Source organism: Priestia sp. P1_B12_1, from assembly GCF_056406695.1.
Genome location: NZ_JBFTZR010000003.1, coordinates 115,343 through 230,685 on the forward strand (window position 1 = coordinate 115,343; position 115,343 = coordinate 230,685).

At 38.1% G+C, this 115,343-nt stretch carries 118 protein-coding genes, 1 pseudogene and 1 riboswitch (2 of these 120 running past the window's edge); of the genes and pseudogenes, 22 read left to right on the top strand and 97 right to left on the bottom strand.

Annotated features, from left to right (window positions below; genetic code table 11):
- The 38 genes from AC1D0Y_RS11580 to AC1D0Y_RS11765 form a co-directional block, all read right to left on the bottom strand.
- Positions 1 to 1,161, bottom strand: partial view of an ATP-grasp domain-containing protein gene (locus AC1D0Y_RS11580; RefSeq protein ID WP_028408504.1) — the 5' portion only. 102 nt of this gene lie to the left of the window's left edge; the window shows 1,161 of its 1,263 coding nt (coding positions 1-1,161); the start codon lies at positions 1,159 to 1,161; the stop codon falls past the left edge of the window.
- Positions 1,162 to 1,472: 311 nt separating this feature from the next.
- Positions 1,473 to 2,057: an NAD(P)H-dependent oxidoreductase gene (locus AC1D0Y_RS11585; RefSeq protein ID WP_028408505.1), complete on the bottom strand. Its 585-nt coding sequence runs from the start codon at positions 2,055 to 2,057 to the stop codon at positions 1,473 to 1,475.
- 129 nt (positions 2,058 to 2,186) lie between these two features.
- Complete coding sequence (locus tag AC1D0Y_RS11590) at positions 2,187 to 3,035, bottom strand: AraC family transcriptional regulator (RefSeq protein WP_342839574.1); 849 nt, start codon at positions 3,033 to 3,035, stop codon at positions 2,187 to 2,189.
- Between the two features lie 137 nt (positions 3,036 to 3,172).
- On the bottom strand, positions 3,173 to 4,378 hold the full coding sequence (locus AC1D0Y_RS11595) for an MFS transporter (protein WP_098578773.1): 1,206 nt from the start codon (positions 4,376 to 4,378) through the stop codon (positions 3,173 to 3,175).
- 182 nt (positions 4,379 to 4,560) lie between these two features.
- Positions 4,561 to 5,733, bottom strand: coding sequence for an iron-containing alcohol dehydrogenase (locus AC1D0Y_RS11600; protein ID WP_060745627.1), 1,173 nt, complete (start codon positions 5,731 to 5,733; stop codon positions 4,561 to 4,563).
- Between the two features lie 190 nt (positions 5,734 to 5,923).
- Positions 5,924 to 6,385 (bottom strand): GNAT family N-acetyltransferase, encoded by a 462-nt coding sequence (locus AC1D0Y_RS11605; RefSeq protein WP_060745628.1) that lies wholly within the window; start codon positions 6,383 to 6,385, stop codon positions 5,924 to 5,926.
- Positions 6,386 to 6,424: 39 nt separating this feature from the next.
- Positions 6,425 to 6,682: a SunI/YnzG family protein gene (locus AC1D0Y_RS11610; protein WP_060745629.1), complete on the bottom strand. Its 258-nt coding sequence runs from the start codon at positions 6,680 to 6,682 to the stop codon at positions 6,425 to 6,427.
- 207 nt (positions 6,683 to 6,889) lie between these two features.
- Positions 6,890 to 8,371 (bottom strand): amino acid permease, encoded by a 1,482-nt coding sequence (locus AC1D0Y_RS11615; protein ID WP_060745630.1) that lies wholly within the window; start codon positions 8,369 to 8,371, stop codon positions 6,890 to 6,892.
- Between the two features lie 101 nt (positions 8,372 to 8,472).
- Positions 8,473 to 8,751 carry a YokU family protein gene (locus AC1D0Y_RS11620; RefSeq protein ID WP_013057076.1) on the bottom strand — a complete coding sequence of 93 codons (279 nt, stop codon included), beginning with the start codon at positions 8,749 to 8,751 and terminating at the stop codon, positions 8,473 to 8,475.
- 2 nt (positions 8,752 to 8,753) lie between these two features.
- On the bottom strand, positions 8,754 to 10,163 hold the full coding sequence (gene kamA, locus AC1D0Y_RS11625) for a lysine 2,3-aminomutase (RefSeq protein WP_028408513.1): 1,410 nt from the start codon (positions 10,161 to 10,163) through the stop codon (positions 8,754 to 8,756).
- A gap of 42 nt (positions 10,164 to 10,205) precedes the next feature.
- Positions 10,206 to 10,685, bottom strand: a complete 480-nt coding sequence (locus AC1D0Y_RS11630) for a GNAT family N-acetyltransferase (RefSeq protein WP_028408514.1) — start codon at positions 10,683 to 10,685, stop codon at positions 10,206 to 10,208.
- Entirely contained in the window at positions 10,673 to 12,193 is a 1,521-nt protein-coding gene (locus tag AC1D0Y_RS11635) for a M81 family metallopeptidase (protein ID WP_477707591.1), read from the bottom strand. The genes AC1D0Y_RS11630 and AC1D0Y_RS11635 overlap by 13 nt, the downstream gene beginning before the upstream one ends.
- Positions 12,194 to 12,222: 29 nt before the next feature.
- On the bottom strand, positions 12,223 to 13,680 hold the full coding sequence (locus tag AC1D0Y_RS11640; RefSeq protein ID WP_102812717.1) for an aldehyde dehydrogenase family protein: 1,458 nt from the start codon (positions 13,678 to 13,680) through the stop codon (positions 12,223 to 12,225).
- Positions 13,681 to 13,708: 28 nt separating this feature from the next.
- Positions 13,709 to 15,004 carry an aminotransferase class III-fold pyridoxal phosphate-dependent enzyme gene (locus tag AC1D0Y_RS11645; protein WP_028408517.1) on the bottom strand — a complete coding sequence of 432 codons (1,296 nt, stop codon included), beginning with the start codon at positions 15,002 to 15,004 and terminating at the stop codon, positions 13,709 to 13,711.
- Entirely contained in the window at positions 14,988 to 16,373 is a 1,386-nt protein-coding gene (locus AC1D0Y_RS11650; RefSeq protein WP_477707592.1) for an aminotransferase family protein, read from the bottom strand. Before AC1D0Y_RS11650 ends, AC1D0Y_RS11645 begins: the two co-directional genes overlap by 17 nt.
- On the bottom strand, positions 16,361 to 17,551 hold the full coding sequence (locus AC1D0Y_RS11655) for a thiolase family protein (protein ID WP_102812715.1): 1,191 nt from the start codon (positions 17,549 to 17,551) through the stop codon (positions 16,361 to 16,363). Before AC1D0Y_RS11655 ends, AC1D0Y_RS11650 begins: the two co-directional genes overlap by 13 nt.
- Positions 17,551 to 18,213, bottom strand: coding sequence for a 3-oxoacid CoA-transferase subunit B (locus AC1D0Y_RS11660; RefSeq protein ID WP_098331705.1), 663 nt, complete (start codon positions 18,211 to 18,213; stop codon positions 17,551 to 17,553). Before AC1D0Y_RS11660 ends, AC1D0Y_RS11655 begins: the two co-directional genes overlap by 1 nt.
- 1 nt (position 18,214) lies before the next feature.
- The gene (locus AC1D0Y_RS11665; protein ID WP_102812714.1) at positions 18,215 to 18,871 is read right to left on the bottom strand and encodes a CoA transferase subunit A; all 657 of its coding nucleotides are present in this window, start codon (positions 18,869 to 18,871) and stop codon (positions 18,215 to 18,217) included.
- 178 nt (positions 18,872 to 19,049) lie between these two features.
- Entirely contained in the window at positions 19,050 to 19,379 is a 330-nt protein-coding gene (locus tag AC1D0Y_RS11670; RefSeq protein WP_013057066.1) for a DUF3870 domain-containing protein, read from the bottom strand.
- A gap of 214 nt (positions 19,380 to 19,593) precedes the next feature.
- Entirely contained in the window at positions 19,594 to 19,842 is a 249-nt protein-coding gene (locus AC1D0Y_RS11675; protein WP_013083172.1) for a ferredoxin, read from the bottom strand.
- 37 nt (positions 19,843 to 19,879) lie between these two features.
- Positions 19,880 to 20,764: a pyridoxal 5'-phosphate synthase lyase subunit PdxS gene (gene pdxS / locus AC1D0Y_RS11680; RefSeq protein WP_180976312.1), complete on the bottom strand. Its 885-nt coding sequence runs from the start codon at positions 20,762 to 20,764 to the stop codon at positions 19,880 to 19,882.
- A 193-nt stretch (positions 20,765 to 20,957) separates the two neighbouring features.
- A complete protein-coding gene (locus AC1D0Y_RS11685; RefSeq protein ID WP_253352824.1) occupies positions 20,958 to 21,941 on the bottom strand; it encodes a quinone oxidoreductase family protein in 984 nt (327 codons plus the stop codon).
- Between the two features lie 14 nt (positions 21,942 to 21,955).
- On the bottom strand, positions 21,956 to 22,729 hold the full coding sequence (locus AC1D0Y_RS11690) for an enoyl-CoA hydratase/isomerase family protein (RefSeq protein WP_028408523.1): 774 nt from the start codon (positions 22,727 to 22,729) through the stop codon (positions 21,956 to 21,958).
- Positions 22,730 to 22,758: 29 nt separating this feature from the next.
- The gene (locus AC1D0Y_RS11695) at positions 22,759 to 23,520 is read right to left on the bottom strand and encodes an SDR family NAD(P)-dependent oxidoreductase (protein ID WP_060745639.1); all 762 of its coding nucleotides are present in this window, start codon (positions 23,518 to 23,520) and stop codon (positions 22,759 to 22,761) included.
- 11 nt (positions 23,521 to 23,531) lie between these two features.
- The gene (locus AC1D0Y_RS11700; protein ID WP_098790663.1) at positions 23,532 to 25,310 is read right to left on the bottom strand and encodes an acyl-CoA dehydrogenase family protein; all 1,779 of its coding nucleotides are present in this window, start codon (positions 25,308 to 25,310) and stop codon (positions 23,532 to 23,534) included.
- Positions 25,298 to 26,041, bottom strand: a complete 744-nt coding sequence (locus AC1D0Y_RS11705; RefSeq protein WP_028408526.1) for a 2-phosphosulfolactate phosphatase — start codon at positions 26,039 to 26,041, stop codon at positions 25,298 to 25,300. The genes AC1D0Y_RS11700 and AC1D0Y_RS11705 overlap by 13 nt, the downstream gene beginning before the upstream one ends.
- A complete protein-coding gene (locus tag AC1D0Y_RS11710) occupies positions 26,038 to 27,096 on the bottom strand; it encodes a phosphotransferase family protein (protein ID WP_028408527.1) in 1,059 nt (352 codons plus the stop codon). Before AC1D0Y_RS11710 ends, AC1D0Y_RS11705 begins: the two co-directional genes overlap by 4 nt.
- A 25-nt stretch (positions 27,097 to 27,121) precedes the next feature.
- Positions 27,122 to 27,523, bottom strand: a complete 402-nt coding sequence (locus tag AC1D0Y_RS11715) for an acyl-CoA thioesterase (protein ID WP_013083164.1) — start codon at positions 27,521 to 27,523, stop codon at positions 27,122 to 27,124.
- Between the two features lie 14 nt (positions 27,524 to 27,537).
- Positions 27,538 to 28,320, bottom strand: a complete 783-nt coding sequence (locus AC1D0Y_RS11720) for an enoyl-CoA hydratase (RefSeq protein WP_028408528.1) — start codon at positions 28,318 to 28,320, stop codon at positions 27,538 to 27,540.
- On the bottom strand, positions 28,320 to 29,201 hold the full coding sequence (locus tag AC1D0Y_RS11725) for a 3-hydroxyacyl-CoA dehydrogenase family protein (RefSeq protein WP_060745643.1): 882 nt from the start codon (positions 29,199 to 29,201) through the stop codon (positions 28,320 to 28,322). The genes AC1D0Y_RS11720 and AC1D0Y_RS11725 overlap by 1 nt, the downstream gene beginning before the upstream one ends.
- Before the next feature lie 83 nt (positions 29,202 to 29,284).
- Positions 29,285 to 29,848, bottom strand: a complete 564-nt coding sequence (locus tag AC1D0Y_RS11730; protein ID WP_025751919.1) for a TetR/AcrR family transcriptional regulator — start codon at positions 29,846 to 29,848, stop codon at positions 29,285 to 29,287.
- Between the two features lie 90 nt (positions 29,849 to 29,938).
- Positions 29,939 to 31,555 (bottom strand): long-chain-fatty-acid--CoA ligase, encoded by a 1,617-nt coding sequence (locus tag AC1D0Y_RS11735; RefSeq protein WP_279620569.1) that lies wholly within the window; start codon positions 31,553 to 31,555, stop codon positions 29,939 to 29,941.
- A gap of 19 nt (positions 31,556 to 31,574) precedes the next feature.
- On the bottom strand, positions 31,575 to 32,348 hold the full coding sequence (locus AC1D0Y_RS11740) for an SDR family oxidoreductase (RefSeq protein WP_028408531.1): 774 nt from the start codon (positions 32,346 to 32,348) through the stop codon (positions 31,575 to 31,577).
- The gene (locus tag AC1D0Y_RS11745; protein ID WP_060745645.1) at positions 32,326 to 33,570 is read right to left on the bottom strand and encodes an acyl-CoA dehydrogenase; all 1,245 of its coding nucleotides are present in this window, start codon (positions 33,568 to 33,570) and stop codon (positions 32,326 to 32,328) included. The genes AC1D0Y_RS11740 and AC1D0Y_RS11745 overlap by 23 nt, the downstream gene beginning before the upstream one ends.
- 150 nt (positions 33,571 to 33,720) lie before the next feature.
- Positions 33,721 to 33,984: a DUF1292 domain-containing protein gene (locus AC1D0Y_RS11750; RefSeq protein WP_028408533.1), complete on the bottom strand. Its 264-nt coding sequence runs from the start codon at positions 33,982 to 33,984 to the stop codon at positions 33,721 to 33,723.
- An 87-nt stretch (positions 33,985 to 34,071) separates the two neighbouring features.
- Entirely contained in the window at positions 34,072 to 35,796 is a 1,725-nt protein-coding gene (locus AC1D0Y_RS11755; RefSeq protein WP_060745646.1) for a PAS domain-containing sensor histidine kinase, read from the bottom strand.
- 160 nt (positions 35,797 to 35,956) lie between these two features.
- Positions 35,957 to 36,271, bottom strand: a complete 315-nt coding sequence (locus AC1D0Y_RS11760) for a YckD family protein (RefSeq protein ID WP_060745647.1) — start codon at positions 36,269 to 36,271, stop codon at positions 35,957 to 35,959.
- 73 nt (positions 36,272 to 36,344) lie between these two features.
- Entirely contained in the window at positions 36,345 to 37,463 is a 1,119-nt protein-coding gene (locus AC1D0Y_RS11765) for an NAD(P)/FAD-dependent oxidoreductase (protein WP_060745648.1), read from the bottom strand.
- Positions 37,464 to 37,803: 340 nt separating this feature from the next.
- Here AC1D0Y_RS11765 and AC1D0Y_RS11770 point away from each other — a divergent pair, with 340 nt between their 5' ends.
- The 6 genes from AC1D0Y_RS11770 (at position 37,804) to AC1D0Y_RS11795 (ending at position 43,003) form a co-directional block, all read left to right on the top strand.
- Positions 37,804 to 38,316, top strand: coding sequence for a CBO0543 family protein (locus AC1D0Y_RS11770; protein WP_060745649.1), 513 nt, complete (start codon positions 37,804 to 37,806; stop codon positions 38,314 to 38,316).
- A gap of 66 nt (positions 38,317 to 38,382) precedes the next feature.
- A riboswitch (Lysine riboswitch) is annotated at positions 38,383 to 38,565 on the top strand.
- A 138-nt stretch (positions 38,566 to 38,703) separates the two neighbouring features.
- The gene (gene lysA / locus AC1D0Y_RS11775; protein WP_025751927.1) at positions 38,704 to 40,032 is read left to right on the top strand and encodes a diaminopimelate decarboxylase; all 1,329 of its coding nucleotides are present in this window, start codon (positions 38,704 to 38,706) and stop codon (positions 40,030 to 40,032) included.
- Between the two features lie 52 nt (positions 40,033 to 40,084).
- The gene (locus AC1D0Y_RS11780; protein WP_102812708.1) at positions 40,085 to 41,347 is read left to right on the top strand and encodes a dicarboxylate/amino acid:cation symporter; all 1,263 of its coding nucleotides are present in this window, start codon (positions 40,085 to 40,087) and stop codon (positions 41,345 to 41,347) included.
- Between the two features lie 137 nt (positions 41,348 to 41,484).
- Positions 41,485 to 41,619: a hypothetical protein gene (locus tag AC1D0Y_RS11785; RefSeq protein WP_013057043.1), complete on the top strand. Its 135-nt coding sequence runs from the start codon at positions 41,485 to 41,487 to the stop codon at positions 41,617 to 41,619.
- Positions 41,620 to 41,769: 150 nt separating this feature from the next.
- Positions 41,770 to 41,955 (top strand): hypothetical protein, encoded by a 186-nt coding sequence (locus AC1D0Y_RS11790; RefSeq protein WP_477707593.1) that lies wholly within the window; start codon positions 41,770 to 41,772, stop codon positions 41,953 to 41,955.
- A 136-nt stretch (positions 41,956 to 42,091) separates the two neighbouring features.
- On the top strand, positions 42,092 to 43,003 hold the full coding sequence (locus AC1D0Y_RS11795) for a LysR family transcriptional regulator (RefSeq protein ID WP_060745652.1): 912 nt from the start codon (positions 42,092 to 42,094) through the stop codon (positions 43,001 to 43,003).
- Positions 43,004 to 43,189: 186 nt separating this feature from the next.
- On the opposite strand, the gene AC1D0Y_RS11800 is transcribed toward AC1D0Y_RS11795, so the two are convergent.
- From AC1D0Y_RS11800 to AC1D0Y_RS11835, 8 genes are all read right to left on the bottom strand, one after another.
- Positions 43,190 to 43,876, bottom strand: coding sequence for an O-methyltransferase (locus AC1D0Y_RS11800; protein WP_060745653.1), 687 nt, complete (start codon positions 43,874 to 43,876; stop codon positions 43,190 to 43,192).
- Positions 43,877 to 44,001: 125 nt separating this feature from the next.
- Positions 44,002 to 44,721, bottom strand: a complete 720-nt coding sequence (locus AC1D0Y_RS11805; RefSeq protein WP_060745654.1) for a pentapeptide repeat-containing protein — start codon at positions 44,719 to 44,721, stop codon at positions 44,002 to 44,004.
- 18 nt (positions 44,722 to 44,739) lie between these two features.
- Positions 44,740 to 45,069, bottom strand: coding sequence for a PadR family transcriptional regulator (locus AC1D0Y_RS11810; RefSeq protein WP_477707594.1), 330 nt, complete (start codon positions 45,067 to 45,069; stop codon positions 44,740 to 44,742).
- Positions 45,070 to 45,225: 156 nt separating this feature from the next.
- Positions 45,226 to 45,804, bottom strand: a complete 579-nt coding sequence (locus AC1D0Y_RS11815; RefSeq protein ID WP_060745655.1) for a GNAT family N-acetyltransferase — start codon at positions 45,802 to 45,804, stop codon at positions 45,226 to 45,228.
- A 181-nt stretch (positions 45,805 to 45,985) separates the two neighbouring features.
- The gene (locus AC1D0Y_RS11820; RefSeq protein WP_013083145.1) at positions 45,986 to 46,459 is read right to left on the bottom strand and encodes a hypothetical protein; all 474 of its coding nucleotides are present in this window, start codon (positions 46,457 to 46,459) and stop codon (positions 45,986 to 45,988) included.
- 244 nt (positions 46,460 to 46,703) lie between these two features.
- Complete coding sequence (locus AC1D0Y_RS11825) at positions 46,704 to 48,164, bottom strand: aminoacyl-histidine dipeptidase (RefSeq protein WP_060745656.1); 1,461 nt, start codon at positions 48,162 to 48,164, stop codon at positions 46,704 to 46,706.
- A gap of 194 nt (positions 48,165 to 48,358) precedes the next feature.
- Entirely contained in the window at positions 48,359 to 49,135 is a 777-nt protein-coding gene (locus tag AC1D0Y_RS11830) for a 3-hydroxybutyrate dehydrogenase (RefSeq protein WP_060745657.1), read from the bottom strand.
- 19 nt (positions 49,136 to 49,154) lie between these two features.
- The gene (locus AC1D0Y_RS11835) at positions 49,155 to 50,435 is read right to left on the bottom strand and encodes a GntP family permease (RefSeq protein ID WP_081085233.1); all 1,281 of its coding nucleotides are present in this window, start codon (positions 50,433 to 50,435) and stop codon (positions 49,155 to 49,157) included.
- A 337-nt stretch (positions 50,436 to 50,772) separates the two neighbouring features.
- Here AC1D0Y_RS11835 and AC1D0Y_RS11840 point away from each other — a divergent pair, with 337 nt between their 5' ends.
- On the top strand, positions 50,773 to 51,372 hold the full coding sequence (locus AC1D0Y_RS11840; protein ID WP_028408546.1) for a DedA family protein: 600 nt from the start codon (positions 50,773 to 50,775) through the stop codon (positions 51,370 to 51,372).
- Positions 51,373 to 51,410: 38 nt separating this feature from the next.
- Here AC1D0Y_RS11840 and AC1D0Y_RS11845 read toward each other — a convergent pair whose 3' ends face one another.
- From AC1D0Y_RS11845 to AC1D0Y_RS11855, 3 genes are all read right to left on the bottom strand, one after another.
- Complete coding sequence (locus AC1D0Y_RS11845) at positions 51,411 to 52,718, bottom strand: CitMHS family transporter (RefSeq protein WP_028408547.1); 1,308 nt, start codon at positions 52,716 to 52,718, stop codon at positions 51,411 to 51,413.
- A gap of 197 nt (positions 52,719 to 52,915) precedes the next feature.
- A complete protein-coding gene (locus AC1D0Y_RS11850) occupies positions 52,916 to 53,623 on the bottom strand; it encodes a response regulator (protein ID WP_060745659.1) in 708 nt (235 codons plus the stop codon).
- Positions 53,620 to 55,116, bottom strand: a complete 1,497-nt coding sequence (locus AC1D0Y_RS11855; RefSeq protein ID WP_240717288.1) for an ATP-binding protein — start codon at positions 55,114 to 55,116, stop codon at positions 53,620 to 53,622. The genes AC1D0Y_RS11850 and AC1D0Y_RS11855 overlap by 4 nt, the downstream gene beginning before the upstream one ends.
- Before the next feature lie 306 nt (positions 55,117 to 55,422).
- Here AC1D0Y_RS11855 and AC1D0Y_RS11860 point away from each other — a divergent pair, with 306 nt between their 5' ends.
- The 3 genes from AC1D0Y_RS11860 (at position 55,423) to AC1D0Y_RS11870 (ending at position 57,480) form a co-directional block, all read left to right on the top strand.
- Positions 55,423 to 56,193, top strand: a complete 771-nt coding sequence (locus tag AC1D0Y_RS11860) for an SDR family NAD(P)-dependent oxidoreductase (protein ID WP_060745660.1) — start codon at positions 55,423 to 55,425, stop codon at positions 56,191 to 56,193.
- Positions 56,194 to 56,364: 171 nt separating this feature from the next.
- Entirely contained in the window at positions 56,365 to 56,505 is a 141-nt protein-coding gene (gene sspL, locus AC1D0Y_RS11865) for a small, acid-soluble spore protein L (RefSeq protein WP_060745661.1), read from the top strand.
- Between the two features lie 303 nt (positions 56,506 to 56,808).
- Positions 56,809 to 57,480: an NAD(P)H-dependent oxidoreductase gene (locus AC1D0Y_RS11870; RefSeq protein WP_060745662.1), complete on the top strand. Its 672-nt coding sequence runs from the start codon at positions 56,809 to 56,811 to the stop codon at positions 57,478 to 57,480.
- 29 nt (positions 57,481 to 57,509) lie between these two features.
- Here the strand turns inward: AC1D0Y_RS11870 and AC1D0Y_RS11875 are convergent, their stop codons facing one another.
- From AC1D0Y_RS11875 to AC1D0Y_RS11940, 14 genes and pseudogenes are all read right to left on the bottom strand, one after another.
- Positions 57,510 to 57,797, bottom strand: a complete 288-nt coding sequence (locus AC1D0Y_RS11875) for a hypothetical protein (RefSeq protein ID WP_060745778.1) — start codon at positions 57,795 to 57,797, stop codon at positions 57,510 to 57,512.
- Positions 57,798 to 57,915: 118 nt separating this feature from the next.
- Complete coding sequence (locus AC1D0Y_RS11880; protein ID WP_060745663.1) at positions 57,916 to 58,134, bottom strand: spore germination protein; 219 nt, start codon at positions 58,132 to 58,134, stop codon at positions 57,916 to 57,918.
- Positions 58,135 to 58,298: 164 nt separating this feature from the next.
- Entirely contained in the window at positions 58,299 to 58,967 is a 669-nt protein-coding gene (gene fsa, locus AC1D0Y_RS11885) for a fructose-6-phosphate aldolase (RefSeq protein ID WP_013057026.1), read from the bottom strand.
- A 276-nt stretch (positions 58,968 to 59,243) separates the two neighbouring features.
- Entirely contained in the window at positions 59,244 to 59,984 is a 741-nt protein-coding gene (locus AC1D0Y_RS11890) for a metallophosphoesterase family protein (RefSeq protein ID WP_016764089.1), read from the bottom strand.
- A 307-nt stretch (positions 59,985 to 60,291) separates the two neighbouring features.
- Positions 60,292 to 61,890, bottom strand: a pseudogene (locus AC1D0Y_RS11895) (M4 family metallopeptidase); the annotation flags it as partial.
- A gap of 605 nt (positions 61,891 to 62,495) precedes the next feature.
- Positions 62,496 to 62,627, bottom strand: a complete 132-nt coding sequence (locus tag AC1D0Y_RS11900; RefSeq protein ID WP_016764087.1) for a YjcZ family sporulation protein — start codon at positions 62,625 to 62,627, stop codon at positions 62,496 to 62,498.
- Positions 62,628 to 62,887: 260 nt separating this feature from the next.
- Positions 62,888 to 63,100: a hypothetical protein gene (locus tag AC1D0Y_RS11905; protein WP_013083131.1), complete on the bottom strand. Its 213-nt coding sequence runs from the start codon at positions 63,098 to 63,100 to the stop codon at positions 62,888 to 62,890.
- An 89-nt stretch (positions 63,101 to 63,189) separates the two neighbouring features.
- Positions 63,190 to 65,277, bottom strand: a complete 2,088-nt coding sequence (locus AC1D0Y_RS11910; protein WP_060745665.1) for a PAS domain S-box protein — start codon at positions 65,275 to 65,277, stop codon at positions 63,190 to 63,192.
- Positions 65,278 to 65,412: 135 nt separating this feature from the next.
- Positions 65,413 to 65,679, bottom strand: a complete 267-nt coding sequence (locus AC1D0Y_RS11915) for a hypothetical protein (protein ID WP_014460133.1) — start codon at positions 65,677 to 65,679, stop codon at positions 65,413 to 65,415.
- Between the two features lie 61 nt (positions 65,680 to 65,740).
- Positions 65,741 to 66,637, bottom strand: coding sequence for a GH25 family lysozyme (locus AC1D0Y_RS11920; RefSeq protein WP_477707595.1), 897 nt, complete (start codon positions 66,635 to 66,637; stop codon positions 65,741 to 65,743).
- A gap of 46 nt (positions 66,638 to 66,683) precedes the next feature.
- Positions 66,684 to 66,902, bottom strand: coding sequence for a hypothetical protein (locus AC1D0Y_RS11925; protein WP_102194846.1), 219 nt, complete (start codon positions 66,900 to 66,902; stop codon positions 66,684 to 66,686).
- Between the two features lie 183 nt (positions 66,903 to 67,085).
- On the bottom strand, positions 67,086 to 68,465 hold the full coding sequence (fumC, locus tag AC1D0Y_RS11930; RefSeq protein WP_477707596.1) for a class II fumarate hydratase: 1,380 nt from the start codon (positions 68,463 to 68,465) through the stop codon (positions 67,086 to 67,088).
- Between the two features lie 223 nt (positions 68,466 to 68,688).
- Positions 68,689 to 71,040, bottom strand: a complete 2,352-nt coding sequence (locus AC1D0Y_RS11935; protein WP_060745668.1) for an immune inhibitor A domain-containing protein — start codon at positions 71,038 to 71,040, stop codon at positions 68,689 to 68,691.
- 381 nt (positions 71,041 to 71,421) lie between these two features.
- Positions 71,422 to 71,718: a hypothetical protein gene (locus AC1D0Y_RS11940; RefSeq protein WP_060745669.1), complete on the bottom strand. Its 297-nt coding sequence runs from the start codon at positions 71,716 to 71,718 to the stop codon at positions 71,422 to 71,424.
- A gap of 233 nt (positions 71,719 to 71,951) precedes the next feature.
- Here AC1D0Y_RS11940 and AC1D0Y_RS11945 point away from each other — a divergent pair, with 233 nt between their 5' ends.
- Positions 71,952 to 72,545 (top strand): exonuclease domain-containing protein, encoded by a 594-nt coding sequence (locus AC1D0Y_RS11945; RefSeq protein ID WP_028408562.1) that lies wholly within the window; start codon positions 71,952 to 71,954, stop codon positions 72,543 to 72,545.
- Between the two features lie 234 nt (positions 72,546 to 72,779).
- Here the strand turns inward: AC1D0Y_RS11945 and AC1D0Y_RS11950 are convergent, their stop codons facing one another.
- From AC1D0Y_RS11950 to AC1D0Y_RS11965, 4 genes are all read right to left on the bottom strand, one after another.
- Positions 72,780 to 72,947: a Fur-regulated basic protein FbpA gene (locus AC1D0Y_RS11950; RefSeq protein ID WP_081085234.1), complete on the bottom strand. Its 168-nt coding sequence runs from the start codon at positions 72,945 to 72,947 to the stop codon at positions 72,780 to 72,782.
- A 226-nt stretch (positions 72,948 to 73,173) separates the two neighbouring features.
- Entirely contained in the window at positions 73,174 to 74,667 is a 1,494-nt protein-coding gene (locus tag AC1D0Y_RS11955; protein WP_060745670.1) for a sodium:solute symporter family protein, read from the bottom strand.
- On the bottom strand, positions 74,667 to 74,864 hold the full coding sequence (locus AC1D0Y_RS11960; protein WP_013083119.1) for a DUF3311 domain-containing protein: 198 nt from the start codon (positions 74,862 to 74,864) through the stop codon (positions 74,667 to 74,669). The genes AC1D0Y_RS11955 and AC1D0Y_RS11960 overlap by 1 nt, the downstream gene beginning before the upstream one ends.
- Before the next feature lie 292 nt (positions 74,865 to 75,156).
- The gene (locus tag AC1D0Y_RS11965) at positions 75,157 to 76,008 is read right to left on the bottom strand and encodes an STAS domain-containing protein (protein ID WP_028408564.1); all 852 of its coding nucleotides are present in this window, start codon (positions 76,006 to 76,008) and stop codon (positions 75,157 to 75,159) included.
- 234 nt (positions 76,009 to 76,242) lie between these two features.
- Here AC1D0Y_RS11965 and AC1D0Y_RS11970 point away from each other — a divergent pair, with 234 nt between their 5' ends.
- Complete coding sequence (locus tag AC1D0Y_RS11970) at positions 76,243 to 76,749, top strand: PCYCGC motif-containing (lipo)protein (protein WP_013083117.1); 507 nt, start codon at positions 76,243 to 76,245, stop codon at positions 76,747 to 76,749.
- Positions 76,750 to 76,899: 150 nt separating this feature from the next.
- On the opposite strand, the gene AC1D0Y_RS11975 is transcribed toward AC1D0Y_RS11970, so the two are convergent.
- Complete coding sequence (locus AC1D0Y_RS11975) at positions 76,900 to 77,877, bottom strand: ring-cleaving dioxygenase (RefSeq protein ID WP_060745671.1); 978 nt, start codon at positions 77,875 to 77,877, stop codon at positions 76,900 to 76,902.
- Between the two features lie 246 nt (positions 77,878 to 78,123).
- Complete coding sequence (locus AC1D0Y_RS11980; protein WP_060745672.1) at positions 78,124 to 78,684, bottom strand: maltose acetyltransferase domain-containing protein; 561 nt, start codon at positions 78,682 to 78,684, stop codon at positions 78,124 to 78,126.
- 236 nt (positions 78,685 to 78,920) lie between these two features.
- Between AC1D0Y_RS11980 and AC1D0Y_RS11985 the strand changes: the two genes are divergently transcribed.
- Both AC1D0Y_RS11985 and AC1D0Y_RS11990 read left to right on the top strand, forming a co-directional pair.
- A complete protein-coding gene (locus AC1D0Y_RS11985) occupies positions 78,921 to 79,277 on the top strand; it encodes a hypothetical protein (RefSeq protein WP_057243646.1) in 357 nt (118 codons plus the stop codon).
- 7 nt (positions 79,278 to 79,284) lie between these two features.
- Positions 79,285 to 79,818, top strand: coding sequence for a PIN domain-containing protein (locus tag AC1D0Y_RS11990; protein WP_043982419.1), 534 nt, complete (start codon positions 79,285 to 79,287; stop codon positions 79,816 to 79,818).
- A 41-nt stretch (positions 79,819 to 79,859) separates the two neighbouring features.
- On the opposite strand, the gene AC1D0Y_RS11995 is transcribed toward AC1D0Y_RS11990, so the two are convergent.
- The 4 genes from AC1D0Y_RS11995 to AC1D0Y_RS12010 all read right to left on the bottom strand — a co-directional run bounded on the left by AC1D0Y_RS11995 (position 79,860) and on the right by AC1D0Y_RS12010 (position 83,422).
- Entirely contained in the window at positions 79,860 to 80,144 is a 285-nt protein-coding gene (locus AC1D0Y_RS11995; protein WP_060745673.1) for a hypothetical protein, read from the bottom strand.
- A gap of 43 nt (positions 80,145 to 80,187) precedes the next feature.
- Entirely contained in the window at positions 80,188 to 81,081 is an 894-nt protein-coding gene (locus AC1D0Y_RS12000; RefSeq protein ID WP_025752359.1) for a helix-turn-helix domain-containing protein, read from the bottom strand.
- A 149-nt stretch (positions 81,082 to 81,230) separates the two neighbouring features.
- Entirely contained in the window at positions 81,231 to 81,911 is a 681-nt protein-coding gene (locus AC1D0Y_RS12005) for a hypothetical protein (RefSeq protein ID WP_060745674.1), read from the bottom strand.
- Between the two features lie 578 nt (positions 81,912 to 82,489).
- A complete protein-coding gene (locus tag AC1D0Y_RS12010; protein ID WP_102812695.1) occupies positions 82,490 to 83,422 on the bottom strand; it encodes an alpha/beta hydrolase in 933 nt (310 codons plus the stop codon).
- 200 nt (positions 83,423 to 83,622) lie between these two features.
- Between AC1D0Y_RS12010 and AC1D0Y_RS12015 the strand changes: the two genes are divergently transcribed.
- A complete protein-coding gene (locus AC1D0Y_RS12015; protein WP_025752355.1) occupies positions 83,623 to 83,898 on the top strand; it encodes a hypothetical protein in 276 nt (91 codons plus the stop codon).
- 45 nt (positions 83,899 to 83,943) lie between these two features.
- Here AC1D0Y_RS12015 and AC1D0Y_RS12020 read toward each other — a convergent pair whose 3' ends face one another.
- The 3 genes from AC1D0Y_RS12020 to AC1D0Y_RS12030 form a co-directional block, all read right to left on the bottom strand.
- Positions 83,944 to 84,792 carry a YihY/virulence factor BrkB family protein gene (locus AC1D0Y_RS12020; RefSeq protein ID WP_028408571.1) on the bottom strand — a complete coding sequence of 283 codons (849 nt, stop codon included), beginning with the start codon at positions 84,790 to 84,792 and terminating at the stop codon, positions 83,944 to 83,946.
- Between the two features lie 189 nt (positions 84,793 to 84,981).
- Entirely contained in the window at positions 84,982 to 85,185 is a 204-nt protein-coding gene (locus AC1D0Y_RS12025; protein ID WP_013056997.1) for an alpha/beta-type small acid-soluble spore protein, read from the bottom strand.
- Between the two features lie 126 nt (positions 85,186 to 85,311).
- Positions 85,312 to 86,172 carry a dimethylarginine dimethylaminohydrolase family protein gene (locus AC1D0Y_RS12030; protein ID WP_477707597.1) on the bottom strand — a complete coding sequence of 287 codons (861 nt, stop codon included), beginning with the start codon at positions 86,170 to 86,172 and terminating at the stop codon, positions 85,312 to 85,314.
- A 207-nt stretch (positions 86,173 to 86,379) separates the two neighbouring features.
- On the opposite strand from AC1D0Y_RS12030, the gene AC1D0Y_RS12035 reads away from it, so the two are divergent.
- On the top strand, positions 86,380 to 88,551 hold the full coding sequence (locus AC1D0Y_RS12035) for an MMPL family transporter (protein WP_342839560.1): 2,172 nt from the start codon (positions 86,380 to 86,382) through the stop codon (positions 88,549 to 88,551).
- Between the two features lie 45 nt (positions 88,552 to 88,596).
- On the opposite strand, the gene AC1D0Y_RS12040 is transcribed toward AC1D0Y_RS12035, so the two are convergent.
- Together AC1D0Y_RS12040 and AC1D0Y_RS12045 are read right to left on the bottom strand one after the other, a co-directional pair.
- Positions 88,597 to 88,896, bottom strand: coding sequence for a YxcD family protein (locus AC1D0Y_RS12040; RefSeq protein WP_013056994.1), 300 nt, complete (start codon positions 88,894 to 88,896; stop codon positions 88,597 to 88,599).
- Positions 88,884 to 89,339 (bottom strand): hypothetical protein, encoded by a 456-nt coding sequence (locus AC1D0Y_RS12045; protein ID WP_013056993.1) that lies wholly within the window; start codon positions 89,337 to 89,339, stop codon positions 88,884 to 88,886. Before AC1D0Y_RS12045 ends, AC1D0Y_RS12040 begins: the two co-directional genes overlap by 13 nt.
- Before the next feature lie 578 nt (positions 89,340 to 89,917).
- Here AC1D0Y_RS12045 and AC1D0Y_RS12050 point away from each other — a divergent pair.
- Complete coding sequence (locus AC1D0Y_RS12050; RefSeq protein ID WP_028408574.1) at positions 89,918 to 90,523, top strand: RraA family protein; 606 nt, start codon at positions 89,918 to 89,920, stop codon at positions 90,521 to 90,523.
- 22 nt (positions 90,524 to 90,545) lie between these two features.
- On the opposite strand, the gene AC1D0Y_RS12055 is transcribed toward AC1D0Y_RS12050, so the two are convergent.
- From AC1D0Y_RS12055 to proC, 5 genes are all read right to left on the bottom strand, one after another.
- Positions 90,546 to 90,908: a VOC family protein gene (locus tag AC1D0Y_RS12055; RefSeq protein ID WP_477707598.1), complete on the bottom strand. Its 363-nt coding sequence runs from the start codon at positions 90,906 to 90,908 to the stop codon at positions 90,546 to 90,548.
- A 38-nt stretch (positions 90,909 to 90,946) separates the two neighbouring features.
- Complete coding sequence (locus AC1D0Y_RS12060) at positions 90,947 to 91,144, bottom strand: cold-shock protein (RefSeq protein ID WP_013056990.1); 198 nt, start codon at positions 91,142 to 91,144, stop codon at positions 90,947 to 90,949.
- 354 nt (positions 91,145 to 91,498) lie between these two features.
- Positions 91,499 to 92,761 carry a glutamate-5-semialdehyde dehydrogenase gene (locus AC1D0Y_RS12065; protein ID WP_028408576.1) on the bottom strand — a complete coding sequence of 421 codons (1,263 nt, stop codon included), beginning with the start codon at positions 92,759 to 92,761 and terminating at the stop codon, positions 91,499 to 91,501.
- A gap of 114 nt (positions 92,762 to 92,875) precedes the next feature.
- On the bottom strand, positions 92,876 to 93,982 hold the full coding sequence (gene proB / locus AC1D0Y_RS12070; RefSeq protein WP_013056988.1) for a glutamate 5-kinase: 1,107 nt from the start codon (positions 93,980 to 93,982) through the stop codon (positions 92,876 to 92,878).
- An 87-nt stretch (positions 93,983 to 94,069) separates the two neighbouring features.
- On the bottom strand, positions 94,070 to 94,912 hold the full coding sequence (proC, locus tag AC1D0Y_RS12075) for a pyrroline-5-carboxylate reductase (protein ID WP_028413399.1): 843 nt from the start codon (positions 94,910 to 94,912) through the stop codon (positions 94,070 to 94,072).
- Positions 94,913 to 95,362: 450 nt separating this feature from the next.
- Here proC and AC1D0Y_RS12080 point away from each other — a divergent pair, with 450 nt between their 5' ends.
- Positions 95,363 to 98,923 (top strand): CheR family methyltransferase, encoded by a 3,561-nt coding sequence (locus AC1D0Y_RS12080; RefSeq protein ID WP_477707599.1) that lies wholly within the window; start codon positions 95,363 to 95,365, stop codon positions 98,921 to 98,923.
- On the opposite strand, the gene AC1D0Y_RS12085 is transcribed toward AC1D0Y_RS12080, so the two are convergent.
- The 3 genes from AC1D0Y_RS12085 to AC1D0Y_RS12095 are packed head-to-tail and all read right to left on the bottom strand — an operon-like array spanning position 98,920 to position 102,772.
- Complete coding sequence (locus tag AC1D0Y_RS12085) at positions 98,920 to 99,540, bottom strand: hypothetical protein (RefSeq protein WP_477707600.1); 621 nt, start codon at positions 99,538 to 99,540, stop codon at positions 98,920 to 98,922. The genes AC1D0Y_RS12080 and AC1D0Y_RS12085 overlap by 4 nt on opposite strands.
- Entirely contained in the window at positions 99,537 to 100,244 is a 708-nt protein-coding gene (locus tag AC1D0Y_RS12090; RefSeq protein ID WP_477707727.1) for a cobalamin B12-binding domain-containing protein, read from the bottom strand. Before AC1D0Y_RS12090 ends, AC1D0Y_RS12085 begins: the two co-directional genes overlap by 4 nt.
- On the bottom strand, positions 100,238 to 102,772 hold the full coding sequence (locus AC1D0Y_RS12095; protein WP_286128251.1) for an AAA domain-containing protein: 2,535 nt from the start codon (positions 102,770 to 102,772) through the stop codon (positions 100,238 to 100,240). The genes AC1D0Y_RS12090 and AC1D0Y_RS12095 overlap by 7 nt, the downstream gene beginning before the upstream one ends.
- Before the next feature lie 300 nt (positions 102,773 to 103,072).
- Between AC1D0Y_RS12095 and AC1D0Y_RS12100 the strand changes: the two genes are divergently transcribed.
- Positions 103,073 to 104,110 (top strand): LysM peptidoglycan-binding and 3D domain-containing protein, encoded by a 1,038-nt coding sequence (locus AC1D0Y_RS12100; RefSeq protein WP_081085235.1) that lies wholly within the window; start codon positions 103,073 to 103,075, stop codon positions 104,108 to 104,110.
- Positions 104,111 to 104,130: 20 nt separating this feature from the next.
- Here the strand turns inward: AC1D0Y_RS12100 and AC1D0Y_RS12105 are convergent, their stop codons facing one another.
- From AC1D0Y_RS12105 to AC1D0Y_RS12120, 4 genes are all read right to left on the bottom strand, one after another.
- Positions 104,131 to 104,607 carry a GNAT family N-acetyltransferase gene (locus tag AC1D0Y_RS12105; RefSeq protein ID WP_060745683.1) on the bottom strand — a complete coding sequence of 159 codons (477 nt, stop codon included), beginning with the start codon at positions 104,605 to 104,607 and terminating at the stop codon, positions 104,131 to 104,133.
- Between the two features lie 2 nt (positions 104,608 to 104,609).
- Positions 104,610 to 104,816 carry a zinc ribbon domain-containing protein gene (locus AC1D0Y_RS12110; protein WP_013056980.1) on the bottom strand — a complete coding sequence of 69 codons (207 nt, stop codon included), beginning with the start codon at positions 104,814 to 104,816 and terminating at the stop codon, positions 104,610 to 104,612.
- A 176-nt stretch (positions 104,817 to 104,992) separates the two neighbouring features.
- On the bottom strand, positions 104,993 to 105,814 hold the full coding sequence (locus tag AC1D0Y_RS12115; protein WP_253352808.1) for an MBL fold metallo-hydrolase: 822 nt from the start codon (positions 105,812 to 105,814) through the stop codon (positions 104,993 to 104,995).
- A 290-nt stretch (positions 105,815 to 106,104) separates the two neighbouring features.
- Positions 106,105 to 106,314: a cold-inducible protein YdjO-related protein gene (locus AC1D0Y_RS12120; RefSeq protein ID WP_014460174.1), complete on the bottom strand. Its 210-nt coding sequence runs from the start codon at positions 106,312 to 106,314 to the stop codon at positions 106,105 to 106,107.
- A gap of 144 nt (positions 106,315 to 106,458) precedes the next feature.
- Between AC1D0Y_RS12120 and AC1D0Y_RS12125 the strand changes: the two genes are divergently transcribed.
- Positions 106,459 to 106,908, top strand: a complete 450-nt coding sequence (locus tag AC1D0Y_RS12125; protein WP_014460175.1) for a MarR family winged helix-turn-helix transcriptional regulator — start codon at positions 106,459 to 106,461, stop codon at positions 106,906 to 106,908.
- 62 nt (positions 106,909 to 106,970) lie between these two features.
- Here the strand turns inward: AC1D0Y_RS12125 and AC1D0Y_RS12130 are convergent, their stop codons facing one another.
- Together AC1D0Y_RS12130 and AC1D0Y_RS12135 are read right to left on the bottom strand one after the other, a co-directional pair.
- Complete coding sequence (locus AC1D0Y_RS12130; protein WP_016764045.1) at positions 106,971 to 107,390, bottom strand: organic hydroperoxide resistance protein; 420 nt, start codon at positions 107,388 to 107,390, stop codon at positions 106,971 to 106,973.
- A gap of 156 nt (positions 107,391 to 107,546) precedes the next feature.
- The gene (locus AC1D0Y_RS12135; protein WP_047751006.1) at positions 107,547 to 108,755 is read right to left on the bottom strand and encodes a DNA polymerase IV; all 1,209 of its coding nucleotides are present in this window, start codon (positions 108,753 to 108,755) and stop codon (positions 107,547 to 107,549) included.
- Between the two features lie 164 nt (positions 108,756 to 108,919).
- On the opposite strand from AC1D0Y_RS12135, the gene AC1D0Y_RS12140 reads away from it, so the two are divergent.
- On the top strand, positions 108,920 to 109,498 hold the full coding sequence (locus AC1D0Y_RS12140) for a DedA family protein (protein ID WP_014460178.1): 579 nt from the start codon (positions 108,920 to 108,922) through the stop codon (positions 109,496 to 109,498).
- Between the two features lie 48 nt (positions 109,499 to 109,546).
- Here the strand turns inward: AC1D0Y_RS12140 and AC1D0Y_RS12145 are convergent, their stop codons facing one another.
- The 4 genes from AC1D0Y_RS12145 to AC1D0Y_RS12160 are packed head-to-tail and all read right to left on the bottom strand — an operon-like array spanning position 109,547 to position 113,308.
- Positions 109,547 to 110,026, bottom strand: a complete 480-nt coding sequence (locus AC1D0Y_RS12145; protein ID WP_028413409.1) for an RNA polymerase sigma factor — start codon at positions 110,024 to 110,026, stop codon at positions 109,547 to 109,549.
- A gap of 16 nt (positions 110,027 to 110,042) precedes the next feature.
- Positions 110,043 to 112,052, bottom strand: coding sequence for a DUF6449 domain-containing protein (locus AC1D0Y_RS12150; RefSeq protein WP_477707601.1), 2,010 nt, complete (start codon positions 112,050 to 112,052; stop codon positions 110,043 to 110,045).
- Positions 112,027 to 112,926, bottom strand: coding sequence for an ABC transporter ATP-binding protein (locus AC1D0Y_RS12155; RefSeq protein ID WP_252123182.1), 900 nt, complete (start codon positions 112,924 to 112,926; stop codon positions 112,027 to 112,029). Before AC1D0Y_RS12155 ends, AC1D0Y_RS12150 begins: the two co-directional genes overlap by 26 nt.
- Positions 112,919 to 113,308: a GntR family transcriptional regulator gene (locus AC1D0Y_RS12160; protein WP_013083081.1), complete on the bottom strand. Its 390-nt coding sequence runs from the start codon at positions 113,306 to 113,308 to the stop codon at positions 112,919 to 112,921. Before AC1D0Y_RS12160 ends, AC1D0Y_RS12155 begins: the two co-directional genes overlap by 8 nt.
- A gap of 344 nt (positions 113,309 to 113,652) precedes the next feature.
- Between AC1D0Y_RS12160 and AC1D0Y_RS12165 the strand changes: the two genes are divergently transcribed.
- Entirely contained in the window at positions 113,653 to 114,525 is an 873-nt protein-coding gene (locus AC1D0Y_RS12165) for a selenium metabolism-associated LysR family transcriptional regulator (protein ID WP_060745690.1), read from the top strand.
- A 69-nt stretch (positions 114,526 to 114,594) separates the two neighbouring features.
- Here the strand turns inward: AC1D0Y_RS12165 and AC1D0Y_RS12170 are convergent, their stop codons facing one another.
- Positions 114,595 to 115,343, bottom strand: the 3' portion of a protein-coding gene (locus AC1D0Y_RS12170) for an MFS transporter (RefSeq protein ID WP_060745691.1). It continues 451 nt past the right edge of the window; 749 of the gene's 1,200 nt are visible here — the last part of the coding sequence; the start codon falls outside the window, past its right edge; it ends in the stop codon at positions 114,595 to 114,597.

A 115,343-nucleotide genomic window follows, 5' to 3' on the forward strand; every position in this document is an offset into this window, starting at 1 on the left:
TCCAGGGTACCCTGAAAAGTGCGGATATGGTAAAATGTCTGTCCCTTTAGTTATAAATTGAATAACCCTTTTTACTTCAGTATCTCTACGCACGTCTTCTAAGCCTCGAATTTCTTTGAAAATCCCATGACCTTGCACAGGGATAATGTAGTTGCCTACCACTTTCTTTCGTTTTTTTTCATTTTTTAATACAGAAGGTTTTTCTCCTAATACATAGTAAAAAACTAGCTCCATATAGTTAATACCTGTACTTTCCTTTACGATATAATGAGAAATCCCAGATCCTCCAATGCGCGCTCCTATTTCAATTACATAAGGTTTTCCTGCTGGGTCCAGGCGTAATTCAATATGAGCCGGGCCATTCTCAATTCCTAAAGCATTTGCTGCTCTAGCTGCTTCTTGTGCAATAGATTGCCAAACGTTTTCTTCTAGCTGAGCTGGAGCTATATAAACTCCTTCTTCAAAGAAAGGTCCTTTGGAATTTCCTTTATAACCTATAGAAAGTACATAAACTTCTCCTTCTACAGAAAACGTCTCAATAGCAAACTCTGGTCCGTCTATAAATTGTTCAATTACCATGCCCGTTTTATTTTTTGTGAATTTACTTAGGTCTTCTTCATTTACACGTCTCACTTTTTCTACGCTGTCAATTAGTTCTTTTTTATTATTCGCTCGTGATACACCTTGACTGGAAAATCCGTTAGAAGGTTTTACTACGACAGGATAAGGCAGTGAAAGATTCTTTAATTCCTCCGTATTTTCAACCTCTTTAAAATACGGAGTGTTAAGATCATTATCTTTTAAAACCTCTCTCATCTTCTGTTTGTTGCGACAGTTACTAATCACAAATGGTGATAAGCCCGGTAAGTTTAACTCTTCTGTCAGCTGAGATACAAACTCTAATGCAGGCTCATATAATGTCATAATGCCGTCAAAAGGATTTTTATGATGCTCTGCTTTAATAATCTCAAGAGCTTTGTCTGGGGTGTGAAATAAATCGATAGGTATGAAATTTTGTACGTTTTTAAGATGCTTAGGTTCTACTTCTTCTTGGTTATAAAAAAACGTCACGTTAATTCCGAGAGCTTCTGCTTCTTCAAAAATAAACGGTAAATATGTATTTTGTAACACAACTGCTAGATGCTTATTTTGTAACGGCATTTACTTCCCCCCTACTTTTAAACAGCTCTTCACTGTTCGATGACTAAATTCTAATGACCGCTTCATATATTTGTCAATTTAATTTTATATAACATTAGGAATATATAGAATATTTAATATATTAGTAAAAAGTAAAGAAAAGAATGGTTTATAGGGTTAATACTAAAGCGAAACTAAAAGCAGGAATTTTGCTATTTGATTATAAAGATATTGTTAGAAAAAATTTAATGAGAATTTTTCTAAAAAAAAGAAAGGTCGACATAGATTCAACCTTTCTTTTTTTATTTTTTATTAAAATAGATATTAACCATTTATAAAGTTACATCTTTTTCAGCCATCTCATTTAGTATTCTTTTTAATGCAACGTCGGGGTTTAATGCGGGATCCTTTATATGCTGAACTAAGCCTTCCGCACTTTCACTAATCTCTTTTTCGGTAGCTACAACCGAATTGTATTGAACAAAGTGAGTAAGAAACTTCATGCCCGTTAAGTTAGCCGTTTGTTGCAGCGGTTTTGTTAACTCACTGATCGTATAGTTATTATAACCTCCTGCTCTGTATGACTTTTGCGGCCCCCCCACTGAAATTGCCAACACAAATTCTTTTCCGTGCAGTTGAGTACCATTCGTACCGTAGGCCCAGCCGAAAGTTAACACATCGTCCAACCATTTCTTCATTAACGGAGGTGTACTATACCAGTAAAAAGGAAATTGAAAAACGATGCGGTCATGCTTTAATAAAAGCTCTTGTTCTTTTTCTACATCAATTTCCCAATTTGGATAGCGCTCATAGATATTATTAACTGTGACATCTTCCTTCTCTAATCGCTTCATCCACGCTTTATTAACGTTAGATTCTGCTAAATTAGGGTGAAATATATTTACTAATACTTTCATTATGATCTCTCCTATACTGTGTATGATCTTTATAGTACGGAGATGATTTTCACTTAAACATCTCCTCTTAAATCGCTTTACACGTTTATTTTAGGAGATATTCAAGTCGTTTTCTTGTACAAAATTCGGTTATTTTTGTACAAAATTTTGTTTCCACTTAAGCGGGGACATTCCGGTTATTTTCTTAAAGTGCCTTGAGAAATGGCTTTGATCTGTAAAGCCTAATTCATAAGCAATTTCACTAAGCGGCAAACTAGAACTTTGCAATTTTTCTTTTGCTCTTTCGATCCGAATCTTAAGCAAGTATTGATGGGGCGTTACGCCTAGCGTTTGTTTAAAGCTGTTAATGAAATGAGAGGGACTTAAATTAGACAAACGAGTTAACTTATCTAATGTAATTGATTCAGCATAGTGGTCTTGCATGTATTCCATCGCTATTTTTAAATGCTCAAGTCCCGGATTCTTACCAAGGAAATTGGGCTGACTATCGTTATGCTGTTTTAAAATCTGATAAATAATTAAATTTGTAACTGAGTCAATGTACAGTTTTCCTTGGGGATTCCCCTGTTCGACTTCTTCGCTAAGCCATAAAAGCAGCTGCTGCATTTTATAATCTTGATTTCTAAGGTAATAGCTTAAATCAAGCCTAGAAGATAAGTTTTCTTTATCAGCTATTTCTTTAACGGTTTGAGGATCTAACTCAACACGCAAAAAAGATAGCGGTTCTTTCCATTCGCAAGTGCTGTCAGCTCCAGCAGGAATAAAGTTAATATCATTTCTAAAAGCTACTCCTCCATGAAAGCTATCTGCTACTGTTTCTTGAATCGCAACAGGCTTAGCGGTACGGTGAAGAAGAAGCAAATGTTTATCCAACGTTTCACGTGCTTGTTGAGGCTGCACGTTTTCTGCTTTTATAATTTGAACATTTTCTTGTTTTTGACTCAAGGTGTCCCTTGAGTTAAACTTCACTTCTTTCATATTGCGCTCCTTTTTCATAGATATATCCATTTTTTACTTTCTTGTTTGAATTTATGTGAACCCTTTTTGTTTACTATAACGAAAGAGAAAAGAAAAAGAAGTGAACTTATAATTCACTTCTTTTTTTGACGTAGCATTTATTTCATAGGCTGCAAATGATTATTAGCTTTTTGTTTGGCATCACGCTGAGCGAAAAAAATGATGCAAAGCGCCAGAAGATATAAACATGCAAAAGCTGTTATGTACCAAAGTGCTGAGGTAATTCCGCTTACATCCATAGTAAAGCCAATAAGTGCAGGGAAAACAGCTCCTCCAAGCCCTGAAAAACCAGTAATTAAACTTGTTACAATACGAGCAGATCCAGTAAACGTATGGTTAGCATATACCATCGTTATCGAATAGATACCTGACATTGCAAGCCCTAAAAACCCTAATAAAATATAGCCTGCTACTGCTTCTTTTAACACAATAAACAGCACTAAACTCACAATTGTTCCTCCAATGCTGCCAAAAAGATAACGTTCGTATGTAACAATTCGAATAATCCATCCAGTAGCCACTCGTCCTATTAGCATAGCCACCCAAAAAACGCTTATGCTCAAAGTAGCCTGTGACGGAATTACATCTAGATACGCGATAAAAATAGACGAAAGAAAATTATTCATACTGCTTTCTACTCCAGCGTACATAAAAATCATCACACTAAAAAGAGCAAGTATTTTCCATCTTTGATTTTTAGCAAGCACAGGCGCAGGTTCTGAGTTGGCGTCTGAAGCATCGCTTTCTGAAGTTAGAACAGTCTCTTTTTTAAAAGGAATCATTTTACAAACCACAACCATTAGTAAAGCTAGTACACTCGTTATAAAAAATGAAAACCTCCAGCTGTTCTCTGAAATCAATAAGCTAGCTACTAACGGCATCAACAGCGCACCTAGACCAAATGATACTTCTAAATAGCTCATAACAATAGCTCTTCTACCGATAAATACTTCCATCATTAAAGTAGCTACAACTACTTCCAATGCGGCTACACCAATACCGTTTAAAAAATTGAATGCAATAATCCACTCAAATGGCGGCAATAAAAGCATGCCTATTTGTGATAACGCTATCATTAGTGCAGAAACTGTAAGTAAATTCATTTCTCTGAAGCGTCCTAATAGAAAAGAAGATAGCGGAACTCCTATCAAAAATCCTAAAGAACCTAATAATACAAGCTGCCCGCCAACTGTATAGGACACATGATAATGCGTTAACAATTGCGGTAAGACGGACCCTACGGCTGTAATGACTAATCCGCCCAGCAAATAAAGCGCATATGAAGCCAGCGCAAACTTTTTCATCTCCCCACTCCCTTAAATTCTCTAAAACTTTCTTTCTGTACTTAATTATAAGGCTTTTCTTTTAGTTGTTAACTGAAATTTGAGAAAAAAACCATTCTTCCTGCTCTACTTAATTTCCAGTCATTTATAAGATAAAACAAAAAAGAAGAAGACAGATGTCTCCTTCTTTTTTGTTTTTCACTTTACAGTGACGCTTTTAAAATAGCTAAAATAGCATCTTTATTTAGTTTTTTAAAGTTACCGAAACCTCCGTACTCCATTTCACGAGCAGCAATTCCAGCAATTTCGTCTAGTCTCTCTTCTCCGATATCGTAATCTGCTAAGCGAGAAGGTGCACCAAGGCTTGACCAAAAAGCGCTTAGTTTATCGATTCCTTCTAATGCGATTTCTTTGTCGCTTTTACCTGCAGTTTCAATATCGAACATGCTTGTCATTACACGCTTCATACGCGTTACATCTTGATCTACAACGTGTCGCATCCAATTTGGAAATAGGATTGCTAAACCGCCTGCATGAGGAATGTCATATACCGCTGATACTGCGTGTTCAATTGTATGTGAAGCCCAATCGCCAAAGTAGCCCATTTGAAGTGTTCCGTTTAATGCGATTGTTCCGGAATATAAAATCGTTTCGCGGTGCTCATAGCTTTGCAGATCTTCTAGTAATTTCGGTGCTGTTTCAATTACTGTTTGTAATACAGAATAGCACATACGATCTTGTAAAGGCGTATTTTTCACGTTATGGAAATATTGTTCGAACACATGGCTCATCATGTCTACCATGCCGTAGATAGTTTGATCTCTAGGAACAGACATCGTGTTTACAGGATCTAATATCGAAAATACAGGATGCGTAACGGCACTTCCCCAAACGTATTTTTCATTTGTTTCCCAATTCGTAATAACAGAATCAGGATTCATTTCAGAACCTGTTGCTGCCAATGTTAATACCGTTCCAAACGGCAGTGCTTTTGTAGCCGTTACTTTTTTGTTAATAATATCCCAAACGTCTCCTTCATACTCAGCTCCGGCAGCGATTGCTTTTGTGCAGTCAATCACGCTTCCACCGCCGACTGCTAACATGAAGTCAATGTTTTCATTTCGGCAAATTTCAATTCCTTTTCGTACCGTAGATAGTCGGGGATTTGGCTCTACGCCCGCTAACTCATGTATATTTACGTTTAACTCTTTTAACAGCGTAAGAACTTGATCGTATAAACCATTTTTCTTAATGCTTCCTCCGCCGTAAACAAGCAAAATATTTTTTCCGTATTTCGGGAGCTCTTCTGATAATGCTTGAAGCTGATCTTTTCCGAAGATTAATTTTGTGGGATTATGATAAATGAAATTTTCCATACTATCTGTATACCTCCTAGTTGAATATAAAGTGAGTTGTCGCATTACGCGAACAAGAATGTAAGTATAAATGTAAAACAAAAATTTTTCAAGAGTTAAGTTCTCAAATCGCGTACTTTATTTTATTGAGTAATTAAAATGAAGAAAATGGCTTCTTAGATATAAAAAAGAGAGCAAGTAAATGCTCTCTTTAAAGTTCTTTATAAGCCATTTTTCTATACGTAACAAATCCTTCTTTTTCGTAAAAGCTCTCGGCAATCGTATTGTCACTCCAGTAATCTAACTCAATTGTAGTGATCTCTTTTTCACGAGCAATGCTATAAATTTCTTTCATCAAACTCGAACCAAACCCTTTGTTTTTGTAGGGTTCTGCGATGTTTATTTGATGAACATAAATTGACTTGTAAGTCTTTTTAAACACTGTCTCTGAATACTGCTTTATTTCCAGCCAAGCGAATCCCACATGCTGACCTTCGTTTTCTCCTAAAAGAAAGATAAATCTATCGTCTTTCATCACGTTCTTAAAAAATTCATGTATCTTCTGAAAATCATATGTTTGAAAGTGCTCGGGGTATAATTCTACATGCAGTTGATGAACAGACTGATTAAGCTTGGCAATTGTATCAGCATCGAAAGTACGGCTAATCTTCAATTTTTTCTCTCCTATATATCTCGTATTTAGTAATGGTCGTTATGAATTTATTTCGTTTAATATAGCCGGTGCGTTTGAGGTAAATAACAGATAGTTTTTATTGGTCGTTTTTATAAAGACGCGGTCAGTTGTTCCGTACGGAGGGCCAATTCGAATGGCGTTTACTTCTTTGCCTCCGTACGTGTCATCTTCCGTTACTTCAAGAATGTCTTCTAAAGGAATCGTAAAGTGTGAAAGCTGCCATTTTATAATGAGATTATCATTTATTTTTCGGACACTGATAGTTGGTGTAAACATTTTATACCTCCCCTTTAATTAACATTTCTTTTCATCATTATAGAATAATTTTCTTTATTTGTAATTTTATTAACATTTTGTCTTTCTTTTTTATATACCCTTTATTGTTAAGATTGACATAAATTTTTTGGTAACTTCTACTCAAAAAAGGTGAACCTTGTTGTCCGAGATTCACCTTTTTTTGCTTATCGTTAGCCGTATAGCTTTTTATTTCTTATCTTCTCTTTGGATACACTCATGCAAAGGTACAACCTTGGTTTTCTTTGCTATTTTATATCCCCACCACGTCGCTAAAAAGAGAGGCAGACCGATGTATGAGACCGTCAAGCCGTACCAATCAATTTTGTCGGAAAGTACCGCTTGATAATTCTGTCCTAGAATAACGATGAGGCACATTCCAAATGCAAGAACAGGACCTAGAGGAAACCATTTTGCTTTATAAGCCAGTTCATTTATATCCCGTCCTGAAGCAACATATGCTTTTCGGAAACGATAGTGGCTGACGGCAATACCAATCCACGCAATAAATCCGCTCATGCCTGAAGCGTTTAAAAGCCACATATACATTTGATCGCCAAAAATTGATGTTAAAAAGGCAAGACCGCCAATGATAGTGGTTAAAACAAGCGCGTTTACTGGAATTCCTCGACGATTAATTTTTCGAAGCGCTTTAGGCGCTTGCCCTTCATTGGCCATGGACCATAACATTCGCGTAGAAGCATATAAGCCAGAAGTTCCGGCTGATAAAACCGACGTAAGAATAACAGCATTCATCACTGAAGCAGCTGCAGCAATTCCTGCTTTTTCAAAAACAAGCGTAAATGGACTAACAGCAATGTTATCCACATCTCCTCCTAGAAGAGATGGACTTGTGTAAGGAATGATAAGCCCAATTACAGCAATGGCTGCAATATAAAATAGAAGAATGCGCCAAAAGACTTGGCGAATGGCTTTTGGGATATTTTTTTGAGGGTTTTCACTTTCCCCCGCCGCAATGCCGACTAGCTCTGTACCTTGAAAAGAAAATCCCGCGATAAAGAAAATGCTTAGTACGGACAGAAATCCGCCGTTGACCGGCGCTTCTTCTAATGTAAAGTTTTTAAAACCGATATATTCACCGCCGAAAATGCCAAATATGGTCAGAAGGCCCACTCCGATAAACACAATGATGGTTACTACTTTTACGAGAGCAAACCAATATTCAGATTCTCCATAGCTTTTTACAGATAGGAAATTAAGTAAAAAAATTAAGCCTAAAAACAAAGCGCTCCAGATAATACTTGGCACATCAGGGAACCAAAACTTCATGATAATAGCAGAAGCAGCTATTTCTACAGCGAGCGTAACAGCCCAGTTAAACCAGTAGTTCCAGCCGAGCGCAAAGCCGAGAGCTGGGTCTACATAATGACTGGCGTACGTTGAAAAAGAACCTGATACCGGCATAAACGTGGCCATTTCTCCAAGACTAGTCATGAGAAAGTAAACCATAATTCCAATAGCCCCGTAAGCAATCAGCGCTCCTCCAGGTCCAGCAGTTTGGATGGATGATCCGGTAGCTAGAAATAAGCCCGTTCCGATTGACCCTCCAATGGCAATCATGGTCATATGACGCGCTTTTAAATGGCGTTTTATATGCTTATCGTCCTGCTTCTTTTCTTCTTCATTACGATTTATATCGACCGCTTCCATACTTATCCCACCTTTATAAATGAACTATGCGCACATGTTTAATGTAAAGCGTATAAGAATATCCATCTCCCACAAAAAGCAGGAGATGGACTCTTCATTGCTTACTTTGAAAAATCAAAGTAGTTTCGTTTTAATAGACGAGGCAGGCTCATAAGCTGTTCGTACGTTACACTTTTTTCTAAGGCAGAGGTGTTAATTAAAAACAGTTGATCTTCAATGTGCCCAACCGTTTCATCTGTTTGATACGTAATCCCGCATTCTGAACATGTAATGGAAGGCGTCTCTTTAATTTCTATAGCTTTTGTGCCGTCAGGAAGCTCCCAATAAACCGTTGCATCCGTCTCTTTCGCTTCATATGATTCGCACCATTGGCATTTCAACATTATTCCTCCTTCGCTCCCGCCGTTTCGTATTTTTTCATTTGCGTTTCAAATTTTTTCTCTTTTAATTGATCGCGCTTTTCACGCTTGTCTTTTAAAGAGCTATGCTCTGGATTTTGGTCATACGTTTTCCGGCGGTCAAGACGGTTTAGACCTTCCGGCGTTAAGTTGAACTTTGTATCATCAATAATCGAAAGAACACCGTTGCTTTCAAATTTTTCAAACACTTCAGGATATACTTTTTTATAAAATTCTTCTGCGCTGCCACTTTGGTAATTTTGCGGCTCCGGATAAGACGTAATAACACCTTCAAAGTTTCGAAGCACAACTTTATTGGAGCTTTGAGAAATAATGTAGTTTGGCTGCAGCGGAATTTTACCGCCTCCTCCAGGAGCATCCACGATAAACGTAGGAACTGCATAGCCGGACGTATGGCCGCGAAGTCCTTCCATAATTTCTAGTCCTTTACTGATTGGCGCACGGAAATGGCCGATTCCTTCTGATAAATCACATTGATAAATGTAGTAAGGTCTCACGCGAATTTTTACTAAATCATGCATAAGCTGCTTCATGATTGGCACGCTGTCGTTAATTCCGGCTAAAATAACCGCTTGGTTTCCAACTGGTACTCCTGCGTTGGAAAGCATTTCACAAGCACGCTTTGATTCTTCTGTAATTTCAATTGATGTGTTGAAGTGCGTATTCAGCCAAACCGGATGATATTTCTTTAAGATGTTGCAAAGATTTTCTGTAATGCGCTGCGGGAACACCACAGGTGCTCTTGTACCGATACGAATAATTTCTACGTGCGGAATATCGCGCAAATTTTTCAAAATATATTCTAAAATATTATCATTGATTAATAGGCCGTCTCCTCCGGAAATTAATACATCACGGATTTGAGGGTTGGCAGCAATGTAATTAATAGCTGTATCCAGCTGTTTTTTTGGAACGCCCATGCCAATTTGTCCTGAAAAACGTCTTCTTGTACAGTAGCGGCAGTACATAGAGCACTGATTTGTAACTAAAAACAGCACGCGGTCTGGATAGCGGTGCGTTAAGCCAGGAACCGGTGAATCTTCATCTTCATGAAGCGGATCTTCTAAATCATACCTTGTCTTATGCAGTTCTTCTGAAATAGGAACGGACTGCATTCTGATTGGACATTTCGGATCGTTCTCATCCATTAACCATGCGTAATAAGGAGTGATGTTTAACGGAATCGTTTTGGTTGCAATTTTAACGCCTTCTTCTTCTTGAGGTGTTAAATTGATCACTTTCTTCAAATCTTCCAATGTTTTAATCGTGTTTGTCAGCTGCCATACCCAGTCGTTCCACTGCTCGTCCGTTACATCTTTCCAAAGCTCAATTTCCTTCCAATGTCTGCTTGCTTTATATAATGTATTTTTCATTTTATATTCCCTCCAAAGTTCATTTTTTGAATAGATGTTCTATTAAGAAATTGACCGCACCATATAATAGCGATCTTCTCCTTCGCCAAACTCTCCTGCTCGCGTTTCTTTAATCGTAAAGCCCATTTTTTTATACAGCTTCACAGCACCTTCATTTTTTACATTCACAGTCAAACAAACGCTTTCAAAACTATCTTTTTGTAGAATCGAAAATATTTCTTCTAAGAACAGCTGTCCAATTCCGCTTCCTTGTTTATCAGAGCGGACGTAGAACCCAAAGATATAAGCTTTTGTGACATCTTTGTAATCTCGAAGCAGCTCGCAAATGGCAATTGGCCTTGCGTCATTTTCCTGGAAATATTGAATGAGCTTTCCGTAGCGCGCTAAAGGTACAAGCGTCTGTTCATCCACGGCTCCCATGCCCGGAAACGCATCTTTTTCAAGTTCGATCATCATCTTTTGCTGTTCAGGAGTTAACGATTCCGGCACTTCGATATGATACTGCTCTTTTAATGCATCCATTTTTCTTTCCTCCTTTTTTCACTTTCATACTTGACATCTTGCAGCGGCCATATTGGTTTTGGAATGTGCTGATACTTAAAGGTCGTTAAGCGATTTGACGCTACGCCTGGCGCATCCACATAGATGATAGATCCTACAAGCGGTTCAAAAGCAGCTCTGAAATGATTTTTAGCTTTTAAACCAATGATTTTTTTCGTCGCTGGCTCAATGCCAATATGGCGAAAAAGTTCAGGATCATTGGCTGATACCGGCCTTCCAATCAGCAAAATGTCTAATTCTCCTACTTGAATGTGAGCTGCACCTTTTACATTTACTTTTAAATGCTGATTAAACGGTCCCGAATTGTAAAACTCACCTTCCGACAAAGCAACGACCTTCGCCTCAACTTCAACGGGCTTTCCGAACTCAGGAGAAACTTTTCCTCCTAAGGAAAGAGAGACGTAGTTCCCAACTCCTGCTTGCACGCATTGTTTAATAGATTCAGGGTCATAAAGACCTCCAAACAGTGTCCCTGGCATATTTAGCTTCAGCATGTATTCCAAAAGCTCTGTTGTGTCGCCGCTTCCGCAGCTTAAAGGATTGTCCGCTATATCAGCAAGCACAATTGGCTGTTCGCTTGATAGTTTTAACGCTGTTTGCAGACCTTCTTCAACGGTAGGCAAATCCACGATAAACTCTTCTTTTATACTCCAAAACTGAGAAGCTAGTTTCTTTGCTGTTTTTTCTGCTATTTCAGGATTCAAAGCTGTTACGAGCACGCTTGCTGCGGCAATTGGAATATCAGAATACGGAAAGCCTCCAAAAATGGAAACATTGTATACGTCTGCTTCTTGCTCAGCTTGCTTAGCAAGGTCAATCATTTTTTTCATAGGGCCTTCTGCTGTTCGCATATTAATCGACGGCAAAAGCATAGGCAATTTTTTAAAAGACGCATAATAGATAGCGCTTTCTTTTACTTGTGTTAAAAGTGCTCGCGCAGCGTTCACTCCTTGTTCGTACATATCAACATGAGGATATGTTTTAAAACCGAAATGAAGCGGCGTGTACGTAAGCATATCTTCACTGATATTTGCGTGCATATCGAGCGTAGTAGCAATGGGAACGTCGCTTCCTATAAAGCTTCTTATTTGACTTAACAAATGAGCTTCAGGATCGAAAAGATGCTCTACTACCATTGCGCCGTGCAAAGCAATTAATAAGCCATCTAGCGGGCCGGCGTGAGTAAGCGCATGCAGCATTTGCTTTTCAATTGTGTAATAAGCCGCCGAAGATACAACCCCAGACGGAACTGCAGCTGCACAAACAAGGGGAACGATCTCTACTTGCTTCTCTTGCTTTAACACATCCAAAAATCCCCCTACTTCTGTTTTGGTTCCTGAGTATGCTTTATATATTTCCGTTCCAACAAAATATCCTTCTTGTACAAAGTGTTCTATTTCTGTTTTTAATGGACTAAAGCTGTGAGATTCATGATAAAAAAAGGCAATGCCAATGCGATATGAAGACATGTGCTCCTCCTTTTCGCTAAGGTGCGAGATTAATAGTTGGTATAGACAGACTTCCATTCTGTCATCACATCAAACGCATGATGAGAAACTTCCCTGTGGCCGTTGCCAGACATTTTCATTCCTCCGAACGCTACCCCCATTTCAGCATTAGATGTTCCGTTATTGATATAGACTAATCCGCTAACAGCGTCTTTTGCAGCTCGGCTGGCATAGTGCAAGCTGCTTGTATAAATAGAAGTGGAGAGCCCATACATTGTTCCATTATTGACGCTCATTGCTTCTTGGTAGCCATCTACTTCAATAAAAGCAAGCACGGGACCAAAAATTTCTTCTTGAGCAATCGTGTGGTTCGAACTGACGTTATCAATAATTGTAGGCATGTAATAACAAGTTCCTAACTCTGATAAAGCATGACCTCCGAGAGCAATATTTCCGCCTTCTTCCACCGCTTTTTGTACGTAATTTTCTACTAAACGGCACTGCTGTTCATTAACAAGCGGACCTATCACAACTCCTTGTTCAAGGCCATTTCCAATCTTCATTTCTTTTGTAAGAGCTATTACTTTTTTCAAAAGCTCTTCTTTTACTGAACGCTCCACGATGACTCTGCTAGCTGCGGTACAGCGCTGCCCTGTGGTCGTAAATGCTGATTTAACAATTCCTTCTGCTGCTTTATCCAAATCGGCATCCTTTAATACAATAACAGCGTTTTTTCCTCCTAGCTCTAAAGAAATACGCTTTAAGGTTTTGCTGCTCATTTCTGCTAACTGCTGACCAACTTCCGTAGAACCTGTAAATGAGATGATTTTCACTTCAGAGTGCGTAGCAAGCTTTTGTCCAACGATTCTGCCCGATCCTGTAAGCAAGTTAATTGTTCCTTTTGGAAGCCCCGCAGCGTGCAATACTTCCATAAAAATCTTCGCTGAGAGCGCCACTTCTGAAGCCGGCTTCCAGACAACGGTATTGCCAGCGATTAAAGCGGCAAACATTTTATAAGAAGCGAGAGAAACAGGAAAGTTCCAAGGTGTAATACATGCCACAACTCCAAGCGGTTCGCGAATCATTTTTATATCTCTGTCAGGAAAGCCAGCGGGCACTATTTCGCCAAACAAACGTCTTCCTTCTCCCGCCATATACTGAGCTGTTGCAATGACGACACCAACTTCGCCTATGGATTCTGATAGCGGTTTTCCCATCTCTTTTGTCATCACTTGAGCTAGCTCTTCTTTTCGGTCTTCAAAAATCTCAGCTGCTTTTGTTAAAAATGCTGCACGTTCAGGAATAGATGTATTTTTCCAATGGCTGTAAGCTGTACTAGCCGCTCTTACCGCATCATCGACTTGACTAGCCGTAGCGGCTGCGCACGTTCCGACGAGCTCTTGTGTTGCAGGGTTTATACTTTCAAAATAGGTTTGCTCCTCTTCACTTACCCACTCGCCGTTAATATATAAATTTCCTTGTAACAGTTCAGTTTTAGTCTGACTCATATTGTTACCCTCCTTTTCATTTAAAAAGCTAGTTAATTGAAACTGCTTCTGTAATGGCTTCTTCTAGTAAAGACAGCCCTTGATCCAGCACGTCTTTATCAATATTTAGCGGCAGCATTAAACGAATGGTTTGCCCTTTGACTCCGCAGTTCATAATTAACAGTCTTTTTTCCAGCGCTTTTGATTTAATAACAGGGACATAAGCAGCTGCTGTTTCAACATGAAATTCAATACCAATCATCATACCAATTCCTCTAACTTCTTTAATGGCAGGTAAATGTCCGATAGAATGCTGAAGACGTTTCACGATATCCGCGCCTACTTTTTCGCTGCGCTCTACAAGCTTTTCTTCTTCAATGATTGAAATATTAGCTAAAGCAGCTGCGCACGATACTGGATTTCCTCCAAAAGTAGAACCATGTCCAGCTGTTGGCCATTTCTCATGCAGTTCTCGGCTTGCTACAATGGCTCCTAAAGGCATGCCACCGGAAAGAGCTTTTGCTAAAACTAAAATATCTGGTGTGACTCCAGCATGTTCTGCGGCAAACATTTTTCCAGTGCGCCCAAATCCCGTTTGCACTTCATCAAAAATAAGCAGAATGCCGTAATCATTCGCTATGTCTCTCAGTGCGCGTAAAAAGCTAGAAGGAGCAGGGTAATAGCCTCCTTCGCCCATAACTGGCTCAATTACAATCGCTGCTACGCGGGAAGGATCCACTCGCAGTTCAAACAGCTTTTGCAGTTGATTTAAGCAATATGCTTCTGCATCTTCCTCGTCAACATTAGGAAGCTGACTTGGATACGGATAAGGAACGTGATACACTTCTCCTAAAATCGGCTCGTAGTAGCTGCGGTATTTTGAACTTGAAGCCGTAATAGCTGTAGCTCCTAGTGTACGACCGTGAAAAGAACCTTCAAAAGCAATGATTGCTGGCCTGCCAGTTGCCGCTTTTGCTAATTTGAGCGCACCATCAATGGCTTCTGCGCCTGAGTTTGAAAAAAACACCGTGTCTAAGTTTCCAGGCGTAATTTGCGCAAGTTTTTCCGCCAAATTCACTGCTGTTTCGTAATAGCCGTAGTTTAAGCCTAGATGAAGCAGCTGATCTGCTTGTTTTTTTATCGCTTCTACCATCTTTTCATGCGTATGACCCACTGCATTGACAGCTACTCCTGATACAAAATCAATATATTCCTTGCCATCAGCTGTCCAAAATTTTGCACCGTGCGCTTTTTCAATAACAAGCTCTGTTACTCTTGTCATCACCGGTGATAAATGTTTTTTTCCTTTGGTTTGAAGCTCTTCTGTTTTACTTTGCACTTTCATATGACTCATCCTTTCTTATGTGCTGATGAAAAATAGAAAACGCATGATCTAGCAATCTCACTATTTCATCAACTTCTGATTTCGTTATATTTAAAGGAGGACTGATAATGATATGCTCTCCTTTATGTCCATCTATAGATCCGGATCCTGGATAAAAGACGCCTCCAAGCTCCATACAAATTTCATTGAGCTTTTCACTGGCTGCTTCACGTGGCTCGAAAAATATCTGTTGATTGGCATCTTTCATTAGTTCTAATCCAATTAAAAGTCCGCGGCCGCGAATACCTGAAATATAAGGATACTTGCGCTGCAGAGCTACTAAACATTCCATTAAATACGCGCCTTGAGTTTCAACGTTTTGAAGGATATTCATTTCTTCGTACATATCCAAAGCAGCAAGGCCTGCCGCTATTGAAACAGGATGTCCACTGTACGTATAGCCATGAAGAAATTTCCCGCTGCTATTTTCTAACAGACCTTGAATCAGGCGGTCATGGACAATCATTCCTCCTAAAGGAGCGTACCCAGCTGAAACTCCTTTACCAAACGTTAGGATATCCGGTTCAATTCCGAATTGTTCCACTGCAAAATCAGTTCCCGTTCTCCCGAAGCCTGTCATCACTTCATCAACAATCAAAAGAATGTCATAGCGGCTGCAGAGCTCACGTACTTTTTTGAAATAGTCAAGCGGAGGTACAACAGCTCCTTGCTGACTTCCTACAATGGGCTCTGCGATAAAAGCTGAAATATTTTCTGGACCAAGCTCTAAAATAGTTCGTTCAATATCGGTGATGCAGCTCCAGTTTTGATTTGCCACGCAGTCTTCTTGATTGCGATTATACGGACAGCGATGACAATACGGAGAATAGACGTGCGCAAAATGTAAAAGGTTGGGTGTATAAGGATATCGTCTTTTTACATCTCCTCCAGCTGATAGTGCCCCTATCGTATTTCCGTGATAGGACTGCCACCTTCCGATTACGATGTGTTTTTGCATATTTCCGGCATCTCTGTGATATTGCCTTGCTAATTTTAATGCACTTTCATTAGCTTCTGATCCTCCTGATGTAAAATAGACTTTGTTCAAATGAAGCGGCGCCATTTTACCAATTTTTTCCGAAAGTTTATGCAAAACATTCGTTTCAAAACGCAATGTATGAACAAACGCCGCTTTTTTTGCTTGCTCCGCCATCGCCTCGGCTATTTGCGCAATGCCGTGCCCTAAATTTGCCGCCACGGCCCCGGAGCAGCCGTCTAAATACTTTTTGCCTTGTTCATCTATTAAGTAGCTTCCTTCACCGTGTGTAATCATTGGGTACTTTTTTGTTAAATCTCTATGAAACACATAGTCTCTTGTTATTTCGTCCATCTTTCCACCACCATCGCCATTCCTAATCCTCCTGCAACGCAAATAGTAGCCAGACCGTATCGTCTTTTTTGCTTTTGGAGCTCATGACACAGAGTTGTTATAATTCTTGCCCCGGAGCATCCTAAAGGGTGTCCAAGCGCAATCGCTCCTCCGTTTACATTCACTTTTTCTGATGTGATGTCCCATTCTCTTAAGCAAGCAATACTTTGAGCGGCAAATGCTTCGTTTAATTCAATCAAGTCTATATCACCTAAGCTTAAACCGACTTTATTTAAAGCAACTTGCGAAGCAGAAACGGGGCCAATTCCCATTTCCTTTGGAGAGACGCCCGCTGCGGCAAACGACACAATCTTTGCCATAGGCGTTAATCCAAGGTGCTCAGCTTTTTCTTCCGACATCAGCAGCAGCATCGAAGCGCCATCGTTTCTGCCGGATGAATTGCCGGCTGTAACCGTTCCATTTCTTTGAAAAACAGGCTTAAGCGCACCAAGCTTTTCTTTGCTAGTAAGACGAGGAAATTCATCTGTTGCAAAATGCCTCATACCTTTTTTTCCTTCTTTTACAGCTACCGGGATAATTTCTTCTTCAAACAAATCAAGTTCTATAGCCCGCCTAGCTTTTTCCTGACTATAAAAAGCAAACTCATCTTGTTCCGTGCGGCTAATACTATATTTTTCAGCGAGCCACTCGGCCGTCTGTCCCATCGTAAACGTTCCGTATAACGTTTCAGGCTGTGATTTTGGCTGACTTTCTGTATTAGAGTCATAGAGTGTTAAATCACCAACGTGAAAACCAAAACGAGTGCCTACCGTATAGTGCGGTGCTTGAGACATGCTTTCCACTCCTCCGGCTAATACCACTTCGGCTTGACCTGATAAAATGGACATAGCTCCATTCATTACAGCCTGCATGCCTGAACCGCACTGGCGGTGCACGGTATAAGCTGGAATACGTTCAGAGAATTGAGCTTTCAGCCCGGCTACTCTCGCTATATTAGGAGCATGAGCGCTTTGTTTCGTCTGTCCGACAATGATTTCATCAACAATCTCTGACGTATATCCCGCTGAAGACAAATTGTTTTTCATCACAAGAGAGACTAGTTCTTCTGGAAGCGTATCTGCAAGCGAACCGCCAAACTTTCCAATAGGCGTTCGAAATGCATTTACAATCACTGCCATTATGCTGTCACCTCATTGTTTTTATTAAATAATTTAGAAACGCGAAAAGAAGCCTGTGTTTTTTGTTGCACTGTCTCTAAAGAAACACCCGGAGCTGTTTCAAGAAGTTCAAGACCATGGTCTGTTACCGAAAAGACAGCTAATTCTGTAATAATCATATCGACTCGTCTCTCTGAAGTAAGCGGATAAGTTAACTCCTCAACCAGCTTTGACTCTCCTTGGCTGTTCGTATGAAGAGTCGTAACAATCACTTTTTTTGAGCCTTCTAATAAATCCATTGCTCCTCCTACGCCAAGAACACTTTTCCCCGGAACAGCCCAGTTCGCAATTCGGCCTGTTTCATCTACTTGAAGCACTCCAAGAATCGATACATTCACATGGCCTCCGCGTATCATGGCAAAAGAATCAGCGCTGTTAAAAAATGAGGCACCTTCTAAAACCGTGACGGGCAGCTTTCCAGCATTCACAAGTTCTGGATCTATATAATCTTCTTCAGGAGTAGGGCCAACGCCAAGAATCCCGTTTTCTGAATGTAAAAACACGTGAACATCGGGTGAAATATAATTAGCAACTAAAGTAGGAATGCCGATCCCTAAGTTCACTGTATCTCCGTGACAAAGCTCTTTTGCAGCACGCGCAGCAATATATTGTTTGACGTTCATCTTAATTTTCTCCTTTCACTACGATATAAGTAACGTATAAATGAGGAGTTACAATTTCTTCAGGAGAAATCTGTCCAACTTCAACAACTTCTTCTACTTCTGCAATCACGATATCAGCAGCCGTTGCCATCATTGGATTAAAGTTTCTTGCTGATTTGCTGTAAATAAGATTTCCGAGTCGATCTGCTTTTTTAGCTTTTATTAGAGCTACATCTGCGTGCAGCGATTCTTGCAAAACATATTTCTTTCCTTTTAATACTCGTTCTTCTTTTCCTTCCGCCAGCTGAGTCCCTACGCTCACAGGCGTATAAAATCCTCCGATGCCCGCACCTCCTGCCCTAATAGCCTCGGACATTGTTCCTTGCGGGATGAGCTCCACTTGGAGTTCTTGTTGTTGATAAGCTTGTACAACTTCAGGGTTGGAAGTAAAATAAGAACCTATGGCTTTTTTTACTTGTTTTTTTTGAACCAATACACCTAATCCTTTTCCAGGTTCACCGAGGTTATTACTAATAATCTCTAAATCTTTAAGGTTTGATTTGGCAATCGCTTCAATCAGACTAAGCGGGCTTCCAACGAGACCAAATCCACCTACCATAATGCGTGCGCCATCCGTTATTTTTTCTATTGCTTCTTCGCGCGTGATGATTTTGTTCATTTTGTTTCCTCCTTTTCTTTTTATATTTCACAGCGCTCTACGCGAAAAAAACCAAGCAGGACACAATGACTCCCCAAAGAAACAGGGATGTCCCCACTCTTTGTAAAGTGTGTGTGTCTGCTTGGTTTTAATAAGACCATGAAAAGAGGTTGTCTTCTCACTTTATTCTAACCAAACGCTATGTAATTTTTTGATTCACATTATCCCAGTAACGTTGGATTGCAGCCTGAAGCGCTACGATAATCGCCTGTTGAGATGGAGCAAAATAATAATTTTGAATACGTTCAATAAGAGGTTCAATTCCATCTGCAAGGCAGTAACCAATAAGCAGCTTCCGGAAAAAATTTTGCGTCAGCTCCGTAATAAACGTAAACTCAGCATTTACAATTTTATGCTCTGTCAGATCCACTTCTAGTACAATTCCCGCATGCTTATACATTTCATACATGGAAGTTCCCTGTGGAGCTTTTGCATATCCTGTCACAATGACTGTATTCAGTATTTGCATGCCCCTTAATCTCCTTTTAAAAACTATTTAATTACTCCGCACTTTTACACTAATAATTCTGAAAGGTCAAATGAGATTAACTCATATGCTTTTAGTTATGTAAGTGCTTTCATTTTTAAAAAGATATGTTCTTACACAACTAATATTTCGCCTTTTCTAGACAAAATCCTTCTTTTCTTTTAAAAAAACTTTCTATTTTTTTATTTATTCGGCTTTATTGAAATTTATTCGAGTCTCCATCAAACTTTTCATCTGCTATACGGATGGACTCTGTTGGACAGCCTTCAAACGCATCTATTAAATCGTCTTCCAGCTCTTGGGGCACTTCAGCCGTGCCTTGATTATCATCAAGTATAACGAACGCAATTCCTTCATCATCATAATCATAAATATCAGGTGCCGCAGCTCCGCATGCACCGCACGCAATACACGTTTCTTTATCGACTATCGTATATTTCCCCATGATCATTCTCCTAACTAAGTTTAAAAGTTATTACTCATTACCAGCCGCGTTCTTGCATACGATTTTCTGGTAATAATGATGAAATTTCAATCCCTTTCATTGCACTTCCTAACCCTTTTGATAAGCTTGCAATCAGTTCATAGTCTTGATAATGAGTAGTTGCTTCCACGATTACTCGCGCAAATTTTTCAGGGTTGTCTGATTTGAAGATTCCTGATCCAACGAACACACCGTCTGCTCCAAGCTGCATCATTAACGCTGCGTCTGCAGGTGTTGCTACGCCGCCTGCTGCAAAGTTTACAACCGGTAAGCGGCCTTCACGTTTAATTTGCAGTAATAACTCATAAGGCGCACCTAATAGTTTTGCTTCTGTCATTAACTCGTCTTCATCCATGCCTACAACTTTACGTACTTGAGCGTTGACTTGGCGCATATGACGCACTGCTTCGACGATGTTTCCTGTTCCTGGTTCGCCTTTTGTACGAAGCATCGAAGCACCTTCACCAATTCGTCTTGCTGCTTCCCCTAAATCACGGCATCCGCATACAAATGGAACCGTAAATGTACTTTTGTTAAGGTGATATTCCTCATCAGCTGGAGTGAGTACTTCACTTTCGTCAATATAGTCTACACCCATTGCTTCTAGCACGCGTGCTTCAACAATATGGCCAATACGAGCTTTTGCCATAACTGGAATGGATACAGCGTTCATCACTTCTTCAACAATTGTTGGGTCTGCCATACGAGACACGCCGCCTGCTGCACGAATATCAGCTGGAACACGCTCTAATGCCATAACGGCAACAGCGCCTGCTGCCTCTGCAATTTTTGCCTGTTCTGCATTGATCACGTCCATGATAACGCCGCCTTTTTGCATTTCTGCCATTCCCCGCTTCACGCGGTCCGTTCCATTTCTCACCATATTCAATTCCTCCTTTATATGTTCAAACACTTATTATGCAACTTCCATGCCAGTGTTAAAATATAGAAGAAATTAGTAAAAAACATTGATTTTTATGCCAAATTATTAAGCGGTTTTTAAAAAATTGGCAGGTGAAAGCCAATTTTTTAAACCAAAACAGCTCCCATCCCTATTAGAGACGGAAGCTGTTTTGTTAAGGAACTAACACTAATTTTCCGGTCGTTTTTCTTCCTTGAAGCAGACGATGCACATCTGCCGCTTCATCAAGTGAAAATGTGCCGCCCAGCATTAATTTTAACTGACCGGAATTCACGTAGTTTAATAGCTCATGCAAGCTTTGTTGATAAATCACTGGTTTTGCCATCATTTGAGGTAAGAAAAAGCCTAGAACCGATTGATTTTTTTCCATCAGGCGGGCGGGGTTAAATTTTACAGGTTTTCCGCTAGCCATTCCGTAAAAAACGAGGCGCCCAAATGGTGCAAGACATTGAAGAGATTCATAGAATATATGCCCTCCTACCATTTCTAAAATAATATCGGCTCCTTTTCCTTCCGTCACTTCTAAAATTTGTTTTTCCCAGCCTGTTTCTGTATAGTTAATCGCTTCGTCAGCTCCGAGATTTTTTGCAAGTTCAAGCTTTTCTTTGGAGCTCGCTGTAGCAATAACTTTTCCAGCTCCAAAAATTTTGGCAAGCTGAACAGCTAAGGTTCCAACACCGCCTGCTGCCGCATGAACGATGACGGTTTCTCCTTTTTCAAGGCGACCCATTGTTTTTAAGATATGATAAGCCGTGAGTCCTTGAAGAGGCAAAGCAACCGCTTGTGTTAAATCCACATTATCCGGCAACGGAATAAGGCCTCTTGAATCTGCCAGCGTGTACTCAGCGTAGCCTGTTGCACGATTAGATCCTAGCAGCGTCACGACTTTTGTACCTACTTGTATTCCTTTTACATCCTCGCCTACTTCAACCACTTCGCCCGCCACTTCAGATCCAGGAATAAAAGGCAGCGGTGTTTCGACTACGTATGCTCCTTCACGCCTCGCAGCGTCGGCGTAATTAACGCCGATTGCCGCAACTTTAATGAGCACATCTTTCTTTTTTGGTACAGGGCGTGCAATATCGATAACTTGAAGAACATCAGGTCCTCCGTACTGCGTAAATTGAATGGCTTTCATCTTATATCCCCCTCTTATTTCCCTTGAAATAGTGGCTTTCTTTTTTCTTTAAACGCAGATATTCCTTCTTGATGATCTCTTGTTTCTACCATAAGAACTTGCGTTAGCCTTTCTTGTTCAAGGACTTGTTCTAACGTTAAATGAAAAGAATCATTGACAATTTTTTTCATTTTTCCATACGCTTTCGTTGGTCCTTGTGATAAGCGACTTGCAAAGGATGTGACCTCATCTTTCAGCTGATTTAACGGAACTATACGGTTTAAAAAACCAGCTTTGTAAGCCGTATCGGCATTCATAGGCTCTCCTAAAAATAACAGTTCCTTAGCTTTGTGGGGACCAACGACCTTTGTAAGAAAGTAAAGGCCTCCTCCGTCTGAAATCAATCCAACTTGAGAAAAGCTTAATACGAACCGACTTTCTTCTGACGCAATGATAAAGTCAGAAGCGAGAGCTAAATTAAAAGCCGCTCCTGCTGCAAATCCATGAACTGCTGAAATAATTGGCTTCTCTAGATTTTGCATCGCTAAAATACATTCATTTAAACGGCCGATATGTTCATAAACATCAGATCCGGATGCTTGGCCCATCGTTTTTACATCGCCTCCGGCAGAAAATGAGCGCCCTGCGCCATTTAATATAACCACTTTAATAGACTCATCGCTTTGCGCCTGTTTTATTTCAGATGTTAACTTTCCAATCATTTCCTCACTGAATGCATTTAAACGATCCGGACGATTTAACGTTAAAGATAAAATAGTCCCCTGCTTTTCTACCACTAAATCACTCATATTTCGGATTCCCTCCTTTTTATTTTGCATTAAACGATAAGCCACCCACCATCTACTAATAAATCACTTCCCGTCATATACGATGCCTCTTCAGACGCTGCAAAAGCAATAACGTTTGCAATTTCATCTGGTTTACCTACACGTTTTAAAGCCGTATTTTTTTCGATTGCCTTAGTGAAGCGCTCATTTTCAAGTCCAGGCTGTGTTAAAGGTGTTTCTACGAATCCAGGAGACACAGAGTTTACTCTGACTCCTTGAGGTGCTAATTCAAATGCCATTGCTTTTGTAAAGTTAATTAAAGCAGCTTTAGCAGCGCTGTAGTGAGGGATTTGTGCACCTGCTTTATGTCCTGAAAGAGAAGCGATGTTAACAATAGATCGATTTCCTCCTATTTCTTCAGTTAAAAAAGGAATCAAATGTTTTGTTACAAGAAACACGCTTGTTAAATTGACGTCCTGCACGTGTTTCCACTGTTCAAGAGTTGTTTCTTTGATGGTTGAATTAACTGATCCGCCTGCGTTATTAATTAATAAATGAATTTGTCCGTACTTTTCTTTTATAAACTCAGCCAGCTCTTTGACGTCTTCTTCTTTCGTTACATCAGCTGGGAAAATATCCGTGCATTTTCGTTCACACCGTGTGTCAATAGCGGATGCAGCCTGTACTAGTTTTTCTTTCGTTCGCCCGACAAGAATGACGCGAGCGCCTTCTTTCGCCATTCTCTGAGCGGTCGCTTCTCCAATGCCGCTTCCAGCTCCTGTAATAACAGCTATTTGCCCTTCAAAACGCATAATATCCCTCCTTATACAACATATCGCCCGCTGTCGATAAATTCACGGGCGATATCTCGATTGCGCGTGAACTCTCCTTCACTTTGCAAATCATTCATCCATTTCCCAAGAATTGTACGGTATTGTCGGTGTTTTTCACCCGTTAACATCCCGTTTATTAATTGTCGAGCCTGCTTTTCAATTTCAAATAGCGTTTCACTGACAACGGTTGCTGTCAGCTTGCTTTTTAATGTTTCTTGTTCTTCTCCATTTTTGTTCACGGCTTTTTCCGCGCGCAGCACAGATGACTCTATCGCAAATAGTCCAACAGCAATTTCTGCGAGCTTCATCAGCGTTTCTTGTTCTTGTGCTAAGTTGGCGTTAAACGTTTGGAATGCTGTTCCTAACAAAGCAAGAAATAAATGTCTTGTGGTAATAACCGCCTGCTTTTCTCTTGCTAGAAGTTCATTTGAAGATATTTCCCACTGACCGCTCATCAATTCACTAACAGCATGTTCTACTTGTTTGCTCAGCTCTATTTCTCCTTTGGCTGCTTTTTTTAGAAGCTGAGTTGGAAGCAAAAGGCGGTTGATTTCATTTGTGCCTTCAAAAATACGATTGATGCGTGAGTCACGATATACTTGTTCTATTTTATATTCCTGAATAAACCCTGCGCCTCCATGAAGCTGCAGCGATTCATCGGCAATTAAATCAAGGGTTTCCGATCCATACACTTTACAAACTGAACATTCCATTGCAAATTCAGCCAGCTGTTTAGCTACTAACTTATGATTTTCACTTTCATATAAGCCGCCAAGCGCCTCTTCTAGTAAACCAGCTGTACGGTACTGAATAGATTCAGATGCAAAAATACGAGCTGCCATTTTTGCTATTTTTTCTTTTGAAGCATTAAATTCTGCAATAGCTGTTTTAAACTGCTTGCGTTCTTTTGTATAAGCTAAAGCAAGTTCAAACGCATATTTCGCTGCGCCCATACATGCAGAACCTAAGTTAAAACGTCCAAGGTTTAAGACGTTCAACGCAATCAAGTGACCTTTTCCTACTTGTCCAAGTACGTTTTCTACGGGTACTAAACAATCTTCATAAATAACTGGACGAGTAGACGAACCTTTGATTCCCATTTTCTTTTCTTCTGGCCCGAGAGACAGTCCTTCAAAACCTTTTTCTACAATAAAAGCGGTAAAATGTTCACCGTCTACTTTTGCATACGTGATGAACGTATCTGAAAAGGCAGCATTGGTAATGTACTGCTTCGTTCCATTTAATACATAATGCGTTTTTTCAGGATTTAATACGGCTTTTGTTTGGGCTGCAAGAGCATCAGAACCTGCTTCTGGCTCTGTCAAACAGTAGGCCCCAATATATTCGCCGCTTGCCAATTTAGGCAAGTATTTTTCTTTTTGCTCCTTGGTGCCAAAATACGTAATAGGAAGTGTCGCAATGCATGTATGATTAGAATGAGCGACTCCATATCCGCTTGTGCGGCCAATGATTTCACCGACAAGTCCTTTGCTTACTTTATCAAGACCTAGTCCTCCATATGCTTCTGGAATACTGTGAGCAAGAAGTCCAAGCTCGCCTGCTTTATGCATCAATTCTACTACTTTATTAAAATCCTGCTGCTCAATGTCATTATGGTAAGGGTCTACTTCTTTTTCAATAAACTGCTTTGCCGTCTGAGCAATCATACGATGCTCAGACGTTAAGTCTTCGGGTGTATAAACGTGATGCGCAGATGTTTTTTTTAGTAAAAATGATCCGCCTTTTGCTTCAGTTTTCATTTCAGACATATCGTGTCCTCCCCGTTTACTAGCTTTTTTTTCACTACCTTAGGAACTACGGAATAGACGTTTTTTTGGCTGACAAAGCCAATTTCGTTTAGAAAGCCATACTGAGTGAGCATTTCTCCTACGGCTGAGCGCTTCAATATTTCAACAGGTGAATGCTCATAAGCCTCATACAAAAGCAGTGCGGCTTTTGCAGCATCCGTTAAATGAAATGTTTTTAGTTGCAGCAGACAGCTTATAAAGTACCCCGCTCCATACAAATCTTCTAGACAGAAGCGATCGGATGAACCTGAACAAACTAATAAAACAGTTTCATCTTGACCTTGCTGACAAACAGCACTGGCAACCGCTTCTCCGTTTAAAAGCGAAGCTGTATATACATGGTTTGCTTTTTCAGCGTTATGAATGGCTACGGTTCCGTTAGTCGTGGACAAAATAACCGTTTTATTTTGAACATGCTTCTTTAACGTGCTGGGATTCGGATCAAAAAAGCCTTCAATCGTTTTCCCTCTATATTCGCCTACAAGCGCAATATCATCAGGCTTGTACGTTTTTGCTTTTTCACGCGCTTCTTCTTCGTTTTTTACCGGAATAACTTCTCTTGCTCCTTGCTGTAAAGCAGCCGCAATTGTTGATGTAGCTAATAAGACGTCAAATATAACAACCGTTTTTCCTTCTAGCTTTTTGGCAAGAAGCTCTTCCTTTTTAAGTATTACGTGAACTTTTCCTTTCATATATGTCCTCGTTCTGTGTGCAGAGCATGAATAATTAGTGTTTTTACATAATCTCCAAATTGTGAAAACCGTTTATCATTTGTTTGGCCTTTTTTATAACGGTAATAAATTTGCTGACAAATGACAGCAAGCTTGAAGTACGCAAATTTCAGGTAAAAGTCAATGTGTGAAACATCCCGTCCGCTTTTTTTAGCGTATGCTTCTACAAAATCTCGCCGGGAATAAAAGCTTTTTTGCACAGTAACAGGTGGATTTCCGAGTCCTCTTTTCAAAAGTTCAGGATCGCTGTCTTCCATCCAGTAGCTCAGCGCCACTCCCAAATCAGCAAGCGGGTCTCCAACGGTTGTCATTTCCCAGTCAAATAATCCTACAATTTTATTTCCATCCGGCGAAAATAACGTATTGTTAAGCTTATAATCATAGTGAATAATGGTCGAATGCTGTGTAGTGGGGATGTGTGTGGTCAACCATTTTTTTAGGGCTTCTACTTCCGGTATGTCACTTGTTTTTGATTTTTCATAACGATGAATCCAGCCGTGTACCTGACGTTCTAAAAATCCTTCGGGCTTGCTGATTTTTTCAAGAAGCGTGCCTTTATAAGGAACATCATGAAGCTGAGCAAGGACATCCACCATTTGTTCTGAAATACAACGGCAAAGTGCGCTAGTTCCTTTCACTTCCTCTGGAAACGCTGTGTCGATGAGAACACCGTGCTTTCTCTCCATTAAAAAAAAGGATTTCCCGACCACCGTCTCATCTTCACAAAACACATACGGCCGAGGAGCGAGAGGGAAAGACTTCGATAAAACAGATAAAATCTTGTATTCTCTTTGCATGTCATGCGCTTTTGGCGCAACTGGCCCAAAGGGAGGGCGTCTCAACACCGCCTCCCACTCTCCGACTGAAAGAGCGTAGGTTAAATTGGACGCACCTGATCCAAATTGCTTGATTAAAAGAGGCTCTTTAGGTAAATCTGGAATCGAAACACGGAGAAACTGATGCAGTTTTTCCGTGTTTAATTCCTCTCCTTTTCGTACAGGAATGATTTGTGACATTCTTTTACCACCTGCTTTTTTATAGTTAAACAGCTACTTTATAATTCATCAAAAACTGCTTAATGTCCGCTGGAATAGACACGCTTTTTTGTGCATCAAAATCAAAGTACACAATGACAGCTTCTCCTTTAGCAATCAGCGATCCCGTCTTGCTGTCGGTAATTTCATGACCAATTGTAAAGCTTTTATTGCCGACATTAGATACAAAGGTTTTAATCATTAGCACTTGATTAAAATAACCTTGCGCAACAAAATCACATTTAGTAGACGCTAAAATATACTCCCACTTTTTTGTATGCATGGATGCTCCCATTTCTTCAAAAAAAGCAATACGGGCCTCTTCTAAATAAATGAAATAGCTCGTATTGTTAATGTGACCGAGTGCGTCTGTTTCGCAAAAGCGCACTTTGACCTGTGTTTCATACATGATCTTCTCCTCCTTTACTTATGTGAAAAAACAGCGGGACGCTTTTCAATAAATGCTGATACTCCTTCTTTAATATCTTCTGTTTGAAAGACTTCTTCAAACAGCTCTGCCTCAAGTTCAAGACCTTCAGATAATGTACGATTTATTCCTTCGTTTACCGCTGTCTTAATTCGAGAAAGTGACGGAAGAGAGTGACGGTTAAATTTCTTAGCCAGCTCTTTTGCTTTTTCGAGCCCTTTTCCTTTAGGCGTTATATGATTGGCAAAGCCTGCATGAAGCGCTTCTTCTGCAGAAACAGGACTGCCGGCAAACATCCACTCTTTAGCTTTAGAAACGCCGATTACGCGTGGAAGACGCTGAGTTCCGCCACCTCCAGGAAACAATCCGAGCTTCACTTCCGGAAGACCGATTTGAGCATGTTCTTCGGCAATGCGTATATCAGCGGTTAGTGAAAGTTCGCATCCTCCTCCAAACGTTAAACCATTTAACACGACAATTGTTGGTTTTTCAATGTTTTCAAGTTTTTGCAAAACACGATGGGTTTTCATAAACTCTTCTTTAATGCCGCTTTGCCCCATTAACTGAGGAAACTCTTTGATATCAGCTCCAGCCATAAAGGCCCGGTCGCCCGCTCCTGTTAAAATGATTGTAATGACATCAGGGTCTTTACTAAGCTCTTCATACGTTTCTTCAAGCTGCTGCACAACAGCCTGGCTCATTACATTTAAAGGCGGGTTATCAATGGTTACAATTGCCGTTTTCTCCTCTTTTTCAACACGTACAAATTTTTTCATCATTACTTCACTCCTTGTGTGTGGTATGTGTAAAAACCTTTTCCTGTTTTACGTCCAAGCTCACCTTTTTGAACTTTTTCTTCAATGCACGCAGCTGGCTTGTCCTCCGGATCCCCCGTTTCGCTATAGCGCTGCTGCATTACAAAATATCCGACGTCAATTCCCGAGAGATCCATCAATTCAAAAGGACCGATCGGGTGATTGAGCGCTTTTTTGCAAATCGTATCAATGTCTTCAAAATCTGCGTATCCATTTTCATAAAGGAAAACGGCTTCTTTTTGCAACGCTCCTAAAATTCGATTAGCAATAAAACCTGAGATTTCTTTTTTCAGAAGGACTGCTGTGCGATTAATTTGCTTGCAAACGTCCATTGTCGTTTGAGCTGTTTTTTCACTTGTCTTTTCACTCATCACAACTTCTACGCAGTCCATTACAAGGGGAGGGAAAAAGAAATGCATGTTAACGATTTGCTCTGGACGGTTTGTTGCACTTGCAATAAGCGAGTTAACAATTGTTGAACTATTCGACGCTAAAATGGCGTGACTTGGTGCGTACTCATCTATTTCTTTAAAGACACTTTGTTTTACATCTAACTTTTCTACCACAGCTTCAATTATAAAATCAGCATTTGAAACCGCTTCCTTTAATGTGTTTGTAAAAGACAATCTTCGGAATGCGGCTTCCTTAGCCTCAGAAGAGATTTTTCCTTTCTGAACCCACTTGCCTATAATTGCTTCCAGCTTGTCTTTTGCATCAATGAGTGATTGTTCATTCATATCTTGAATAATTGTTTCATATCCTCCGAGTGCACAAAGCATACCGATTTGATGTCCCATTTGTCCTGCTCCAATAACAGCAATACGCTGTATATCTTTACTATTCATGTTATAGCCTCCTTTTAATATAAAAGGAGAGAAAGGGCTTGTACTTTCCCGCCTTTTACGAGCACTGTCTAGCCTAGCAGCTACTATGACTCAATACCTTTCATCAGCATCTTATAAAAAATAGCCGCAACTTCTCGATCTGTCTTTTCACCATCTGGCTGAAACCAAAAATAGCTCCAATTTGTCATTCCTAATATGCCTAGCGTCACGATATCTGAAGGCAAATCTGAACGGAACTGCCCTGCTTCCATGCCTTTTTCAATAATTTCCTGTACGTTTTCTTTAAAACGATCGCGTTTTGGAATGATTTGTTCTAAGTGTTCTTCACTCAAATGACGCATCTCTCGAAAAAACACTTTAGCTCGAAGACCTTCTTTCTCAATATCATGAACAAGTTTAAAAATAATGCTGTGAAGCTTTTCTGGATAAGATGTTGTCTTATCTGCAAGAATCGTCTCTTGGTTTTCTATTAATCTTTCAATATATTGAAGGTGAATATCCATTAAAAGCTCTTGTTTGCTTTTAAAATAATAATAAAACGTTCCCTTTGTGACGTTTAATTCATTTACAATATCTTGAATAGACGTTTCTTTGAAACCTTTTTGAGCAAAAAGCTGAATGCTTCGTTCCATCATCAAATCTTTCATCGTCAAACCCTCTCTGTCTTTTCTCATTTTCACAAATTATACCATGGCTTAGAGGGAGCTTTTGAAAAAGTTTGTTTATGTTCAGCTTATTTACATCGTTTCTTTCACCACTTCTTCTCGTAGTGCCCGTCGTAAAATTTTTCCTACATTAGTCTTAGGAAGCTCAGCGCGAAACTCAAAGATTCGCGGAATTTTGTAAGCGGCAAGGTGCTGTCGACAATAAGAAGTAAGCTCTTCTTCGGAAAGAGATTTCCCATCTTTCACTACCAAAATCGCTTTAATGGTTTCTCCTCTGTAAGGGTGCGGCACACCAATTACAACGGCTTCTTTAATGTGGCTGTGTTCATATAAAACTTCTTCAATATCTCGAGGGTACACATTAAAACCACTCGCAATAATCATATCTTTTTTACGATCAACAATGGATAAATACCCGTCTTCATCTATCTGTCCAATATCTCCTGTGTACAGCCAGCCGTTTCTAAGCGCGTGAGCCGTCTCTTCAGGTTGATTCCAATAGCCCTTCATAACTTGAGGGCCTTTAATTACTATTTCTCCAAGCTTTCCTCTTGGCAGTTCTTTTGTTCCTGTAGCCACATCAACAATTTTATAAGCAGTTTGCGGAACGCCAAGTCCGACTGTACCTGGCTTTCTCTCACAAAACGGCAGGTTGCAATGCGTCACAGGAGATGCTTCTGATAGCCCGTACCCTTCTAACACTTTAGCGCCCGTTTTTCGTTCGAACTCTTTCATCAGCTCAACAGGCATCGGCGCACTGCCGCTGTTGCAGATACGAATACTTTCGATGTTGTATTCTTCTGCCTGAGGATGATTGGTAATAGCAACATACATAGTTGGAACACCGGGAAAAATACTAGGCTGCTCTTTTTTTATTGTATTTAGTACTTCTTCCAAATCAAAACGCGGCAATAGCAATATTTCATTTCCGCAAAGAATTGATAAATGCATACAGGAAGTCATGCCAAATACGTGAAACAATGGAATAACGGTTAAGCATTTTTCTTTTCCTAATTCAATATCATGCTTAAATATTTCGTATGATTGAACTGCGTTTGTGTAAATGTTTGTATGTGTAAGCATCGCACCTTTAGATGGTCCGGTCGTTCCTCCCGTATACTGAAGAACAGCAATATCGTGTGATGGATGGATGACCGGCTGATTAAATTCATGTTTTATGGTTAAAAAATCTAGGAAGGAAAGGTCTGGTGATGTAGGAACAAAAGGTTTTTGCAAGCTGACAGTTATCGCTTCTTCTATATGAACGCGATTTCTTATTTCTTGAAGTCTCGTATAAAAATCATCGAGTAGAATTATTTTTTTTGCCCCGGAATCGTTTAAAATATGCTCTAGCTCTTGTTCGACAAGCATAGGATTGACCTGAGTAACAATGCCGCCCGCTGCTACAATGCCGAAATAGCTTATTATATATTGCGGACAGTTTGGCAGCATAACTGCTACACGATCTCCTTTTTTAATCCCTTTTTTCTGGAGTGCTCCTGCAAATACGCGAACTGAGTGATACAGCTCCTGGTACGTTAACGTATGCTGATACATGCGCGTTGCCGTGTGAGCAGGATAACGTTCGGCTGTTTCTTTGAGCATATCAAATAGTGAAATATCTTCGATGTGAATGTCATGAGTGTAGGCTTCTGGATAAGGTGTAAACCATTTTTTAACGTCTTCCATCAAGTTACTCCTTTCTTATTCACATAGCATGAACTCCACCGTCTACTGTCAGAATATCTCCCGTAATATAATTAGACGCCGCAGAAGCAAGAAAAACAGCGGCTCCTTTTAAATCAGCGTCGGAGCCAAAGCGTTTTAAAGGGGTTTGACTTAGAAAATAATCTTTGCCTTGTTCCATAATCGCACCTGACATTTTAGTAGGGAAAAATCCCGGCGCAATCGCATTAACTTGAATATTATGCTGTCCCCATTTGACAGCTAAATCTTTCGTAAACGTAATGACCGCTCCTTTACTCGTATTGTACCCGATTGTATCCATGTACTGAGGATCCGTTCCTCCAAGACCGGCAATCGAAGCAATGTTAATAATCTTGCCAGCTTTTTGTTTAATCATTTCTTTTCCAGCTTCTTGAGACATTAAAAACGTTCCTGTAACATTAATATTCATCACTTTTTGCCATGCTTCAAGAGGCATTTCTTCAACCGGAGCACCCCACGTAGCTCCGCTGTTATTAATTAAAATATCAATACGTCCAAATGTTTCAATTGTCTGATGCACGACATTTTTAATATCTTCAGGCTGACTGATGTCGCAAGTTAAGGCGAGCGTTTTTACGTCGAGGCGGGCCAATCGGTCGGCTACTTGCTGACATGCTTCTTTTTTTCTCGAACATAGAACAATGTTTGCTCCTGCCTCTGCAAGCCCTTCTGCCATTTGTTCTCCTAACCCTCTGCCTCCGCCGGTAATAATAGCTGTTTTGCCAGTTAAATCAAACAAGTCCTTTATGTGCATAGGTTGCCTCCTTTTCTTGATAGGGTTTTAGCTCAAGCCTTGCAAGCTGTGCTTTGTGCACTTCATCTGGACCATCAGCAAGGCGAAGAGTGCGGGCATTTGCCCAAAGTGCCGCAAGCGGCGTGTCTTCTGAAACACCTGCTGCTCCAAATGCTTGAATAGCGCGATCAATGACTTTTAAAGCCATAGCAGGAGCCATTACTTTAATCATAGCAATTTCTTTCCGCGCTTTTTTATTTCCAACTGTGTCCATCATATAAGCAGCTTTTAATGTTAATAAGCGAGCTTGCTCAATTTCAATACGCGATTCTGCCACCCATTCTTGAATAACCCCTTGCTGAGAAAGCAACTTATTAAACGTAGAACGACTTTGAATACGCTTACATAATTCTTCAAGCGCTCTTTCTGCTGCTCCTATTAGCCGCATGCAGTGATGAATACGTCCAGGCCCTAATCTGCCTTGAGCAATAGCAAACCCTTTTCCTTCGCCTAAAAGCATATTAGACGCTGGCACACGCACATTGTCATAATGAATTTCAGCATGTCCATGAGGAGCGTGATCGTATCCAAAGACTGGAAGCATTCGTTCAATTTTAACTCCTGGAGTATTTAATGGAACTAGAATCATAGACTGCTGTTCATATTTAGATGCGGTAAAATCGCTTTTTCCCATGACAATAGCAATTTTGCAGCGAGGATCTCCCGCACCTGAAGACCACCATTTTCTTCCGTTGATCACATATTCATCGCCTTCTCTTACAATACTGCACTGAATGTTTGTCGCATCAGAAGAACCTACATCCGGTTCTGTCATAGAAAAGCAGGAGCGAATGTCTCCATTTAACAGCGGCTTTAGCCATTTTTCTTTTTGTTCAGGCGTTCCGTATCGAACCAGTACTTCCATATTGCCGGTGTCAGGAGCTCCGCAGTTAAAAGCTTCTGGTCCAATAATAGAACGGCCCATAATTTCGCAAAGAGGGGCATATTCGACATTTGTTAGACCCGCTCCGTATTCGCTTTCTGGCAAAAATAAGTTCCATAATCCAGCTTGCTTTGCTTTTTCTTTTAACTCTTCCATGATCGGAGGAACAGCTGACCATCTAGACGGCTGTTCATTCAGCTGTTGTTCGTATAGCCGTTCATTTGGATAAATATGCTCTTCCATAAAAGAGGTCAATTCTTTTTGCAGCTTCACTACTTTGTCAGAGTAAGAAAAATACACGGTAGTCCCTCGCTTTCATTTACTTACTAACCGGTTGGTATGTTACATATTCATCATAAATGAAGGGAAATAATTCAGCAAGATATTTTTAGAAAAATTCTAAATATTATATTATTTAAAATAAAAAAAGAGAGGTTTTAACCTCTCTTTTTACGCGGATGTCATTTCCTCAAATACGGCTGATACCTTTTCAAACTCCTCATCATCTTCAATTGAAGACCATTCACCATCATCTTCAATTTTCAAAAAGAAAACATCAATTTCTTCTTCTGTTTCAATTAAAACTTCTTCCACAAACGCAACGGCAATATAATCGTGCCCTTCAATCGTCATTTTTCCAAGCACTTCAATATCTTGCTCTTGATCATTTTCATCTAAAATTGTAAAAATCTCTCCCGTTTCAATGCGTTCCATCTTATTCCCTCCTAATTTTAACCTCATTATTCGTTCACTAACATGTATTCCCCTTTAGAAAAGGTTTCATGCTTATAAAAGTAGAATCTACTTTTTAAAAGGCAAAAGAATGTCTACGGTAGTTCCTTTTCCAAGCTCACTTACAAAGTTAATTTCTCCTCTATGTTCTCGAATGATCTTATAGCACACCATCAGTCCAAGCCCCGTTCCTTTCTCTTTGGTACTATAAAAAGGTTTTCCTAAATGCTTCATTCTTTCCTGCGTGATGCCTGGCCCCTCGTCGCTAAACCGGACAACAAGGTTCTCCTGATTAAACCTTTTTAGTTGAATCGTTACGGTTCCTCCACTTGGCATAGATTCGACTGCATTTTTAAATATATTGCTAAACACCTGTTTCAACTGATTTTCTTCGCATAATACGAGAGGAAGATGAAGATCAATTTCTTTTTTTACGTGAATTTTCTCTGTAATCCCCTGCACCTCAGCTAGCTTTAAAGTATTCTCTAAAATATCTTGGACATGTTTGTCTTTGTAGGTTTTCGCCTGAGGCTTTGCAAGACTCAAGAACTCATCGGTAATCAATTCAATTCTATCTAACTCATGATTTATCATTTCTACATAGTAAGGCTGACCGCTCGTTTCTTTTAATAACTGTATAAATCCTTTTACCGCCGTCAGAGGGTTTCGAATTTCGTGAGCAATACCAGCGGCTAACTGTCCGACTAAGGAAAGCTGAGCGGATTCACGCAGCAATTTTTCAGTTTTTTTACGTTCTGTAATATCACGAAACAAAACTTGAATGGCCTGCTTTCCCATATAGGGAATAGGAAAGGCAATGGTTTCGGCATCAATCGTATGACCGTCTTTATGAATAAACTTTTCTTCCTGTAGGTCTACAGATTTATTTTCTGTTTTCATTCGATAAATTCGCTGTTTTACAACATCATAGTAATCAGGGTGAACAAACTGATAAACACAAGCTCCTAATACGTCTTGAGGACTTTTGTATCCTAGCGCTTTAGCTCCTGCAGGGTTGATGTAATCAATTTTCCCTTCACTATGAACGATAATCGCTTCCGGCGATAACTCAATCAAGCTTCGGTAGCGTTCTTCACTTTCTTTTAAAGCCGTTTCGGCCTGTTTGCGTGATGTTATATCTCGATAGACAAAAGCAATGCATAGCGGCCAATCATTCATATTTTCAACGCGGAATAGTGTGACGCTTACATTAATTAAATGACCGTCTTTATGCTGTCTGACCGTCTCAAATTCCGTTTTCGATTCACCTGATTGAATGGTCTTATGAAGTTCCCACACTGGCTCCTTTAAAAACGAAGGTATAATCGGAAGAGGCTTTTGATAAATTTCTTCAAACGTCCAGCCAAATGTATTCTCAAACGCAGGGTTCACTTGAAGCGTTTTACCTTTTAAGTCAACGACAGCAACAGCATCTGCGTTATGATAGATAAAAGGCTGAACCTGTTCTTTTTTCTCCTGATAACTAGTTATATTCACGCAATGTCCCATGATTTCAGGCTTTTCTGTGTAAGATAAAGGGGTTAAGTTTACTACATAGCGTTTATCATTTATTTGAAGCTCGTACATAAGCTTTTTCTTTTTATTTAGTGCTTCGAAAAAATGCTCATACGAGACCCATTCTTCCAGAGGTATTTTTTGCTCATGAACGCTTTCACCTTGATACATACTGTAAACAAGATGATCATCTTGTTGTTTGTAAGCAAATATGATTCCTAGCGCCTCAGCTGAATGATTTTCTGCATGTAATCGGACTATTTTCTTATTTTCGTTCATCGTTCATATTTACCTACCCCTCACTAGCATCTTTCCTACTCGTTCTCATTCTCTTAATTTTACATGAGGATTTTAGAATTTACTAGATAAAGAAGCGGATATTTTCCATTCATTCACATAAAAAAGCGCCTGTAAAGGCGCTTTTTTATGTGAATATGAATTACTTTGAATGATGCATTTTATGACAGTGTCGTTTCGGAACAAAACCATTTTTCTCCATATGCTGATAACGATTTTCCATATGTGAAGAAATGTTTTGACTCTCCGTTTTGCTTAACACGCCGTACTCGACATATTTGGAAAGTATTTCTTTCTTTTTTGCTAGCATTTCTTTGTACAGCACGGACAATTCCTGCTTTTGCTGAGACGTCAGCTGCACGTCTTTTGTTTCTGGCTGAGGATGGTTTTCCGCTAATACAGGCGTCGCGCTCATAAATAAAAAAGCTGCTGCTGCACTTATCATAATCTTTCGCAAACAATCTACTTCCTTTCATCATATAGTAGTTGTAGTTTGCGAACTTCTATTTGTTTTCATTCATTCTGTTTGCTTAAGACTCGATAGCTCCTCTTACATCATAGTCGCTAAGATCCATTTCCATTTCCATTTCAAGTGCTAATTTAGCAAGCTCTGAACCAAGATAAGGACCCGACGTTAAGCCTGAAGCTCCGAGACCATTGGCTACTAGTATTCCTTCGTAAGCCGGAAGAGCTCCAATGACTGGCAAGAAGCCTGGAGTAAATGGTCGAAACCCTACCCTTGTTTCTAAAACTGTGCTTTCTGTTAAGCCGGGAGCAATTGATAAGGCCTTTGAAAAAATTTCATGAAGCCCACCAGCAGTTACTCGCAAGTCATAATCCGTGTCGTTTTCATGTGTTGCTCCAATAACAATTTGACCTTGTTCAAATGAAAGTATATATTGGTCGCTTGGAGGCATCACAACGGGCCAGTCTTTTGTATCTAAATCAGGGAGATGTAAGTGAACAATTTGCGCTTTTTGAAAGCTTGCTAAAAATTTTACTCCAAGAGGCTCTAGCAATTGATTTGCCCACGCTCCTGCTGTCACGATTGTTGTACTTGCTAGAAGGGTTTGTCCATTTACGGCAACGCCCGTTACTCGATTATTTTCATAAAGAAGTTCTGCGTTTCCTTCTATTATTTTTGCACCGTTTTTCTTCGCTGCATTCACAAGTGCGTTTCGAAGAGCTCTTCCGTTAACGCGAGCGGCTCCACTAATATGAACTGAACTGTATTCTTCTGAAAGAACCGGAAACAAAGCCTGTGTTTCTTTAGCGGATAAACGTGTAATCTCGCCTATTTCAGGAGCTTCTTCCCGACGTTTATATGCTCGTTCTTCCATTTTTTTAAGCTTTTGTTCATCAGTATGTAAGCTAATTGCTCCCACTTGCTTATATCCTGTATCCGTTTCTCCATCGTCTTCTAATTGCTGAATTAATGTTTGATAGTACTTGGCGCCGCCTTTTGCTAAGCGGTACCATGCTTTATTTCGACGCTGCGAAAGCCATGGACAAACAATTCCTGCTGCTGCATCAGTAGCTTGACCAGCATCCTTGCGATCTACCAATGTCACATCTGCTCCTGCTTTTGCTAAATGATATGCAGTAGAAGCTCCAAGTACCCCAGCTCCAACTACGATGTATGTTTTCATACCAAAACACCCTTTTCTTTCTTCTAGTATTCTTATGCTATATGTATGCAATTTTAGCATAGCAAAAAAAGAAGTCACATACTAGGCTGAGCTATTTCGAGCTTATTTTTACGTCTTGCTGACTTTAACATATAGCAGCTCCTTTCATCTCGTAAACAAAAGCGGTAGAAGTTCCTTTACGAAGATTATAGCAGCGTGAAGAAAGCCACAAATAGTGGTAGTACGTCTTTAACGCTGCTGCTTACGGCTTTTCTATTATAGTTTCTGAATAAAAGCAAAGAGAATAAAATTTCTATAATATGTAAATAAAAAGAAATAACCATTATTTTAAGGAGAGCGTATGCAATCTTCATTTGTATTATTTTTTATCATTCTTGGTTTACTATTTGGCAAGTGGCGCAGGTATCAAGAATACTATCCTACTTTGCTGTTTTGGGTCACGGGGAATTTGCTTTATGAAGTACTGCTGTTTCATCACCGCGTATGGGTATTTCACCCTGTTGGTATTGATCACCTTTTTCTACCCGATCACCTCATGGTTTCCCTTGGAATAACCTTAATTATTTATCCGTTTGTTATACCAGTTTTTTTAGGAAGGCTGCCGCTGCATGTAAGCGGCCGGATGTGGTGGATTCTTTTGTGGGCGCTTTTATTTACTGTGATTGAGTTCATTGCTTATGTTAATCACAGTATTACTCATCATTATGGATGGTCGCTGCTGTGTTCTTTTCTCTTCAATATTGTCACGTTCTCACTTTTAGTCATTCATCAAAAGACAGCGCTGGGTGCTTGGGTTCTATCTGGAAGCTTTATAGCTTTCTTATTTATTCTTTTTGATATTCCTATGCCTTAACTTTTCATTGACTAGACGGAGGAAAAGGAAATATAATAGAAATTACATTTAAATATAATTTTCCTCTCTGAGAATAGAGGTGCATGAAATCAAGAGTCACTTATTGGAGACTAATGGAGTCTGTGAAGATAAGTAAAAGGGATTTCGTGCCGAAGTATATAAACATCCATTGTGTTCATATACTGGTTCAGTATTGAATAAATGCTGAGCTGTCACAAACCATTTGGTTTGTGGAGAGCTATTGAAGAGATGTTGATGCCTAGAATGTAATAATATTTTATTATTATGAAACCAAGACGCGTGAACATCACTTCACGGGTCTTTTTTGTGTTTTTCTACTGACCATCAAAGTTATAGTTGAATGATTTAAATGGAGGGATACGGATTATGTACTTACATGGAACGAGTAAAATTAACAGCAGCAATCATTTAGAAATTGGGCAGTGCGATACGGTCGAACTGAAAAAACAATACGGCACTCCCCTATACATCTACGATCAAGAATTAATTGAGACGAAATGCAAGGCCTTCCATTCAGCCTTTCGAAGAAGCGGATTTTCATATCAAATCGCCTATGCAGGGAAAGCCTTTCTTTGTATGGAAATGGCTAGCCTTTTAACGAAGCTTGATATGTCACTAGATGTGGTCTCAGGAGGCGAATTATTTACAGCGCTTGAAGCTGGATATCCAGCTGAACGCATTCATTTTCACGGCAATAATAAAACGATTGAAGAAATGGAAATGGCTCTTGATGCGAATATTGGCTGTTTTGTTGTTGATAACTTTACCGAACTTGAAGTTTTGCATGCCTTAGCAGCTGAGCGCAAACAGAAAGCATCTATTCTTCTGCGTGTTACTCCAGGGATTGAAGCCCATACACATGAATATATTATGACCGGACAGGAAGACTCCAAGTTTGGATTTGGTCTTTCCAATGACCAAGCCATGAAAGCGGTAAGTTCTGCGTTAGAAAAGCCTTACTACGATCTTTTAGGCATTCATTGTCATATTGGTTCGCAAATTTTTGAAGTAGATGGTTTTTCTCGCGCCATTGATATTTTAACTGATTTCTTATTCAGCATTCGTGATAAAATGGAATTTGAAGTAAAAGTTTTAAACGTAGGTGGTGGTTTTGGTATTCGTTATACCGAAAGCGACTCTCCTCTTCCAGTTGAGTATTATGTAGATGCACTGACAGAAAAGCTAAGCCGCACGTTAACTGAACAGAACTATACCCTTCCAGAAGTCTGGATTGAGCCTGGAAGAAGCATCGTAGGAGAAGCAGGTACAACGCTTTATACAATTGGATCAACGAAGGAGATTCCAGGTGTACGAAAATACGTAGGAATTGACGGCGGTATGACCGATAATATCCGTCCTGCTCTTTACGATGCAAAACATGAAGCTGTCTTGGCTAATAGAGTGACGGATAAAAAAGATGAAACAGTATCAATTGCGGGTAAATGCTGTGAATCAGGAGATATGCTTATTTGGGATATTGATTTACCGCGCGTTAATCAAGGAGATTTATTAGCAGTGTCCTCTACAGGTGCCTACAACTATTCAATGGCTAGCAATTACAACCGTATTCCGCGCCCTGCTGTTGTATTTGTAAAAAATGGAGAAGCTCGTCTTGCTGTAGAGCGAGAAACATACGAAGATTTGGTGCGTAAAGATGTAAAGCCAGTCGTTACTACGTATGCAATGAGCAAATAATAGCTGTTCTTGCGTAGTAAAGAAGCTATTGTTGTTTGGAGGAAATCTAACTATGGTTTTAAGTGTATTTAAAACGTACAGATCATCGCTTATTCTGCTTCTCGCTATTTTAATTGGCGGGATAGCAGGATATGCTATCGGGCCCGATGTGGCAGTCGTAAAGCCCTTTGGTGATTTGTTTCTTAATTTGATGTTCATGATTATCGTTCCCCTTGTCTTTTTTAGTGTGGCTTCGGCGATCGCAAACATGAATGAAATGAAGCGTCTTGGTAAAATTATGCTAGGTATCGCCGTTGTGTTTATCGCCACTGCTGCTGTTTCAGCCGTTTTAGGCTTTTTAGGCGCATCACTTTACAATCCGCTACATAATGTAGATACTTCTGCCATTAAAGAATTGATGGGTGACAGTGAAAATACAGCTGAAAAAATGACGCTTTTAACTCAGCTTGTTAGTACATTTACTGTACCTGATTTTGTTCAGTTATTTTCGAAAGAGCACATTTTACAATTAATTGTCTTTGCCGTTATTTTCGGTATTGCTACAACGATGGCTGGCGAAAAAGGACAGCCCATGGTGAAATTTCTGACTTCCGGTCAAGAAGTATCGATGAAGGTTGTTAAAATTGTGATGTACTATGCTCCAATTGGTTTAGGGTGCTATTTTGCTACTGTAGTAGGAGAACTTGGACCAAAGATCTTACAAGGGTACGCTAGAGCATTTATTCTTTATTTATTAATTGCAATCGTTTACTATTTCGGTTTCTTTACGCTATATGCATGGATTGCTGGCGGTAAAGCAGGAATTAAGCTGTTTTGGAAAAATGCAGCTGCTCCTTCTATCACGGCTATTGCTACCTGTTCTTCTGCTGCATCTATTCCAGTCAATTTAGATGCAACAAAGAAAATGGGTGTGCCGCTGGATATTGCTGAAACGGTGATTCCATTAGGAGCAAACACCCATAAAGATGGTTCTGTTATCGGTGGTATTCTAAAAATTGTTTTCTTATTCAGTTTGTTTGGCAAAGATATGACGTCTGCTACGAGTATTTTGAGCATATTAGGCGTAGCCTTTTTAGTTGGAGCCGTAATGGGAGCAATCCCTGGAGGCGGTATGATTGGCGAAATGTTAATCATTACAATTTACGGATTTTCGCCAGAAGTTCTGCCCATTATTGCGGTCATTTCCACAATTATTGACGCCCCTGCTACGCTTTTAAACAGTACGGGAAATACAGTAACAGCGATGCTTGTTACAAGGTTTACAGAAGGAAAAGACTGGATTAACAAAATTATCACCACCGATAAAGTCGCCTAGCAAAAAAGCAAAGGGAACAGTTTAGTGACTCTCCCTTTGCTTTTTTCGTGTGCAGTAATATCGATAGCGGTGTATAAAGTCTGTAAATACGCACATTCTATAGGTATGTTTCATAACCGAACTGGAGGTGTCGTCTAATGAGTAACGCTGCGGGAGGTTCAAAGAAAAATCAACCGAATGATGCGAATCATGTAAGCGCAGAAACAAAAGCTCATCAAAAACGTCTCACTGAGCAAAACAAACAAGAACATCAAGCTGAAGAGCGAAAATAAAATGACGTTAAAGAGCGCAGCACCTGCGTTCTTTAACGTCATTTTATTTTTAGAGAGAACTTCATAACTCCGCTCATTATAGGTCTATCGTACAACCTCCTTTCAAACTTTTACATATTCTATTAATAGGTTTGTAAAAGGAGGAATGATATGATGTTTTCTTGGCTAGAGATTACAACCGCAGCCTTTGGACTTTCAGTTATTTTGATAAGTTTTGCATTTTTGCCCGAACGTACATGCAAAAATCTTTATATTCCTCATCAGCTAGCAGCAAAATCTATGTTTCTCTATAAAAAGATTATGCGTTTTATTAATCAATTTCGACAGAAATTTTAGTTCATTTCCTTTCCCTGGTTTTATTCATTGGATATATCCTCCCCCTTTTTAATTAGCGCATTTACAGTAAATAATTTAATGGTTAAAATAAAGAGTAAAGAAAAAGGATAAGCAGTTTGCAGAAATGGAGTTTCACATGGAAATCAGAGACTTAGAATACTTTATAGAGGTAGCGAATCATAAGAATTTTACAAAGGCAGCGCTGCAAGTTCATTTGTCTCAAACAGCTTTAAGTAAAGCCGTCAAAAAAGTAGAAAATGAACTAGGATTTGAGCTTCTTGATCGTTCAACAAGAGAATTAAAGCTAACCGATGCAGGAGAAGTTGTGTATCACCAAGCAACTAAAGCTCTGTCGGTGTTAAAAGACATGCCTCACTTGTTGGGAGATTTAATGAACTTGCAAACAGGGCAAATCAAGATGGGAGTCCCTCCGCTCATCGGAACCTTGTTTTTCCCGAAGATTGCAAAAGCATTTAATGAACAATACCCTAAAGTATCTCTAGAGCTTATTGAATTTGGAGCAAAAAAAATTGAAGCACTTGTGGAAGAGGCTGGTGTAGATATGGGGATCGTTATGCTTCCTCTTACAAGCGGTCATGATGAACATTTTCACGTATACCCGTTCGTTAAGGAGAGATTTCTTTTATACGCGCATAAAAACCATCCTCTAGCGAAACGTTCTTCCGTCTGGATGAAAGAATTGGAGCATGAAAAATTCATTATGTTTAGTGAAGAATTTACGCTGCACGACCGGTTAATTCAAGATGCTTTAAAATCAGGCTTTGTGCCTTCTATAGCGTATAAAAGTTCTCAATGGGATTTAATTATTGAATTAACAACGGCAGAACTAGGTATTGCTATTTTACCCGAATCGCTTTATGCCAAAGTGAAAGATCCCAATATTACTACCGTACCTATTGCAGATCCTGAAATGATGTGGGAACTTGGAATTATTCTGTTAAAAGAACGCTACAGTTCATTCGCTGTACGAGAATTGATTAATTTTTTAACCGAAAAACAAATGACAGATAAATTGGGGCCCATTTAAAAAGAGTCTGGAACAAAATTATGTTAGTTCAAGGACAATCCGAACGAGTTTGGTTGAGAATCCAACTCGTTCGGATTTTTTCGTGGGGAAGCTGAACGTAGGTTTCATGTATGTATTTGCTTCTAGCTGTTGATTGGATGGGTTTCGTTATGTCTCCGTCTCTTTTTATGTGTAATACAAATTTTATCATTCAATAATCCCTACAATGAATCCATCATAGCCTTTGCTTCCAACGGTTTGTATAGCCGTGGCGCTGATTCGTTTTTCTTGAGCCAGAACATTCATAAATTGGCGAATTCCCTTTACATTTTCATCTTCACTTTCTGAGTTCACCACATGCCCTTGACGAACAACATTATCACAAATAATCGTACTTCCTCTTTTCGATAATTCTAGAGCCCACTTTAAGTAATTTGGGTTATTCGGCTTGTCAGCATCAATAAAGATAAGATCAAACGGCTCTGTTCCCTTATCCTTTAATACAGCTAATGTATCAAGCCCGGGGCCGACAAGGACTTCTACTAAGTGGCTTACTCCCGCTCTTTTTAAATTAGCTCTTGCTACTTCTGCATGCTGAGCGCTCAATTCGAGCGTAATCAGCTGTCCGTCTTTCGGAAGAGCTCTGGCTAGCCAAATCGTGCTGTATCCTCCAAGAGTACCAATTTCCAAAATGCGTTGAGCTCCTTTTAATGAAGCTAACAAATGCAGAAACTTTCCTTGACTAGGCGATACGTCGATGGCAGGTAATCCAGCCTCTTGATTTGCCTTCAATACCTCATCAAGAATAGGGTCAGGTTGTATAAGCTTATCATTCATATAAAGATCCACTTCATTCCAAATTTCATATATAGACATTTCCATACTCCTCCACATAAGTGATAAAAGCTTTATTATTTCTATGAATGTGTTCTAGCTCTCTAATAAACTATCCTGCTCGCTCTTAAAAAGAATTGTTATATGTCCATAAAAAAAGACCTTCAGAGAGGTCTTTTTTATCTTTAAATAATCGTAACTTTACTCAGATCTATCTTGGCACTTTTTAAAAAGTTATATGTCAATTTATCCATTTTTGCACCTTCAAAATCGGATTTTTTTAAATCTGATCCTCGAAACTGTACATTTAGCAAAGTGGCGTTGCGAAATGAGGCTTTTTTTAATGATGTTCCTTCAAAAATTGTTCCCTTAAATGTTTCCTCGTCAAATACAATGTCTGTTAAATTACATTGCTTAAAGTACGTATTGTCATAGATACAGTCTTTAAAACTGGCCTGTTTAAAATTTGCCCATTTAAATTGTACGCCTGTTAAATTAACGTGATGAAATATCGCTTTCGTTAAATTGCTGCTTTTAAACATGCTGTCCGTAAGATCTGCGTAGCTAAAATCAGATTCATTCAAATTACTGGCATTAAATTTCCCTTTATACACCGATACAGAACGAAAATCAGATTTTGTAAGCTCGGTCTTTGAAAAATCCATAGGGACGGTTTGCTTTAATTCCTTGGTTTCTACATTCATTGATTGAATCAGTTCTGTGATATCGCCGATAGAATTGATTGTCATATAATAAGCCTGTTCTTCATTATGCCCATCTTTTTTATAATCTGTAAATTTTTCCTGTAAGTTCTGTGATAGTTCTTCCTCTAAATCTTGAACATTTTCTACATCCTGATAAGGAGCCAAAATGTTATGCACATGATTTTTTATTTTTTCGTTCATTTATAACATCATCCTTTCTCACAACAATAAATCAATAATTTTTTTCGCTTGCTCCCAATTTTCTTTGTTTTGTTTATATACGTTTTTTCCTTGTTCTGTAATTTTATAATATTTTCTGCGGCCGCCTTGTACAGCATCTCCCCAGTAAGAAAGAATATGGCCGTCTTTTTCAAGACGCTTCAAGCTTGAATACATTGTGGCTTCTTTTAATTCATACTGCTCTTTAGAATAGGTATAAATAAGCTTACTAATTTCATACCCATACTTATCGCCGCTGAGAAGTAATTTCAAAATCATTGTATCTGTATGTCCCCGAAGTAAATCTGAAGACATTTTTGTATATCCCAAAGTATCACCTCTTTATGTATAATTTAAATCATATTACTATGACAGTCAAGGTATTATATTTAATAAAATACACTAATATATAATTGCACATATGTAAACAGCTTAACAGTAGAAAATAGCCGGGAGAAACGTACCGGCTATTTTCTAGGAGACACCTTATTCTTCGTTATAACTGAGCTTAAATACTATCGGCGTACTTTCTGCTGATATTTTCCAAACCATGTGATGATACCCCTTGCTCCAGTAATCTTTTACTAAATAATCAGGGATTCCAAATATGTTTTTCCATACTTCTTGAGCATTTTTGTATCCGCTGTCCAAACAAATTTTTTTAATTTCTCTGCTTTGAAGCGTAAGCAGCATAGTATGTAAAAGCAGTGTGCCTACACCTTTTCTTTGGTACTTTGGATGAACAAAAACTGTGCCGATTTCAATCCATCCTTGCAGGTCTCCTTTTGTACACGATGTAATTAATTCACTAACAGGACCATATTCAATACAGCCAATAATCTTATTGGTGCACGTATCTATTCCGAGCCAAAAGAATCGATGTTTTCCACCGCTATCAAGGTCACTTTTTAAATATTGTGCTTTACTTTCAATTTCTATTTGTATATCGTTCACCATGTCTGATAGACCCTCTTTATGAAAGGTATCTGTGATTACTTCATTAAAAAGCTCGTGGAGTTCTGCGCGGTCTTCTATTTTTGGTCTTCTTATTTCAATATGATGCAATGTTCATTCCTCCTTGTTATTTCACGGCAGAATATGAAGCTTTACCATTATTATTTATTATTTATCAATCTATGTTGATACTCCTTTTCTCTTTCTACTGTTTTTCCAATAAAAAAGCACGAGAAACTTTGAGTTCTCGTACTTTTTTATAATATGGATTCTGCTTTTCTATTGGGAACTGTTAATACTGGTTCACAAAGCTCTGGATTTTACATACGAATTCAGAAAGGTTCTCCTTTATCTCTTTGTCCTCTGTTTTCTCTACTTGCTCCTGTATGGCATCAATCATTAAACGTGCTCTTTTAGGATCTATAGAGGCCGGTTGGCTGCTGTTGTTTGATAGACTTTTCAAAATTTGATTAGTCATTTTGTTTTTATCGTGAATATAAAATAATATTTGAGGAACTTGATTAATTAACAAATTTACGTATCTGCGAAACTCCTCTATCTCATATAATTCTCTTGAATTACCTTTAAAGCCATCAACGGAAAGCATAAGACTCTGGTAGCCTTTATCACTGCGTTGATTAAGTGCTTTAATCACTTTCAAAAACCGATCGAACTTTAGATAGCGTATTTCGTCTTTCCTTAATTCTAAAAATTCAATTTCTCCTTTTTCCAAAAAGGGATCTTTGATAAGACTATTATCATTCATATACATTCTCTCCCTACTAATTTATTAGTTGCAGAGCTTGTTTTGAATTCATTTGTCTATCGTTTTAGTAATTGTTTACCTCTTTTAGGCCCGTTTTAAAACCTTTATTTGTAAAACGCTTACATAAGTGTTCTCAATTGCCTGACGTGTTGACGGAATTCTGCTTATTATCTGATAAATGACCAATGAAAAAGAGCTCCTTTACAGAAGCTCTTTTTTAAAAATTATAGAGATGCTGATAACTTTATATCTTATTTGCTTCTTTTAATACCGCTAATAAGTATTCCCATGTCTTAATAGTAGACGGAATGCTCAGATGTTCATCAGGTGTATGAACGTCGTACATATCGGGGCCGAGCGAAATGGCGTCTAATCCAGAGATTTTTTCCAGGAAAATACCGCATTCAATTCCAGCATGGATGGCGATGACCTCCGCCTCTTCCCCATACTTTTCTTTGTAAACCTTTTTACATAATTCACGAATTTTTGAATCTGCATTGTACGCCCATTCAGGGTAATTACCTTTTGTTTCAACTCTTCCTCCGACTACTTGAGCAAGTATGTGCACTTGACTTACTATTTTTTCTTTTAAGCTTTTTACTGAGCTGCGGATTTCATTTTGAAAAACAACCTCAGACTCTGTCGTCGTAATCACACCTAAGTTGGTAGAAGATTCTACTAATCCTTCGATATTCATACTCATGCTTTGAACGCCGTTTGGTGTTAGCATAATAGCTTGTACAATTCGTTCTGTCGTTTCTTTTGTAAAACATTTCTCATCGGAAGAAAATTTGTTTATTTTTACATATACGCTCGGATCAGCCGCTTGTAATTCATTTTTTACTATTTCGTTCCACTCACGAATCTTATTTTCTAGCTTTCCTACCTCAGAAGGCTCAACTGATAGAATTGCTTCTGATTCACGGGGAATCGCATTTGATTTTAATCCTCCACTAATGCTGCTTAAAGAATAGGGAAGTTCATGTTGTAAATCATATAAAACTCTCCCTAGCAGTTTATTAGCATTTCCTCTTTCTTTATCAATTTCCATTCCAGAATGTCCGCCGCGCAGTCCACCGATGCTTAAGCTATATGTTTCTGAGTTATCGGAAGACGATTCCCAGTCTACGGGAATACGAAGCACGCTTTTTACCCCGCCTGCGCTGCTGACAAGCAGCTTTCCGTCCTCTTCTGTATCAAGGTTAATAAAGATTTTCCCTTCAAAATGAGCTGGACTTACAGCAATGGCTCCGCCCATAGTTGTTTCTTCCTCAGTAGTAATGACTACTTCAAGAGAGGGGTGAGCTATATCATGAGCATCTAGTAAAGCCAGTGCATATGCAACGGCAATCCCGTTGTCAGCTCCTAGCGTAGTACCATTTGCATAAAGCATATCTTCCACAATTCGCAGTTGAAGCGGATCTTTTTCAAAATCATGCACAGTCCCTTTATTTAACTCGCATACCATGTCCATATGTCCTTGCAAAATGATGGCTGGAGCATGTTCATATCCTTTAGCGGCCGGCTTTTTAATAATTACATTTAAAGCCTCGTCTTGGATAACTTCAAGGCTTCTTTCTTTTGCAAAAGAAACTAAATAGTCACTAATTTTCTTTTCATTTCCAGATTCTCTAGGAATAGCTGAAATTTCGTTAAAAAAATAAAAAACCGGATGTTTAATTAATTCATTTACTGTTTGCACCATATGTATCATCCTTTCTAAACTGTAGGCTTTTTTATCATACTATTTATCTTTATAGGAGAAATAGTATGAGGCTTTTTTTATGTATAGCCTAATTATATTTTAACGTTGATTAACTCAATAGAATAGATATAACCTAAAAAAGCATAAATGAGCCCGTTGGACTCATTTATGCTTTTAATGATTTATTTTATTTTTTATTGAGCTGTATATCCGCCGTCCATTACTACCGCTTGACCAGTTACACCTTTTGCTTTACTACTCGCCAAGAAGATAGCATAGTCAGCAATTTCGCTCACGTCTAATAATCTTTTTTGAGGGACTAAAGGATAAATAACTTCTTCAAGCACGCTCTCTAATGGTACGTTTCTTGTTTTAGCTAAATCATCTAACTGACCTCTTACTAGCGGTGTATCCACATAGCCAGGACAAAGTGCATTCACCGTAATACCATGTGCTGCGCCTTCAAGAGCAGCTACTTTTGTTAGCCCTATTACACCGTGTTTAGCACTGTTATAAGCTGCTTTGCCCGCAAAACCGATTAAACCGTTGATAGAAGAAACGTTAATAATACGTCCGAACCCTTGCTTTTTCATAATCGGAAACGCGTGCTTAATCGCCATAAATGGAGCTGTTAGCATAATTTTAATCATTAACTCATATTTTTCAGTTGGGAACTCTTCGATTGGAGAAACATGCTGCAAGCCAGCGTTATTAATGAACGTATGAACCGCTCCAAAATGTGCGTTTGCCGTTTCAATTAAATGTTTGATTTCTTCTTCTTTTGTTACATCGGCTTTGACACCAAGCGCTTCAAATCCAGCTTCACGAAGTTTTTGTGCTGCAGCTTCTACAGCAGCTTGATCAATGTCGGATAACACAATTTTTCCGCCGTTTTCTGCGAATCTTTTACCTATTTCAAACCCAATTCCTCTTGCTGCTCCTGTGATTACAATTACTTGATTTTCAACCATGTGTATTCTCCTCCTGTTTTTAAATAATACCGGCTGCCGCTAATGCGACTCCTGCAAATAAAGCGATTGTCGGGATGATAAATGCAACAACAAATACGTCTTTATACGTTTCTTTATGCCGAAGACCAGTTACGGCTAATAGTGTTAACAACGCACCGTTATGCGGTAAAATAGATGCACCTGACGCAACACTTGCAATACGGTGAAGAGCATCAGCACTTAAATTCGTTGTTTGAGACAAGTGATACCACGTATCTCCTAATGCTTGAAGCGCAATACCCATACCGCCGGATGCTGAGCCCGTGATCATCGCTAGCACTTGAACGCTTAATGCTTCTGAAACGAGCGGATTACTCGAAATGTTTAGCAACACATGCGTGACATCTTTAAACTCTGGAACTGCTGTAATAACCGAGCCAAAACCTACTGCTGCACTCGTATTAATAACAGCCATCACGGATCCTTTTGCTCCTTCATTTATAGAAGAAATAAACGTCTTGTAGTGTTTAAAATTAATAAGTAAAATAGAAAAAATACCAATTAATAACGAAACGATAGGCTCCCATTTTAAAACGTTTAATGTCACGACAACGACAATCAGCGGTAAAATAGCTAATATTACATTCATCGAGTCCTGTTCTTCACTCGCTGCGACTGATGATTCATTAGGCTCAGTAAACCCTTGATTTTTAGCTTTTAATTTTTTATCGCGATAAGCTAACCATAAATACCCTCCCACCGCCATAATAAGACCTGAGACAATTCCAATAATCGAACCGGACATTGCATTGGTTTTAAATGTAGCAGTCGGAATCAGATTTTGAATTTGAGGCGTACCTGGAATCGCTGTCATTGTAAACGTAAATGCTCCGAGTGCAATGGTTGCTGGCAGTAAATTTCGCGATACGTTGGCTTCTCGAAATAACGCGATTGCTAAAGGATAAATCGCAAAGACCACAACGAATAGACTCACTCCGCCATATGTCAAAATGGCGGAAGCAATCAGCACCCCTAAAATGGCTCTTTTACTTCCAAATAATTTAGCAATACGCTGCGCCAACGACTTAGCTGCGCCTGTATCTTCCATTAGCTTTCCGAAGACGGCTCCTAATAAAAAGATGGGGAACCATTTTGCAGCGAAATCTACAAACCCTCCCATATACACATCTGTATAAGTAGGCAGTACTTTTAAACCACTAAAGTAAGCAATGAATGTAGCTACAACAGGTGCCACCCAGATAATAGACCATCCTAGATAAGCAAAAAACATCAACAATAACAATCCTACAATAATAACCACACGGTAACCTCCTTTCCTTTTAATACATATACATAATGGATTATTTCACAACACAACAAGTTTACACCCGCTAGTTTTATAAGTAAAATGAATAAAAGGAATCAAAACTATGAATAAAAGTCGTAGTTTATTTAAAAATTCACACTCGATTATTTTCCCCATATAATTTCACTCTGAGTAGAAGCTATAAAATACACTTCCTTCCTTTTTCTTTGTACAAGCTAAGTTTTTTTCTGTCACATCCCACTTTCTTCCTTTATTTTCTTTTCTTTTATAAGTTTTTCCAAACATATAGATGGGTACTTGAATGTTATGACACAGAAAAAGAGGCGATCTTATGCTACATTTCATAACAGACTTACTGAAACAATTTGGAATTTGGGGACTTTTAAGCGGACTGGCCATTGAGGCTTCCTCCCTGCCGTTTCCCGGTTCTCTTCTCACCCTTACCTACGGATACTTATTAAACATGCACATAGTGCAATTATTATTAATTGCTCTTGCGGGAAGCGCCGTTTATACAGCTTTTAGCTTTATACCGTATGGGATAGGCTATAAATTAGAGGATAAGGTAAAGAAAAAATTATCAAAAAAGAAAAAAGCATTTGAGAAATCACAAAAATGGTTTAAAAAATGCGGATTATGGAGTATTGCGATTGCTCGTCCTTTAGGGCTCGGCAACTACATTTCCTATCTTTCGGGGCTATCTAAAGTGAAACCTATTCCGTTTGCTCTGCTCACATTTCTTGGTATCTTTCCTTTGAATATTGCCATGCTTTGGTTAGGGCAAATCGGAAACTTTAAGTCCATTCAATCTTTTATCTCAGATGCACAAACCTATATTTTAATTGCAGCGGTAGTAGCTGTATGCGGATTTTTAATTTATAAGTTCTATTTTAAAAAAAGCAGCTGCAGCGAACAGTCTAGTTCAACGTAAGAGTATAAAAAAAAGACCCTTTGGGGTCTTTTTTTATATCAAATAGAAATAACACCTAAAATTAACGCAGCTATTGTCATCACTGCCGTAGTTCCTAGCGCCCACTTAATTAAAAAGCGTTGTAAATCACTAAATTCAATTCCTACCATTCCAATTAATAAGTGAGCTGCTGCTACCAAGGGACTTATCACGTGAACGGGTTGTCCTAAGATAGCAGCTCTTCCAATTTCAGCTGCGCTAATGCCATAACTTTCGGCAGCTTGAGCAATAATCGGCAATACGCCAAAATAAAAGGCATTATTGGACATAAAAAATGTAAAAGGAGCACTTAAAAATGCTACTACAACTGGCAAAAAAGGGCCCATTGCATCTGGGATTATTCCTACAAGTGTATTTGCCATAGCATCAATCATCTTTGTTCCAGACATAATTCCTGTAAAAATACCTGCTGCAATAACAATTGAAACGACGGCTACCGCATTATTTGCATGAGATGAAATTCGCTGCTGTTGATCTTTGATGTTTGGATAATTTATTAATAATGCAATAGCAAACGCTACCATGAACAAAAGCATCAGCGACATAAAGTCCATAATTAAGCACACCATAAGACTAACGGTAAGGAGAAAATTAAACCATACTAACTTAGGACGTCGATAGTCTAAATGTTGCGCTGTTCCCTCTAATTCATCTGCATGTGCGATTTCATTTGCAGAATGTTTAATATTGATAACTCCTAACCTTTTTCTTTCCCTTCTTCCAAGGACAACAGAAACAAATAGCACCCATAGAAGCCCAAAACCCATTACAGGTATTAAAGGCAAAAACAACTGAGACGAATCTAAATTTAATGAACTCATAGCCATAGCAGAAGCACCTCCCCACGGAGTCATATTCATAACTCCCATAGATAGCATCGCAACTCCTGCTAGGATAAGCGGGTTCATTTCTAGGCGTTTGTATAATGGAAGCAAAGAAGAGACCGTTATCATATAGGTAGTAGTTCCATCACCATCTAAAGCAACCATCATTGAAAGCACAGCAGTTCCGACCACGATTTTTAGAGGATCTCCTTTTACAACCTTTAAAATGAAGGAAACGAGAGGGTCAAACAATCCTGAATCAATCATTAATCCAAAATATAAAATAGCAAATAAAATCATAATAGCTGTAGGAGCAATATCTTTTACACCCTCTAGCATCATAGGTCCCATTCCGCTAGCAAACCCACCTATTAAACCAAATATAATTGGAATAATGATAAGAGCAACCATTGGGGTAAGTCGCTTCGACATAATTAAATACATGAATACTGCAACCATTAAAAATCCTAATAAAGAAAGCACGGATATTTTTCCTCCTTTTTGATAACGTTTTCATTTTTTCTTGCTACACGTTACTAAAAAGGTATCACTTGTTAAAGCAGGTTCATAGATAATCACCATAAGTTTAATATCTTTTATAAAAGTAATTCTTTTCATTTTTTTCATGCGTCATTTCTACATAAAAACGAGATAGCGGACAAAGAACCGCTATCTCGTTTTTATGTAGAATTAGTTACTCGGTATTTCCGCTCAGGCCTCCCTACACTTCCATACACTATTTCCACCTGCATTTCTTTACAAGATACTAAATACTCTAAGTACCTTCTCATTGTTGAATAACTGATACCTACTAGTTGAGCAAACTCATCTACATTCAAGCTCTGCTGAACTTCGCGAACTTTATCTCTTACTAAACGAAGAGTATGTTTATCAATCCCTTTAGGAAGTTCTGTTACTGCAGCTGCTGATTGAGTGCGGCGGTTATGATGTGTTCTAAATAAATGGTCTATTTTATCTTGGTTTATCATTTTATTTTCGGTTAATTCTATTCTTGTAGACTGATAATGTTTTAAAGTAGATAAAAATTTATCAATAATTACAGGTTTCACCAAATAACCAAATGCTCCTCCTCTTATTGCTTCCTCAACTGTTTCAACATCATTGGCTGCCGTTATTAAAATAATATCGATTCCTCGATACTTCTTTCTGATTTCCCATAACAGTTCCACTCCGTTGATATCTGGTAAAAAAACGTCTAATAAAATTAATTGCGGTGTAAATATTGTTAGTAATTCTAAAGCCTGTTCTCCAGATCCTGCGGTTGCAACAACAGTGAAATGCTCTAGTTTCTTAGTAAACTGTTCATAAATTTGTGCAGCTGTAGAATCATCTTCTATAATCATGACATTAATTTGATTTTCAGTCATATCGATTCTTCCTTTTCATTATTTAATAGCTTTGGGATTACTAATGTGAATCTTGCTCCTTGTAACATACTTTTGCTTATGTATAGTTCACCTTTGAGCAGCTCTACAGATCTTTTAACAATAGTCAATCCAATTCCGTGATTTTCACCTTTTTTCGTTGTGTAACCATCTATAAAAATCATATTTTCTACTTCTTTTGATATCCCATGTCCATTGTCTTCAACTTCAAAAATCAGGTCATTTCCTACATCTGTAAAAGATACCAGCACGTTCCCTTTATGTTCTCGCACAGCCTCGAGCGCATTATCAATTAAATTCCCCAAGATGGAAACAACGTTTTTTGCGTCTTCGATATCTAAAGTACTTGTTAAATTACTATCTTGGTCAATTTCTAAAGTAACATCTAATTCTTTCGAACGATTGATCTTTCCAAGTAAGCATGCCGCAATCAAAGGATCCTTTACAGAAGACATTAAAAAAGAAATAATATCTTGGCGTTCCTTTACCTCTGATGAAATCATTTGCATGACATGCTCATACTTCTTTAACTTTAACAATCCATAAATCACGTTCAGCTTATTTAAAAATTCATGATTTTGAGCACGTAAATTATCAGAAAACATTTTAATTTTAGAAATCTCTTCTGTCAATTCTTCAATTTGAGATAAAGTTCTTATAGTAAGGACGATGCCCTGCACTTCTTTTTTTCTTACAATAGGAGATAAATCCAAAATATACTGCTGACCATCTAGTACAAGGGACTGGTTAGAATACACCCGCTGCTTTTCTATCGCTTGATCAATTAGCTGTCCTAGACGGGCGTTCTTTATCTCTCCTCCTATTTGAAGATGACCAAATAGTTCTCTAGCCCTTCTGTTCATTGACGTTACATATTTTTCAACATTTACAGTAACAGTAGCATCTCGAATAGATTCAAGAGTAGCCTCCTTTTCTTTAAAAAGAAAGGAAATCTCCTCCGGTTCCAGTCCAAATATTAGTCTTTTTACCCGCCTTGCAATGAAAAAAGCTCCAAATGCTCCAATAAGAAAAGGAATACAGGACAATTTAATAATTTTTATTCTATAATCATTAATCTGTTTTTCTATATTGCTTACAAGAAACCCTACTGACGAAACGCCTATTACGTTTCCTCGGCTATCCCATATGGGGGTCTTGGCTTTAATTGCAAATCCTGAAATTCCTTTTCCTTTATAAATAATGGATTGATGCTCCTTTAAAGAAGCTTCGTTGCTTGTTTTAGTATGTTTTCCAATATAGCTACTATTGGGATGAGAATAGCGGATTCCTTTATCATTGGCGATGGTGACATAATCTGCCCCAGTGGTTTTTCTTATTTTTTCTGCAACAGGTTGGATATGCTCAGAAGGATTTTTATTCTTAAAAGCTTTTACAATCATTTTGTCTTCAGAAGCTAATTTTGCTACTGTCATAGCTTGCTTACCTACATATTTTTCAACAATTTCATCTATCATTGCAGAAAATAAAATGCATACAAGGACGGTACTCACAAGAATAACTACCGTAATAAGTAATGTAATTTGGGCAAGTAAGCTAGGTCTTCTACTCACATTGAGAAAACGCATACATTCCTCCTTTTAATGAAATGAAATTTCGGCTGTTGTTTCAAGTGTAGCATAAAAGCAAAAAAGTTTAGCACTCAACTTCAAATGTTTATAAATAGACTTCTAAAGGGAAAAACAAATCGAATAAACGCTTGACTTAAAGTATACTTTAACAATTATAATCAATTCGAAAACATCGAAAATGGAGGAATCAACATGGAATATACAGTAATCACTGGCGCAAGTTCAGGAATTGGATATGAAACAGCTTTAGCTTTCGCAGCACGCGGAAAAAATCTTATATTGGCTGCACGTAGAGAGGACAAGCTAGAAGAGTTAAAAGAAAAGATTGAAGAACTGAATCAAGATGTAAATGTTATTGTCCAGTCGGTTGATTTATCCGTGGCAGAAAATGCTCATACGTTTTATGAGTCACTCAAAAAGTATGAATTAGAAACTTGGATTAACAATGCGGGATTCGGAAACTTTGCTTCTGTCGGTGAACAAAAATTAACTAAAATTGAAACAATGCTTCATTTAAATATTGAAGCCTTAACCATTCTTTCTTCTCTATTTGTAAGAGATTATGAAAACGTTGAAGGTACACAGCTTATTAATGTCTCTTCTGGAGGCGGCTACACCATTGTGGCTGATGCGGTAACTTATTGCGCAACAAAATTCTACGTAAGTGCATTTACAGAAGGTCTTTCTCAAGAATTAAAAGGAAGAGGAGCAAAAATGCAGGCTAAAGTTCTAGCTCCGGCAGCTACTGAAACAGAATTTGCACAGCGTTCGATGGATATGAGTGATTTTGAATACGAAGGACGAGTACCTAAGTTTCATACATCAAAAGAAATGGCTGCTTTTATGCTGGACCTTTATGATAGCAATAAAACGGTAGGGCTTGTAGATGGCGTGACTTACGAATTTCAATTAAAAGATCCTATCTATCCATACGCAGACAGAGCGACAAGCTCAGATTCTTAAACAAAAAACACCCTTCCAAGGGTGTTTTTTTATGTCCGTTTAAATGAGTAACTATTTTGTTTATGTAATGAAGATGCTTAAAGATAATCTTTTCCTATTTATCTTTCCACGCTTGACTTCCTAATTTTTGTTTTGCTTTTTGTACATACTAACCGAACGGAGGTGACGAAAATGGGTACAAAAAAATCTGCTAACCGCGGTCAAGCGGCTCCTGGAGTTAACCATCAAGGACACGGAAAAGATGTCGAATTTTCAACAGAACCAAAAAGTGAACTTGAAAACAAAGCGAAAAAATCAAATACAAAAATTTAATTAAAAAGGAGAAGATCACTCTTCTCCTCTCTTCCTTCTCTTAATTACTTTTTCGAAAACGAAACTCCACAGATTGTTTACTCCTTTCTGCTTCTTATAAAACTGCATTAATAGTATAAAAAAGTATACTATACAACAAAAATGTGCGTACTTGTTAGGATGATTTATATGATTTATGATAAATTTGCAAACGGGTTTTATGACAAATTGTATGTTAACTAACTGTTAGTTGTAAGCTATACAGGGTATAGGATACTCTAAACAGTTCATCACTAAATATTTTTACAGAAAGGTTGTTTACACATGAACAATACAGATAAAAAACAAGAAATTTTAGACGCATTTAACTTTCGTCATGCTACAAAAGAGTTTGATCCAACGAAGAAAATTTCCGATGAAGATTTCCAATTCATTTTAGAAACGGGACGCCTATCTCCAAGCTCAGTAGGTTATGAGCCGTGGAAGTTTTTAGTCGTTGAAAATAAAGATTTAAAAGAAAAATTAAAAGCTGTTTCTTGGGGAGCACAAGGCCAAATTCCTACAGCAAGTCATTTTGTTATTATTCTTTCTCGCACAGACGCAAGATATGACTCTGAATATGTATTGGATCTTCAGAAGAACGTCAAAGAAATGCCGGATGACGTATTAGAGACATTAATGCCTCGTTATAAAGATTTCCAAGAAAATGATTTTCACTTGTTCGAAAGCAAGCGAGCACTATTTGATTGGGCTAGCAAACAATCTTATATTGCACTAGGTAATATGATGACATCAGCTGCTCAAATTGGTATTGATTCTTGTCCGATTGAAGGGTTTAACTATGACCAAGTACATGAAATTCTAAAAGAAGAAGGATTACTAGAAGACGGTAAGTTTGATATTTCCGTTATGGTTGCGTTCGGCTACCGAATTCATGAGCCTAAGCGTGGAAAAACAAGAAGAAGTATGGATCAAGTTGTACAGTGGATAAAATAATAACAAAAAAAGAAGGGCTGACAGCAATGTCACCCCTTCTTTTTTATATCTTTATATGCTGCTATAAAATCATCAGGATCGGTTTGTATGGTATAAGCGAACATTCCTTGATTTGTATGTAAATATAAAAAGCCGCTGTCTTTTGAAACGCATTTGTAGGAGATGTCAAATACGGCATTAATGGGAAAGCAATCGTTTTGTGTTTCAATACTATCAGCGTATAAATACATATCTTTTGAATGCTGAATCGTCACCTTTTGTGTTCGTTTTATTTTTCTTTCAACGTATGTATAAGGAATCATAGAAATAATGCTCATAGCACCGCTCAAACCCCTTCCTCATGAATGTTTTCTTTTAAAAGTCAAAACACCTTGTTAACAAAACTCTATCACTTACCAAAAAACAATTCCAGAAATACTCTTTCTGGAATTGTTTTCAAGATTGCTGCTCTTTATTTTCTTCACCTTTGCAAAAGTCGATATTACTGTTTGTCATAGAGGCAATAGCAGGAGAGCCGTTTCCAAACGAAAAACAAGCTCCTACCGATTTTGTATTTGCCGTGTGACTATTTTGTACAACACAGCCTACGCTTACGTTCGAGTTATCTTTTAACCCGTTAGTCACGATATTTTCAATGTTAATAATACAGCTCATTTTAACACCTCTTTCGTTTCTATTAACGTATGTCATCTCTGCATATATGTATAGGATGTTCGCCTATTATTGATAAGTTGTTTGCTGCAAAATAGAAAAAAAGAATCTTCGTATACTCTTTAAGCAGAGAAGACACTAAAGTGATGTCTTCTCCTTCAGTGAATTTAACTTTTTACAGCTTTTTCCCAGTCTGATGCAAATTTTTCAATTCCTTGCTCTGTTAACGGGTGTTTTACTAATTGTTCAATTACGGCATACGGAATTGTAGCAATATGAGCCCCAGCAAGAGCTACTCGTGTGACGTGATCTGGGTGTCTGACTGACGCTGCTATAATTTGTGAGTCAATGTGTTGAATTCGAAATAGCTCTGCAATTCGAGATACCAGATAAACACCGTCTTCTGAAATATCGTCTAAGCGCCCTAAAAATGGCGATACGTACGTGGCACCGGCACGAGCTGCTAGAAGCGCTTGATTCACTGTAAAAATTAACGTTACGTTTGTTTTTACGCCTTTTTTAGCTAGATAACGGGTTGCTTCCAATCCAGCAATGGTCATAGGAAGTTTAATCGTTATATTTTTGTCTCCTCCATTAATTTTTATCAGCTCTTCTGCTTGAGCAATCATGTCATCTGCTGTTACTGTGTCGGGCGTGACTTCTGCTGAAACGGATTCTACTTCCGGGACGGTTTTTAAAATTTCTTCGATGCGATCTTCAAACTTTACGCCTTCTTTCGCTACTAGCGAAGGGTTTGTGGTAACACCTGATAATACCCCAATTTTATATGCTTTTTTAATATCTTCCAGGTTAGCTGTATCAATAAAAAATTTCATCATGTATTCCTCCACTCGTTATGGTAAAAACAGCTTTTCAGGGGCGTTTTTGCATGACTTTATGTTCAAATAGAATTGCCCTCTTCATATTGTCTTCATAAAATAAAATTTATTTCCTTTCAAATGCTGTATGTTTTTCTCCAAGTTTTCCCTTCCTTAAATTCATTGGAATAACTTTTATTTGCATGTATCATACTAATGGTGTTGAAAAACCCCTCATATACTCCAATAAAAAACCTTCAGTATTTATACTGAAGGTTGAAATACATTCTATTCTTAATTTTTCAGTCCTCTATAGCGAGCTGTTTTTAATTCTTGAACGTAGGGTTCAAAGTCCGGCATCTCTACAGCTCTCGCCAATTCGATAGCCTTTTCAATATCGTATGGAATACGTACAAATTGAATAGAAAATGCTGAAGGACTTTCGTCTTGATCCTTTCCTTCTAAGATAAGATAAGAAGCTTGTGGTAAATCAAGCGGGTTTCCTACACTTCCTACATTGCATAGCGTTTTCCCTTTAATATGTTGAATAAATGCATTATGTACATCTCCGTAACAGATAACATCCGGCTCTCTTGATCCTTTTATATTTTCCGTATATTCCGTATTAGCAAATAGACTAAGGCGCTTTTCAAGTGAATCCCAGGGTTGAATTCGATCATAAAGACTTCTAGGTGAAGCGTGAAACATTCTAATTAATTTTCCGCTCATCATAAACTCAACGGAAAAAGGAAGTTCCTTTAAGTATGCCTCTTGGGCTGAACTTAACTTCTTCTGATGCCATTTCAACGCTTCGAATTCCGCAGGCTTTGTAATGAAGTCATCCCAGTTTCCCATTACTGTTACTTCGCACTTTTCTTTTATGATATCAATCGCTTTACTTGAATCCGGTCCTTTTCCTACTAAATCACCTAGACAAATGATGCGATGGATATCTCGCTGTTGTATGTCAGCTAAAACTGCTTCTAAAGCTGGAAGATTTCCGTGGATATCTGAAATAACAGCAATTTTGTCCATTGATTCCTCCACTCCTTTTTCATATGTATGTATTCAATTCTTTTCTTTATTATAACATTTTATAATAAGACCGTTTACTAAAACGTGTTCTCTTCATTTAACAAGCAACAGTATAATTCGAATGGACATAAAAGGGAGGAATAAGAAGTGGATTTTTATAGATCAAGAAGAAATCTGTTTTCCTTATTTATTAACATAAAATAAAGGAGTACTGTAATATATTTATACGAGTACTCCTTTATTGGTAGTAAGGTAGTATAGAGAGTCGTAAGATACCTCATTTATCTTGCGACTTTTGGTTTATAACTTATTGAACACCAACTGCGTCAAATGACTTGCCTACTGAAATTACTTCTTGAGAGCCTGAACCGTATAGATCAGCAGCAGCTTGTACTAAACCTGCACGCGCTTGGCTAAACGTTGTAGACTGAGTGAAGTATAGCGTATTAGCACGGTAATAAATTTTCCCTAGCTTATCGCCGCCGATGCCTGTTACAGTAACCCCGTAATGCGTTCCTCCGTTAGCTAGCAAGTAGGCAGCTTTGTTGATAATACCGCTGTTTGTATGAACTCCGCCGTTGTCACTAGAACCTGTATAGCGCTTTGAATAATGATCCGGATCTCCATATTTTGCTGGGTTGCTCATTGAACGAAGGGCATCACCGCTTGTTCCAGGCGTGTAAATATCTTCTCCAATTTCCCAATCTGGATTTCGGTTGTCATAGTATTCTACCAATGTTCCGAAAATATCGGAAATCGCTTCGTTTAATGCACCTGATTCATATTGATAGATTAAATTAGAACTTCTTTCTGTGACCGCATGCGTCAATTCATGTCCGATAACATCTAACCCTCCTGATAGCGGAACAAAAGTAGTTCCATCTCCATCTCCATATACCATTTGAGAGCCATTCCAAAATGCATTGTTGTAGCCGCTGCTATAATGAACAGTTGATTTTAGCGCAGCTCCTGCATTGTCATAGGAGTTGCGGTTAAATTTGTTTTTATAATAATCATACGTCACACCTGCATAATAGTGAGCATCTACTGCAGCTGCATCGCGGGTTGCATTGTACGTATTATCCGTGTCTGCCCATAGCGTACCTGGAAGAGATGTACGATTTTTTGCATCGTACGTATAGATTGTCGCCCCTCTTGTATTATCTTGTAAGTAGTAAGTAGAACTAGATAACGTTGTCTTTAACGATTTAGTATCTCCAAGCACTCCTTTACCTGAACCAATAGCATTTGTGCCTGTTACAGGTTTCGCTGCCGGCTTTGCCGCTTGCTTCACATCGGCTTTTGGACCAGCTACGGAATCAATTGTATTGTACTTATCTAGCACTTTACCGCTAATAGCATCAACAAAGTAATAATAGTTGCCTGGTTCAGGATTTAAGAAATTCAAATTTACTACATAAGCATACGTTGTGTCTGAACCATTTTGATAAACATACAGTTCAGATGAAGGGGATTTTTCATACGTCGGTTTAAAGCCTAAGTCTTTTTCAGCTGCTTGAATCGCCTTTTTGCTGTCAACTTGCTTCTGGCCTTTTAGCTTTTCCTTTTTATCTAAATCAGGAGCTACTGTACCTGATACAACTTTTAAGGTTCCATCTTTCGCTACGTGTGCTAATTGAGTAGATCCCCAAACAGGAATATTATTATATACCTGCTGCAAGCGTACAACGGTTGCTTGTTCAACGGGATCTTTCACTACTTCTGTCACTTTAAATGAGTTTTGAGCATTTTCGTTTCCTAATTTATATTTGTCTTTATTTGTATTCATATAATGAAATACGACGTCTTGAGCTTTCTGTGATGATGGGGCTGAAAGCTTTCCAGAAATAAACTCAGGAGATTTAATTTCTTTGTTATACTTTTCGGTTGAAAGTACATTATTTGGCGCGGCACTGCTCGTATGTGCAAAAGCAAATGATGAAGAAAGGATACCAACTGATAATAATACCTTTAAAGCCTGTTTTTTCTTTTTCATAGTTTTTTCTCCCTATCCCTAGTAAATTTAATTACCGCAATTTTTCTGTTAATTGTGATAATTAGCAACATTATAGCAACTAAAAATTACTACGTCTATATATTATTTTAATATTCCTATTATTATGAAAATTAAGAATAAATCTTTTACAATAAGTCTTTTTTACCTATTTAAACTATATGAAAATCATTTATGTTGATTTTCAGACAAGTAAAATAATTCTTTTAGTCAGCGGATAAAAACTAGCGTTCTATGGAGTGTTATTCGGTCTTATTATCAGTACTGCGAAGCATTTTACAAAAATTACTTATAAGGAAAATTATAAATTTCAGACCTTTTTGGTGGCTTAAATTTACTCTTCCTCTTCAATTTTTTATTTTTTTAATCTATTAATTAAATTTTTTGTATGTTTTTTATGTACATGCACAACATTATTTTATTATAGTACTGCCCTTCTTATGAACATAAAAAAGCACGAATCTACTAAAATTTTTGTAAATCCGTGCTTTTTCTGTTTATTTCAAGCATGTACAACCAACGATAACTAATAAAACAAATAGTACAACGATTAATGCAAAACCGCCACCGTAACTACCGTAGCCGCCGTAGCCATAACCACCGCCGTAACCCCAGTTGTAAAATCCCATTTCACTTCACCTCCGTAGCCTGTTTACTCTATAGCATATGTACAGGCTAGAAAAAATGCTCGCCCATTTATCGCCCTTTTATGACGATAAAAAAGAGATTGAGACATAACAAAATCACTCCAATCAACCGCTAGAAGCAACCGACTAGATTAAAGCCATGTTCACCATAACAATAAAAAAATCCGAACGATGAATCGTTCGGATCTTCCTTCAACTAAAATACTTTTGTCACAGCCTCTTTTAAGATAACAAATATTAACTTATTTACTTTTAGAAGCTTGTTCTTTAAAGCGAAGTATGTAATACGGAACAATACAAATAACCGCCAAAACAAGAGCCGTTAAACTAACTATGCGGGGATTATTAAGCCCAAAAGAATAGTCTCCAAAAGATGCTCCAATCGCAATAATAGCAAAAATAATATACAGAATACGAAATATGTTAATCCACTTTTTCTGTTTAATCGTAACCACTCCTTTGCTTATTTTCCTTCAACATAGAATATTATAACTTTACTAAACAACTTGTTGCAAAATTTCTTCTTCCTTTAACTGATTACCTTTTATTCTAACGGTAAACAAATTTCCACACTTGTCCCTTTGTTTACTTCACTTTCAATACTAAGAGTTCCTTTATGCTGTTGGATAATATTGAAGCAGATCATTAACCCTAACCCGATTCCGTCTTCTTTAATACTGTAAAATGGTTCACCTAAATGTTTGATGCGTTCTTTTGAAATTCCTACACCTTCATCAATAATTTGAATATGAATATGATTGTGTTCCTTTTTTCTCAGCTCAACTTTAATTTCTCCTCCTGAAGGCATTGCTTCAATCGCATTCTTAAAAATATTTATAAATACCTGTTTCATTTGATTGCTTTCACAATATACAAAAGGCATTTCTCCATATGAGTTAAGTTCAATAAAGATGTTTTTCATGGTTGCCTGAGGCTGCAGCAATAAAATCACTTGTTGAATTAACAGCTGCAAATCAATCGACTGAAATGTTACGGCCTGTGGTTTTGCCACAGACATGAATTCATCTGTAATCATTTCAATACGCTCAATTTCAGAGGATATAATGTTCATATAGGTTAACTCTTCTTTACTCGCTTTTTCAGTTAATAGCTGCATAAACCCTTTGATGGCCGTTAAAGGATTTCTAATTTCATGAGCAATAGCTGTAGCAAGCTGCCCGACTGCTGCTAATTTTTCAGATTTCTGCAGCAGCTCTTCTGTTTTTAAGTACTCTGTTCTGTCTCTTGAAACAATAAGAAGTACTTTTTTGTTTTCTATATTGAACAACTTTCCACTATATTCTAGGTTTTTTATTTCGCCAGACTTAAATGTAAACTGTGATTGCAGCGTAAAAGAAAGATTTCCGTTGCGAATTTCTTCGACTGTTTTTTGAACAATGTCAGAATCTCTAGGTATAATATCGTGGCAAGGCATGGATAAAAGCTCTTCTCTCGTATATCCAAAGCGCTTACATCCAGCTTCATTTACTTCAACAAAACGAGAAGGAAAATGATCCGGCCCTATTTCAAGTAAATAAATTGCGTCATTTGCGTACTCAAATAACGTGCGATATTTCAACTCACTTTCTTTAAGCCTACGATGCAGCAAGTCAAGCTCTTCCTTTGCTTTTTTAGCTTCAGATATATCCACACATACTCCAGACAAACCTACCAACTCATCTTTCCCATTAAAAATTGGAGAAATGGTGATGCGAAGGTCTACTAAACTTCCATCTTTACGAGCTCTTACAACTTCTACTCGATTGATTGCCTCTTTTTCAGCAACAGTCTTTTTTATATTCTCATGTACATCCTCACTAAAAGCTCCTGCTATATCATAATATTTTTTCCCAATGACTTCATGGGATTTCCAGCCATATACTTTTTCATAAGCTTCATTAACTCGCAAGATTCGCCCTTCTAAATCAGTTATAATAACCGCATCCATGTGATGATTAATAAAAGATTCCAGCTGTTCTTTCGTATATTCTAGTTCTTTTTTCATTATCCTAACAAAAAAAGAATCTTCTTCATCCTTACATGAATCTGATCCAGCATAAGCAGCTTCTTCTGCTACAGCGTAAAATTTACGATAAAACTCTATCGTCGCCACGGCTACTCCCAGTCCGAGAATTCCGAACACTAAATATTCTATTTCGCTATAAAACGGCGATTGAATAGGTGTATTCCAGAAGTAATTTGTCAGTAAGACATGAACGATAAAATGAATAAAGAAACAAAGAAGAGATTGTTTTAATAAAGAAAACTGCTTTCTATATCGAATAAGAGGAAGGGAAAACAAAAAGGTAAAGATTAAAATTAAGATAGTCAGTAACCAATGACTTTCTAAATAGATACTGCACACAGCCATAGTGATACCTGCAACTGCACCGGCTCTGTAACCAAAGTATAGAACGGTCAAAATAAGAGGAAGAAAACGTAAATCATATGTAATCTGTTGATACGTAACGCTATATACCATAAGAATAGCAGAAACAATACTTGCATAAATACCACTCATCCATTTGTATTTATGGGCTAGACGCTGTAACAAAAATATTCTTATCGCAATCATAATACTGACAAAAAACGAAAAAATACATAAGTTAACAAATAATCCGCTACTAATCACTCCTTCTATTCCTCCTTTACTTGTAAATATGCGTAAAATAATTCCCTTATATAGAGAGTGTAACATGAATAAGCGCTGCTATTTATAAAATTAATAAAAAAACTAGTCCCGCCCGAGGCAAGACTAGTTTTTTTATTATCTATGCTGATCTTGATACATAGGTCCTTCTGAAATCATATTGCTTTCAGAAACGTACGTAGGATCTGAATGCGCATCTTTATTTAGGCTAGCATTTACCTGCTGTTTTTTAGATAAACTTGAAAGTTTTACTTTGGCACTTCGAACAAGTCCTTTTACTTTTCGTCGTTTCGCAGCATCGCTTAATATATAAGACGTAATGCCGACTCCTACCGTTGATAGCGTAATACCTGATATCAATGCTTTTTGTTTTCGTTTTCTCATAATAACTCCTTCCTTGTACCTTTTTGAATCTTACAGTAACTTTTCCCTATCTGGTAATCTCTCAAACCAGATTATTCAGATTATTCACTTCTTTAACAAGACGGGCCAGTGTGTCCGCTCCTGCTATCCCATCCGAAAAAAGGCCATATCGATTCTGGAATTTTTTCACTGCAGCGATTAATTCATCTCCATAGAAACCGTCTGCTCCAAACTTTGGAAGAGAAAATCCTAGCGCAAGTAAGTTTTGCTGAATTTGTTTGACTCCTAACCCTCTATCACCTTTGGAATAGACAAAGGGTCCGTTTGTATTATTCGTCATAGAGAGATTTGTTGTGACTTCTTTAAAAAATGAGCAGTCCATTTCATTTATATCCACATTTGTAGAAATTCCTTTTACTCTGCCAGAATCCGTATATTGAAACATGGCCCATCGCTGCCACTGACTTAGCTCACCAGGGTGCTGCATACCGCCTTGTCTGTTGGCTGCACTATATCTTGCTACCCACAAAGGATACTTACTTATTTCGTTTGTAAAAAAAGTTTTAGCGAAATGATAATTCGTATATACGATAGGCTTAATCCCTGTTGTTTTGTGAACATGCTCAAGCCAGCTTACGGCAAAGCGAGAAACAAATTCTTTGGTTTTTTTCTTATCTTCTTCTAGATCCAAACACGGTGGAAGGTCTAGTTTCATTTGTCCAAGCTGAGCAATAAAAAAAGTAGCTTCTTTCTCCGGGCTATTTGTACAGTGAGCATAATGATAAAACCCTACTCTCAAGCCCGCATTTTTAGCACCTATATAATTTTCATAGGATCTAGGGTCTACAAAAGTTCCGCCTTCTGTTAACTTTATATACACCCCTTTTACTGCGGTGTTTTTTATTTCTTTCCAATTAATGATTCCTTGATGATGAGAAACGTCGAGAATAATAGGATTATTTGAATGTCGCCTTTGCATAGTTTTCACCTCTTTTGCTAGCTTCCTTATGTATACGACGAATCTCTCAAAACCCCTGTTTTTCCGGATCTTGATATTCTTTTATAACGATGTGTAAAACGTTGCTCATTTGAATCGCTAAATAAGCTTCGTGTTTTTTGTCATAATAACGATACCATCCTTGCGTATGAATAATAGATTCCTCAAGCTTTTTTACATTTTCTGATTCAACCAATGTACTGATTGATTTTTCATTTCCAAAATAAAACTTCACTTCGTACGTCACTTGAATTCCCTCCTTTATAAAAATGTAAATACCCTAATCGTATGTACTTGAATCTAGTATAAGGCAGTGTAAAATCTGTTTAGTCCGCAATTTCTTTTTGTGTGTTTATTTAGAACAATGTTTATTTTATTAATATTTATTAAAAAGAAGCCAAGCATTCTGAGCTGCTTGGCTTCTTTTTTTTTATTTTGATGGATGAATCATATTAGCGGGATTTACCCATTGCTCAAATTGTTCTTCTGTCAGAAGGCCTGTTTTGACCGCTGCTTCTTTTAATGTCGTTCCTTCTTGATGAGCCAGTTTGGCGATTTTAGCCGCATTTTCATACCCTATGTGCGGATTTAATGCTGTTACAAGCATAAGAGAATTTTCTAGATTATGCTGAATCTTTTCTTTGTTGGGTTCAATTCCTACTGCGCATTTATCGTTAAAAGCCTGCATGGAATCTGTCAGCAATCTAACTGATTGTAAAAAATTATAAATAATAACCGGCTTAAATACATTTAATTCAAAGTTTCCTTGACTAGCCGCAATGCCAATCGTCACATCATTCCCAAGCACTTGTGCAGAAACCATTGTTAGAGCTTCACTTTGTGTTGGATTTACTTTTCCAGGCATAATAGAGCTTCCTGGTTCGTTAGCAGGAATCGTAATTTCGCCTAGCCCGCTACGAGGACCGCTTGCCAGCCAGCGTACGTCATTGGCGATTTTCATTAAGTCAGCTGCTAAGGCTTTGAGTGCACCGTGGGCATAAACCAATTGATCGTGACTTGTTAATGCATGAAATTTATTAGGTGCTGAGATAAATGTTTTTCCAAGCGTGCTGCTGATTTCTTTCGCTACTTCATCGCCGAAGTCAGGATGTGCATTTATCCCCGTCCCAACAGCTGTACCGCCAATAGCTAGCTCCTTCATATACTCTACGCTTTGTTTAATCATTTCTTCATTCTTTTCGAGCATATGATGCCATCCGCTAATTTCTTGTCCTAGTGTTAGCGGTGTAGCATCTTGTAAATGGGTTCTTCCTATTTTAATAATATCTTTAAACTGCTCTTGCTTCGCAGCGAACGTTTTTTTTAATGTTTTTAGAGCAGGCAATAATTGATCTTCAACTTCTAGTACAGCTGCAATATGAAGAGCTGTAGGAAAAGTATCGTTAGAGCTTTGTGACATATTGACATCATCATTTGGATGGAGCGTTTCGTCGCCATTTATTAGCTGGTTTCCCCGGTGAGAAATCACTTCATTTACATTCATGTTTGATTGCGTTCCGCTTCCTGTCTGCCATACCACTAAAGGAAAATGTTCATTCCATTTCCCTTCAATAATTTCGTTAGCAGCTTGTACGATGGCTTCCGATTTCCCTGCTGATAGTTTGCCTAGTTTATGATTACTAATAGCCGCACTTTTCTTCAAAACCGCAAAAGCGCGTATTACTTCAATCGGCATTTTTTCAATCCCTATTGGAAAATTTTCTTTACTTCTTTGCGTTTGCGCTCCCCATAGTTTATCTTTTGCCACTTTGATTTCTCCAATTGAATCTCTTTCGATACGATAGCTCATAGTTAGAACTCCTTTTCAATATTTTCTTTACCTATTAGTATTGATTATATGGATGAATTTCATGACATAATAACAATTATTCACTGTTGAAAATTCCCTTTATTTTATTTTTTAAACGGTATTAAGCACTTTGATTATTTAGCTCATAGTTTATTTTGATTTCCTAACATAAAAAAAGATCCGAAGAATATGCTCTTCAGATCTTTTTTGAATAAGTCTAATTTCACTTATGAATCCATACAGCACCAGCTGAATTGTCTTTTGCTTCACCAATTACGTCTAATTTTAATCCGTTTTGAGGAAGCAAGCGGCCTGCATCTTTAATTCTTTCATCTAAATACGATTTTTTGTCGTTGAAGCTTGTAACTCCATTTGATCCTTTAGATGAAATAGTTCCCCATGTTTTATGGGAATATGACCAAGCAGGTGATTTATCAAATGAGAACGCCGCGTCTGCAATTTGATATCGGCTTGAATTTGCTGTCGTGCTAATCCCATTTACATTAAAGTAAAGAACTTTATGAGCATGGGAATCAACTACGCCAAGGAATCCTTCACCTGGGTGCTGTCCTACCCAGTTATCAAGGTAGCTTTCATCTGCGTACCAAAGCAGCATGCCTGTATTATATTTTGCACCTCGCGCGAATTGAAGTGCTTTATCGCTGCCTGCATAGTTTCTCCACTCAAGGTAATAATAGTTGTCTTTATAGCTGATGCCGTTTGTCTTTTCAAATCCATCTAACGTTACTTTTGGCGCTCCTTCAGCATCGTCCGTAAATACCGTTTTTCCATCTACTACTAAACTGGCATTATCAAGAGCAAATCCTTGAAGGGCAAGTCCGCCGTCCGTTACGTATTCAAATTGAAGCTTGATTTTTTTACCTTTAAATTGCGTTAAGTCATAGCTTTTATCTTCCCATTTTCCGCCGGAAGTTTCAGCAGAACCATCTGCATTGTTCGCTTTATCACCAATTGTATCTAACAGAACTTTTGAGCCGTCAGGAAGAATTGCATTTACATATAAGTAATCGTATTCTGCCTCTACTTCATAGAACGCTTTGTAATTGAATTTAGCTGTTTGAGCTGCTGTTAAATCAAACTCTGGCGTCGTCATTGTCGTATGCAGATCGTCTCCGCGTTTACTGTAGTAGTAGTTGCTTCCAAACTCAGGCTTAATCCCTTGAACAGCTTTTTTAGGTAAATTAATCTTTACAATACCCGGGCGTTTAGATTTTGTCACGCTTTGATCAACCACGCTCACAGAGCCCGATTTTGTAATGTTTTTGCTGTCGATTTGTTGAATATTTGCCCAGTTTCCACCCATATTTGCTTGGAAAAACTCTTTATTTTGCGGGGAGAAACTTGTCGGTTCTGTTCCAGCTACTTCACCAGCCCAGCTCCCTCCGCTCATAATTGACCAAACGCCTACCGGCTCACCTTGCCCCGTATACTGTGTGTCATACTCATCCGGCAAACCTAAATCATGGCCAAATTCATGAGCAAAAACGCCAACTGCTCCGTCTTCTGGTTCAATTGTATAATCATAAGCAGCCATATTTGTTCCAGGAACTTTATACACTTGTCCCAAAGTAGAGCGATGAGACCAGATAGCATCGTTTCCTAGTTTACCTCCACCTGCTTCTTGCCCAGTTCCAGCATGAATGACCATTAAGTGGTCCACTATGCCGTCAGGCTCATTGCGGTTGCCGTCTCCATCGATATCATATTGATCGAACTGATCATAATCTGAAAGGTTAATGCCGCTTTTTGCTGCTGCAGCAAGCGCTTCTTTTACAAGATTACGAGGCCCTTTAGATCCAGGTGCATTATCGTTTCCTCCCGCTGGATTGTCTGCTCCGTATTCTTTTGCGTTTCCAGGTACAGTTAACCAGTCAGAAACCGTTCCATCTACTGTGTAACTACCTCCAGACTGTTCTTCATAATATTGTTTAAATGTTTTAATTTTCTTACCGTTAAATAACGTAAAGTCTTTCTTTCCAAACATTAATTGCTGATAGTGATTTCGATTAAAATCTTTTGCATACATGTAACCAGGCTCTTGAACGACATTGTTATGCTTAAAGTCTGCGTATTCGACTAAAAGAACAAGAACTTTATCTTTTCTCACTTGTCCGTTATATTTGGCCTGAGCTGCAGGTTTAACGTTTACCCCGTTCCCCGAATTGTTTCCTTGAGACTTAATATTAGCAAATTCGCCTCGTTGAAACTTTTCTTTTTGTTTTGTTTGCATTTCTTTCGCTTTCAAATCAATTTTGCTAGCTTTATGTCCCTTCATGCTCTCTTTATGTGCATCTTTTTTGTTTATGTAAGAAGTAACGGCTTTCTTCACTTCTTGCGGTGTTGCACTTTGAGAAATAACTCCTTGGTTTTTCAGTGCGTTAGCCAATCTTTCTTCCGGTACTGTATTCATATCAATTGGTGAACTCGGAAGTTCTTCCGATTGTGCGGTTTTAGCTGAAGCAGTACTTCCATTCATAAGTACTGGCCCGACTCCGCTTAATGTAACAGTTGTGGCAAGAAAAGATGTCCCCAAAATCTTTTTCCAGCTTTTCAAGTAAACCCCTCCATTTTAGAATTTTCAAACTATTAGCAAGATTTATTTTATATTCTAAAACTAGGAAGGTCAACTACATTTTACTATATTATTAAAATTTTTTGATTCTAGTAGATAATGTAAAATAGTTTTATAGTATGTAACTAGTTTTCTTTGCCTGACAATTAAAATGTCTGATAAACCCTTATTACGTATGCAAATTCCATGCCAAATCGATGACCAAAACTAAAAATATATGAAGCGTATTTTTTTAGGAAATTAGAACCATCTTTTCCGTATTACTATTATATAAAAACAAAAAATTCCCCATTATGGATACAGAAAGATAAAAAAATCACTCCTCAGTAGACGAGAAGTGATAATTTCCTTATGCAAGTAAATTTAAGAATGTTCTTTTTGACGCTGCAGCAAGATATGATAGAGCGACATGCTCCAAAGAGACATATTACGCGCTGCGATTTCATAAGGCTTTTCATCAATTTTAAACAAGAAATCCCCTTCATAACTCACGGATTTCCCTTGCTTTTCTAGCTCTTGTTTAACAGCTTCAATCCATTCTACTGCATTCGTATAATGCTTGTTCAAACGAACTTTAATAGTTTGATTCCTGTAATGAATAAAAGATGTAATTCCCCAAAAAATTAAGATAAGAAAAAGTACCATATACAGCAATTGCATGATAACGTTCCCCTTCTTCCTTCATTTCATTATTTTCAATGAAGACTTAATTTAGATGAGTAAATATTACTATTCTCCTTTCCTATTGTCATCTCCTTTAAAAAAGCAAATTCCTTTTCTGTGTGGGCGTATAAAATGAATCCATGCACGTGCTCCCTCATCTTTTTTACTAACGTTTTCTTTTAAAAAATGATAAGCTAATAGAATGATAAATAGAAAGGGAGGGCGACTAGTTGTCAACTGAACAAGTGAAATTAGCAGCCGTTTTAGATGTTGAAACAACGGGATTAAGTGCGCAAACATGCGATATTATCGAACTAGCAATTGCTGTTGTTTCTTATGATTCTTCTACCGGAGAAATAATCGACATTGTAGAAGAATATGAAGAATTTAATATGCCTTCAACTCCCATTTTCCCGTATATTACAAACTTAACGGGAATTACAAATGAGATGGTCAAAAATAAAACATTAGACGATAAAAAAGTGGAATCGCTGTTAACTAGCGTTTCGGCTATCATCGCTCATAATGCTTCTTTCGATCGCAGCTTTCTTTTAAAACGCTATCCATCTTTATTTAACCAAAAATGGCACTGCTCTATGCGTGCTGTCAAATGGAAAGAGTACGGCTTTCCTAATAAAAAACTAACAACGCTTCTTGATCATCATAATATTGAGAGAGAGCACGCTCACAGAGCTATGGATGACGTGAAAGGAACCATTGATTTGCTAAGACAGCAAAATCCTAGCGGAGATCCCTATTTTTCTGAAGTATTAAAAAAAGCAATGAGCAAACCTAAAAAAACAGCGGCTTCCACTCGTTTTTAACTCAACAAAAAAAGCGCAGAAGCTGCGCTTTTTTTGTTTTTATTCGCATATTTCTTAAGTGTTGAGTTATATGTTTGAGGAGTATGATTGGAAACAGCGAGGCTGTAAACGCACCGGAAGAAAAAGAAAAGTGCCTGCTTTCAAGCAAAAAGCCGCGGAGGAACAAACTGAACAGCAGGTGTTTACACATATATACAAAATCAGCTGAATTTCTAATAATCTGGGAGATTTTAATTATATTTCTCTTACCTTTTGGTTTTGAAGATCGTGATGCGTTTGTTCTAGTTCACTTAAATTCAATTCGTACAAATGTCTCCCGTCTTCTGCTTTAAAGTAACCCGATTCAATAATTTGATTCATTAAAAGATCTTTCTTTTGCTCAAATGCTTTTTCAGATGTCATGTTATCATCTCCTTTTTTAGGTGAATATCTTTCATAGAAAAGACGTACACCGCTTGTGGCATACGTCTTGTTGCTTTTCACATTCGTTACCTATGTTTAAAAACAACGCAATCGTTACATTTTATCGAGAAGGCTGCTTATGTCTTGCAGCCATATTGAACATTTTGGTGATGCACTACTTTTATACCCTTCATGATGTTCTTAAAACGCAATTGGAAAAAGATTTTCACAAAATTTGTTTTCCATCTACTGCCCCGCTTTCAAAATGCGGCTGTGCGGCGATTTTTTTCGTTGCTAAACTGACCACCATTAATACAACTAAATTAATAAATAAAGAAATAACGCCGACGTTTGTATCTTTAATGATTTGTGGCAACGCAGGAAACAACGTGCCAAGCGTTGTTTCAGTAATCGTTATATACATCACAGACGCAATGCCGGCAACAATACCTGCACATGCCCCGTATTTAGTCACGATATTATTTTTCATTAAACTAAAAATAAAAGCAGGAAACAGCTGCGTCACAATGCTGTAGCCCATTAGTAAAAGCGTTACAATCGTATTCCCTCCATGAAGTGTAAAATAGACTGAAACAAGCGCAATGACCGGTACGAAGCATTTAGCCAGTATCGAAATTTGTTTTCCCGTCGCTGAAGGAACAAGAACGCCATAAACGTTTTTAGACAGTGACGTAGAAGCTGCCATCAAAAGCATCGATCCAGGCACAAGTGCTGTTAATAAACCAGCTGCGCCAATAAAGCCGACAATCCACGGATCAAATGTTTGAATGGAAAGACGAAGCAGTGACAAGTCTGCTTCTGCGCCTTGTAGTCCAGGTACCTGCATAAGAGCAGTAAACCCTACAAAAAAGACAAAAAGCAGCATTAACGTATAAATAGGACTTATAATAGAATTCTTTCGAAATACATTCTCGTTTTCAGCTGAATACGTTGCATTAAACGTATGCGGCCACATGTAAAATCCTAATACGGTCAGCATGACTGTAGAAATAAACCACGGAATACTTAGACCTGTCTTGGGAAGAGTGAGAAACGTTGGATTTGCTTGATGCACAGCCTCAAACATTGGCTGTAAGCCTCCGTAGTAATGAAACGGCATATATATTCCTAAAAATAAGACAACAATAAAAATCATGATATCTTTGACAATGGCCGTCCACGCGGAACCATGTATGCCTGATATCATTAAGTAAACCGTTAATGATATGGCACCAATCCAAATGGCTGCAGTTGAAGAGATAGACCCATAAGAAGCTTCAGATACAATAATACCTAAGCCTTTGAATTGTAAAATAATATAAGGAACAATTGCCAGCACCCCTGCGCATGAAACAACAATGCCAAGAAACGGGCTTCTGTATTTTGAAACAAAAAAATCCGGCTGAGACATAAGCTTATGCTGCTTCGCATACCGCCATATTTGCGGGCCAATCCAATACCCTAACACGTACGCTAAAGAAATATAGGCTAAAATATAAAACGCTGGTCCTCCTTTTCCATATGCCCAAGCGCTTCCACCTAGAAACGTAAAAGTAGTATAGATTTCACCCGCCATCAAAAAGAAGACAAAAACAGTTCCAAAACCTCTGCCACCTACGCTCCACTGTTCTAAATCCATTTTTTTGCCCCGCGTAGCTCGAATTCCAAGATAAATAGCTAAAAGTAAAAAACCAAAAATAATAATTAGAGCGGTATTCATTATTTATCTCCTCCTTTAACAGCAGGATCGAGCTTGTACACAATGCCCATAATAAACGACGTAAGGATTACCCACATAACAATCCAAAAGAGAAAAAAAGGCATTCCTAAAATAAATGGCGTTACTTTGTTAACAAAAGGCAATAAGCCTAATATTCCTACAAACGGAAGCAGGCAAAGAAGATAAATTATTTTCATAGAACTCCTCCTTAATCACACGGCTTATCAGTACTTATCTAAGACTTTAACTATCTCATTATGTACTTCTCTTATTCTTCTCTTTACACCTCCATTCTTGAGCTAAACGAGACGTTTGGCATAGAAAACCGCCGTTTATTTGTTCCTTAGTATCTTCCATTTGTCCCCATGTGAAAAGGAGTTTGTAAGGCATGCTTACAAGATTTTGAATGCAGAAGAATGTAGACAAACAAAAAGAAACGGAACTGAGAGCAAAAGTTTCAGTTCCGTTTCTTTTTAGCATTTCTATACTTTATTCTTCTTTTTTCTTTACACCAAGCGAAGAAAGAGCTTGTTTTAAATGTCCAAACGTTTCAATTTTATTAAAACTAATTCCTACATTAACAGCCGTCTGAGCCATGTCAGGACTCACTCCTGACATAATCGCATGGATGCCTAGCAGCTGCAAAATGTTAATTAAATCAAAAAATTTGTGCGCAACATACGTATCTACATAATTTACACCCGATAAGTCAATGACTAGATGTCTTATATGTTTTTCTGCACATCTTTTTGGAACAACCTCGATAATTGAATCACCTTTGATTTCATCAATAAGCCCTACTAAAGGCAAGACCGCGATGTGATCTACAATTGGAATGACAGGAAAACTCGTTTCGTCGATTAGCTCTTGCTGAAGACTTATTTTTTGCCTTGTGATTTTATAGTACTGTTCGGAGAATTCATTAAGGAGTTTATCAAATGTTGTATGATAAACTTCGCTCCAAGACAGTATATCTTCTTTTGTGATAGATGAATGTATCAGACTATATGTTTTGACATACGTCCAAATAATTTTTCTTGTTTTGCTTAGCGCTTCTACTACCTCGTAAATCGGCGTATCAAATTTAATTCTGCTGTTTACTACTTCCGTCGTCCATTTCACCATACGTTGTTTGAAAATCTCTTGATCGTCAAGAAAGCCGCTCGCAATTGTTTCGATCGTATAAAGATGCTGCTCACGCAGCTTTTTCTCAACTGAAGCATCTGCGTCCTTTGAGTAAATTGATCCTTTAATATTACTTCTTTGGCGCAGCCATTCTTCACTGATAGAGGCTGAATTTTCTAAAATATATTCAAAAAGTCGTTGATTTTGTTCACTCACTACTGTTTAACCTCCGTTCACTTTCTCCTTCTGTCCACTTACTTACAAAACGCACCTTATGATAAATTCATGCTTCATATTTTTTCCTCGTCCATCTCTATCATACACGATAACCGCTCTGCATACTTATAGAGAATTAGATATAAACAAGCAGGTGTTTGATTATCTACATAGATAAACTGCCGTGTATGATGCAGCTATCATTTATTTTCACATGAAAGGATGTTAATTGTATTGAAAAAATCAATTATTTTGTTGGGGATTCTCGCTACAAGTATTGGATTATCCGCTTGTTCAAACAATACAACAACTTCTTCTGCCACAAACTCTTCTGCACATTCAGGTCATGAACATCACAAAGCTGCAGTTGCTGATATTCGCGAAGAAACTCCGGGAGCAGACGTTTTACCACAGTTTTTAAAGAACCAGCCTAAAGATATGAAACTAGTTTATCTATCCGTTGCTAAAAATCGTGAACTACTTGAAAAAATCCCTTGCTACTGCGGATGTGGCATGGAAGCAAATCACAAAAACAGCTATGACTGCTTTATTTTTAAAAACAAAAGAAATGGAGCAGTTGTCTGGGATGATCATGGAACAAAATGCGGATTGTGTATAGAAATTGCAGCTAAAGCTATGCTCGACTATAACCGAGGCAAATCAATAAAAGATATCCGCAAAGACATCGACGAAAAATATAAAGAAGGCTATGCACAACCCACTCCTACTCCTTCCTTGTAGGACATTGGCAGTTTTTAAGCAAACATTCGCGATAGGTATATATAAAAGGAAAAGATATCAAAAACACATTCTTTTTTAGCGTTTTGAAAGCTGATTCATCTTTGAAAAAGCAAAAAAACACTCAAATAGCTATTTGAGTGTTTTTGTGTATTATTCTTTCATAAACTCTTTTGTACTTCTTACTGTATCAATCGGACGCACGAGCTTCTCAATTTCTGCACGTTTTGGCTCTAAAAAAGGAGGCAGTGATAATTTTTCTCCGAGCGTTTCGTAAGGTTCATCTCCCATAAATCCTGGTCCATCTGTCGCAAATTCAAATAAAATTTGCGGAGCCACTCTTGCATACAACGATTCAAAGAAGTGACGATTCACATAACCAGACGTATGGAAACCGAAGCTTGACATTCGATTAATCCACTCTTCAAGAGCTTGTCGATTTTCTACGCGAAAAGCAACGTGATGAACAGTTCCAAAACCTTGCTGAGCCTGCGGAAGTTTTTCATTGTGTTCTACTACTACTTGCGCACCGTTTCCTCCTTCTCCTACTTCGAATAGGTGAAGGTCTCCTTCTTGAGCAATCTCTTTAAATAAAAGGACTTTTTCCATCATTTCTTTAAAGTAATTAAACTCGGCAATACGAATAAAGATAGGACCAATTCCTGTAATAGCGTATTGAAGAGGGACAGGGCCTTTTTGCCAAGGAGTGCCTGATTCAACTCCTTGATTCCCTTCATCGGAAATTAACTGATACTGCTGATCATCAAAATCAACAAACGAAAGCGTCTTTTTCCCAAATAGCTCTTGAATCCCCGTATGATTTACTTCTAAGCGATCAAAGCGCTTTACCCAATAGTCTAAAGCCGCATCATTTGGAACGCGGAAAGATGTTTTTGAAATTTCATTTGTTCCGTGAAAACCTTTTGGAATACCTGGAAAATCAAAAAAAGTCATGTCCGTTCCGGCGCTGCCTTTATCATCTGCAAAAAACAAATGATACGTTTGAATATCATCTTGATTGACCGTTTTTTTAACTAAGCGCATGCCTAACACATATGTGAAAAATTCATAATTCTTTTCTGCACTGCTTGTAATAGCCGTTACGTGGTGTATTCCTTTTAAGTGGTTCATTCTACATTCCTCCGGACAAATCGTCTAGTTTATCATTCATTATTTATCTTTAATTTGAATATCTTTAATTAAAGATAATATACCATGATTAATTTTCCTTTGTCAATAAAGTATGGAGGATCTCGGAAGGAAATATGTATATTTTTACATTTAACCAAAACATTATAAATGAGGACGAGCCAAATCGGCAATAAAACATCGTATAAACAAAGAGCTTTTACAATTCAAAAGCTCTTTGTTTATTCTTTAATTTTCAATATGCTTGATTATAACTGCAGGATTGCCTCCGACTACCACGTTATCAGGAACATTTTTTGTCACAACGGCACCCGAAGCAATTACCGCATTGTTGCCTATTTTCACTCCAGGATTAATAACGGCTCTCCCCCCAATCCAGACGTTATTTCCTATTTCTACGCGTTTTCCAAACTCAGCTCCTGAAATTCTTTCAAGAGCATGCAAAGGATGAGTTGCTGTATAGATATGTACACCTGGTGCAAGAAAACAATTATCTCCTATTCTTATTTCACATACATCTAAAAGTACGCAATCAAAGTTAGCATAAAAATTTTCTCCAACATGAATGTTAGAACCGTAGTCACAGCGGAAAGCAGGCTCTATGCAAAGAGAATTTCCCGTAGACCCAAACAGTTCTTTTAATAAGTTTGTACGTCTTTCTTCTTCCCTTTCTGTTGTTTGGTTATAAAGCCTTGTTAATCTTCGAGCGTTTTCACGTTCTTTTATTAATTGCGGATCAGCGGAAAGGTATAATTCTCCATCAAGCATTTTTTGTTTTTCTGTTTTCATTTTGCATCCCCTTTTTTGTAGTTCCTTCTCTAACCGATACTGATTTATTCTCTTACACGATATCATGTTTTTAAAGCTTTGTCCGGTATTCGCTGAGATTATAACTCCCCCAGGCAAACATTAGTTAATTTAATAACTCCCGGAAGCTAATTTTTTAATCTTTTTATATAAAAGGAATAGTAAGAGAAAACTTCATCACATATACTATATAAATTTATATAAAAGGCAGGGATATCATGAAAGCACAGCGCTTGGTAGATGACCAAAAAGGAACATACAGCAAGGAAGTTCAGAAGCACTTTAACCTAAAAATAAATGGGAAAATTTACACACAGCCCTCGCCGCAATCACCTTCCTCACCCCCTATGCAGAAGAAAAATCTTAAATACAAACCTCAAAATAAAGTTCTACGCACGTACGATAAAAAAGATAAAACATTAAATGACACACAAGAAAAGCTCATAAAATCTGCAAAAACTAGATTAACTAAATATGAAAAGCTTCTATTAAGCAACCAGCTTTCAGAATCTGCGGCTCTTTACTCACCTTTTGGGTTAGAAGAGCTGGTACGAATGGCTAGTAGAGAGGAGTGAACGATTTGTGTTGGGTGAAAAAGTAATCATTGATACAAACATTTGGGCTTCACATGCGCTTAATTATCCAGAAGTTGTAGAATATATTAATGAACTTATTTCAAATAATGCGGAATTTTTAATGCCTACCGTTGTACAAATGGAACTTCTGTCGCATTGGGAAGTAGAAACAAATCCTCAAGTCAAAGCAGTAAAAAATCATTATATTTACGATATGACAGATAAGATTGTGGACGTTACAAGTGAAATTGCGCAGCTAGCAGCTCAAATTCGCAGAAAAGCTAAAATAGAATCCAATAAAAAAATTAAAGGCCCAGATGCGATGATTGCCGCATCTGCTTTTATACATAATGCAAAACTGATTTCTAACAATAATAAAGATTTTGCTTGGATTACATTTAATTTCAGCTACCGGGGTCAACCATTATCTTATGTAAATCCTATTAAAGATACGATTGCTTATGCTTCTTTTATTAAAAGCTTTGAACACCCCACCCTTCCCGATGCTGATAACTTACAAGAAAACGAGAAGGAAAGCTAATTTGTTTTTATTTTCAAAATACTCCTTGTCTCCCGCCTTTTTCAAATTAAAAGTTTGATGAGTACATACTCCAATTCTTTCTGTAGTGAATACAGTAAAAAGCATAAAAACTTAGGCGGTGAAAAGAGTGAATTATCAATATTACCCGGAACAACCTTTAGAAGAGTATCAATATGGCTATGATTATTATTCAAATCCCCAAGAAGCTGACGAAAGATTCCCTTATGGTTATTATCCATATCCTCGCCCTCGGCCATTTTATCCTTACCCTTATCCTCGTCCCATTTATTATCACCCCCCTTATTTTTACCCTCGCCCTCGGCCATTTTACCCACACCCAGTGTATTGGAGATAAAAAAAGAAGAGCGATCAGCTCTTCTTTTTTGTTTCTTGATATTTAGACATCTCTTCTTGAATAATGGTCACAAACGCTTCATTTTGTTCAATTTCAAAAACGGTAATAGCTTTTTCTAGGTAGGCTATTCCTTCTTTAAGCTCATCAAGCTGACAGAGTGCTTCTCCAATTTGATAGTGCAGTTCTCCTAATAAATAAAGCGTCTCATGCTGAATACACAGCTCTAGTCCTGCTTGTGCATATTTAACCGACTTTTCATAACGTTCCATTTGCAAAAGCGCACGTGATAATCCATATAAAATTCGAATTTTAACAAGAGGATCTTTTAACTTAGGAAGCAAAGCAATATGCTGCAATCCTTCCATAAACGTACTGAACGCTTTTTTTAAATGACCTTCTTCTTCATAAATAATAGCAATACTATTTAAAATAGCAATCTCTTTTTCTGAATAAAACTGTTCGCTCGTACGCGTGAACGCAATAGCTTTTTCCAATTTACGAAGCGCTTGTTCAAATTTATTTCCAATATAATAATCACATATGGCTTCGTGCCATAGGAAAAATTGTGCATGAAAAGGATCTTGAAACATAGGATTATCTTTTTCTTTGTTCACCATATGTAACACGGTTTCATAATCGCGTTTTCGTATATAATGCCTAATGGTCGATTTAATTTCTTTTGAATAATCGTTGGGCGTTAGCTCTCCTGCTTCAAAGAAATAATTCATCGGAACCCCTAAGCGTTTCGATAAATGATAGAGAACTTCACTGCTTGCATGAATTTCACCTTGTTCAAATCGATGTAGCTCTTCTTCAGTACAAATTCCTTCTGATAACTCGACAGTTGTCATTTCCGCAATCTTTCGCAGATCTTGAATCAGCTGACCTACTTGTTTTTTATCATTCAAAAAATCACCTTACTTAATGTCGTCAATAAACTCTGTGAAAACAACGTTCCATTATGTTTTTATAAGTCTATTGTACCATTTAGGTAGTTTTTTTATCAATAGAATATAGCAAAATTATTCCAAAGGAAATTCTTGAAATTATAATTGAATTACTCTATAATCTCTCCATTATCATCATACTGAATATCTTCATTCAAATCTCCTAGATTATCCTCTTGCCATTGTTTCTGTTCTTCTGGTGTCATCTCAGCCCACTCAGTTTGACTATCCACCCACGGATCACCAGTCCATTTAGGCGTTTCACCTTCTTTAAGACTAGCTCTTTCCTCTTCTGCACGTTTCCTGTAGTATTCTTCTGATTGAGTATCTTCTTGTGCAGCCTCAGCATTTAATTCCGCTTCTATCTCAGCTTCTTCAGCCCATGTTTCAGCCTGATTAGCTTCATAATTATCAATTGTTTCTTGACTAACTGGAGATTCTTCCTGCTTATTTTGTTCTTCCTGTTGAGCTACTGCAGGCTGTTTTCCAGCAATCTTTTGTTGTTTTTGTTGCTCAGCTACTTCCGCTTCTTCTCTCGCTTTCTGCTCTGCTAACTCTTTAGCTTTTTTTTCTTTTTCAACTTTTACACTATACCCACGTAAATCTTTCTGTTCGTTTTGAATTTGCTGAGACTCAGACTTTTTATCTAAATCTTTGCCTTCAGACTTCTTTTTAGGTGCTTCAGCTACACTTTTCTTCTCTAGTAAATCATTTTCCCTCTTATAACTGTCACAAGCACCCATAGTCAAACTCAGTGACAGCAAAGCAGTACCAATTAGCAACTTTTTCACAAAATTCTCCCCTTTTGTTTAATTGAAGCCACAACCAGTAGTACCTTAAATTTCTTTTTATATAGTGTTACTTTAAACTGATAAACCAAGTTGGCTGATTACTTTTTCTACGTTCATAATTAGTTGGTTGGGTCTGCAACTATTGTTCATTACGTTTATGACATATTTCAGGAAGCTCAAGCTTAAACCCTACAATTGCTCTATCACAGTACTCAGCCCTTCAACGAGTAAATAATACCACTAAATAGGTTATTTTTGTTATTTTTTCAATTATATTTCTTTTTTATTTCCCAATAAATTTCTGTTAAAATTGCTAATATTACCCATATCTTCTTCTCTATAATCCATTATCATACTTTCCATAACCTCAAGAATTTCTTTTCTTCTTTTTCAGTTTGTTCTAGCATGGATAAAGCACTTAAGTTAGCTGACGTTTTGAATGTTAAAATGGATGAATTATATGAGAAAATTGAAAAGTAAAAAAGCCCAATCCAATTAAGGAAAGAACTTTTTAACTTTTACTATATTTTTAGTATTTTTTTAATTAAATATTTTATGACACTATATATCTTTGCGCCTTAAATAGAATCAAATACCTGACGCAGTTGAGCTGCGCTTTTATTGATCGCCTGCTGAGCGAGTGGGACGAATTCATGAAACCCTAAAAACCCGTGAATCATTGTTTCATAATTTTCATAGGTGACGGGGACACCGTGATTTTTTAATGCGTCCGCGTAGTCTTTTCCGCTATCTCTTAAAGGATCATATTGTGCTGTAATAATGGTAGCGCTGGGTAGACTCGATAAATCTTCTAGTAATACTGGAGCGTTATAGGGGTGCTGTTCTTCTTCTTTATTATTTAAGTACTGAAGGCGAAACCAATCCATGAGATCTTTTGAAAGAAGATATCCTTCGGCGTTTTCTTTCATAGAGGCAGGGTGTTGATTTTTAAATCCTACAGACGGATAAATAAGCAGCTGATGAACAATGGATGGACCTTGTCTTTGTTTTGCTAAAATGCTTACAACCGCAGCAAGGTTCCCACCGGCACTGTCGCCACCGACGGCAATTTTGTTTGAATCGATATTTAATTGAGACGCATGAGCTGAAATCCACTCCAAGGCGTCATAGGCATCGTTTATTGCAGCGGGAAATTTACTCTCAGGAGCAAGGCGGTAATCAACAGACACTACAATACAGTTTGTTTCATTTGCATACGACCTGCATATGGAGTCATGAGTATCCAGGCTGCCTAATACCCAGCCTCCTCCGTGATAATAAACAAGAGCGGGAAATGGCCCTGTTCCTTCAGGTTCATACACTCGTAGAGTGAGCGTACGTTCATTTAATTCAATTTCTTCATTATATACTTTTTTAACTGCTTCTTTAGAAGGAGTTAAGGACATCTTTTCCATTTCCCTCAGCTGTGGGGGTGTAACGTCCTCTAAAGAAGGACGGGGCATTTCATTATATTGATTTAGAAATATTTGAATATGCGGATCTAACGGCATTCTTCTTCTCTCTCCTTTCAAGGTAACTCTATATGTAATGATGAATGAAATTTCAGAAAAAATCCAATATATTGTCTTCTCGGCAGGCTTTTGTTTGTTTTGATTAAAAATGGGTATAACAATTAAATAAAGAGGATGATATTCGTATATATTTTATTCTCACCTATATAAATATAAATACGTACAAAGGAGGCACACCGATGATTATTGTTTATATAAGCTTAGCTGTTGTTTTGGCATCACTTGCGTATCTTATTTACGCAGGCGTATCATTTAATAAAAAAATCAAGCCAACTGTGAACTCTGTAAATGCCACTTCTCAGCATCTTCAAAACGAAACTGATCATATCAAAGAAAAAACAAATCATTTAAAAGTAACACAAGCAGCGATTAAAACCGATGTACAGTACAAAAAAGATTCGGTCAAATATACAGCCAACTCATTTAAACAGCTTGTGAATAGCTTTAAACGTTAAAAAAGGAAACCTCTATAAAGGTTTCCTTTTTTATTACATCTTTTATTACATCGCCTGAGACGTATCTTTAGGAGGCGCAGCCGTTTTGTTTCGGTGATAAATAGCGTTAATCTCTCCTCCAATAACGAGAATTAACCCTGTTAAAAATAGCCAAAGCATCAGAACAATCACGCCTCCTAAGCTTCCATAAGTAGCAGAATAATTGCCAAAGTTGCTTACGTAAAATGAGAACCCTAAAGATGTCAGCTGCCATAACAGCGTAGCAGCGAGCGCTCCGGGCCATACATGGGCAAAAGGAAACGTTTTGTTTGGCGCTAATCTGTATAATACGGATAAAACAAGTACCATAATGCCGACACCGATAATCCAGCGCAGAATATTTAAAACCACTGTTGTACCTGAAGGAAGAGAAAACCATTCGCTTATCCAATTTAACAAAACCCCTCCGAACACTGGTAAAAGAAGCGATACAATAATTGTTACAATTAATCCAATTGTTAAAAGAATGGACAAGCCTCTTACTTTAATAAACGAGCGCTGTTCTTTCACGTCGTAGGCTTGGTTCATTGCACGAATAAAGGCATTCATACCGTTTGAAGCAGACCAAATGGTTCCTAAAATCCCTACAGTCAGTAGCCCGCCGTTTGGTTGGCTTACAAATTGAGCTACGTTATCTTTAAAGATTGCAGCCGTTTCTCCCGGCATAACGCTTTGAAGGACATCGATTGCCTCTTCCGGTTTAATCGATAGATACGGAACAATCGATATCAGTAAAATAAGCATAGGGAATAATGATAGCATATAATAATAGGCTTGCTCAGCCGCTAGTCCTGTTGCTTGGTCTTCTTGAATTTCTTTACCAAGACTTTTTCCAAATGATAATAGCTTTTTCATGATAAACCTCTACTTTCTCTTTTTTTGTTCTTTTCCCATTTTATGCACTTTTCAACCTTGAAAGTGGAGAATTTCAAGCAAAATCTCAAATCAAACGATCAAGAGAAAGTAGAATGATGTTTCCTACACAAAAAAAGTTCCAGCTCAAAAGAGCCAGAACTTTTCATCAGATTGTTTATGTAGAGCAGACTAGCGAATGTGTCCTTGTGCACCACTTAATTGCTGTTGCGCCATTGCAACAAGATGCTTCGTCATTTCTCCACCAACAGAACCATTTGCACGAGCCGTTTGCTCAGCGCCAAGCTGAACGTTAAGTCTTCCCGCAATTTCTGTTTTTAACTGATCAAGAAGCTGTTCAGCACCTTGAACTAAAATAGGATTACGATTTGCCATGTTTATCACTCCTTTCCTTCAACAGCTTATATAGGTTAATGTTCCTTTCACTTGAAATTTTATACAACATCCCTCAAAAAAAGATCCCTGGCTATTGCCGAGATCTTTTTTTCTTTTTAAGCTTTTTTACACTCGTTCAAGAGGCATTGTGCAGCAGCGGAAAGAACCGCCCGACTTAATAATTTCAGATATATCAATTTCAATTACTTTATAGCCCCGTTTCCTTAACTCTTCATTCACTTCTGTATTCATTGGCAGGCTGATCACCCGCTGATTACCGATGGATAATACATTGGTTCCCATCGTAAACTGCTCTTCTTTTGTTACTTCAATTAAGTCATATTTCATGCGAAGTAAATTTAATTCTTTCTCATGTAAAGCTGGTGAAAATACGAGCGCTTCTGTAGGTGATAAAATATTTAACACACAATCAAGATGAAGATAAGACCGATCAATAGGAATCGGAACAACCTCATACGCTGGAAGCAGCTCTTGGATATGCTCCACGCCTTCTTTACTTGTACGGTCGCTGAGCGCAATAAAAATAGCTTGTCCATCAATCAGCACATCTCCACCTTCAATGGAATGGTCCGGTACCTGATGGAAATGAATACCTTGCTGCTGCAGCCACTCTGCTAGCACTTGTTCTTCTCCACTTCGAATCTCGCTTCCCATTTTCGTGACAATAACGGTATCTCCCAGCGTATAGCCAATATCCCGCGTAAATACTTGTTCTGGAAATGGCTCTTGTGCAGATAGCCCGATGACTTCAACCCCTTCTTTTTGAAGGCATTCGACAAATTGACGGTGCTGCTTTGAAGCCAAGCTTTCATCAATGTTTTCGTCCGCATAATGCTTTTGTGTTTCATTAATAATTTCTTCAATTTTCATATATGTAGGTGGGCAAACGACCACACGTTTTAATGTATCATACTCATTTTTACACCCGTAACTATTCGTCATTTTAGCTGGCTGTTTCATTTGCATCTTTTTAAATCCCCCTTCGTGCATTTATGTACAGTGTTCCCTAAACCTCCTGAAACATAAACACGATTTTGCTGAGGAAACACCTCTGTCCATCTATCTAAAAAGCTTTTTCTGGCAATAAAAACAAAAAAACACAATACTTCTTCTAATTACAATAACTGTTAGTATAAAATAGTCTAGTAACTGTACAAAAAATGGGAGGTTAATATGAATAAAGTAGCGAACGCATTATATGCGGGCAGAAAATTTTTATTAATACTGTGGATCATCCTAATTGTCGGATTTGGCTTTTATGCGGCTAAGCTTCCTTCTGTGCTGGGAGGAAACGGATTTGAAATGAAAGGAATGTATAAAGATACCGAGCAGCTTTTAGTTGATAAATTTGATGTTAGCGAAGCTCAGATCATCGTTTTGTTTGAAAAAAAAGACGGAGTTTCTGACTCGAAATTCCAGCAAACAATCGCTCAGTATATGCAAAAAGCAAAGGACAAATCAGACGCGTCGAAAGTTGACATACCAACGGCTTCTAACAAGATGATAAAAGGAAGCACAGCGTATGGAATTATCCACTTTAATCACGATGATGGAACGATGGATAAACGAGTGGAAAAGATCAGAACTCTTTCAGCTGATGAAAAAGAAGTTAGTGTAAAATTAACCGGTGGTCCTATTATTGAAAAAGATATGAATACAGCAAGCCAAGCAGATTTAGCAAAAGCAGAAGCCATCGGTATACCTGTTGCTTTAGTTGTGCTCCTTCTAGCTTTTGGCGGCGTGGTAGCCGCTGCAATTCCTCTTATGATAGGAATTGTAACCGTCGTTACCACCATGGGCTTTGTCTATTTCTTTCATCCGTACACAGAGCTGTCCATCTTTATTTTAAATGTGATTCCAATGATTGGATTAGCTCTTAGTATTGACTTTGCCCTTTTATTTATTAATCGCTTTAAAGAAGAAATCCAAACAAAATCGGTAGAACAAGCAATCAAAATCACCATTCAAACAGCGGGACGCTCGGTCATCTTCTCAGGATTATGCGTATTTATTGGATTAGCGGGAATGCTGTTTATCCAAGTGGATATTTTTCAAAACGTCGCTCTTGGAGGAATGGCTGTTGTTTTTATTGCTGTGTTTTCAGCTCTTACGCTGCTTCCTTCCATACTGGCTATATTAGGTACACGCATTAATCGTTTACGCATCTTAAAAGTCAGTGAACAAGGCGGTCAGTCTAGGTGGCGTTCATTCGCTACATTTGTCATGAAAAAGCCTGTAACTATGACGATTGTTTCTCTTATCATTCTGTTAGTAGCACTTATTCCCGTTCGAGACATGCATCTAGAAATACCGTCTTCAGAAGCGCTGCCAACAAAATACGAGTCTCGTCAAGCTTTTGACACGTATAACGATACATTTATAAATAAAAACACGGCAGACGTTTATTTTGTGCTAGAAGCTAAGCAAGATATGCTGAATAAAAAGCCTTTAACAAATGCCTTTACTTTTATAAAACAATTAAAAGAAGATTCGTTAGTTAAGCAAGTCGATTCTATTTCTACCGCTTTAAACGTAAAATCGAGTGATCAGCTTCAAGCTATGCTGGAAAACCCGCAGATAAGTGCGCAGGCAAAGCCAGCTGTAGATTCGTTCATTAACGGACATTATATGCTTATAAAAGCTACGCTAGATACAGACCAAAATTCAGATGAAGCAAAAGATTTTGTTCGAAAATGGAAAGACAAACGTTCACTTTTCACCGTTCATATTGGCGGCTATCCAAAATTTGAACAAGAAATATTCGATGAAATTTATGAAAAAGCTCCATATGGTTTGGCTCTTGTTTTATTTTCAACGTATGTCATTTTAATGATTGCTTTTCGTTCTGTTCTCATTCCTTTAAAGGCTATCATTATGAATATTTTAAGCTTAACAGCTACGTTTGGTTTACTTGTATGGCTGTTTCAAAATGGACATTTAGGTCTTACTCAATCTAATATTGCTTTAGTGCTGCCAGTCTTTGTTTTCGGCCTTGTATTTGGGCTCAGCATGGACTACGAAGTCTTTTTGATTTCACGCATTCACGAAGTGTATCATCAAACCCGCGATAATAATGTAGCAACGGTAGAAGGATTAGCTTCCACTAGTAAAATTATTACGAGCGCTGCTTTAATTATGATCGTGATTACAGGAGCCTTTGCTTTTACAGACGTAACGCCTGTTAAACAAATGGGTGTAGGAATTGCTTTAGCTATATTTATCGATGCAACAATTGTCAGAATGCTTCTTGTCCCTTCTCTTATGAAATTGCTTGGAGATGCCAACTGGTGGTTTTTCACTAAAAAACGCGATAAGTCCAGTTCCAACGAACAGTTAAAATCATAATAAAAAAAACCGCTCACTTGAGCGGTTTTTGCATTGAAGGCTTCTTTAACGACTTAATTTTGCAAAAGCGATAATGCCTTCTTCATCGTCTAATTCCAGTTCTAGTCCTGCTGCGTATGGGTCTACGTTCATTTCCGTATCCAGCCAAAAGCGCAGGGCTTCAATAATGTTCAAAGTAATATGAACCTGCTTACGATCATGTACGTATGACTCTGCTGAAAAACCGTAGTCATCATCATACATTAGCTCAATCTCTACTTCTTGAGGCTGAACTTGTTTTTTTTCTGCGATATACAAACACATCGCATTGATAATATCTTGTTCAGAAATTTTTATTGTCTCCAAGATTTCACTTCCTCGTTTTTACGCTTGTTGCTACGTACGCTTTGGAATAACTTTACTACAAGAAGAATTAAAGCTACAATCACAAGCATATTTACCATAAAGCCTAAAATTGGGCCTAATGGTCCTAAGCTAGATAGCAAGCTTCCGAATAATAAGCCCGCAATTCCTCCCATTAAAAGACCTTTCATTAAGCCGCCGCGCTTTGAGCTAGCCGCTGTACTTTTAGATGATGAGTTTTTAGACGTATTGTTTTGCTTAACAGAGTTGCTGTTATTGTTTTTAAATAAGCTTGATTGGTTATTGCTTCCGCTGTCAAAAGAGCGCTTTCCTGACTTATACCCTTTTGCGCTTGCTACGTTTGAACCGTCATGAATAAGTGATCCACCGACTGGTGAAAACACAACCGCTAATGCGATAAATGCGGCCAATAATTTTTTTACCATTGTTTTCCCTCCACTAAATGACTAACGTCACATATGTTTTTTCATATATGATTTCCATATATGTTCCTACGTTTCATCATACCAAAAGGTTTCACTTTTTTATATAAAAATGCATCAAGCTACATCAAATGTTCACAGGATTAAACATTTGCACGTATTTCTTGTGTATATAAGACCATTTAAGTATAAACCAGAGACCTTTATAAAACTAACAAAGGTCCTTCATCTTCATCAAGTGCAGCTTATTTTACACTTTCCCAAAAACATTATCTAAAGTAACTTTTGTAGAGTTCCTTGGTTTTTCCACTCCTTTAATAATGTCTTATAGGCTATGTGCTACCTTCACCTTTATTACTAATTAAAGGATATACGCGCTTATATGACGAATACCATACGAGAAACAGCGCCGCCTCAAAGATATAGTACAATGCATTTAAAATTGGCTCTGAAAGCTTCTAATGCTGTATGTTTGCAGTTAATTGATGGTCAATACTTCACGTTATCTGCGTGCTCTTTCATAAATAAGAGCTTTCTGTTATATGAATATAGATAGAATATAATCAAAAAGGAGAGATACGATGTTGAATGAACAGCTCCCATTATCAACAGCAAATTTATCAGATGCAATGGAAGGTGCAAACCACTTAGACTTTTCTATTAAGCCATTGCAGCGTCATTACAAACTATTTGGGCCAGCTCTTACCGTAGATACGCCTGCTGGCAATAATTACTCAGTGCTTGAAGCGATTCGACTAGCGGAGCCTGGAAGCGTGCTCGTCATTGATGGAAAAAGCTACTGCAACCGTGCCTTAGCAGGAGATTTCGTAGTAGCCATGGCGAAGCTTGTTGGAATAAGCGGTATTGTACTCGATGGTGTTATACGAGATCAGGAAGACATTGAAAAGCTCAATTTCCCCGTATTTTGCAAGGGCTCTACGATTGCAGCAAGCAGCAAAAAAGAAAAAGGAAAGGTAAACGAGATCATTTCCTGCGGAGGCGTGAAGATCCGTCCTGGGGATTTTATTGCAGGTGACGACGGTGGAGTCATTGTCATTCCTAAGGATGAAGCCGAAGAAGTATTAGCAAAAGCACGGGAAAAGTGGCAAAAAGATAAAGACAGAGAAAATGAAGTATTAGTTAGCAAAGAAACGGTATATACGTATTTAGATAACGCCCTAAAATAAAAGACCTCCGCTTGGAGGTCTTTTATTTGTCATATTGTAAAAATTCTAATCGATTTCCGAACGGGTCATGGACAAAAAAACGTTCTCTCCCTGCAATAGGCTCTTCTTCAAAAAGAACACACCCCGAATTTGCCAGCTTACGTCTAAGCGTCTTGATATCTTCCACGACAAAAGCTGGATGCGATTTTTTAGCAGGTATGTAGTCATCTTGAATACTGATATGCACTTCTTGAGTCCCACATTGAAACCATATGCCGCCCCTGTGCCTTAAATTTTCCGGCTTAAGAACAGTTTTCATTCCTAAAAGATTTTCATAAAAATTTCTTGCTTCTTGCTCGCATCCTTCTGGACCAAGAAGCTGAACATGATCAATTCCTAGAAACATCCACAAACCCCTTTCAAAAAACGTCTTCCTAAAAGTTATTAATCAATGACTCTAGGATTATGAATAACCTGCAGTTCTTTTACAGCTTGCTTCATTTCGCTTTTGCAAATTGGACAAGTTGGCTGATCTCCGCTTTTAAAGTTATCTCGAACCCAGCAATTACACGTATCTGATGTACATTCCCAAACTTTTGTTTCTTCAATAACAGCCGGCTCTAAATTTTTACGATTATACATACACATCGTCTCCTTTAAACAGTACTTTTTAAGTGGATAATAAATGAAGATTAACTTAGCGTGTAAATGTGGTAAATGGCGCAAGATAAAGTGATACTATACATCCGTAAATCAATCTTTGAGGAATACATACGGCGTCTTGAAAGACTAAAATAAAAATGAAGTTATAACAAAGCAGATAGCAGTTGCTTTTCTTAAAACAACGGGATAGTCTGAAAAGAACAAAAATGAAGATCACAAAAATTATATATTTTACTATTATAACAGAGTTTATATTTTTTTACAAATCAGCTTCCATTTACTTGTCTTTTCAAAAAAAAAAGCGAGCACATGATTAGGCTCGCTTTTCATTTCTTATCGAGTTTGTCCGTTTCCACTCATAATATATTTAATTGTCGTAAGCGCAGGAAGTCCCATTGGACCGCGTGCATGAAGCTTTTGAGTTGAAATCCCAATTTCAGCTCCAAATCCTAAAGCTCCTCCGTCAGTAAAACGCGTAGATGCATTATGATACAGTGCCGCTGCATCCACTAAAGACATGAAGCGTGAAACGGCTTGTTCATCTTCTGAAATAATGGCTTCAGAGTGTTTTGTTCCATATGTTTCGATATGGTCAATCGCTTCATCCACACTTTCTACTACTTTCATCGCGATCGCTAAGCGCAAATACTCTTCAGCCCAGTCTTTTTCAGCCGCTGGTTTTGCTCCAGGAATTTCACCTACTGTCGCTTTGTCACCATATACTTCAATATTGTGATCATTGAATGCTTGAATCAATTCATCTTTATGAGAATCGAGCCAGTTTTTGTGTACAAGAACCGTTTCTGCTGCGTTACACACCGCTGGTCGATCTGTTTTTGCATTTATCAAAATCGGAATGGCCTTCTTAACGTCAGCTTGTTCATCGATATAAATATGGCAGTTTCCGACTCCCGTTTCTAACACAGGAACCGTTGCGTTATTGACGACCGCTTGAATCAACGAAGCCCCTCCGCGCGGAATTAGCACGTCAATATGCTCTTTCATTGTAAATAATTCTTGCGTAGCCGCACGATCTGTACTTGAAATAAACTGTACCGCTTCTTTAGGAATTGGCGTTTCATCAAGAGCTTTATGAATAATGTCCACAATAGCTTGGTTAGATGAAATAGCTGAAGAGCCGCCTTTTAACACAATGGCATTTCCAGATTTCAACGCTAGCCCTGTTGCATCTACCGTTACGTTTGGACGTGCTTCATAAATCATTCCGATAACGCCAAGAGGCACGCGTACTTGCTTTACATCTAGACCGTTATCCAATGTCCAGTTTGATAAAACATCTCCTGTTGGATCATCTAACTCAGCAACTTCACGAAGGCCGTTTGCAAATTCTTTTACACGTTCCGCTGAAAGAGCAAGGCGATCCATCAGCGCTTCGTCAAACCCTTTTTCTTTCCCGTTTTTTAAGTCTACTTCATTTGCTTTTAAAATATACTCCGTGTTGTTTTCAAGTGTAGAGGCAATCGTTAACAACGCATCGTTTTTTTGTTCTGTTGTTAGTAAACTTAATTGTTTAGCTGCTTTTTTTGCTGAAATAGCTTGTTCTTCTACTGAATACTTTTCATTTGTTTGTAACACCAAATCACTCCTGGATTCGTTTTAGTTTTGTTTGATTTTAAAGTGTGAGGCATAAGAGGTAAATGCAATCATGCAAAGAAAAGGAAGGGCTCCTTTTCTTTACAGCATGTTTGCTTACAAACCGACCGGTACTGGAATTTCTAAGTGACACACTAGACCTTCGCTGTCTACAATCGGTTGATCAATTGGCTCATTCAGTGCAAGTTCATCAGATGAATAATTTGTCACGCCAAGAGCCAGCTCATTTTCGTCTTTATCTAGAATACGTACAACTGCTCGTTCACTAAAGTGGCCTTTAATATATTTAACGTGCTCGCGAAGTAAAGGCTCTTTATCTTCAATAATTGCACGTTTCGCGGCATCTTCGACTACTATTTCCCCTTCAGGACCAGAGTTAAACGCAATCCACTGCTTTTTCTGATTAAGGTTCGCAGAATCATCTTCAGATTCAAAATACGTTCCTGTTGCATCTCCGTCAACCGCTTGTGTTAAGATGTTTGGCACGCCGGCTCTTCCTAAAAATGCTGGAATTCCTGACGCCATAGCGATTTTGAACGCGTCAATTTTCGAGCGCATACCGCCTGTTCCAACTGAACTTCCTGAATCTCCTGCAGATTCTTCGATTTCTTGCGTGATTTCCCCTACGTGAGGAACTAATTTTGCATTTGGATCCTGGCGAGGGTCCGCGCTGTATAAGCCATCGATATCCGATAAAATAATAAGCAGGTCGGAATCCACTAGTCCAGCAACTTTAGCTGAAAGTGTATCATTATCGCCAAATTTTAATCGATTGATGGTTACCGTGTCGTTTTCATTGACAATTGGCACAATGCCGCGTTCTAACAGCACGTTAATTGTATTTCGGGCATTGTTGTAACGATTTTCGTCTGAAAAATCGTCTCTTGTAATTAAGATTTGAGAAGCAACGTACCCATGCGATAGAAACAGTTCTGAATAAGCCTCCATTAACAGTCCTTGACCGATTGAGGCGGCTGCTTGTTTTTCAGGCAAAGAGCTAGGTCGCTCTAAGCAGCCAAGCTTGCGGTATCCTGCAGCTACAGCTCCTGATGAAACCAACAGCACTTCATGACCGCTGTCTTTTAAGTCTACGACTTGATCCACAAGGCGCTCGAGCTTCCGTCTGCTGATTTCACCGTGTGAACTTGTTAATGAACTACTTCCAATTTTAATTACAACCCGCTTCTTATTGTCGGGACTCATCAAATCACTCCTAGTGTGTTCTGTATGTTTTCTTGTTTATGATTATTTTTTTGTGGTGAGGAATTCACGAAGAAGATAAGTGACGCATTAATTAGTACTTGCCACTTTTTGTAGTTGAGCACTCATTTCTTTTGAACGCTTTGATGCTCCTTTGACTGCTTGCATCATTGCTTCTCCGCCGCCGTGTTTAGCTAAGGCGTCTAAACCAGCTGCTGTTGTACCGTTTGGAGACGTCACATTTTCACGAAGCTCCGTCGGCGTTTCATCTCTTTCCATCATCATTCTTGCTGCACCGTAAATGGTTTGGGCGCCAATTTCACGTGCTAGCTCAGGATCGAGACCTTCTTCTTTTGCTGCTTTTTCGATATGCTCCATAAGGAAATAAAAATAAGCGGGTCCACTTCCGGCAATTCCTGTAAAAATGTCCATTTGTGGCTCATCAATCACGTATACTTTTCCGATTGCAGAAAGCAGCTCTTTTGCTGTTAGCACAGCATCCATTGCAGCATATTGACCTGGAGATATAGCCGTTGCTGATTGCTGAATCATGCTTGATGTATTCGGCATCACTCGAATGACCTGCTGTTCATCATGCAATAACTCTTCCATGTAAGAAGACGAAATCCCTGCAAGAACAGATAGGACAAGCTGGTCTTTGTTGATTTGAGGCTTTAATTCGTTTAATGCCTCTTCAGCGCCTTTTGGCTTCATCGCTAGAATAAAAACGTCAATGTCATCTGTTTTCAGCTCGCTGCGCTTTACTGCTTTGATGCCATATCTATTTTCAAGTTCGTGCAGTCGCGCATCATTGCTTCGATTCGTTACGATAATATTTTCAGCGGGTAATTTCTTTGCATTGACCATACCGGAAATCATCGCTTCTGCCATTGATCCAGCACCTAAAAAAGCAACTTTTTGTTTTTGATCCATCAAATCTCCCCTGTCATTTGTTCGTATCTTTGTTCTCGTTTCTTTCAACGGTTCCTATAGTAACATGCTGAAAAAGAGTGTCAAGTTGAATTTAACCGTTTTTTTCCTCCTTGAGCGTATAACCTTATGCATATGTAAGCGCAAACAAAACTTTTTTAAATATTTTTTTCTGCAAAAAAAAACGATTTTTTTTATAAAAATACGTTTATATAAAGAAAATCGGGGCATACTATATAGTTTGGGCTTTAAATTTTTTTGCAAAAAATAGAGGAATTTTGAAAACGTTATTTGAACAATATAATAGGTTTGCTAAAATGAACCTATGTACCAGCATCTTGGTTTTTTTTGAAAAATTTACTTTTGATGTAAACCACGCTGTGCTGTCGACATTAAAATAAACAAAACGACATACAATCTAGGAAGTGTCGAAACATTATTGGAGGTTCTATTATGAAGAACAACTCGTTTTCTACAGTTCCATCGTCTTCAGAAGGAATAGAGAAACAGGATTTACACGTTGTGGGAATTGGCGCTTCTGCCGGAGGGTTAGAAGCTATTGAGCAGTTTTTCGCTAATATGCCTTCACCAAATGGAATGGCGTTTATTATTGTGCAGCACCTTTCCTCTAAATATAAAAGTTTTATGCCAGAACTTTTAGCAAAAAAAACAGGAATGAATATCAAACTGACACAAGACGGGATGACTTTACAAGAAGACACAATTTATTTAAATCCTCCCCATCATTATGTGACCATTGCGGATCATACTCTTCGCCTTCGTCCCTATGAAGAAAATGATCAGGTAAAGTATCCCATTGACGCCTTTTTTCATTCTCTGGCTGCTTCAAAAAAACACCGGTGCACAGCCATTATTTTATCGGGAAAAGGAAATGATGGAACAGGAGGAGCAAAAACGATACGAGAGTATGGCGGAACTGTACTTGTACAAGATGAAAGCACAGCAAAGTACAGAGATATGCCCCTAAGCGCTATTGATGCACACCTTGCTGATTATATTCTTTCTCCTGCTGATATGCCTGACCTTGTGCAAACGCATGTCAGCCAAACTGAATTTACATATAATGAAGAAACGCTGCAATACATTTATTCATTAATAAAGAAGAAAACAGGCATCGACTTCTCTATGTACAAAAAAAACACGGTGCTGCGACGACTTGAAAAGAGAATGGCTTTACTCGATCCGCCCTCTCAAACGATGGAAGAATACCGGGACTATTTATGTAAAGAAGCCGAAGAAATCGTCGAACTGCAGCGAGACTTGCTGATTGGAGTGACACAATTTCTTAGAGATAAAGAAGCATTCTCTATTATTGAAGAACAAGTCATCCCTCAATTAGTTGAAAGAAAGATTCATAGTCAAGAAGATGAAATCCGCATCTGGGTAGCAGGTTGTTCTACTGGTCAAGAAGCATATACATTAGCTATTTTGCTTCATGACTATTTATCAACAATCAACCGTTATTTCGATGTCCGAATCTTTGCTACGGACATCGATCGTCATGCAATCAAAAGAGCTAGTCAAGGTATTTATGAAGAAGCGGAAGTTCATTCCTTCTCAGCAGCTCAGATTAATGAATATTTTGAGCAAACAAAACACGGTGGTTATCAAGTTAAAAAAACAATCCGCAAAATGATTGTTTTTGCTCCGCATAATATAGGAAAAGACTCGCCTTTTGTAAACGTTGATTTAATTAGCTGTCGAAATATGATGATTTACTTCCAAGCTGAACTGCAGCAGCGCATTCTGTCTCTTTTCCATTTTTCTTTGACAGAAGAAGGCGTGCTTTTTTTAGGCCCTAGTGAAACAACGGGAAATTTATCTGATTTGTTCCGCCCTATCAACAGTAAGTGGAAAATATTTAAGCGTTCGGGCCAGCCCAGCCGACAAATTACGGGAGCTTTTAATCTTTCGAAATCCAGCTTGCATGAAGGTGATTTTTCTAGCGTGCCGCTGCCAAGCCAACTTTATAAGCCTCTTCCTTCACTTAAATTAGATGAGATGTACCAGTCAATGATTGATCACTTTATGAGCCCTTGTCTTGTATTAAATGAATACAACGAAGTAATATTTTGTTCAAAAGAAGCGACTCAGCTTATTAACGTTCCTGTAGGGAAAATTAATTATACAATTTTCAAAATGGTTCCAGTTCACGTCTCTTTAGCCATTGGAGCAGCTATTAAACGCGTAAAAGAGCAAGGTATGAGCGTATGCAGTCAGCACATTGAGTTTGTCATAAACAACGTGCAGCGCCGTTTTAATATTACGATATCTGCCCTTCCAACAAATCACTCTCTTTACTTACTTATGTTTGATGAACAGACAGACAGTGCCATTACTGATAAGGAAGAGCCCATGTTTCTTAATCAAACAAGCTCGATTAGTGAGCTTGTAGTAGATTTAGAGCAAGAGCTTCATTATACGCAGCAGCATTTGCAAACGACGATTGAAGAGTTAGAAACAGCAAATGAGGAGCTAAAGTCCACGAACGAAGAACTGATTGCTTCTAACGAAGAGCTGCAGTCCACAAATGAAGAATTGCAGTCTGTTAATGAAGAGCTAATTAGTGTTAACAACCAGTACGAACGAAAGATTGAAGAATTAACGGACTTAAACAACGATATCGATAATTTATTAATCAGCACAACTATTGCTACCATCTTTTTAGACGAGCAGCTGAATATTAAATTATTTACGCCGGAAACGAAAACAGTAATCAACGTTCTTCATCAAGATATCGGAAGACCTTTCTTTCATATTTCGCATAACTTTAGATATGACCATCTAATCGAGGATGCAATGCACGTTTTAAGAACAAATAACACCCTTCAAAAAGAAATTCAAAGCTATGATAACCAATGGTACAGCATGAAAATGATGCCTTATCGTACAAATGAGAATTTAATTAACGGTGTAGTTATTACATTTATTAATATTACAGAAATTAAACGATCAAATGAAGAATTGGCTATTACATCATTTGCAGTCGCTCACAGTCCTACGGGCATTTTCATTACCGATCATCAAGGTAAAATTAAGTACATTAATCAAAAATTCATGGAGCAAAAGCATGCCCCGCAGGAAGTATTTGGGCTACACCTCTATGACTTATATACAAAAAAGCTGGGGGTTAAAAGATTCCCTAAGATTTGGAATGAAGTATACAGAGGAGAAAAATGGAACGGAGAAATTTCCTACGTTCAAGAAGACGGAGAAACCGTTTGGGAACAGTTAGCCTTAATGCCTGTTAAAAATGATCAGGATGAAATCATCCATTACATTGGGTTAAGCGAAGACATTTCACAGCGCAAACAGTCGGAAATGATGCTCAAAAATTCAGAGATGTTGTCAGCACTTGGCCAGCTGGCTGCTGGCATTGCCCATGAAATACGAAACCCTCTTACATCATTAAAGGGCTTTTTACAGCTTATGATGCAAGAAGAAACGTATAAAAGAGAATATATGGATGTCATGATGTCCGAGTTTAACCGCTTAGAACTAATTATTAGCGAACTGCTCATTCTAGCCAAGCCCGAAGTCGTAAAATATGAAAATAAACAGATAAATTTAATTCTTCAAGACGTATGTACGCTGCTGCATACACAGGCCATTCTTAAAAACATTACTATTTCAACAGATTTTGAAGAAAAATTACCTGTTGTTCATTGTATTGAAAAAGATATGAAACAAGTATTTATCAACATGGTAAAAAATTCTATTGAAGCGATGGATGACCCCGGTTCTATTCTGGTAGTATCTAAATTTGATCCAGATACAAATCAAGTAGTCATCCAAGTGATAGATGAAGGAAAAGGCATGCCGAAAGATCGATTAACACGAATTAGCGAGCCTTTCTATACAACAAAAGAAAAAGGAACAGGATTAGGATTGATGGTGAGTCACAAAATCATTAGTAATCATAAAGGAAGCATTTCGTATGATAGTGAAGAAGGAAAAGGAACAACGGTAGAAATTCGATTGCCGCTTTCTTAATGTACTTTGTTCTTCTGCCTTAAACATTCAAGCTCCTGATTAATTACATCTTGAATGTCAAACAAATGTGTAGAGACCAATTCAATATATTCTCCTTTTCCTGCTTCAATTACGTCGGAGCGGATAATACTTAGGAGGTCTTGAATGGTTAGCACATTTGTTTTCATTTCTCGAAAATGACGCTGAAGATCAACTAGCTGCATTTTTTTCACCGTTTCTACATCTGTTTCCCTGACTGAAAAATCTTGGTTCACTTTTGGTGAGTCTTGCATAAGCATAGAGCGAAACTGTTGAAGAGTTGATTGAACACTCATCATATGCTCATGAATAGGATAGCAGAAAACAGCGTGCAGCGAATGATACGCTTCAGGCTTAAAATGAAAATCAAAAAGAGCAACCGGGTTAGAAAACGTGCGCATATTTACTTCGATTTGCACTTCTTCCTTTCCCTGGAGTGCTCTTTTTACTTTTTCTTGGCTGTCTTCATCAACTAGATCTAAAAAGTTCTGAACAGGCGGGAAATTTTTCGTGACGCTTGGTGTAAATTCAATTATTTCGTTGTCTTTATTGAGTAAAAACATTGGAACCGGGATGTGTTGAATCGGCAAACTGATCATATTTCTTCCCCCATTACTAACATTTTATCTTGCATCGAACTTTCTTTATTATTGATTAGAAGCCAGTCTTTAAAAGCTTGAATATGATTAATGAATATGGTTTTTGAAGATCCTGAAGCCGATAAATCATGCGTATTGAGAAGCCTGCTGCCTACTAATACAAGAGGACTTTGCGGCATGTTTTCAATCTCAGCAATGTACTTTTGTAAATCAGGCAGCAAATGCACTTGTGAGACAGACAAGCACACTACATCAGGGTCCCATCTTTCAATGCTTTTTAGAGCAAACGGCAGCGGCAAGTTTGCTCCTAAGTTTTTAACTTCCCATCCCTGTTCTCTCATAAGTCCTGCAATCATTTTAATACCTAAGTAATGCTCTTCTCCTTCAATGCAAAAAAGAAGTGTTCGATGGCGCTGAAGCAATTGATGCCGTGATAGCTGAAAGCGAGTTAACACATAGTCACAGGTTGCAGTAGCCAAATGCTCGTCCGCGACTGAAATTTTATTTTCTTGCCACCTTTCCCCTATCTCATACATCGCTTCTGTCAGAAACGTGTATACGTCAGTTGAAGAATGGCCTTCTTCTATATATATAGCAATAAGCAGCCAGCTTTTTTGAACGTTTCCTTCTAGCAAACAATCAGCTAAAGCCGCTACATTACGAGAATAAACGATAAGATCACGCCCTTTTCCTAAAGTTACAATAAATCTCTAGGCAAAACTTCCTTTTTGCACGATGGACAACATGCGTAGACGCCTTTATTTTCATCATAATCTACGTTCATCGGCTGCTTGCATGCTTTACATACAGCATGCACGTAGTTTAAATATTTTTCCATTAATAAACGTGTTGCCCCACTTGTTTTCCCGCAATAATAGCAAATAAACCTTACTTTTCCTTTTTTTGTTATCTCTACTTCTCGCATATGCTGACAAGATTCACAGCGATCCCAGCTGCGAAGATAATTGCTCAAAGAATATTGTGGTTTATTTGTTTCTATATACATTTTCGTTTCTTGATTTCTTGTTTTATCTTCGGTAAAGTCAATTGACCGAATAAGCTGTTTAGCGCCTAGCTTTGACTCAATTCTAGCTGCCATAAACGCTTCATTCTTTCCGCCATAAGGCATATTAATCCATATAGTAGATTCATCGATGATAAGGAGTGACATCGGAACAGGAGATGAAATGACATGAGCGCCGTCAATTCGAACTTCTGTTGGTTCACGAGTAAGAACGGTCAGTTCACCTTTAAACGAATGTAACATATCACGTATTTCTTGAGGAACAAGGGAAGCATAAGGAATACATAATAAAATCTGCTGCCGAGCTTGATATAAGTCTTTTTTTAACTGACTGCTGTTCGATGGATGATACCAAATCAATTTAGGATGCTGAATGACTTCTTTTAAAAATTCCTGAGGCTGGTATACTTTTTGATTTTCGTTAAAGTGGTTGACCAACTTCCATAACGCTCGCTCTTTTGGTACGCGCTGCTGGGCAAACGACTCGTCTGAAAGCATAATAAATTTTCCTTTTGAACGCGTCACCGCCACATTTACCAATCGATCGCTATTTTCATTTGTTAAAAGTAATCCTGGTTTTGACTGCGGCTTTGTATCGACCGTGTCAAAAATCATGATATCTCGTTCCGCCCCTTGAAATTTGTGTACGGTTGCTGCAATTATATCGCTAGCTGGTTCAATATCTTGAAGAAATGCATTGATCAATTTAGCTTGAGACTTATAAGGAGTCACATAGCCAAGAGTAGCCGAAGAAGCTTTGCCTGCCCGCAGCATCAAACTTACCGCCAACACAGCCGTTATCACATTGTAGCGTGAGCCGGAAGCAGCATCTCGCATAGCGGAAGAATGCAAATGACCAATATTAAGCATAAGCGCTGCTTCATGAGCAAACGGCCGGCTGCTTGCTACTACTTCTCGACTTGTTGTGACAGATGGATGATCTGCTACTCGATTGCTGTAAATATAGCGATTTGTAAAAGCTGAGATATCTTTATGCATTCTTCTTTGCTTCGTCAACATGAAAAGATGCGGGTGTATCTCACCGCTTTCTACTTGCTCTACAAGACCCGTCTGCTCAAATAAATCTCGCTGCAGCCACTTCTTCACTTCAGCATGAGAAGATTGAGATACCGGGGGAAGCTGTTTAAAATCGCCGCATACGACAATTCGTTTTCCTAACGTAGCTGCAAAAGCAATTTGCGGTGCATATGCCATGCTAATTTCGTCTACCACAACCATATCAAATTCACTTTGATAAAGTAATCGGTCAATAGCCGCTTTTGATAAAGTAGTGCCTACAATATACGCTTGATCAAAAACATTTTTCTCCGCTTCCATCCACTTGTTACGAAGGGCGTTTAGCTTTTTGTTAACTTGCTGAAGCTGGTGTGCTCTATTGGGATACCTGCTTAAGTAAACTCGTTCTTCTTGTAAATCACGCATCTCCTGAGCTAAATCCGGATCATCTTCTCCAATGACTTCTTCTACTTTTATATTTTCTAAGCCGCTGCTTTTTGTTGCTCCGTATCGAATGAGCTTGCCTTTTTTCCAAGCTTCTTTCTTTTTTAACTGACGCGCAGTTTCTTGCAGCAAACCGTCCACCGCTGCATTACTGTGAGATAATAAAAGGATCCGCTTTGATTTCCGGTAATAGCTTGCCGCGATTTTGGACAGCGTATATGTTTTTCCTGTTCCAGGAGGCCCCCAAATATAAGTAGTACGATTATAACGCGCTCGCAGCAACACTTCATGAAGAGCGTTCTTAGACGTATACTCCTTATGACGAACAGGACTATCGCCTCTCATAAGACGTTTGATTCTCACTATTTTTTGCTTGTAATCTTTTGCTTCCGTGAGTCTATCAATGAGAGCCTGCAATAATTCCCATGGTTCATTATATATATCGAGTTCGTCTACTTCTTGTCCAATAAACGCATCTATTTTAAGGTACAAATCAAACCCTTCTGTTCCGATCACTTCTCCTTTACTTTCTTTATGCTGGTGGACAAGGCGTACCTGAGCTCCATCAAAAAGGTATAAATCGGCTGTGCGTTCAAACCGGTAAAGATACGCATCCTCCTGCTGCCCTAAGTACTCTCCTTTTCCTACCGTATACTTTTCTCCGCCGTGTTTCTTCATATAATTAATCTCAATTGAAAGTGCGCGCACCCATGCTTTTAAATATGAAGAGATAGAGCGTTTTTCCATAGATGTCTAACTCCCTTTTTATCCGTTCATTTCTAACTTGTCTATTCTATCATGTCATTTGAATATAGCATAGCTTCTTTCTTTTTCATTTTTATAAAAGCAGAATACTTTTTTACTATTCTATCTCTATAGACAAATTAAGACTTTTTTCATCATAATCGTAAAAAAACCGCGTTTTTTCTATCACTTTAGACGTATTGTTACAAACTTGTAATATAAAACCTACCATTTTGTCATGGTTTTGTTACATATTGCTGATAGAATAAGATACAACTATTGGAAATAAAGGAGAAATATTAGATGAAAAAACACATTTTTACATTAGGGGCTACAGCTTTAGTATCAATTGGAATTGCAGACGCAGCATCAGCTGACACAGACACGCATAAAGTAAAAGCTGGAGAAACGTTATTCAGCATCTCACAGCAGCATAATGTAACAGTTGAAGACTTAAAAAAGTGGAATGGTCTTTCTTCGACATTAATTTATGCAAACCAAACATTACAAATTGGATCTACATCTACTGACTCTTCATCTAGTTCAACTCCAACTACGACATCTTCAAACCATACATATACAGTACAATCAGGCGACACGCTTTATCGTATCGCTAAAAACAACGGTACTTCTGTACAGCAGCTAAAAGAGTGGAATAACTTATCTAGTCATTTAATTTATGTGAATCAAGTACTAAAAATAAGCGGAACAGGAACTGTTTCATCATCACCTTCAGCACCTGTACAAGAAAAAACAAACGAAACGCCAGCATCCCCGGCTCCTAGCAACAGTAAAAGTTACAAAGTTCAGCCTGGAGATACAATGTGGAGCGTAGCACAGCGACACGGCATTTCAATTTCTCAATTAAAACAGTGGAATAACTTATCGTCTAATACGATTTACATTAATCAAGTGCTACAAGTAGGCGGACAAGCTGCAGCTCAGGCGAAACCATCAACGCCATCACCTGCTGCTCCTTCAACACCGTCAACTTCAGCACAGTCGACTTCAACGCCGGCACCTGCTCCAGTGCAAGAAAGCAAGTCGGTTTCGAAAGAGATTACGGTTGAAGCAACAGCTTATACTGCTTACTGTGCAGGCTGCAGCGGAATCACTGCTACAGGGATCGATCTAAGGTCAAATCCTAATCGAAAAGTAATTGCAGTTGATCCTCGCGTGATTCCATTAGGTTCTCGCGTATACGTAGAAGGTTACGGAGAGGCAATTGCTGGAGATACTGGCGGTGCCATTAAAGGTACTCGCGTTGATTTATTTATGGCATCTCAAAGCTCAGCTTTAAATTGGGGACGCAAAACGGTAAAACTTCAAATTTTAGATTAATCACTAAAAGCAGAAGCGTGTTAGTCGCTTCTGCTTTTTAATTTTTTTTCAAACATAATCATATCGATAGCTTGCAAGCCATTCTCGTAAATCGGTGGAACATACTGCAAAAAGAAATTCTTTCTGACACCATTTTGATAAAAGCCTGCCTTTTTATAAAATGCTATGTTTTCAAGACTGGAGTCCGCTGTTCCTACAATCATTTTAGAATAATGGTTACACTCATACAATGCTTCTAACTTGTTAATGACTTTGCTGCCGATTCCTTTTCCTCTGTATGCTTCTTTTAAACCGATATTCTTTACTTCTACTGCCCGTTCCCCTTCATCGATGAGGCACTGCACAACTCCTATCACCTTCTTTTCATACACAATGGTAAATAAGGAACCTTCATTTATATACGACTTCACCACTTTTTCGTCTTCATCCCCTATTAATAGCAGGTTCAAATAGCAAGCGCGACTGTCTTTATCAATTTCAACAAGGTCGATATTCATCTTTATCCTCCAAAAAATAAGTCAATAATATTGCTGCCTCTTGAAGATGATTTATTATATAGCTCTGAATATCCGCAGTTCGTGCAATATACCACTGTAAAGTGATTGTGCTGAACGTCTAAGTATCTAGACAGTCCCGTTCCCGTTGTAGCAATTTCTTTTGTTTGTGCTTCTGTATGTCCGCATTTTACACAACCGTTTTTCCCCATTGTCATACTCCTTTATACATAAAATAATTTCTTATTTATATAAACGGTTAGAAAAGGAAAAAGTTTCATTTAATTGATAAATAAAGGAACTAAAGAAACCACATTTTCCATTACCTAGAAATAGAAAATGTGGTTTCTTACTTTTAGTATTAACGGTATGACTATACAGTTGGTTTCTATGACAGGAGTTCTCTTTCCATAATTTCAACGTTTTTTTGATGACATTGTGCGGTGAAATCAGAAGGAAACGCCAGTTTATCATTTAGCTTATCGAGCGCTTCTTTACTGTTTTCTTTCACTGCCGCTTGCAGTTCATCTAAATAAGAGCTGGCCATCTCCACTCGTCTTTGAATTTCAGCTCGGTGATGTGTCGTTTTCCCGTGCCCGGGAACTAGCGTTAGATTTTGGTGCTTAGCTAAAATGTGTCGCGCAGTGGCAAGCGTGTCGCGGTAATCATTTACACTTTCATATATGTACGGATATTCAAAATCCGATAAATAATCCCCTGCAATCCATATCGAATCATCGACAATCATAAATAGGCCATCATTTGTATGACCTTTTGCAAAATAACAGGTAATGGATGTTTCACCTAAAGTAATATGCTGTTCATTTTCGTTTACAACAATATCTAACTCTGGGAATATAATATCATGAGATCTTTTTATATAATAGTCATGATCAAACTGCTTAATCATTTGAACTTTTTCTTCTTTGTCCGGGTGATGTTTCAAAAATTTGCTGCCGATAAAGGTGGCATTTAATTCTAAGAAAGCGCCATACCCAATGACGTGATCAAAATCTCCGTGAGTAAAAAACACATACAGGTTGCGGTGGTTTAAGATCTCTTGAACATGCTGTTTAATTTCATTAATTTCGTGAGGAAGCCACGTTGGATCAACAACAATCACACAGTCTTTTGTTTCAATCACTGCAGATGTTGTTTGAAACAGCGCGCTTTCAAAAACCGTCATTTGCTCCGTTTTGTATTGAATCATAGAGAACAGCTCCTTATTTTTTCTATCACCCTTATTATAGCGGAAATAGAAAGATAAGGGCGCGTATGACGATTTATAAAATGAAACTATGCAAGATGTGATGAAATGCGGAACCATCCAAACAATGAAATCCAAATAGGAATACTAAATAAGGTTCCCCAAAATAAACCTTTCAAAAAGTTCCCTTGATTCATTCTGATATTCCTCACCTTCATCGTATGTTGGTTTTTAGTCTAGCTCAGCTTAATGAAATTTTAGTGAAAAATAAAAAAGAAGCAGCTGCTTCTTTTTTATTTATTATAAAATTGGTGGTCGTACTTAATTTTCGGCAGCTCGCGTACTTCCTGCGACATTCCTGTTCCGCACATCGGACAGTTATAATCAACCGTAACAAAATCTTCTCTCATCCACCCATTACATGATTCAGATTGACACGCATATACAGTCGTATCCATCATTTGATCTACTTCTTCTTCTACGGCTTTTTTTGCAAAATACATGTGCACAGCTCCCTTTTTTTCTTAGTATATGTAAAATTCCCATTTTTTATTTACAGCTTGATCACTTTTTCATCCAGCGTTATTGGACACCCCTATTTAATTGTGTATAATTAAATAAAAAACAATAGACTGGAGGCAACATGAATGGAACAACTTTATAAGCAGCTGCAGCTAGAAAATCAGCTTTGTTTCTCAATTTACGCCACGTCTCGAGAAATTACAAAGGTGTACAAGCCGCTGCTCGATAAATTAGGAGTAACCTATCCGCAGTATTTAGCCCTTCTTGTTTTATGGGAACATGAAACACTCAGCGTGAAAAAAATGGGCGAACTTCTGTATTTGGATTCAGGCACCCTTACTCCTATGCTAAAAAGAATGCAGGATCAAGAATTAGTGATTCGTGAGCGTTCTCATGAAGATGAACGCGTTGTTTTTATTAGTTTAACCGAAAAAGGAAAAAAATTACGTGATAAAGCTTGTCATATTCCAGAAGAAGTTTTTAGCATGACAAATAAGTCACAGGGAGAATTAGAAAAGCTGAAAGAAACGCTGCAGGAGTTACTGCAATCACTGCATACGTACAATCAAAAATAGACCATATAAAATTGCACATAAAAAAACGCCTGGATTTCAGAAAAATCCAAGCGTTTTTTTATTTACTCAACCGTTGTATTTAACGTTACGTTAACATTTCCGCGCGTTGCTTTAGAATACGGGCAGAATTGATGTGCATCTTCTACTAGCTTCTCAGCTACTTCTTGTGAAACGCCTTTAATATGAGCGTTTAACACCACGCCAATTTTGAATCCATCATCAGTGTGGTCTTTTAGTAGACTTACTTCTGCAGTAATAGACGAATCAATGTCTTTTTTTTGTTTCTTAGCGATTAAATTTAAAGCGCCGTCAAAACAAGCAGAATATCCTGCTGCAAACAGCTGCTCGGGATTTGTTCCTTCTTTTTTGTTATTTGGAGAAGGATTTACAAGGGTTAAATCAATAATACCATCATCTGATTTAACTCGACCATCTCGGCCTCCAACCGCTGTTGCTTTAGATGTAAATAGTGCGTCTGACATAAGATCACCTCATAGATTATTTTATGTAATTTCATTGCAGACAATTAAAAAAGTCGCAATCAAATTCATTTTGTAATCACTTTGATTACCGTGATAGTAATGTACTTCCCCTTCTATAATGAGTGTAAACCTATTATTTTATACAAAAAAAGAGAGTTACCTCTCTTCTTTTCCTCTTTGTTTTTTTAAACCGCTTTGAATAATGTTATCTCCATATTTTTCACGCAAACTTTCGACCGCTTTGTATAAAGGCTCTTTTTTGGCTTGTTCTCCGTATGTAAACAAATCCAACTGTTCTTCTTCTTGAAGCTGGTGACTCACTTGAAGAGCAGCTACGCCCAATAAACGAATCGGTTCTCCGTTCCAATGCTTTTGAAATAATACCGCACTGTAATGAAAAAGATCGTTTGGCTCGCTAATTGCTTTAGAAATAGTTTGGCTTCGAGTAATGGTTTTAAAATCACTATATCGTATCGTTAACTGAATCGTTTTGCTTACAACTTTTTTCGCTTTCATACGAGAACTCACTGAGTGCGATAGTTTATTTAAAATAGGCAGAACTTCATGTTCATCTACTGCATTTTGAGATAGCGTCGTAGAGTTTCCAATTGATTTAAACTGTGATTGGCGATCAGGGTTCACCTGTCGATCATCTTGGCCCCACGCTCGGTCTCTCATAACTTCTCCTTTTACTCCGAGAGTTTGTTTAAGAAGACCCGGAGCGGCATTTGCTAGATCACCGATCGTCACCACCTTAATCGCATTTAGCTTTTCAGCTGTCTTCTTACCGATTCCGTGCATTTCCTCTACGGCTTTTGGCCAAAGAACTGTTTGGACATCTCTTTTTCGAAGAACGGTAATTCCTAAAGGTTTTTGCATATCACTTGCCGTTTTGGCTAAAAATTTATTCGGTGCGATTCCAATTGACACAGGAATTTGCAGCGTCTGTATTAAATGCTGCTGAATGGACTTTGCTATGTCAAGAGGAGAGCCTAATTCAGCACAGTTTGTAATATCCAAATAGCCTTCATCAATTGAAGCGGGCTCTAAAAGAGGTGAAATGGTTACTAAATAATCAAACATGTTTTTGGACACTTGGCGATATAATGGAAAATTAGGCTTTATAACAACCAGCTCGGGGCATTTTCTTTTCGCTTCCCAAAGAGGCATAGGCGCATACACTCCGCGTTTACGAGCAATATAGTTACAGGTTACAACAATTCCTCTTCGTTCTTTTGGGTTGCCAGCAATAGCAAGAGGCTTATCTTTGAGCGTATGATCATGTGCGGTTTCAACAGATGCATAAAAAGCATTAGCATCAATATGAAGAATAACTTTGCCGTTTTTAGGGTACATCATTTTCATACTATCACCTCTTTCTGTATAATTAATCCCCGAAAGAAGAACGTACATTCTTATTTATTATAACTCTTTTTTCCTAAGTTGTGCGTACCTATACTTTATTTTTATTTTGAGCGAACACTGTGTGTCACTCTCTCGTATTCTAATGAAGAAAGGAGGAAGAAAACGTGATTGATCAGCTTATCGGAGCCATTAACCAATTAGGCTACGGATATTTCTTTTTTATCATTTTAGTCGGAGCCAACCTTACTCCTATTCCTGACCCAGTATATATTATGCTTGCAGGCAGCCAGGCTACGTCTCCATCCGTTCAGTATATTCCAGCTTTTATACTTACCTACAGCGGCATGATGCTTAGCTTATACCTCAAGTTTTTGATAGCCAGTCTTTTTTCAGCTCAGGCGCTTGCGCTATTAAAACGCCCGCGATGGGAAAAAAATGTTATGAAAGTTGAGCGAACGATTCAAGAATATGGATCTCACGCCATCATCGCAAGCTACTTTTTACCAGGAATGCGACATGTGATGCCTTTTTTTCTCGGGGCAAGCGGAATGAAGCATCGTCATTACATTAAAGTCTCATTTTCTTTTGGTTTCATTTGGACGCTGGCTTTATTTATTTTCGGTTCCTTTTTTAATACGACATCTTCTTATACTGATGTGATTGAGATCACTTTAGCTTTTTGTGCGATCAGTTTGATTATCTATGCCGTTCAAAGAAGAAAAATACGAAAAAAACAGCAGTAGTTTGTGTAAAAAAGTTCTTTTTCACAAACTGCTGCTGTTTCATTTATATTAAATGACTTCATTATATCCCTTCACAAAGTATTTGCGCGCGCGGTAAAGAGCTGATTTTAACGTAGTCATCTGCATATTTAATAACTCGGCAATTTCTTCATATTTAAATCCTAATCCATATTTTAATAGAAGCAAATTGCGATACTTAGGATTCAATTGATTTAAAATCGCCTGACATTCAGCCGCTTCTTCATTTCTGAGGACCTGCTGAATAGGCGTATACATAACGGGTTCTTCTTTGTAAGAAGACGTATAGCGGTCTTTCACTATTTTACGCCTGCCTAAATCACAGCGTTTATTTAATGCGACGCGAAACATCCAAGCTTTTATTTTTTCAGGATCGACCATTTCTTGTTTTTCTAAATATTTTAATGCTACTTCTTGCGTAATATCTTCGGCGTCTTGTCTATTCACACCATTTTTTAATAAATAAGCCAGCACCTGATTTAAATAATCTTGTAATTCCTCGCCGCACATAATAAGTTCTCCCTTGTTATTTTAGTTTTTCTTTTAGTTCTGCTGGCAGTTCATTTTCATTCAACATATAAATCTGAGGAGTATCTACTTGGTCTTTGTAATAAAAAGCAACAAGATAATCTCCCGTGTCTCGTAAGTTCGCATGTTGAAGAAGTGTTTCTACCTGCTGATTGTTTTTTACTTTAATTGCTTTCTCATCCTTCATTAGAGATGTAAACTCTTCTTGAAGACGATAATCGTTTTTAAGATGAGAAGAATTTTTAAACACTTCGGTTTTTTCTACGTCCTTTGGCATGAGACGAGCACGTTCATATAAACCCTCTTTTTTCAGCCATGCTTCTACTTCGCTATAAGACTTATCCCAAGATGCAGTTTGTACATACTGTCCTTTTCCATCCATAAACTCAATTGAAGCCCAGCTTTCTTTTGTGCTGTACATTTCATCAAACGTTTCGTTCATCATCGACTGTTTGACTACGTGTATAAGTTCTTGTACTTTATCTGGATTTGTAATGTTGATTGAATTTGACTTTCCTTGAACAGAAAAACTCACGCTTTTAATTTTATCCATGTTTTTTGTTCGTAAAAGCGGATGGAAATTTTCTTTGTATTCTTTTGTTTCTGCAATTTCTTTATAAAAAGCTTTATAGTCTGAAAATGGAATAAAGTATTCTCGGACCATTTGTTTTCCATTTTTTAATTTATAAGCAAATACAGCCATTTTACCGTTTCTGCTTTCTATTTCACTTTGTTTATCAGGATCCAGCTTCTTATCTTTAGATGCTGTAATTTGTTTTTGCAGCTGACGAACACTCTGAATCGTTTCTTTACTTGTATAGTAATATGGAGTTTCATAATAGCCATTCATTCCATTTGCATAGTTTTCAGGTTTATCAGTCAATGGATATATATCTTCATCGAAATATACACTTTCAATCTCTGAAGCTGCCGGTACTTTAGTAGAGTAGCCAAATACATCTAAATGAATAATAAAGCCAACGATAGCTGCGGCTATAACAAAGCCTAGATACCCTTTCCATTTCGTAAAGATCCGCCACGTTTTATTTAAGATAATTTGAGCAACTATATAACCTATTAATGAACCAATAATATAGCCCACGACCATCCATGAAAATTCACCTTTCATGCTAATAAAGTAAAATCCGCCTAACATGAGTGAACAAGCGGTTACTCCGTATACGAATACCGGTTTTAACCAGCTAACTGAAATGGTTTGCGTAGCAGCTTCTACTCTTCTTTTTTGATAGGTGATTAAAGCAATGATGTAAAATAAGACGATGAGTCCAATATAAACAAATACACTAGTAGAAAAGCTTTTATGAGCTACCATTTGCGCTACGTGTGAAAACGGAACAAGGCTGTCAATATTTTTACTCATGTAATAGTCATAAGCATAGCCGTACCAGTAAAACTTTACATTGGATATAGCTAAATAAGAGATTCCGCCGGGGAGAAGAAATAGAACGTATAAAAAGATTCCTTGCAGGACAGACATTCCGGTGAACATTCCCGCTAAAACAGTTCCAGTTAGCACAAATAAGTTAATCAGAATACTGTACCCGACCCAGCTTAGAACATCTCTTGTTGTATAAACATTCTCAACCGTTAAAACTCCTTTAACGGCAAAAGTAACGGCTCCCGTAATTAAAATCGGAACAACTAAAACCAACGCGCCCAGAAGCATATTTTGATGAAACAGCGTAGAACGCTTAATTGGTAAACTATGAATATAGTCAGCCGCAATCTTCGTTTGTATATACCTAAATAGGAAAATACCGAGTAACACTGGTACAACAAACATAAACACAAATTCCAGCCCGTCAAATACCTCAAATAACGTGTCTGGTTTCTCTATATAAGGGTCTACCTTTCCAGTGAAAGTGAAAATTAGTTGTAAAGGTAAAGCGAACAGCAGTACTAGCAAGTATACAAGTCCAATCCATCCTACGTTTCTCATAGATTGAATCCACATGCCTCGGTTAAACGATGATGTTTTCGATTGCATAACCCACATCCCCCATTTCATAAATAAAGATTTCTTCCAGCGTAAGTGGCAAGATGTCAAAAATTAAAGGCTTATACGATCGAACTTTGTTGACTAAGTGATTTTCTTTTCCTCGAACAATACAAAGCAAGACGCTTCCCCGTTTTTCTTGATATAAAATGTCCAGCGTGTCATAAAGCGCTAGCGGCACATCTCCTTCAAATGCAACTTGAATTTTGTGCACGTCTGATTTTAAATCATCCAGTTCTTTTTCAATTAATAATTGACCTTGATGCAAGATGCCTACATGATCACAAAGATCTTCCACTTCTCGTAAGTTATGTGATGAAATTAAAATCGTCATTTCCCGTTCTGCCACGTCTTGGACAAGAAGGTTTTTAATTTTTTGACGCATTACCGCATCTAACCCATCGAGCGGCTCATCTAAGATAAGTACATCAGGCATAGCAGACATCGCTAACCAAAAACCTACTTGACGCTGCATTCCCTTGGACATTCTATGTACCTTTTTATGTAATTGAATTGGGAAAGCTTCTTTTAATTTTTGGAACCGTTCTTCGTTCCAAGTCGGATAGACGCTTCTATAAAAAGACGCTAATTGCTTAATCGTTGTTTGAGGGAAAAAATAAAGAGAATCTGGCATAAAAATAAGACGTTCTTTTAAGCCAACGTTTTCAAATACTTCCTCGCCGTCTATTGCGATTTTCCCGTGATCTTGCTTGTAAATACCTGCAATGATTTTTAATAGCGTTGTTTTCCCTGCCCCGTTCGAGCCAAGCAGTCCGTAAATAGATCCTTTTTTTATAGAAAGCGTGACGTCTCTTAGAGCTTCCATTTCTTCAAACTCTTTTTTTATCGCCTTCAGTTCAATCACTATCGCTTCCTCCTTTTACTGCTTTTTCAGCCTGTGAAATAAGTGATAGAATTTCATCTTTATCCATCCCTAAATACATAGCTTCTGCCAACAGTTTTACTAATTCTTCCTTCATCTTTTTCACCTTCTCGTTATTTAGTGTATCAACTTGAGGCGTTACAAAACTTCCTTTGCCTGGAACTGAATAAATATAATTCTGATGTTCTAGTTCACGATACGCTTTTTGAATTGTATTTGGATTAATCGTTAATTCTTTTGCTAACAGCCGAACAGATGGAAGCTTTTGATCGGCCTTAAAGACTTCATGAATAATAAGCTCTTTCAATTTATCTACTAATTGCTCGTATATCGGCTTGCGACTACGAATATCTAAATCGAACATAGTCTGCCTCCCTTCATCTACCCAAAATCATGATGTGTGTACTAGGTGTATTAACTGTATTACTTATCGTATTACAGTTAATATTATAGTATGTTTTTTGGAAAAAACAAGTACTTTTTTTACTTTTGTTACAAATAGATGACAAAAAAGTGTTTAATAGCTTTATAGATGAAATGCAAATAACTGTAAACAAATTGCGTGGGCTGCCTTCGTTAGAAGCCAAAGTACTCCTTTAAATCAGCACCTCATTTTGTTTTTCTTACCCAGGTGCCTCTAGTTATTACCATAATAATGTTTTATAATGTTTATAATTAATTTTTTTAATATAAAAGGAGCCATACTCTATGTACTATGATGCGTTAAAGACGTTTGTTTCTGTTGTAGAAGAGCAAAGCTTTACAAAAGCTGCGGAAAAGTTAATGATTTCACAGCCAAGCGTAAGCGTACACATCAAAAATCTTGAAAAAGAATTTCAAACTTCCCTGTTCCTGCGTTCACCTAAAATGTTAAAAATCACACCCAGCGGCGAAATTTTATACGATCGTGCTAAACAAATGATTCAGATATATGAGCATACGAAACGAGATATTTATGAACACCATCACCGTGTCAAAGGAATGCTAACGATTGGCGCCAGTTTTACGATTGGCGAATATATTCTTCCTTCATTTTTAGCAAAGCTTCGTGAACAATATCCTGATATTGATGTAGAAGTGACTATCGGTAATACAAAGGAAATCGCTCAGCTTGTTCGTCATTTCAAAGTAGACGTAGGACTTATTGAAGGACACACGGAAGAGTCCGACTTACGTATTCAGTCCTTTATGGACGATGAGCTTGCCATCGTTGCGTCAGTGGATCACCCTTTAGCTCAGCTTAAAAAAGTAGAAATTGATGATTTACAAAATCAGCGGTGGGTAGCGCGTGAAAAAGGCTCTGGAACAAGAGAATATTTAGATCACGTTTTAATGTCCAACGGTTTAAAAATGAAAAGCATGCTAACGATCAGCAGCAATCAAGGAATTAAAGAAGCAATTGTTCATAATTTAGGAATGTCTGTACTGTCGCTTTGTGCTATTAAAGAAGATGTAGCACAAAAGCACCTATCGATTCTCAACGTTAACACCGCTCCTTTTAAGCGCCGTTTTTCTTATATCTATCCTGCTAACAGCGCTCATAAAAAAGTGGCGGAGCTTTTTATTCAGCTTTTAAACTAAAAAAAGACTTTCCACACTGAGTGGAAAGTCTTTTTTAGTAAATAGCCATACATGTCTTTACATTCTTTTTTAGTGAACATGCGTCTGCTGAGCCGGCATTTTTGACAAACGAACAGCTAAGAAAAAGGCTGTTGTAAGAAACACGCCAATTAAAGCAATCACACCTTTCCAGCCGTACGCACTCCAGCATAAGCCAGCCACCGTCCCTCCAACGCTTGATCCTGCATAGTAAAAAAACAAATACAAAGACGAAGCCTGAGCTTTGTCATGAGTTGCTCTTCTTCCTACCCAGCTGCTTGCGATGGAATGACTTCCGAAAAAGCCAAAAGTCAGCAGCAAAAGCCCGGTAATTTTTATCCATAAAACCGGATGCAGCGTAACGATTGAACCTATAAGCGTAACAGCAATCGTACATAACAGCACTTTTTTCCGGCCGTATCGATCCGCCAGCGTCCCCATCCAAACCGAGCTGAATACTCCCACAAAAAAAATAACAAAAATAAAACTTACAAGCGTATGATTCCAAGAATACGGAGGAGCGGATAAAGCGTATCCAATATAATTGTATAAAGCTACGTTACTTCCAAGCAGTGCAAAACCAATAGCAAAAAGACAAAGCATCCCTTTATCTTGAAGATGACTGCGAAGAGAGCCGGTAAGCTGCCTAAGTTCAAATGACCGAGAAGTAAAGTTCTGTGAATCAGGCAAGTTCATAAAAAAAACAAAGGTGGCCAGTAAACTGATTACGCTTACAACATCAAGAGCTACGGACCAGTTGAAATATTCCGTGAGCACCCCTGTCATAAGCCTTCCCGCTA

Coding starts and splice junctions, on each gene's coding strand:
- AC1D0Y_RS11585 (WP_028408505.1), bottom strand. CDS start 2,057: ATGAAAGTATTAGTAAATATATTTCACCCTAATTTAGCAGAATCTAAC.
- AC1D0Y_RS11590 (WP_342839574.1), bottom strand. CDS start 3,035: ATGAAAGAAGTGAAGTTTAACTCAAGGGACACCTTGAGTCAAAAACAA.
- AC1D0Y_RS11595 (WP_098578773.1), bottom strand. CDS start 4,378: ATGAAAAAGTTTGCGCTGGCTTCATATGCGCTTTATTTGCTGGGCGGA.
- AC1D0Y_RS11600 (WP_060745627.1), bottom strand. CDS start 5,733: ATGGAAAATTTCATTTATCATAATCCCACAAAATTAATCTTCGGAAAA.
- AC1D0Y_RS11610 (WP_060745629.1), bottom strand. CDS start 6,682: ATGTTTACACCAACTATCAGTGTCCGAAAAATAAATGATAATCTCATT.
- AC1D0Y_RS11615 (WP_060745630.1), bottom strand. CDS start 8,371: ATGGAAGCGGTCGATATAAATCGTAATGAAGAAGAAAAGAAGCAGGAC.
- kamA (WP_028408513.1), bottom strand. CDS start 10,163: ATGAAAAATACATTATATAAAGCAAGCAGACATTGGAAGGAAATTGAG.
- AC1D0Y_RS11630 (WP_028408514.1), bottom strand. CDS start 10,685: ATGGATGCATTAAAAGAGCAGTATCATATCGAAGTGCCGGAATCGTTA.
- AC1D0Y_RS11635 (WP_477707591.1), bottom strand. CDS start 12,193: ATGTCTTCATATCGCATTGGCATTGCCTTTTTTTATCATGAATCTCAC.
- AC1D0Y_RS11640 (WP_102812717.1), bottom strand. CDS start 13,680: ATGAGTCAGACTAAAACTGAACTGTTACAAGGAAATTTATATATTAAC.
- AC1D0Y_RS11645 (WP_028408517.1), bottom strand. CDS start 15,004: ATGAAAGTGCAAAGTAAAACAGAAGAGCTTCAAACCAAAGGAAAAAAA.
- AC1D0Y_RS11650 (WP_477707592.1), bottom strand. CDS start 16,373: ATGGACGAAATAACAAGAGACTATGTGTTTCATAGAGATTTAACAAAA.
- AC1D0Y_RS11655 (WP_102812715.1), bottom strand. CDS start 17,551: ATGGCAGTGATTGTAAATGCATTTCGAACGCCTATTGGAAAGTTTGGC.
- AC1D0Y_RS11660 (WP_098331705.1), bottom strand. CDS start 18,213: ATGAACGTCAAACAATATATTGCTGCGCGTGCTGCAAAAGAGCTTTGT.
- AC1D0Y_RS11665 (WP_102812714.1), bottom strand. CDS start 18,871: ATGAACAAAATCATCACGCGCGAAGAAGCAATAGAAAAAATAACGGAT.
- AC1D0Y_RS11670 (WP_013057066.1), bottom strand. CDS start 19,379: ATGCAAATACTGAATACAGTCATTGTGACAGGATATGCAAAAGCTCCA.
- AC1D0Y_RS11675 (WP_013083172.1), bottom strand. CDS start 19,842: ATGGGGAAATATACGATAGTCGATAAAGAAACGTGTATTGCGTGCGGT.
- pdxS (WP_180976312.1), bottom strand. CDS start 20,764: ATGGTGAGAAATGGAACGGACCGCGTGAAGCGGGGAATGGCAGAAATG.
- AC1D0Y_RS11685 (WP_253352824.1), bottom strand. CDS start 21,941: ATGAAAGCCATTCAATTTACGCAGTACGGAGGACCTGATGTTCTTCAA.
- AC1D0Y_RS11690 (WP_028408523.1), bottom strand. CDS start 22,729: ATGAGTGATTTAGTGGTAGAAAAGCAGGGGACTATTTTATCTTTAACG.
- AC1D0Y_RS11695 (WP_060745639.1), bottom strand. CDS start 23,520: ATGCGTTTTGAAGGGCAAATAGCTGTTATTACAGGAGCTGGAAGCGGC.
- AC1D0Y_RS11700 (WP_098790663.1), bottom strand. CDS start 25,310: ATGTCTGAAATGAAAACTGAAGCAAAAGGCGGATCATTTTTACTAAAA.
- AC1D0Y_RS11705 (WP_028408526.1), bottom strand. CDS start 26,041: ATGAAAGGAAAAGTTCACGTAATACTTAAAAAGGAAGAGCTTCTTGCC.
- AC1D0Y_RS11710 (WP_028408527.1), bottom strand. CDS start 27,096: ATGTCACAAATCATTCCTGTACGAAAAGGAGAGGAATTAAACACGGAA.
- AC1D0Y_RS11715 (WP_013083164.1), bottom strand. CDS start 27,523: ATGTATGAAACACAGGTCAAAGTGCGCTTTTGCGAAACAGACGCACTC.
- AC1D0Y_RS11720 (WP_028408528.1), bottom strand. CDS start 28,320: ATGATGAAAAAATTTGTACGTGTTGAAAAAGAGGAGAAAACGGCAATT.
- AC1D0Y_RS11725 (WP_060745643.1), bottom strand. CDS start 29,201: ATGAATAGTAAAGATATACAGCGTATTGCTGTTATTGGAGCAGGACAA.
- AC1D0Y_RS11730 (WP_025751919.1), bottom strand. CDS start 29,848: ATGAAAGATTTGATGATGGAACGAAGCATTCAGCTTTTTGCTCAAAAA.
- AC1D0Y_RS11735 (WP_279620569.1), bottom strand. CDS start 31,555: ATGGAAGACGTTAAAAAATGGTTTACACCTTATCCAGAAGCCTACACT.
- AC1D0Y_RS11740 (WP_028408531.1), bottom strand. CDS start 32,348: ATGCACATAAAGGACTTGTTTGATTTAACTGGCAAAACAGCTATTATT.
- AC1D0Y_RS11750 (WP_028408533.1), bottom strand. CDS start 33,984: ATGGAACGCATTGAAACGGGAGAGATTTTTACAATTTTAGATGAAAAT.
- AC1D0Y_RS11755 (WP_060745646.1), bottom strand. CDS start 35,796: ATGAACGAAAATAAGAAAATAGTCCGATTACATGCAGAAAATCATTCA.
- AC1D0Y_RS11765 (WP_060745648.1), bottom strand. CDS start 37,463: ATGAAAACATACATCGTAGTTGGAGCTGGGGTACTTGGAGCTTCTACT.
- AC1D0Y_RS11770 (WP_060745649.1), top strand. CDS start 37,804: ATGCAATCTTCATTTGTATTATTTTTTATCATTCTTGGTTTACTATTT.
- lysA (WP_025751927.1), top strand. CDS start 38,704: ATGTACTTACATGGAACGAGTAAAATTAACAGCAGCAATCATTTAGAA.
- AC1D0Y_RS11780 (WP_102812708.1), top strand. CDS start 40,085: ATGGTTTTAAGTGTATTTAAAACGTACAGATCATCGCTTATTCTGCTT.
- AC1D0Y_RS11785 (WP_013057043.1), top strand. CDS start 41,485: ATGAGTAACGCTGCGGGAGGTTCAAAGAAAAATCAACCGAATGATGCG.
- AC1D0Y_RS11790 (WP_477707593.1), top strand. CDS start 41,770: ATGATGTTTTCTTGGCTAGAGATTACAACCGCAGCCTTTGGACTTTCA.
- AC1D0Y_RS11795 (WP_060745652.1), top strand. CDS start 42,092: ATGGAAATCAGAGACTTAGAATACTTTATAGAGGTAGCGAATCATAAG.
- AC1D0Y_RS11800 (WP_060745653.1), bottom strand. CDS start 43,876: ATGTGGAGGAGTATGGAAATGTCTATATATGAAATTTGGAATGAAGTG.
- AC1D0Y_RS11805 (WP_060745654.1), bottom strand. CDS start 44,721: ATGAACGAAAAAATAAAAAATCATGTGCATAACATTTTGGCTCCTTAT.
- AC1D0Y_RS11820 (WP_013083145.1), bottom strand. CDS start 46,459: ATGAATGATAATAGTCTTATCAAAGATCCCTTTTTGGAAAAAGGAGAA.
- AC1D0Y_RS11825 (WP_060745656.1), bottom strand. CDS start 48,164: ATGGTGCAAACAGTAAATGAATTAATTAAACATCCGGTTTTTTATTTT.
- AC1D0Y_RS11830 (WP_060745657.1), bottom strand. CDS start 49,135: ATGGTTGAAAATCAAGTAATTGTAATCACAGGAGCAGCAAGAGGAATT.
- AC1D0Y_RS11840 (WP_028408546.1), top strand. CDS start 50,773: ATGCTACATTTCATAACAGACTTACTGAAACAATTTGGAATTTGGGGA.
- AC1D0Y_RS11850 (WP_060745659.1), bottom strand. CDS start 53,623: ATGACTGAAAATCAAATTAATGTCATGATTATAGAAGATGATTCTACA.
- AC1D0Y_RS11855 (WP_240717288.1), bottom strand. CDS start 55,116: ATGATAGATGAAATTGTTGAAAAATATGTAGGTAAGCAAGCTATGACA.
- AC1D0Y_RS11860 (WP_060745660.1), top strand. CDS start 55,423: ATGGAATATACAGTAATCACTGGCGCAAGTTCAGGAATTGGATATGAA.
- sspL (WP_060745661.1), top strand. CDS start 56,365: ATGGGTACAAAAAAATCTGCTAACCGCGGTCAAGCGGCTCCTGGAGTT.
- AC1D0Y_RS11870 (WP_060745662.1), top strand. CDS start 56,809: ATGAACAATACAGATAAAAAACAAGAAATTTTAGACGCATTTAACTTT.
- AC1D0Y_RS11875 (WP_060745778.1), bottom strand. CDS start 57,797: ATGAGCATTATTTCTATGATTCCTTATACATACGTTGAAAGAAAAATA.
- AC1D0Y_RS11880 (WP_060745663.1), bottom strand. CDS start 58,134: ATGAGCTGTATTATTAACATTGAAAATATCGTGACTAACGGGTTAAAA.
- fsa (WP_013057026.1), bottom strand. CDS start 58,967: ATGAAATTTTTTATTGATACAGCTAACCTGGAAGATATTAAAAAAGCA.
- AC1D0Y_RS11890 (WP_016764089.1), bottom strand. CDS start 59,984: ATGGACAAAATTGCTGTTATTTCAGATATCCACGGAAATCTTCCAGCT.
- AC1D0Y_RS11900 (WP_016764087.1), bottom strand. CDS start 62,627: ATGGGATTTTACAACTGGGGTTACGGCGGTGGTTATGGCTACGGCGGC.
- AC1D0Y_RS11915 (WP_014460133.1), bottom strand. CDS start 65,679: ATGAGAAAACGAAAACAAAAAGCATTGATATCAGGTATTACGCTATCA.
- AC1D0Y_RS11920 (WP_477707595.1), bottom strand. CDS start 66,637: ATGCAAAGGCGACATTCAAATAATCCTATTATTCTCGACGTTTCTCAT.
- fumC (WP_477707596.1), bottom strand. CDS start 68,465: ATGAGCTATCGTATCGAAAGAGATTCAATTGGAGAAATCAAAGTGGCA.
- AC1D0Y_RS11940 (WP_060745669.1), bottom strand. CDS start 71,718: ATGCAATTGCTGTATATGGTACTTTTTCTTATCTTAATTTTTTGGGGA.
- AC1D0Y_RS11950 (WP_081085234.1), bottom strand. CDS start 72,947: ATGACATCTGAAAAAGCATTTGAGCAAAAGAAAGATCTTTTAATGAAT.
- AC1D0Y_RS11955 (WP_060745670.1), bottom strand. CDS start 74,667: ATGAATACCGCTCTAATTATTATTTTTGGTTTTTTACTTTTAGCTATT.
- AC1D0Y_RS11960 (WP_013083119.1), bottom strand. CDS start 74,864: ATGAAAATAATTTATCTTCTTTGCCTGCTTCCGTTTGTAGGAATATTA.
- AC1D0Y_RS11975 (WP_060745671.1), bottom strand. CDS start 77,877: ATGAACCACTTAAAAGGAATACACCACGTAACGGCTATTACAAGCAGT.
- AC1D0Y_RS11980 (WP_060745672.1), bottom strand. CDS start 78,684: ATGAAAACAGAAAAACAAAAAATGCTTGATGGAGAATTATACCTTTCC.
- AC1D0Y_RS11985 (WP_057243646.1), top strand. CDS start 78,921: ATGAAAGCACAGCGCTTGGTAGATGACCAAAAAGGAACATACAGCAAG.
- AC1D0Y_RS11995 (WP_060745673.1), bottom strand. CDS start 80,144: ATGGCCGAGGGCGAGGGTAAAAATAAGGGGGGTGATAATAAATGGGAC.
- AC1D0Y_RS12010 (WP_102812695.1), bottom strand. CDS start 83,422: ATGCCGTTAGATCCGCATATTCAAATATTTCTAAATCAATATAATGAA.
- AC1D0Y_RS12015 (WP_025752355.1), top strand. CDS start 83,623: ATGATTATTGTTTATATAAGCTTAGCTGTTGTTTTGGCATCACTTGCG.
- AC1D0Y_RS12020 (WP_028408571.1), bottom strand. CDS start 84,792: ATGAAAAAGCTATTATCATTTGGAAAAAGTCTTGGTAAAGAAATTCAA.
- AC1D0Y_RS12025 (WP_013056997.1), bottom strand. CDS start 85,185: ATGGCAAATCGTAATCCTATTTTAGTTCAAGGTGCTGAACAGCTTCTT.
- AC1D0Y_RS12030 (WP_477707597.1), bottom strand. CDS start 86,172: ATGCAAATGAAACAGCCAGCTAAAATGACGAATAGTTACGGGTGTAAA.
- AC1D0Y_RS12035 (WP_342839560.1), top strand. CDS start 86,380: ATGAATAAAGTAGCGAACGCATTATATGCGGGCAGAAAATTTTTATTA.
- AC1D0Y_RS12045 (WP_013056993.1), bottom strand. CDS start 89,339: ATGGTAAAAAAATTATTGGCCGCATTTATCGCATTAGCGGTTGTGTTT.
- AC1D0Y_RS12050 (WP_028408574.1), top strand. CDS start 89,918: ATGTTGAATGAACAGCTCCCATTATCAACAGCAAATTTATCAGATGCA.
- AC1D0Y_RS12055 (WP_477707598.1), bottom strand. CDS start 90,908: ATGTTTCTAGGAATTGATCATGTTCAGCTTCTTGGTCCAGAAGGATGC.
- AC1D0Y_RS12060 (WP_013056990.1), bottom strand. CDS start 91,144: ATGTATAATCGTAAAAATTTAGAGCCGGCTGTTATTGAAGAAACAAAA.
- proB (WP_013056988.1), bottom strand. CDS start 93,982: ATGAGTCCCGACAATAAGAAGCGGGTTGTAATTAAAATTGGAAGTAGT.
- proC (WP_028413399.1), bottom strand. CDS start 94,912: ATGGATCAAAAACAAAAAGTTGCTTTTTTAGGTGCTGGATCAATGGCA.
- AC1D0Y_RS12080 (WP_477707599.1), top strand. CDS start 95,363: ATGAAGAACAACTCGTTTTCTACAGTTCCATCGTCTTCAGAAGGAATA.
- AC1D0Y_RS12085 (WP_477707600.1), bottom strand. CDS start 99,540: ATGATCAGTTTGCCGATTCAACACATCCCGGTTCCAATGTTTTTACTC.
- AC1D0Y_RS12095 (WP_286128251.1), bottom strand. CDS start 102,772: ATGGAAAAACGCTCTATCTCTTCATATTTAAAAGCATGGGTGCGCGCA.
- AC1D0Y_RS12100 (WP_081085235.1), top strand. CDS start 103,073: ATGAAAAAACACATTTTTACATTAGGGGCTACAGCTTTAGTATCAATT.
- AC1D0Y_RS12105 (WP_060745683.1), bottom strand. CDS start 104,607: ATGAATATCGACCTTGTTGAAATTGATAAAGACAGTCGCGCTTGCTAT.
- AC1D0Y_RS12110 (WP_013056980.1), bottom strand. CDS start 104,816: ATGGGGAAAAACGGTTGTGTAAAATGCGGACATACAGAAGCACAAACA.
- AC1D0Y_RS12115 (WP_253352808.1), bottom strand. CDS start 105,814: ATGATTCAATACAAAACGGAGCAAATGACGGTTTTTGAAAGCGCGCTG.
- AC1D0Y_RS12120 (WP_014460174.1), bottom strand. CDS start 106,314: ATGTATTTTGCAAAAAAAGCCGTAGAAGAAGAAGTAGATCAAATGATG.
- AC1D0Y_RS12125 (WP_014460175.1), top strand. CDS start 106,459: ATGGAACAACTTTATAAGCAGCTGCAGCTAGAAAATCAGCTTTGTTTC.
- AC1D0Y_RS12130 (WP_016764045.1), bottom strand. CDS start 107,390: ATGTCAGACGCACTATTTACATCTAAAGCAACAGCGGTTGGAGGCCGA.
- AC1D0Y_RS12135 (WP_047751006.1), bottom strand. CDS start 108,755: ATGAAAATGATGTACCCTAAAAACGGCAAAGTTATTCTTCATATTGAT.
- AC1D0Y_RS12145 (WP_028413409.1), bottom strand. CDS start 110,026: ATGTGCGGCGAGGAATTACAAGATTATTTAAATCAGGTGCTGGCTTAT.
- AC1D0Y_RS12150 (WP_477707601.1), bottom strand. CDS start 112,052: ATGCAATCGAAAACATCATCGTTTAACCGAGGCATGTGGATTCAATCT.
- AC1D0Y_RS12160 (WP_013083081.1), bottom strand. CDS start 113,308: ATGTTCGATTTAGATATTCGTAGTCGCAAGCCGATATACGAGCAATTA.
- AC1D0Y_RS12165 (WP_060745690.1), top strand. CDS start 113,653: ATGTACTATGATGCGTTAAAGACGTTTGTTTCTGTTGTAGAAGAGCAA.